Origin of the sequence: Janthinobacterium sp. SUN128 (genome assembly GCF_030587275.1) — a bacterium.
GTDB classification, from domain to species: Bacteria; Pseudomonadota; Gammaproteobacteria; order Burkholderiales; family Burkholderiaceae_D; genus Janthinobacterium; species Janthinobacterium lividum.
Genome location: NZ_JAPWHY010000001.1, coordinates 4,278,908 through 4,391,832, shown reverse-complemented (window position 1 = coordinate 4,391,832; position 112,925 = coordinate 4,278,908). Strand labels below are relative to the sequence as shown.

Below are 112,925 nucleotides of genomic sequence, written 5' to 3'. Positions count from 1 at the left end.
CAACGTGATTTCGGCGGTGACCTTCCTTGCCGCCGTCTTCTTCCTGGTGCACAAGGGCTTGCACCTGTCCGTGGAATTCAAGGGCGGCACCCTGATGGAGGTGAAGTACCCGAAGGCGGCCAACCTTGAAGGCATACGCGGCACCCTGATCGGCATGGGCTACGAAGAGCCGGGCGTGACCAGCTTCGATACGGCGCGCGACGTGATGATCCGCCTGCCGGTGGAAAATGGCGTCAGCGCCGCGAACACCTCGCAGCGCGTGTTTGAAGCCTTGTGCAAGGCCGAGCAAGGCACGACCAAGGGTATCGATACCGTCACCGAAAAGGGTGAACACGTCATCAAGAGCGCCTGTATGGACGCGGCCGGCAGCGAAGCGGTCGTCTTGCAGAAAGTCGAATTCGTCGGCCCGCAAGTGGGCGAGGAACTGGCACAGAATGGCTTGAACGCGCTGGTGATGGTGATTCTGGGCGTGATGATCTACCTGGCTATCCGCTTCGAGTGGAAATACGCTGTCTCGGCCATTATCGCCAACTTGCATGACGTGGTGATCATTCTGGGCTTCTTCGCCTTCTTCCAGTGGGAATTCTCGCTGACGGTACTGGCGGCGATCCTGGCGGTGCTCGGCTACTCGGTCAACGAATCGGTGGTGATCTTTGACCGTATCCGCGAAAACTTCCGCAAGCAGCGCAAGGCAACCGTGCATGAAGTGATCGACAGTGCGATCACCAGCACCATTTCGCGTACCATCATCACCCACGGTTCCACCCAGATGATGGTGTTGTCGATGCTGGTCTTCGGCGGCCAGACCCTGCACCATTTCGCACTGGCGCTGACCATCGGTATCTGCTTCGGTATTTACTCGTCCGTGTTCGTCGCGGCCTCGATCGCCATGTGGCTGGGCGTCAAGCGCGAAGACTTGATCAAGCCGGTCAAGGAAAAGGACGAAACCGACGGCGCCGTGGTGTAAGCGCAGGTTTTTTTGCAGGTCGAATGAAGAACGATCACCGTTTGCGGTGGTCGTTTTTTTTATGGCGGATGATGATGAAGCGTTTTTTATGGGCAGGTGTGATGGCGGGCGTGACGGCGTTGGCCGGCGCCGCCGATTTCAGCCGCAGTGGCAGTGACAGCATCGCCATGCGCGGCCCGATTGCCGAGGGCGACGTGGACAAGCTGCGGCTGCTGGCCGCGCCGGGTATGACGCTGTTGCGCGTGAATAGCGACGCCGGCGATCCGCTGGCGGCGATGCAGCTGGGTCGCCTGGTGAGCCAGCTGCAACTCGATATCGCCATCGACACCGTGTGCGCGGGCAGCTGCGCGCTGTATGTCTTCCCGGCCGCGCGCCGCAAGCACATTCCGGCCGATGCCGTGCTGGCGCTGCAGGAATCAGCCTTCCTGCGCGCGCAGGCGAACCGGGCAAACATGCGGCGCAGCCTGGTTGAAGCGGGCGTGGCGGCCGAGGACCTGGACAGCGAAACGGCCGTGCTGGCGGCCCAGTTGGCGCAGACGGCGGCGCTGGAGGCGGCATTTGCCGCGGAGCTGGGCATTGTCCCCGCCTTTTACCGCGACTTCCGGCAAGTGGCAATGCAGGCCGATAGCGTACGCCTGCGCTTTCCCGACCAGGAGGCGGCCGTCTACTGGTGGCCGGCCGCCGCCCGGCTGCAGCGCTGCTACGCCATCGCCGGCGTGGACGAGGGGACGCGCGCGACACGCCTGGCGCCCGACGGCTATCTGTACGTGCCGGCCCTGTCGGCCCTCGTCATGGGCGACCAGGGCTTGCAGGCCTGTCCATGAGCCGCAGCGGCCGTTTGTTCCAGTTGATGGACGCGATGCGCGCCAGGCGCGTGCCCGTCACGGCAGCCCAGCTGGCGCAGCAGCTGGGTGTTTCCGAGCGCACGATCTACCGCGATATTCAGACCCTGGCCGAACTGGGCGCGCCCTTGCAGGGCGAAGCCGGCATCGGCTATGTGCTGCGCCGCGGCGCCTTCCTGCCGCCGCTGATGTTCGGCGCCGATGAACTGGAAGCACTGGTGCTGGGCGCGCGCTGGGTGCGCCGGCAGGGCGATGCGGGCCTGGCGCAGGCGGCCAGCAATGCCCTGGCCAAGATCGCGGCCGCCTCGCCGCGCGATTTGCGCGACAGCATGGCCGAGACCAGCTTGTGGGTGCCGCTGGGGCGTCCCGCCGACGGTACGCAGCCGGCCGACCGTTACGTGCAGCCCGTGCGCGAGGCGATCCGCTACGAACAGAAGCTCACGCTTGCCTATCAGGATGAGCATGGCAGCGCCACCTCGCGCACGGTGTGGCCGTTTGCCCTGGCCTTTTTCGAAGGCAAGCGCCTGCTGGCCGCCTGGTGCGAGCTGCGCGGCGACTACCGGCATTTCCGCATCGACCGCATCGCCAGCGTGCAGCAGCATGAGGAGCGCTATCCCACGCGGCGCCATGTGCTGCTGGAGGCCTGGCGCAAGGCGCATGATATCGATCCTGAATCCTGATTTGCGCTCCTGACAAAAACTGTCAGTGCCTGGGCCTACGATGGTGGCTTCTTCACTCACCGGAGCCATCCATCATGCGTCTGTACCACCACCCCATGTCCTCAAATGCCCGCCGTGCCCTGATGACGGCGATCCACCTCGGCTTGCCTCTGGAACTGGCGGAAGTCGACCTGATGAATGCGGACGACCGCCGCCGCCTGGCCGAGCTGAACCCGAACGGCAAGGTGCCCGTGCTGGCCGATGGCGCTTTCCTGCTGTGGGAATCGTGCGCCATCATGCAATACCTGGCCGAGCAGGTGCCGGGCCAGACGATTTATCCGCAGGCGCCGCAAGCCCGCGCCGACGTCAACCGTTGGCTGTTCTGGGCCGCGCAGCATTTCGCGCCTGCCATCAGCGTGCTGGCCTGGGAACGGGCCTGGAAAGGCATGACGGGCAATGGTCCGGCGGACCCTCTGGAAGAGGCGCGCGGCGAGCGCGACCTGCATGAATGCGCCGTGGTGCTGGACGCGCACCTGGCGGGGCGCAGCTGGATCAGCGGAGACGATGTGACCCTGGCCGATTTTGCCGTGGCCGCGCCGCTGATGTACAGCGAGGCCGTGCGGCTGCCAATGGCGCAGTATCAGCACATCCAGGCGTGGTTTGCCCGCGTGCGGCAGCTGCGCGCCTGGCAGGAAACGGAGGTGGAGCTCTTGCCGGGCTAATGTGCGCGCTAAGTGTGCCAGCGCACGGAGCCGGCACGGCGCACCGCTTAAGATAGGGCTGTCTCTTTCAGGACATCCCTAGCTTTGGACTTTACCCGCTTTCGAGCGGGTTTTTTTTGTCCGGCGTTTGAAGGTGGCTTGATAATTTGATACTTGCTGCACATATGGGGCCTATCCCACTGCCAGCAGGTAAGTCATGTTCATGCCACGCCATCCGCAACCCCTGTTGAGTACCAAGGCGGTTGCCACGCAAGTCGCCCAGCAAAAGCAGGGAACGCCGGCCATGGACAAGCATGTGCTGATCGTCGATACGCCCAAGCCGGCGGCACCTCCGCCAGTGAGCAAGAAGAAGCCTGCAGGCTAGTTACTTAGTGCACCAGCACCTTCAGCAGCGACTGCACTTCATCGTCCGATTCTTCCATGATGCTCGACAAGGTCGCATCGTCGCCGATCACGCAATCGATGCTGCCGGCGGCCCGGGCGGCGCGCACGGCGATGGCGGCCGGGCTTTCGTTGAGGGGCGAAGAGACGGGCGCCAGGTCATTCGCCAGCAGCAGGGTGTCGCCCAGCGATTCGGGCGGGATGGCGCGCAGACCTTCCCACAGCGCATCGATGGCCCCCATCACCGCTTCCGGCACCTTCAGTTTGGTCAGGACGCCATGGCCGATCGCCTGTTCGCCATGTTCGACCCAGTCCTCCGGTTCGCCGTCGAGGATGCCGGGGAATTCGGCCGCGCGCGACAGCAGATAAAACCCGCCCACTTCATGCATGATGCCGGCAAACAGGGCCGTATCAGGGTCCACCCTGGTGACGCGGCGGGCCAGCACTTGCGACAGGGCCGCCACGTGGGCCGTATGTTCCCACAGCTGGTTGGCCTTCGCTTGCAGCACGGGATCGGTAATGGTGCTGCCCAGCTGGCGCACGATCAGCGATGCCACCACCGACTGCAGGGTGCGTACGCCGAGCCGCTGCACGGCGTTGCGCACGCTGGTGATTTCATTGCCGGAACGGTTGAACGCCACGGAATTGGCGATAGCCACCGTGCGCGCGGCCAGCAGCGGGTCGGCCTGCACCAGCTTGGCGGCGGCCTCGATATGGCAGTCGGGATCGGCCAGCGCCTCTTGCAGCTTGAGCGAAGCGTCCACATTGGCAGGAAAGGTCAGCTCGCCACGAGCGGCTTGTGCGGCGATGCTTTTAAAGGCGTCGAGTCTGTTCATTGAAAAAATTATACTCGCAATATTTCCGTGCGGAACTTTTTAACCGTGATCTTTTCGCAAACAGCCGAGCAAAAGGCAAGCAAAGCCCCGTAAACGGAAAAAGGCATGCTCCTATATGGGTGGCATGCCTTTTTTCTAACGACAGCGTTCGTCACGGCGCTGGACAGGACCATCGCGAGCGGATGGGATTTGTGGCGCGAGAAGCGCAACCGTACTTTAGTACGGGGGCGCCGAGCCGGTGAGCATCGCCGGCCGCAAAGCGCACCGCGCAGCAGGTACTGTCAAGTGCTACTACAGGGATTCGCTGAAGATGGCGTCGCAGCCTTCAACGAGTTCATCGCTGTCTTCCAGCTCATCCGTCAAGCCCAGGTCGAACAATTCCTCGACGGCGTTCATGAAGCTGTTGTGCTTGGTGGCGCCGATCAGGCGGTAGATTTCACCGTCTTCGTTGCGCACGCCGATGATCAGTTTTTCCTGGCGCACCAGTTCCGGCGTGCTGGCGTTGAGCAGCAGGTTGCCGATGATGTGTTTATCGAAATGAGCGGGTTTTTTGCCTTCGAGCAGTGAGGTTTTCAACTTGGTTTCCTTTGTCTTGTTTGAATGTCTGTGCTTGGTGAATGGTCAGCCGTGGCCGTTGGCGATGGCGTGTTTCAAGCCCGCCAGGGTGGTTTCCAGCCGCATGAAATCGTCTTCGGTATAGCCGTCGAACAGGCGCTGGCCCTGCCTTGTCAGCTTGGGGAACACGTCCTGGAACATCTGTTCACCCTCGCAGCTCAGGCGCACGTAATAGGAACGCTTGTCGCGTGGACAACGTTCGCGTATCACCAGCCCCTTCTGTTCCAGCCGGTCCACCACGCCCGTCAAGGTACCCTTGGTAATCAGGGTTTTCTGGCCCAGTTCCTTGTAGGACATGCCGCAGGTGTTGCCGAGCGTGGCAATGATGTCGAATTGCGCATGCGTCAAGCCATACTGGCGCACGAAGTCGCTAGAAAACCGCTCGAAGCCTTGCATGCATTCGGCCAGCAGCCGGATACTTTTTAAATATCGTTCACCCATGGGGGTGATTATATCCTTCCGCCCCGCTTTTTTCCGCCGCGTCAGGATGCGTCCTTGCATGAGGGGCTGGAGGGGGCGGAAGTCCGGTATCATGTGGGCAACTCAGCCCTTGCCCCTGGCCCGCCTCGCCGATGTCCTTCGCTAATCTTTCCCGTATCGGCCTCGACAAACCGCTGCGTTTGCTGCTGGTCCATGCCGGCGATGCCGAGTCGATCACCTGGTCCGGCCTGGTGCAGCCGCTGCGCCTGTGCGCGCGGGCGCTGGGGCCGGACGCCCTGCAACTGGAGGTGCGCACGCCGGAACAGGTGGCTGCGCAGGGCGGCAACTGGCATATCGCGCTGCTGGTGGCAGATGAAACGGAAGTGCCGCTGCGCGCCGAGCTGTGCCGGGCCGTGATCGAGCGCTGCCGCTCGGCGCCATTCTGGGGCGGCGTGGGCGCGGCCGTGCTGTGGCTGGCCGACGCGGGCGTCATGGATGGCGTGCGCATCGCCTTGCCGTGGGCCCTGTACGCGGATGCGGAAGCCAAGGCGGAACGGGCCATCCTGACGCCGCACCTGTTCGACATCGACGGCCCGCACATCACGTGTTGCGGCGGGGCTGCCAGCATCGACTTTTCGCTGACCCTGATCGAAACCATCTTTGGCGCCGACGTGCAGGCGCTCGTCAAGGAAGCGTTGTGCGTGGACAAGGTGCGCGGCAAGGAAGAGCGCCAGCGCGTGGCCCTGCAGGCGCGCTTCGGCGTGCTGCAGCCGAAATTGTCCGAAGCGGTGACCTTGATGGAGGCCAATATCGAGGAACCGCTGTCGACCGACGACATTGCCAGCCTGGTGGGCCTGTCACGGCGCCAGCTCGAGCGGCTGTTCAAGCAATACCTGGGCAGCCTGCCGTCGCGTTACTACCTGGAATTGCGCCTGCAGCGCTCACGGCAACTATTGCTCGATACACATTATTCCATCGTGCAAGTAGGCCTGATGTGCGGCTTTTCTTCCGGCTCGCACTTTTCCACGGCCTTTGGCACCCTGTTTGGCAATACCCCGCGCGAAGAGCGGCAAAGAAAGCTCATGCCCCCGGCTTGATTCAGGCAAGCCCGTCGGTGATGAATTGTGAAAATCCTTGTCGCAGATTCAAAAGAGTTTTAGCATCCCGCTTTTTATAATGCAGTACACACGTAGCTGTCGTAGCTGCGGAGTACCTAACATATTGATGGGGAAATGCTATGAATGCCAAGCTTGATTCGACCGTAACGGCTCGTCCAGTCACCCGGGAAACCTTTGACCAGGTCCTCGTTCCTACCTACGCTCCCGCTGCCATGGTACCCGTGCGCGGTTCCGGACTGGACCTGTGGGACCAGTCAGGCAAGCATTACCTCGATTTCACCTCCGGCATCGCCGTCAACAGCCTGGGCCACTGCCATCCGGCCCTGGTCGACGTGCTGACCAAGCAAATCAATAATTTGTGGCATTTGGGCAACGGCTATACCAACGAGCCTGTCCTGCGCCTGGCGCTGGCCCTGACGGAAGCGACCTTCGCCGACCGCGCCTTCTTCTGCAACTCGGGTGCGGAAGCCAACGAAGCGGCCCTGAAACTGGCGCGCAAGTACGCCCACACCAAGTTTGGCGCGCACAAGTCGCGCATCATCTCGTGCTTCAGCTCCTTCCACGGCCGTACCCTGTTTACGGTCTCCGTCGGCGGCCAGGCCAAGTACACGGAAGGCTTTGAGCCGCTGCCGCCATCGATCGACCATATCGCCTACAACGACATCGAAGCGGCGCGCGCCGCCATCGGCGATGACGTGTGCGCCGTGATCGTCGAGCCGGTACAAGGCGAAGGCGGCGTCGTGCCGGGCAATCCGGAATTCCTCAAGGAATTGCGCGCCCTGTGCGACAAGACGGGCGCCCTGTTGATTTTCGACGAAGTCCAGTGCGGCATGGGTCGCACTGGCGCGTTGTTCGCCTACATGGGCTACGGCGTCACGCCGGACATCCTGACGGCCGCCAAGGCGTTGGGCAACGGCTACCCGATCGGCGCGATGCTGACCACGAATGAACTGGCGCAGACCCTGGCCGTCGGCACCCACGGCACCACCTACGGCGGCAACCCGCTGGCCGCCACCGTGGCCTTGACCGTGCTGGAAACGATCAACACGCCGGCGTTCCTGGCGCGTGTGAAAGAAGCGAGCGTCAACACCATCGCCATGCTGCAAGGCTTGATCACGGATTACCCGCAAGTGTTCTCCGTCGTGCGCGGCAGCGGTTTGCTGCTGGGCCTGGTAGTCACCGATGCCTACAAAGGCCGCGCGAAAGACATCCAGAAAGCGGCCGAAGCGCAAGGCTTGATGGTGCTGATCGCCGGCATGGACGTGGTGCGCCTGGCGCCGGCCCTGATCGTCTCGGACGAGCAGATTGCCGAAGCGGGCCGTCTGCTGCGCGTGGCCATCGATGGCATGCTGAAAGCCTGAGGCTAGCCTCGCTCCCTGTTTGATCACCGGCCCGCCGCTTTGCTGCGGGCCGGCTTGGTTCTACCCCAGCATCGTCAGCATTGAAGGAGTACCCATGTATGTTGTCCGTCCGGTAGAAATTGCGGATATTGCAGCCCTCGAAGCGCTGGCCGCGGTAACCATGCCGGGTGTCCATACCCTGCCGAAGACGCGCGAAAAAATCGCCGCCTCCGTCGAGCGCTCCATCGCCTCGTTTGCCGCCCATGTCGACATCCCCAGCGAAGAGTCGTATCTCTTCGTGCTTGAATCCCTGCTCGACAAGAGCATCGCCGGCACGGCCGCCATCTTTGCCTCGGCCGGCTCGAACGGCACCTATTTTTCCTTCCGCAACGACGTCATCCAGCAAGTCTCGCGCGACCTGAATATCAGCCACAGCGTGCATGCGCTGACCCTGTGTTCCGAGTTGACGGCGTACTCGCAGCTGTCCGGTTTCTATGTGCGCAACATGGAGCAGGCGGGCCTGGAAGCGGCCCTGCTGTCGCGCGCGCGGCTGCTGTTCGCCGTGCTGGCGCCGCACCGCTTCGGCGACCGCTTCTTCGTGCCGCTGGCCGGCATCACGGACGCCAACGGCCAGTCGCCGTTCTGGGATGCGCTGGGCCGCAAGTTCTTCCAGATGGATTTCCTCGATGCCGAAAAAGTCATCGGCGGTGCGCGCAACCGCACCCTGATCGTCGAACTGATGCCGCACTACCCTGTCTACGTGCCGCTGCTGCCCGGCGATGCGCAGGCGGCCATGGGCCAGATCCACCCGAGCGGCGAACTGGCTTTCAATTTGCTGACGGAAGAAGGTTTTGAAGCCGACGATTACATCGACATCTTCGATGGCGGCCCGATCCTGCAGGCGCACAAGCATGCGCTGCGTTCGTTTACGGGTTCGCTCACGCGCCGCGTCGTCGCTGGCGTCACGCCCAGCCGCACGGGCCTGAAAGTCAATTATGCGGTCGCTTCCGGCGCCGAGCGCAATTTCCGCGCCGTCACCTTTGCCTGCGATGCGCTCGAAGCGCAGGACAGCGTCGGCTTGCCGGCCGATCTGCTCGAGGCGCTGGCCGTGGCCGAAGGCGACAGCGTCATTTGCGTGCGTATCTAAGGGAGTTAATTTTATGCTAGTAGTACGCGCCATCAACGCCAATGACCTCGATGCCCTGTATGGCCTGGCCAGCCAAGTCGGCACCGGCATGACCACCCTCAAGCCGGACATGAAAATGCTGGGCGACCGCCTGGCCATCGCCTGCGCCTCGTTCGCCGAAACCATTCCGCCCGAAAAGCGCGACTACATGTTCGTCATGGAGGATACGGATACGGGCCGCCTGGCCGGCGTCTGCGCCATCAAGGGCGCCGTGGGCCTGGAAGAACCGTTCTATAACTACCGCATCGGCACCCTGGTCCATTCCAGCCGCGAGCTCGATGTGTTTACGCGCATGGAGACGCTGTACCTGTCGAACGACCTGACGGGCAGCACGGAACTGTGCTCGCTGTTTTTGCATCCCGATTACCGCAGCGGCAACAACGGCAAGCTGCTGTCGAAAAGCCGTTTCCTGTTCATCGCCCAGTTCCCGCAGCTGTTCACGGAAAAGCTGATCGCGGAAATGCGCGGCTACCAGGCGCCGGACGGCAGTTCGCCGTTCTACGAAGGCCTGGGCCGCCACTTCTTCAAGATGGATTTCCACCACGTCGACGACTTGACGAGCCTCGGTAAAAAATCGTTCATCGCCGAACTGATGCCGCGCCAGCCCATGTACGTGGCCTACCTGCCAGACGAGGCGCAGGAAGTCATCGGCAAGGTGCATCTGAGCACGGCACCCGCGCGCCGCCTGCTGGAACAGGAAGGCTTGCACTTCGAAGGCTATGTCGACATTTTCGACGCCGGTCCCGTGCTGCAGGCACGCGTGTCCGAACTGCGCGCCATGCGCGACAGCATGCCGGCCGTGCTCGACGCCGAGGCAGCGCCTGAAGTGTGCGGCGACGTTGCCCAGGCCGAGCCTTATCTGGTGTCGAACACCGACCTGAAAGATTTCCGCATGATCGTCACCAGCGCCAATCCGCACAGCGGCAAGATCGCGCTCGATGACGATGAACTGCATCTGCTGCGCTGCCATCACGGCGACACCGTGCGCACCTTGTCACTCAACCCGAGGAAGCATCCCCATGTCTAAATCGTTGAACCTTAATTCATCCACCGCAGCATCGAACTTCATCAACGGCGCCTGGCTGCCAGGCACGGGCCGCGAACTGGTCACCATCGATCCGTCGAACGGCAAGCAGACCTGGGCCAGCCTGGAAGCGACGGAGCGGGAAGTCGAACAGGCTTGCCAGGCCGCCCGCGCCGCCTTTGAAGCGTGGGCCGACACCCCCGTCGACGAACGCATCGCCATCTGCGTGCGTTTTCGCGAACTGCTGAAGGAACATGCGGAAGCGCTGGCGCTCTTGATCTCGGAAGAAGTGGGCAAGCCGTTGTGGGAGTCGCGCACGGAAGTGGCCACCATGGCCAACAAGATCGATATCTCGGTGCAGTCGTACAACGCGCGCACGGGCATCACGCAAAGCAAGATCGCCGATGGCGACGCCGTGCTGCGCCACCGTCCGCATGGCGTGTTCGGCGTCTTCGGCCCGTACAATTTCCCTGGCCACCTGCCGAATGGCCATATCGTGCCGGCCCTGATCGCCGGTAACACCATCGTCTTCAAGCCCAGCGAATATGCGCCGCGCACGGCCATCAAAACCGTGCAGCTGTGGCAGCAGGCAGGCTTGCCAAATGGCGTGGTCAACCTCGTCAACGGCGGGCGCGACACGGGCGTGGCGCTGGGCGCCAATCCCCACCTCGACGGCGTGCTGTTTACGGGTTCCTGCCAGACGGGCATCAGCCTGCACCGCCAATTCGGCGGCCAGCCGGGCAAGATGCTGGCGCTGGAAATGGGCGGCAACAATGCCCTGGTCGTATGGGACGTCAAGGATGTCGACGCGGCCGTGCACCACGCGATCTTCTCCGCCTTTGTCTCGGCCGGCCAGCGCTGCACGTGCGCGCGCCGCCTGGTGGTGCAGGACAATGCTGCGGGGTCTGCCTTCGTCGCGCGCCTGGTGGAAGTAGCCGCGAAACTGGGCATCGGCGCCTCCGACGCGCAGCCGCAGCCGTTCATGGGTCCCGTGGTATCGAGTGTCGTGGCCGCGCGCCTGGTGCAGGCGCAGGCGGACATGGTCGCCAAGGGCGGCGCCACCTTGCTGCAGATGCGCCAGCTCAACCCGCAGGCGGGTTTTGTGACGGCAGGTATCGTCGACGTTACCGCTGCTACCGGCATTCCCGACGAAGAATGGTTCGGCCCCCTGCTGCAGGTGATCCGCGTGGCCGATTTCGATGCGGCCCTGAAGGTTGCCAACGCCACCGAATTCGGCCTGGCCGCGGCGCTCCTGTCGGACGATCCGGCCCTGTGGCAAACGTTCCAGACGCGCGCGCGCGCCGGCATCATCAACTGGAACCGTCCGACCACGGGCGCGGCCAGCACGGCGCCGTTCGGCGGCATCGGCAAGTCGGGCAACCACCGTCCGAGCGCCTATTACGCGGCCGATTACTGCGCCTACCCGGTCGCTTCGATCGAGAACAGCGCGCTGGAAATGCCGGCCAAGCTGTCGCCCGGCCTGAGTTTTTAAATTTTAAGGACATGCCTTCCATGCACAGCACGCGCGAATACAATTTTGACGGCCTGGTCGGGCCATCGCATAACTATGCCGGACTTTCGTTCGGCAACGTGGCCTCGTTCAGCAATGTGAAAAGCGCTTCGAATCCGAAGCAGGCCGCCTTGCAGGGCCTGGCCAAGATGCGCGCCCTGGCCGCGCGCGGCTTTGCGCAAGCCTTGCTGCCGCCGCAGGACCGGCCGAATTTCCGCCTGCTGCGCGCTATCGGTTTCACGGGCACGGACGCCGAAGTGCTGGCGCGCGCCTACAAGGAGTCGCCCGTGATCCTGGCCTGCGCGTATTCCGCCTCGCCCATGTGGACGGCGAACGCCGCCACGGTCAGCCCGTCGACGGACACGCAGGATGGCCGCGTGCATTTCACGGCCGCCAATCTGAATAACAAGCTGCACCGCGCCTTCGAGCACGCGCAGTCGGCGCGCAGCCTGCGCGCCATTTTCAGCGACGACAAGCACTTCGCCGTGCACGATGCGCTGCCGTCGACGCCGGCCTTTGGCGACGAGGGCGCGGCCAACCACACGCGTTTGGGTGCAAGCCACGGCGCGCCATCCGTTGAATTGTTCGTGTATGGTCGGGTGGAGTTCGATCCTTCCGCGCCATCGCCGAAGCGCTATCCCGCGCGCCAGACCCTGGAAGCGTCGCAAGCCGTGGCGCGCCTGCATGGCCTCGATGCGAAACGCGTCGTGTACGTGCAGCAGAACCCGGACGTGATCGACCAGGGCGTGTTCCATAACGACGTCATCGCCGTCGGCAATGGCAATGTGCTGTTCTATCACGAGCAGGCGTTTGCCGATGAAGAGGCAAGCCTGTCGCAGCTGCGCCGCGCCGTCGCCGCCACGGGCGCGCAACTGGATGCGCTGCGCGTGGACACGGGCCAGGTGCCGATCCAGGATGCGGTGACCAGCTATCTGTTCAACAGCCAGCTGCTGACGAAAGAGGGCGGCAAGATGGCGCTGGTGATACCGCAGGAATGCCAGGAAAACCGCGCCGTGTCGCGCTACCTGGAAGGCCTGGTGGCCAGCGGTGGACCCATCGATGAACTGATACATTTCGACCTGCGCCAGAGCATGCGCAACGGCGGCGGGCCCGCCTGCCTGCGTTTGCGCGTGGCCCTGACGGAAACCGAGGCGCGCGCCATGCACCAGGGCGTGATCATGACGGAAACGCTGTACCATCGGCTGGTGCAGTGGGTGGAAAAACACTACCGCGACCATCTGGAGCCGGGCGACCTGGCCGATCCGCAACTGGCGCTGGAAGTGCATGCGGCGCTTGAAGAATTGACGATCATCCTCAACTTACCTGGATTGTACGACTTGTAGGCGATAGAAAAACACACAGAAAATCCGAGACAGACTATCCGCAACACAGAATTGGACGGGCGACCCCCGTCTCTTGACACCGCTGCCGCCCAGCCACAAGCCCGAACGACAGCGTTGGACATTCACATTACCGTAATGGAGATGCAAGATGAATCACACGCCACAAGATTTGCGTACACAAACGCTGGAGTTGATTAACGCGGCTGGCAATGCAGGCAAGGCGGCAGCGCCTGTCGTGCAGCTGGTGCAGGCATGGCTCGACTCGCTCGACGCCGAAGACCTGGCCGATATCGCGCCCGACAGCCTGGCGCCTGTGCTGGTCGACGGCTTCACGCAAGCGGCCAAGCGCACCGGCAGCGGCTGCCAGATCGCCACCCTGCGTTATGCGGATGGCCGTGGCGGCATGGCGAGCGCCTTGCTGATCCTGAACGAAGACATGCCTTACCTGGTCGACTCCATCGTCATGGCCATGCGCCGCCAGCACCTGGCAGTGCGCGGCGTGATGAACACCGTGCTGCCCGTGCGCCGCGCCGCTGACGGCAGCGTCGAAGCGGTGCGCCAGCCGGGCGACCCGCTTGAATCGTATGTGCTGGTGCTGCTCGACGAAGAGCTGGCGCCGGAAGCCCTGGCTGCGCTGGTCGCCGCCCTGGAGACGGTCGCGCGTGACGCCGCGGTGGTGCGCCGCGATAGCGCCGCCATGAGCGAGCGCCTGGCCGCTGTCGCCACGACTGCCGCCCAGCATGGCGAAGAAGGCGCGGAAGTTGCCGCCTTCCTGGAATGGGCACGCAGCGGCGGCTTTGAAGTGTTCGGCTACGCCTACTACCGCGTCAAGCCGGGCGTGCGCGAACTCGAACGCGACATCCCGAGCCGTGTCGGCGTGCTGCAGGATACGGCGCACCCCGTCTACGGCACCTGCCTGGCGAATATCCCGGGCGACTTCGATACCCTGGCCAAGCGCGACTCGGCGCTGTCCATCGTCAAGGCTGACGTGGCAGGCACTTTGCACCGCGACCAGCAGCTGGACTTCATCGGCGTGCGCGACATGGATGCGCAAGGCGCGATCCTGGGCGAGCATTGCTTCGTCGGCCTGTTCACCCGCGCGGGCAATTCCACTCCGCTGGCGGCACTGCCGTTTGCGCGCGGCCGCGTGGCCAAGGTATTGAGCCTGGCAGGCGTGCGCCAGCAAGGCTTCCGTGCCGAGAAATTCCGCGAAATCCTCGAATCCCTGCCGCGCACGGAAGCGCTGGAAGCGGACCTCGACTGGCTGGCGCAAGTGTGCGGCGCCGTCGTCTCGCTGTACAAGCAGCCGCGCACCAAGGTCTTCGCGCGCCGCGACGTGTACGCGCGCCACCTGAACGTGCTGGTCTACCTGCCGCGCGAGCGCTACAGCGCCAGCGTGGCATCGAGCCTGGCAAAGGCCCTGCAAGCCAGTTCCGGCGCCACGCATGTGAGCACACAGACCCTGGTGGCCGACGGCCCGCTGGCGCGCGTCTACCTGATCGCCCACGCCGCGCGCTACCCGCTGGACCTGGAAACGGACATCGAGCAGCCGCTCCTGAGCGTGCTCGATGGCTGGCATAACGGCTTTGCCGCCGTGGCTGACGCCGTGCCCGACGTGGCCCTGCGCACCAGCCTGCGTAAACTCTGCGCTACCTTGCCGCTCGATTACGTGGCCGCCACCGCGCCGGCCGTCGCTTTCCGCGACCTCGACACCATCCTGCGCAACACCGATCCGGCGCACGTGGCCGTGCGCATCGAAACGGGCGCCGTTACGACGATCCGTTTGTACTCGGCCAACAAGGTGCCGTCGCTGTCGACCATCCTGCCGGCCCTGCACAATGCGGGCGTGGCGATCGACCGCGAACAGGCGTATTCGGTTTCGCTGTCCGACGGCACGCGCTATTTCGTCACCAGCCTGACGGTCGATGCCGCCAGCGCGGCGAAACTGGCGCAGCCATCCGTCGTCGCCGTGGCGCAGGAACTGTTTGCGGCCCTGTTCAACGACACGGCCGAAGATGGCCGCCTGAATGGCCTCGTCATCGAAGGCGGTTTGTCGACGCGCGAAGTGCAACTGGTGCGCGCCTACACCAGCTACTGGCGCCAGACGGGCAGCCGCTTCTCGGTGCGCTACATTGCCGAAAGCCTGCGCAAGCAGCCTGCCCAGGTCAAAGCCCTGGTAGAAGCCTTCCTGCAGCGCTTCGATCCAGCATTGTCCGACGCGCAGCACGCGGCCGCCCTGGAAAGCATCGCCGCCATCAAGGCCGGCCTGCCCTCCGTGAACCATGCCGATACCGAGGAAATCCTCGGCGCGCTGGCCGACCTGATGGCCGCCACCCTGCGCACCAGCTACTTCCAGAACAATCAAGCCGGCGACAAGATCATCTTCAAGTTCGACACCAGCAGCCTGGCGCTGGTGCCGGAACCGCGTCCTTACCGCGAGATTTTCGTCTTCTCGCGCCGCTTTGAAGGCGTACACCTGCGCGGCGGCCCTGTCGCCCGTGGCGGCTTGCGCTGGTCCGACCGCATGGAAGACTACCGCACCGAAGTGCTGGGCCTCGTCAAGGCCCAGATGGTCAAAAACGCCGTCATCGTGCCGGCCGGCGCGAAGGGTGGTTTTGTCTGCAAGATGATGCCGAAGGACGCCGTGCGCGAAACCATCGCGGCCGAAGGCGAAGCCGTGTACCGCCTGTTCATTTCCAGCCTGCTGGAAGTGACGGACAACCGCTCGCTGGGCAATATCGTGCCGCCAGTAGATACCGTGTGCTTCGATGAAGCCGATCCATACCTGGTGGTCGCCGCCGACAAGGGCACGGCCACGTTCTCGGACATCGCCAACGGCATCGCCGTGCAGCGCGGTTTCTGGCTCGGCGACGCGTTCGCCTCGGGCGGCTCGAACGGCTACGACCACAAGAAGCTGGGCATCACCGCCAAGGGCGCATTCGAAGCCGTGAAGCGCCACTTCTATGAAATGGACCACGACCTCAATACCACCCCGATCACCATGGTCGGCGTGGGCGACATGTCGGGCGACGTGTTCGGCAACGGCGTATTGCTGTCGCGCCAGCTGAAACTGGTGGCCGCATTCGACCACCGCCACATCTTCCTCGACCCGACGCCGGACGTCGCCGTCTCGTTCGAAGAACGCGCGCGCCTGTTCGCCTTGCCGCGCTCCTCGTGGGACGACTACAACAAGGACTTGATCTCGGCAGGCGGCGGCGTGTATCCGCGTTCAAGCCGCACCATCGAGCTGTCGCCGCAGATCCGCGCCGCGCTCGATATTCAAGAGACCTCGCTGGCGCCGGAAGAACTGATGCACCGCATCCTGAAGTCGCCCGTGGACCTGTTCTACAACGGCGGCATCGGCACCTACATCAAGGCTTCGACGGAGACGCACGCGCAAGTGAAGGACCGCGCGAATGACCATATCCGCGTCAGCGGCAATGAGCTGCGCGTGAAGGTCGTGGCCGAAGGGGGGAATTTGGGTGCGACGCAGGCTGGCCGCATCGAATTCGCGCTGGCGGGCGGACGCATCTTTACCGATGCGATCGACAACTCGGCCGGCGTGGATTGCTCGGACCATGAAGTGAACGTGAAAATCTGGCTGGACGTGGAAGTCAATGCGGGCAAGCTGACGGAAGAGGAACGCAATCGCGAGCTGTATGCGATGACGGACGACGTCGAACGCCTGGTCTTGCGCGACAACACGCAGCAGACGCATTTGCTGGTACGCGAGTTGCAGGCGCAAAGCGAAAGCGCCGTGCAGGATGGCTATGCCGCCCTGATCGCCAGCCTGGAAGAAGAGGGCGCCCTGTCGCGCGAGCTGGAGCAGCTGCCATCGGTGGCCGAGCTGGCACGCCGCAAGCTCGATAACCGTGGCTTGACCACGCCGGAACTGGCGGTGGTGATCGCCAACGTGAAGAACCGCTTCAAGCGCATCCTGTCCGCGCTGCCGTTGACGGATGAAACGTGGGCCGAGCCGGTGCTCAAGCCTTACTTCCCATCCTTGCTGGTGGAAACCCGCTCGGCGCTCGACCACCCGCTGGCCAACGCCATCCTGGCAACCGTGCTGGCCAATGAAGTGATCAACCGCTGCGGCCCGCTGATGATCCGCAACCTGGCGGCGGAGCATGGCGTGGACGAATCGGCCGTGATCCTGGCCTGGGGCCAGGCCTGGGTGGCGCTGAACCTGGCGCCCGTGTTCGACGCGCTCGACGCCGATGCGCTGACGGTGCCGCGCGACGTGTCGATCAAGGTCGACGCACAAACGCGCGTGCTACAGCAAACGATGATCGCCGGTGTCCTGTCCGTGCCGGCCGAGCAATTGCGCGGCGCCGGCCTGGCCGAACTCACGCGCTTGTTTGGCGCGGAATCGAAGCGCGAGCTGCTGAAAGCCGTCGGCATCAAGTCGGAAGCGGCGCTGGTGCCTGGCCTGACGCCGGCCTTCGTCCAGGCGTGGGATGCGGTCGATGCGCTGGAAGTCGTCGCCGGCTTCCTGTTCCCGGCCCTGTCCGTGCCGCGTCCTGCGGCGATGGACCTGGCCGCCTTCCTGCAAGTGGGCCTGGCCCTGCGCAGCCAGGCGGGCATCGACACCCTGGAACGCGGCCTGAAGCTTGCCGCGCAAGGCAAGTCGCAGGAACAGTTGCGCAACTACGCGCAGCAAGCCCTGCGCCGCACGCAACAGCGTCTGCTGACGCAAGTGCTGGCGCGCGCCGAGCAAGGCAATGCCGGCCAGGCCGTCGATGCCGTGACGGGCGCGCTGGGCCTGTCGGCCTATGTGGCGGCGACGGAACTGGAGCAAGCCATGCTGGACGTGTGGACCTTGTCGGAAGCCGTGAATAAAATCACGACGAAATCCACAGCGGAAGCGGCGGTGTAATGACGCAAGAAGTACGACAAGCTGGACAGGGCGCTGGCGGCTTGCCGCCGGCCGTGCAGGCGCTGGCGCAGGCCGATTTCAGCGGCGTGGCGCAGTTGTTCGCCAACGCCGGTTTCACGGTGGCCTTGCCGGCGCCCGGCATGCTGCAGGTCGTCAAGCCGGGAGAAGGGCGCGCCAGCGTGGCCGTCTCGGTGGGCGTGCATGGCGACGAAACGGGGCCGATCGAAGTGCTGGCGCATCTGCTCGACGCGCTGTCGCGTGATGCGTCGACGCTGGCCGTCGATCTGCTTGTCTGCGTGGGCAATGTCGATGCGATCCGGGCCGGCAAGCGTTTCATCGACGCCGACCTGAATCGCATGTTCCGCCCCGTGCGGGGAAGCCTGGCGCAAGCGGCGGAAAGCGCGCGCGCCGATGAAATGATCGCCGCCACGGCAGCGTTCTTTGAAGCGGCCGGTCCCGTGCGCTGGCACCTGGATTTGCACACGGCCATCCGGCCTTCCGTGTACCCCACGTTTGCCATCGTGCCCGACCTGGTGGCCGACGACGCCAAGGCGCAGCTGATAGCCTGGCTGGGCCAGGCGTCCATCGGCGCCATCATCATGAATCCGCAATCGGCCGGCACCTACAGTTATTATTCGGCCGAACATTTCGGCGCGGCCGCCAGCACGGTGGAACTGGGCCGCGTAGGCACCCTGGGGCAGAACGATCTGTCCCTGTTCGACGACGTGTCGCGGGCGCTGGACGGCTTGCTGCGCGGCTTGCCTGCGCAACCGGTCAAGACAGCGCCGCACGTGTTTAAGGTGGCGCAGGAAATCATCAAGCACAGCGATGAGTTCCGCATGGCGTTTGACCGCAGCACGCAAAATTTCACGTCTCTGCCGCAGCATGCCGTGATCGCCAGCGATGGCGAGCAGGTGTACACGGTGCAGCATGCGGAAGAACTGGTGGTGTTTCCGAACCCGGACGTGCGCGTGGGCTTGCGCGCGGGGCTGATGGTGGTGCGCGTCTCTTGATTGTCCAGTAATCGTCTAGCCTCACAGGCGCCAGCCGGGGAAACCCGCCTGGCGCTTTTTTCATGGGAAAAATGCCGCACGGAAATAATTATCCATTAGGCAATCAGTTGATTTAAAATATTTACCCTTTGCAATTTTTTGGACCGATCATGTTGAAACGCCTGCTGACAGCCCTGCTGTGCCTGACCCTTTCCAGCCTGACGGCTGCCGCCCCCGCCGAAGAGAAGGCAGCCGCACCGGAAATGACGGCCGAGCAATTTCTTGCCCAGTTGCACCTGCAGCGCGGCAAGATCACCTTGCCAGGCGGCATCGCCACTCTGGATTTGCCCGCCAGCTTCCGTTATTTGTCGCCGGCGGACGCCGAGCGCGTGCTGGTCGATGCCTGGGGTAATCCGCCGGGCATGGAATCGCTGGGCATGATCGTGCCTGCCAAGACCAGCGTGCTCGAGCGCGACAGCTGGGGCGTGGTGGTGACGTATGAAAAGGAAGGGCATATCAAGGATGACGATGCGGACAGCATCAAGTACGACGAATTGCTCAAGGATATGCAGGCGTCCGTGCTGGAAAACAATGCGGAGCGCAAGAAGCAGGGGTATCCCGGCATCCATCTGATGGGCTGGGCGGAAAAACCCAGCTATGCTAAGGACACGCACAAGCTGTACTGGGCCAAGGATTTGATGGTCGATGGCGGCGAGCATTCGCTGAACTACAACGTGCGCGTGCTGGGCCGCGAAGGCGTGCTGAACCTGAACGCGATTGCCAGCATGCAGCAGATCGAGGCGATCAAGAAAGAGATGCAGCAAGTGACGGCGTTTACGGAATTTACCGACGGTAACCGCTATACGGATTTCGACAGCAAGACGGACAAGGTGGCTGAATATGGCCTGGCGGCGCTGGTGGCCGGCGGCGTGGCCAGCAAGCTGGGCTTGTTTGGCAAGCTGCTGGCGCTGCTGCTTGCCTTCAAGAAAGTGCTGCTGCTGGCGCTGGTGGGCGGCGGCGCGGCCATCGTCAAGTTTTTCGGCGGCAAGCGCAAGGAAAAGCAGGCGCCGCAGGCCGAACCTGCGGAACAGCCCGGTCATGCGCCGGATGGCAAGGTGAATCTGGAAAAGTAGAACGAACTGAGCTGATCCGTGCGTCGGCGCACATGCGCGCCCTGCCGGAAGACGACGCCTCGGGTACACTGGCTCATCGTTCACTATCAGGAGTTCGCCATGTCCGTGTCCATGTATCAGGCAACCATTCCCGTCTTCATCCGCGGCTTGCGGGTCGTTTCGGCCCTGCTGGAAAAAGCGCAAGCCCATGTGGAGGAAGATGGCATCGTGCCCGAGATTCTACTGGGCGCGCAGCTGGCGCCCGACATGCTGGACCTGACGGCGCAGGTGCAGCGCGCCAGCGATACGTCGAAGATGTCGGTCGAACGCCTGAGCGGCGTGCCGGCGCCGAAGTTCGAGGATAACGAGGCATCGTTCGAGCAGCTGCAAGAGCGCATCGCCAACACCATCGCCTATATCGACAGCGTGAATGCGGGCCAGATGGCGGGCAGCGCGCAGAAGGAAGTCGTGCTGAACTGGACGGACGAGGGAACGACATTCTCGGGCGACAATTACCTGCTCAGCTTTGCCTTGCCGAACTTCTATTTCCACGTTTCCATGGTCCACGCCATCCTGAGGAACAATGGCGTGGCCGTGGGCAAGCTCGACTATCTTGGCCCTTACGATTAACGCTGTGGCTGCTGTTGGACCTGGTTCTGCACAGCATTGCCCAGCATGCCGCCGCCGATTACGCCGGCCACCGTCGCCAGCGCCTTGCCGCGGCCGCCACCGACCTGATTGCCGATCAAGCCGCCGATGACGGCGCCCGTGCCGATGCCCACGTAGTTGGGTTGTGCCGGTGCTGGCGCAGGCACTGGCTGCGGCTGGCGTACGGGTTCGCGGTAGGCTGTTTCGCGGTAGCCATCGTCATTGTAGGCAGGACGCGATTGCGCCACTTGCGTATGGTGCACGACGCGCTTGTGCACGACGGGTGCCGGGGCTGGCGCCGGGGCGGCTTGCGCCACGACAGGCGCGGCTACCGGTGCAGTCACGGGAGCCATAGCGGGCGCTGCCAGGGCAGCGGCGCTGGCCGGCGTCATGGCGGCCACGTCGGCAGGCACGTTCGCCCGCGAATTGGGCAGGATGCCGGCGATGGACGCTGCGCCCACCAGGCACAGGACCGTCACGGAAATGGCGGCGCCGGCCATCAAGGGGTGGATGCGGCTGGCGGTAGTCGTCGTGTTCATGTGTTCTCCTGGGGTGGCACTGCGGGTGTTATTGATGTGTCCAGATTAACGGTCTCCTCGCCGCAAGGCTAGACGGTGCGCTGTATCAAACGTAAGCAGGTGTAAGGCCCCGATCGCCAAAGCGCAGTAGAATCGGTGCTTCCCCTTTCCCGGAGTCCGCCATGAGCCAGCTATTCACGCCGTATGCACTGGGGCCGCTGCAGGTGGCCAACCGCATCGCCATCGCGCCCATGTGCCAGTACTCGGCCGAGAACGGCAACGCCACCGACTGGCACATGATCCACCTGGGCCACCTGGCCCTGTCCGGTGCGGGCTTGCTGATGACGGAAGCGACGGCCGTCTCGCCCGAGGGACGCATTTCGGCCGAAGACCTGGGCCTGTGGTCGGACGCGAACCAGGCGGCGCTGGCCAAGGTGGTGCAGGCGATCCGCCGCCACTCTCCGATTCCGCTGGTGGTGCAACTGGGCCATGCTGGACGCAAGGCGTCGAGCCGCGCGCCATGGGAGGGCGGCGCCTGCGTGCATCTGGCCGAGGGCGGCTGGCAAACGGTGGCGCCGTCCGCCATCGCCCACGCACCCGGCGAAACCGTGCCGATCGCCCTCGATGAAATGGGTTTGTTGCAGATCAAGGGCGCGTTTGTCGCGGCCGCCCAGCGCGTGCATGCGCTGGGCATCGAGGGCATCGAATTGCATGCGGCGCACGGTTATCTGCTGCACCAGTTCCTCTCGCCCCTGTCCAATCACCGTACCGACGCGTATGGCGGCAGCCTGGAAAACCGCATGCGTTTTCCGCTGGAAGTCTATGAAGCCGTGCGCGCCGCCGTGCCGGCCACGGTGGCCGTGGGCGTGCGCCTTTCCGCCACCGACTGGGTCGAGGGCGGCTGGGAAATTGGGCAAAGCGTGCGCTTCGCGCAGGAACTCAAGCAGCTGGGTGCCGACTTCATCCACGTCTCCAGTGGCGGTATTTCTCCGTTGCAGCAAATCCCCGTGGGACCGGGCTACCAGGTGGCGTTTGCCGAACGCATCAAGCGCGACAGCGGCTTGCCCACCATCAGCGTGGGCTTGATCACGGAAGCGCAGCAGGCGGAAGACATCATTGCGCAAGGCCAGTCCGACATGGTGGCGCTGGCGCGCGCCATCCTGTTCGACCCGCGCTGGCCCTGGCACGCGGCGGCCCAGCTGGGCGCGCAAGTGTCGGCGCCACCGCAGTACTGGCGCTCGCAGCCGCGTGAATTCAAGAACCTGTTCGGCGACACGACCCTGGGCCAGCGCTGACCCGGCTGTCTCTGCTACACTGACGCTTCTTCCCCTTTCTCCAGGACGCTTCGACATGCGCCATTGATACTGCCGTGCTGTGCACGGCCTCGCCCATCCCGCCACAGCGCCTTGCGCTGCGCGGGTTCGCCAGCCCTGTCTGCACGTACAAGGAGTATCCATGCCCGCATTACTACAACTCGACCGTCTTTCCTTCGTGCTGCCCGATGGCCGCACCCTGTTTTCCGATTTGCAATTTTCCTTTGCCCCGCAACGTATCGGCCTCGTCGGCGATAACGGCGTGGGCAAGAGCGTGCTGGCGCGCCTGCTGGCGGGCCAGGCGCAGCCGTCTTCTGGCGCCGCGCGCTGTGACGGCAGCGTGCATTACGTGGCGCAGGAACTCGATCCGCAGCACTATCCCACCGTGGCGGCCCTCGCTGGCGTGACCAGCTTGCTGGCGGCGCTGGCGCGCATCGCCGAAGGCAGCGTCGACGAAGCCGATTACGCCCTCGTGGGCGAGCGCTGGGATGCCCATGCGCGCCTGCGCCAGGCGCTCGATGCGCTCGATTTGCGCCATGTGGACGCGGAGACGCCAACGGCCAGCCTGAGCGGCGGCGAGCGCCAGCGCATCGCCCTGCAAGGGGCCTGGCTGTCGCAGGCGGACTGGCTGGTGCTCGATGAACCGAGCAACCATCTCGATGCGCAGCAGCGCGCCCGCCTGGTGGCGCAGATGGCGCGCTGGCCTGGCGGCTTGCTGCTGGTCAGCCATGACCGCGGCTTGCTCGAGCACGTCGATGAAATCGTCGAGCTGTCGCCGCAGGGCTTGCGCAGCTATGGCGGCAATTACGCGATGTATGCGCAGCAGCGCGCGCTGGAGCAGGCCGGTTTTGCGGCCGCCCTGCAGGCGGAAAAGGCCGGCGCCAGACGCGAACAGCGCGAGGCGCAGCAGCAAGCAGAACGGCAACAGAAACGGGTGACGCGCGGCGAACGCGAGGGCCGCGAAGGCAATCAAAGCAAGCTCCTGCTCGACGCGCGCAAGGAGAAAAGCCAGGATAGCCAGGGCAGGCTGCGCGTGCGCGCGCAAGAGGCGCAGCAGGCGCGCCAGCAAAGGGTGATGGATGCCAGCGCCCGCTGCGCGCCCGAGGCCGAACGGTTGCTGCTGGCACCCGAGAGTGCCGTGCCGAACGGCAAGCTGTTGCTGGAGCTGCGCGAATTGGTCTTGCCGCATGGCCAGGCGCACGCCATCAACCTGGTACTGAACGGGCCGCGCCGCCTGGCCGTGACGGGCGACAATGGCAGCGGCAAGTCGACCCTGCTGCGCGTGATCGCCGGACAGCTGGCGCCCGCCAGCGGCGAACTGCGCTGCCATGCCAGGGTAGCCTGGCTGGACCAGCATGCGGGACTGCAGGACGGCGAGTGGAGCGCCGTGCAGCGCTTGCAGGAACGCCATAGCAGCATGCCGGAAGGCGAGCTGCGCACGCGGCTGGCGCTGCTGGGCATTGCCGGTGCGCGCGCCACCATGCCCAGCCGTCTGCTCAGCGGCGGCGAGCGCATGAAGGTGGCGCTGGCGGCCGAGCTGTATGCGCAGGCGCCGCCGCAACTGTTGCTGCTTGACGAGCCTGACAATCATCTGGACCTGGCCAGCCTGCAGGCGCTGGAGCAGATGCTGCTGCAATATCAGGGGGCGTTACTTGTGGTTTCGCACGACCAGGCATTTCTGGATGCGATAAACCTTGACCCGGAGGGCTTGACATTGCACAAGTGACAATTTAATGAAAAAAGTCACGCTCGATGCCTGTAGAGCATGCTTCATGAACCGATGCTGAATTTTGTTTGATTGTCGGTATAATCCACTGAATAACCGGGCCTATTTGTGAACTAAAACTGCTGGTTCACCAATATGATGACGTTTAATCTGGCACTGTTGTCGGTCACAGCCGCGCTGCCAGGGCGTCATCCTCCGTGCCCTGCCGTGCATGAATTTTGGTTTCGCTTATATTGTTTTCTTGGAGAAATAGCATGTCGTTTTACGAAAAACTCAAAGCCCTCAACATCGAACTGCCAGTCGTTGCCGCACCAGCTGCCGCCTACGTGATGCATGCCCGCACGGGCAACACCGTCTTCCTGTCCGGCCACCTGGCCAAGAAGGATGGCAAGGTCTGGGTGGGGCAGTTGGGCAAGGATGTCACGACGGAAGAAGGCAAGATCGCAGCGCGCGGCATCGCCATCGAACTGATCGCCACCTTGCAAGACGCCTGCGGCGGCGACTTGAACAAGGTCAAGCGCATCGTCAAGGTCATGAGCCTGGTCAATTCCACTTCCACATTCACGGAACAGCACCTGGTGACCAATGGCGCCTCGGAACTGTTCGTCGAAGTCTTCGGCGACAGCGGCAAGCACGCCCGCTCCGCCTTCGGCGTGGCGCAAATCCCGCTGGGCGCTTGCGTCGAGATCGAGCTGATCGCCGAACTGGCCTGATCATCTGAACATGCCGGCGCTTGCCGCCGGCGCGCCTTTTCCTCCTTTCCAGCAAGAGCGGAACCGCCATTGGGGTGGAGGGATCGGTGTATTCAAGAAAAAAACGGAGACACGTAATGAAAACGAGTGAACAAGGCTTGCACCGCGGCCTGGGCGAGCGACAGATCCGCCTGATGGCGCTGGGTGCCGCGATTGGCGTGGGCCTGTTTTTGGGTTCCGGCAACGCCATCAAGATGGCCGGCCCCGGCATCATGTTGTCGTATATCATCGGTGGCGCGGTCATCTTCATGATCATGCGCGCGCTGGGCGAAATGGCCGTGCACAATCCCGTGGCCGGCTCCTTCAGCCGCTATGCCCAGGATTACCTGGGCCCCCTGCAAGGCTATCTGACGGGCTGGAACTACTGGTTCCTGTGGCTGGTCACCTGCGTGGCGGAAATTACCGCCGTCGCCATCTACATGGGCATCTGGTTCCCCGACGTGCCGCGCTGGATCTGGGCCCTGGCGGCCTTGGGCTCCATGGGCGCCATCAACCTGCTGGCCGTGAAAGCCTACGGCGAGTTCGAGTTCTGGTTCGCCCTGATCAAGGTGGTCACCATCATCCTGATGATCATCGGCGGCACGGGCATGATCATCTTCGGCCTCGGCAACGACGGCGTGGCCATCGGTATCTCGAACCTGTGGACGCATGGCGGCTTCTTCCCGAATGGCGCGCAGGGCGTGCTGATGTCGCTGCAGATGGTGATGTTTGCCTACCTGGGCGTGGAAATGATCGGCCTGACGGCTGGCGAAGCGGCGAACCCGAAGAAATCGATTCCCGACGCCATCAATTCCGTGTTCTGGCGCATCCTGATTTTCTATGTCGGCGCGCTGTTCGTCATCCTGTCGATCTATCCATGGAATGAAATCGGCACCACCGGCAGCCCCTTCGTCATGACGTTCGAACGCCTGGGCATCAAGACGGCCGCCGGCATCATCAATTTCGTCGTGCTGACGGCGGCCTTGTCGTCGTGCAATGGCGGCATCTTCAGCACGGGCCGCATGCTGTACAACCTGGCGCTGCAAGGCCAGGCGCCCAAGGCGTTTGCGGAAACCACGGCCAGCGGCGTGCCGCGCCGCGCCATCCTGGTGTCCGTCGTGGCGTTGCTGATCGGCGTGCTGCTGAACTACATGGTGCCGGAAAAAGTGTTTATCTGGGTCACCTCGATTTCCACCTTCGGCGCCGTCTGGACCTGGGGCGTGATCCTCGTCACGCAGATCCAGTTCCGCAAGACCTTGACGCCGCTGGAAATCAAGAACCTGGCCTTCCGCATGCCGTTCGCGCCTTACGGTTCCTGGATTTCGCTGGCTTTCCTGGCGCTGGTGATCGGTCTGATGGCGTATTTCCCCGATACGCGCATCGCCCTGATGGTTGGACCAGCCTGGCTGATCCTGCTGACGGTGCTGTACTACGTACTGGGCCTGGCGCCGAAAGAGCGGCGCGATGACGTGCCGCAAGGCTACGAAGCGGGCTGGCCGCCGGCCGATGCGCCGCAGGGCAAGAAGTAATCCGGCTCGGCTGAGCTGAACCGAAAGCGCGCCCCTGCTCCAGCAGTGGCGCGCTTTTTCTTTCATATTGGCAATTCCATGTTCCCCTAGCGCCAGTGCGCGTTTTGCGGCGCACGCCTGGCGTTGTTTCCTTGCATCAAACTTCTGTTTAGCTGAGCCGATGAAAGCCCTATAATCGCTTAGTTTTGAAAATGGACGCGATCTTTCCGGTTTTTTGCCAGGTAGGGCCGGAGCGCCGTTTTTAAGTGTTTTTACCCGTCATGTTTCGAACGACACCTGACAAAACCGTAGCGAGCGGATGCGAGTTGTGGCTAAGAAGCGCAGCTGTGCGAATGCACAGTGAGCATCGCAGGCCGCAAATCACGACGCGCAGTAGGTTTTGGCAGGTGTTCAAGTGCATGCCTCATAAAGGAATGCTAGTGAGCCAAACCCTGGTCCAGAAACTTTGCCGCACCAAGCCGATCGATACCACGGTCGAATATGGTGAAGGCCTCAGCAGCAGTGGCTTGAGCCGGTCCATCGGCCTGTTTTCCCTCACCATGATCGGCGTTGGCGCCACCATCGGCACGGGCATTTTTTTTACCATGGTCGAAGCCGTCCCCAAGGCGGGCCCGTCGGTTGTCCTGTCTTTCCTGATCGCCGCCATCACGGCCGGCTTGACGGCCTTGTGCTATGCGGAATTGTCGTTCCGCATACCCGCCTCCGGCTCCTCGTATTCGTTTGCCTATGCCACCGTGGGCGAGTTTCTTGCCTTCATCATGGCCGCCTGTCTGCTGCTCGAATACGGCTTGGCGGGTAGTGCCGTGGCCATCGGCTGGTCGTCCTACCTGAATAATTTCCTGGAAAACGCTTTCGGCTGGCACATCCCCGAGATGCTGCGCACGCCGATGATCGTTTCCGGCCCGCATGGCATGGAGTTTCATGCCGGCCACATCAACCTGCCGCCGATCTTTTTGATCTGCATGTGCGGCTTTTTGCTGCTGCGCGGCGCCAAGGAATCGGCCCTGATGAATGCCATTATGGTCATCATCAAGCTGGCGATCCTCGTGTTTTTCATCGTCATCGCGTTTTCCGGCTTTAACGCCGACAATTTCTTCCCCTTCTTCAATGCCGACAACAGCAAGGGCTTTGCCGGCATGACGGGCGTCACAGCTGCGGCCGGTACTGTCTTCTTCTCCTTCATCGGCCTCGATACGGTGGCGACGGCGGGGGATGAAGTGAAAAATCCCACGCGCAATGTGCCGCGCGGCATCCTCGGCGCCTTGCTCATCGTCACCGTGTTTTATTTGCTGGTGGCCGTGGCCGCCCTCGGCGCACAGCAGGCGAAATTGTTCGAAGGCCAGGAAGCGGGCCTGGCGGTGATCCTGCAAAACGTCACGGGCAAGACCTGGCCCGCGCTGGTGCTGTCGGCCGGCGCCGTCATTTCCGTCTTCAGCGTGACCCTCGTGACGATCTACGGCCAGACGCGCATCCTGTTTGCCGTCAGCCGCGACGGCCTGATCCCGAAATCGTTTCAGAAAATCCACCCGCGCACCCTGGTGCCGGTCAGCAATACCATCATCGTTTGCCTGGTGGTGGCCGTGGTAGCCGGTTCCGTCGATGCCACTTACTTGTGGGACATGGTCAGCATCGGTACCCTGACAGCCTTCATGGTGGTCTCGATCGCCGTGCCCGTGCTGCGCCACAAGCAGGGCGCCAACCGCATCGAAGGCTTCAGCGTGCCGTTCGGCCCGTACGTGATTCCTGGCCTGAGCATCCTGGCTTGCCTGTACATCATGCGCGATTTGCCGCATACGACGTTTGTCGTGTTCAGCGTGTGGATGGCGGTGACGGTGGCCATTTACTTCCTGTACAGCATGCGGCATTCGCATCTGGGCAAGAAGGCCCGCTAATGCAGTCTGTTCCATCCAAAACCGCCGCGCTTGCCGGCGGTTTTTTTTATTTCTAACCGGAATTTACATGATGAAAATAACTGATTTGGCCGCTTGCGGCTTGCTGGCAAGCAGTCTTCTGGGCAACACGGCACAGGCCGCCCCTGCAACGGAACCGGCATTGCGCGATTACCGCGCCGTGGCCCTGTCCGCGAATGGCCAGCGCATCGCCGCCATCGAATCGAGCAAGGCGGGCGAGCAGCCGCAGCGTCCGCATGCGGCCATCGTCGTGCGCGACGCCGCCAACGGCGCCATCGTGCAGCAATTCGATCCGTGTACCGTGTGTTCCTACGACAAGCCCAGCTGGTCGCCCGATGGCAGGCAGCTGGCTTTCATTGGCTACGACGCCAAGGTGGGCACGGCGCAGCTGTACCTGGCCATCCTGTCGCAGGCGCAGGCGCGTGTGTTGACCACTATCAAGGGCGTGGCCAGTACGGTGCGCTGGTCGCCGGATGGCAAGCAGCTGGCTCTGCTGGCCACGGTGGGCGCGCGCAAGCTGGCCGGCGCCGTGGAGGCTGGCGTGCGCCAGGTGGGCGAAGTGGGCAGCGAAGACGATGCCCAGCGCATCGCCGTCGTGCCGGCCAGCGGCGGCGAGCCGCGTCTGCTGTCACCAAGCGACACCTATGTGTATGAATACAGCTGGACGCCCGATGGCCGCGGCTTTGTTGCCACCAGCGCGCAAGGCAATGGCGACAGCAACTGGTGGGTTGCCAAGCTCAGCCATATTGATGCGGCCACGGGCGCCTTGCGCGTGATCGCGTCCCCGGCCATGCAGCTGAACCTGCCTTCCGTCTCGCCGGACGGCAAGACGGTGGTCTTCATCGGCGGCCTGATGAGCGATTTCGGTTCCATCGGCGGCGATCTCTACACCGTGCCGCTGGCCGGCGGCACGCCGCGCAATCTCACGCCTGATTACCGCGGCACCTTCAATGGCGTCGTCTGGCGCGGCGCCGGTTTGCTGGCAACGGCCCTGATCGATTCGCAGCTGGCGCTGGTGCCCGTCGATGCGCAAAGCGGACCGGCCCGGCCGGTGCTGCTTGGTGAACTGAGCAGCAGCGGCAGCGATGGCCGCTTGTCGTTCAGCGCCGATGGCCAGTACGCTGCCGCTGCCCAGGAAGACTTTACGCACGCCAGCTATCTGGTGGCGGGACCGGTGGGCCAGCTGAAAAAGATTACGCGCGACAATGACGGTTTTGCGCCGCAGTTGACGGTGCAAAACGTGGGCTGGAACAACGAGCAATACAAGGTGCAAGGCTGGCTGCTGGGGCCGTTGAATACGGACACAGGCAAGCGCTACCCGATGATCGTCAACGTGCATGGCGGGCCCGGTGCAGCCGCCTCGCCCCGTTATGTGGGGGCGAGCACCCTGATCCATGAATTGACGCAAAAAGGCTATTTCGTTTTCCTGCCCAATCCGCGCGGCAGCTTTGGCCAGGGCCAGGCATTTACGCGCGCCAATATGGCCGACTTCGGCGGCGGCGACTGGCGCGACATCCTGGCCGGCATCGATACGGTGGAAAAAGTGGCGCCCGTCGATGGCCAGCGCCTGGGCTTGATCGGCCATTCGTACGGCGGCTTCATGACCATGTGGGGCGTCACGCACAGCGACCGCTTCAAGGCGGCCGTGGCCGGTGCGGGCGTGTCGAACTGGATCAGCTATTACGGCCAGAACGGCATCAATCAGTGGATGATCCCGTTCTTTGGCGCTTCCGCCTATGACAAGCCGGACGTCTACCGCCGTGCCTCGCCCATCGAATCGATCAAGGCGGCGAAGACGCCGACCCTGATCTACGTGGGCGAGCGCGACGTGGAAACGCCGGCGGCCCAGTCGCTGGAATTCTGGCACGGCTTGCGCGCCATGGGCGTGCCGTCCAGCCTGTTCATCTACGACGGCGAAGGGCACTCCTTCCGCAAGCCCGAGCACCAGCGCGACTTGCAGAAACGTACTATCGGCTGGTTTGAGCGCTATCTGAAATAGATCCCGGGGATTTAGCGCGGTGTCACAATGTGTACGATCGCCGCGCTATGTATCACGATCTTGTCGGCATCTGCCTGCAACAGGCGGATACGCCGCTGTGCCAGCGGCCAGCCGGACCAGGCCACGTCGCTGACGGGCGGCGCGGCAGGGGGAGCCAGCGGCGCGCTGATCTTAGCCTGGTTGTCGAGCTGCTCCAGCGCGCGCGACAGGGTCAAACACACTTGCGTATGGCTGTGGCTGAGCAAGGCGTTGACGGGCGCGACAGGCAGCTGGCTGGCGTGGCGCCCGAGGATGGAGCGCAGGGCCGCGACGTGGGCCACCAGCAAGTAATTTTGCACGATGAACAGGTTGATGTCTTCCACGGCCCGCTGCTTGCTGGCCGGTTCGTCGAGCATGCGCACCAGGGCCGAGCTGAGCGCGGCCAGGCTGTCCATCAAGCGCTTGCGCTCGATGCGGTAGGCGAAATCATCGAAACACTTTCCCTGCAGCAGCGCGAAGCTGGCCTGCATATAGCTGAGGTTTACGTTGAGCACCTGGCGCACCAGGCGCGGCAGGCTCTGGTATTCCCAGTTGGCCAGCACAAAGCTGAACACGGTGGCGACGGCCGCGCCGATCAGGGTATCGATCAGGCGCTCGCTGACGAGGTTCGGGTTGCTGGGCGCCACCAGGTGCATTTGCAGCAGGATCATCAGGCTCACGGCGATGGCCGTGTAGCGGTAGCGCAAATAGATGAAGGTGGGCGTGGCCACGATGGAGAGGAACAAAATGGCCATCAGCACGATATTGCTGTGCACGAAGCGGATCACGATGGCCGTGATCACGCAGCCGATGATGGTGCCGATGATGCGGTCGGCGCGGCGCTGGCGCGTCATGCTGAACGTGGGGCGCAGGATGATGACGATGGTGAGCACAATCCAGTAGCTGTGGGCCGCATACGGCAGCCAGTGTCCGATCAGCAAGCCTACCGAGATCGCCATCGATACGCGCAGGGCGAAGCGGAACACGGGCGACTCCAGGCGCAGATTCGACAGCAGGGTTTTCAGTTCATATTTCTGCTGCGACAAGAATGGCGCCATGTCCGCGCCGCTCCAGAACGGTACATTGTCGTAGACTTTCTGGCTGGCCAGGTGCAATTCCGCGATCATTTTCAGAATGGCGCGGATCTTGTTGCGCTGCGCGCGCAGGGTGGCCAGCGCTTCCTGCGCATTTTCTCCCTTTGCCTGCAGGCGGGCAATTTCTCCTTCGATGTCGGCCCATTCCTTGTCGTAACTGATCTGCGCATACGAGGCGCGCTTGCGCGTGACGGCGTAGGCCACGGCTTCGATGTCGCGCGCCGCCTTGTACGCCAGGTCGTGCAAGGATTTCAGCACGTCGGAGTCGGCCAGGTGCTGGCGCAGCAGCGCGTAATCCGTGTGCGTGGAAAGGATCAGTTCATATAGATCGAGCATGCATACGTGCACCTGCACGACGATGGCATCCTTGCTGTTCTTGTGGCTGCGCAAAATCAGGTCGCGCGACGCTTGCTGGCGGTCGGCCAAAATGCTTTGATGGCGCACCAGCTTGTTGAACTGCTCCGTCAGATTGAAACGCGTGTCGTAGAAATCGGCCTTGATATCGATGTAGGCGGCCAGTTCGAACAGGGCTTCGGCCAGCACTTGCTGCTTGATGCGGTGGCGCAAGACCCAGGCGATGGCCATGGCGTAGGCCAGATAGATGAGGCCGCCGAGCATGAACAGGCCCGCATGGTGGAACGATTGCTGCCACGTCATCTGGTGTTCCATCGACATGGTCATGATGAACAGGGCGGCCAGCTGCAAGGGCATGGATTTCTTGCCGTACACCACCATCATGCTGGCGAGGAAACTGACGAGCACGAGCACCGTCATCAACAGCCACTGCACGGGCCCGCACAGGCTGATCAATAAGGTGACGGCGCTGCACAGCAGTACCGAGGCCAGCATTTCGTTGAACTTGTGGCGCAGCGGGCTGGGCATGTCCATCAGGGTCGTGCACAGGGCGCCGATGCATACCGTCATGGCGGTGGCGCTATCGCTGATTTCCTGGGTCAGCAAGGCCAGGCCGACGAGACCGATGGCCACGCGCAAGCCTAGGTAAAAATAATGGCTGTAAATAAAGGTGCGCAGGTTCAGTGCGTAGTGCATGGGATTACCTTGTGGGTAGGGCACAGAAAGAGGCGCCGCACCGGGGTCTCCGATGCGGCGCCAGGATGTTGCAGTTGCTACAGCCCGGATTTACATCAGGGCGATCACTGGGTAGCGCCGCCATTCCGGCTCGGCAAAGCGCTGGCAGTGTGCAAAGATGAAGTTCAGCACGGCTTCCTGATTGCTCAGCAAGGCGGGATTGGCAGCTTTCCAGTCAGCAAACTTGGCCGCCAGCGCCGGTTCATCGCGCAGCAGTTCGGATGCCATGTCTTCGAACACGTAATCGGAAAATGCTTCTTTCTTCTCCAGCACGCTATTGAAGAAACCCCAGCGGAAGAAGCTGTCGTGCGCCTGCGGCTCCAGCGTTTCCACGGCGTAGCGGGCGTTGTCCTGGTCCAGGCTGACGACATAATCGCCCGCTTGCACGGTGAACTGGCCCGTGCGCGCTTCGAGTTCTACATGGTCGTGGAACATGTGGCCTTCGTAGGCCGTGGCGCGCGTACCGACAGAGGCGATGTGGTAGTAGCGGGCCGTTAGCGTCTGTTCGGTGGTGATGCGACTCATTTCGACGCCGTTCCAGCGCAGCCGTTCGATCACTTCGCGCCACGCTTGCGGCACGATATAGGCTTTCGGCGCGGCCACGGTGACGTCCGCATCGAAGCGGTTGTAGTAGGCGATATCGCGTTCCCACGGCTGTGAGCGGTCGTAGGACAGGCGCTGGTAGTCACCCAGCAGACTCGGCGTGTATTGCGCCGCATAGCCCTTGAAGGGGAAGGTCGACGGCTGTTCTTCGTTCATGGCCCAGTGGATGGGCCATGCGGCTTGCGTGCGGCCCGCCGCTTTTGCCTGCGCGCGTAATTGCTTGATCTGTTCGCCATGTTCGATGGTAAACGCCATGGTGATGTCGAGCAGGGCGCGCATGGAAGCGTAGCGGTCGGCAAACGGTTTCAGCATGTGCGTTTCCGGCATGAAACCGATGACGTGATGCAAGGCCGCAAAGCCGGTCGAGAAACGGGGCACTTCGAGGAATTCGGCAATGCCGTGGTCGGGGCTGTCCTTGACGGGATTCACGTACGGGCAGGTGGGCCAGCCAGCGTTTTCCATCTGCGCAAAGATGTGCGGCAGCATGGTGTCTTGCAGGAAGGGGCCCAGGCCGTTGCCCAGCTTATCCGTCTGCGTGTGGATCAGGGTCATCGTGTACGGGTAGTCGGCGCCGTTCGACGTGTGCGTGTCGACCATCACGTCCGGGTCCCAGCTGGCCAGCAGGCGGTTGAACACTTGCGCGTTCAGGCTGTCGCACTTGATGAAGTCGCGGTTCAAGTCCAGGTGGCGGCTATTGCCGCGGAAACCGAATTGCTCTGGGCCATCCTGATTCACGCGCGATGTATTGGCGCGGTTCAGGCTGCCATCGACGTTGTAGATTGGAATGAACAGCAAGACGGTGCTGCCCAGCGCCGCCAGGCGTTCCGGCTGCGTGCAGAGGTCGCGCACGATGGCCATGCAGGCGTCGATGCCTTCCGGTTCGCCCGGGTGGATGCCGTTGTTGTTGAAGAACACCGTGCGGCCTGCGCGCTTGATCTGTTCGCGGTCAAATACGCCGTCCCCGCTGACGACGCCAGCGTGGATGGGCACGCCCGAGTCGGACAGGCCGATCTGTTCGAAGTGCAGCACTTGCGGATAGCGTGCGGCAAGATCTTGATAGAAGGTGATGCATTCCAGCCAGGTCGTGGTCTGGTTGTGGTTACCGAGTTCGTAGGTCGTGCGCAAGTCTGGTGGCATAGCGGTCTGAGTCTGGGAGGGGGAAGGCGCGCTGGGTAAGTACGCCCGCTAGGGGCCAATTGTAGCACCGGCGCTCTTGCCTTGAGGCGCCGCAGGGGCTTGTTGCTGTACTTGTGTTATGAATACGTTTCACGCACGAGGGGAGGCGGCATGGGCAAGTCGGCGATGGCGGCGCTGGTGTGGGGGATATGCCTGGCGGCGCAGGCGGCGCCGTTGCGCTTGCCGGCGGGCAAGGAGCCTGTGGCGCAGGGCGGGTCTGTCACGGCTGCCGCGCAGGGCGCGCTGATACGCTACCGGGGCTGGCTGCTGGCCGTCGATGGCGCCGTGTCGGAAGAACGGCCTGACATCGTGCTGACGTCGGCGCAGGCGCGCCACGCGCCGCAGCTGCGGATCGGCGCCATGCAGCGCAGCCTGCCCCTGTGGTCCGCCTTCGAGCTCGTCAAGGGAAGCGCGCGCCTGCGCGTCACGGCGCTGCCGGGGCCGGATGAGCTTTCCGCGCTGCTGCTGGACTTTGGCGATGGCGACTACCGCATCGTGATTCCCGCCGCCGGTATCGCGCGGCCCGCCTATCCGCTGCTGGCGCAGCGCTTTCCCGGCGCCGACCTGGCCTTGCTGCTGCAGGATGGCCGGCGGGTCATGCTGCCGCTGGGAAGTGGCAGGGCGCCAGTGTTTGGCGAAGAGCAAGCCGTACCTTACCGGTTTACCAAAGTAAAACGTTAGGCGAAAAAAAGCCACTCCCGCAGGAGTGGCTCAGGCTAAAGCGCCCGTTGCCGGGTTATTGCTTCTTGTTATTCAGCGCCCATTTCTTTCAGCAGGTTGTCTGCGTGGTCGATGTGTTTCATGTTCCACAGCATGTAGCGCAGGTCGACCTGGATCGAACGGGTGTTGGCCTTGTTGTAGTCCCAATCGGAAATGATCGAGTCCAGCGTGCCATCGAAGGCCAAGCCGATGAATTCGCCTTTCGAATTCAGGGCAGCCGAACCGGAGTTACCGCCGGTGATGTCCAGGGTGGCCAGGTAGTCGACCGGCACGGTTTTCAGCTTCGGATCGACAAATTTGCCGAAGTCCTTGGCTTTGATCGCGGCCAGTTGATTCGCTGGTGCATTGAACTCGCCCTGGCCCGTGGCTTTGGCAACGACGCCATTGACGGTGGTGAAGGCAGACCAGGTGGTGCCGTCGGCGCCATGGTCACGGCCGGCTACTTTGCCGAACGTGACGCGCAGGGTGCTGTTGGCGTCAGGATAGACGGCTTGGCCTTTGCTCTTCATGAAGGCAATTTTTGCTTTCATGTAGTTGGCGTAGGCTTGCTGGATCTTGCCGGCCAGTTCTTCGTCTTCCGCTTCGTTTTTCAGCGAATCCGGATACATGGCGACGGCTGCCTGGATGAAGCTGTCCTTGCTGGCCTGGAATTCGGCTGGCGTGCGTTTCAGCCACGCTGCGCGTTCTTCCTTGTCGGCCAGCTTGCTGCCCGCATACAGTTTGTCCAGGGCGGCGGACAGGTCGGCTTGCGACATGCCGTCCTTGATGCCGATGGCGGCGTCGAAGCTGGCGCGGCGTTGTGCTGCCGGTTGCGCGGCGTACTTGGTCAGGCTGTTCAGTACCAGCGCCTTGTCGACTTTTTCATCGTAGGTGCGCTCGACCGAGGTGATGCTCGACGACAGACGTGGCAAATCGCGCGTCTGGTAGCCGGACTTGCGTTCCGTATCTGCCTTGGTGCCTTCGTTCGACAGGCGGTACAGGCTGCGTGCCGTGTTCAGCAGGCGTGGCTGTGCGTAGCTCAGGAAGAAATCGCGCTTGGTGTCGGCATCGCGCTCGGCGATCAGCTTTTCCACTTGCTCGATGTCGCTGGCAAATTCCGCCTTGCGGGCAGCATTCGCGTTGACCCAGGTTTTCAGGGCTTCGTGTTCCGTCGTCTTGCGCGCCAGGAAGTCGCTGCCGGCGTAGGAATCCAGCATGCCTTGGCGGTTCTTGTAGTAATTGTTCACGCCAGCAACCTGGCCCGCGTATTTCAGGGCAACATCCTTGTTGTCCTTGGTTTCCCGCGCGATGATGGCCAGGGTTTCGCCCGACGCTTTCACGAAGGCCGGGTAGTTCCAGTCAAACGTGTACGCCACTTCCGATGGCAGGCGGTGGCGGTTGGTGCGGCCAGGGTAGCCCAGGACCATCACGAAATCGCCTTCTTTCAAGCCATCCTTGGCCAGTTTCAGCACGTGTTTTGGCTGGTAAGGCACGTTGTCCTTGCTGAAGTCGGCAGCTTTGCCGTCTTTGCTGACATAGGCGCGGTAGAAACCGTAGTCGCCCGTGTGGCGTGGCCACATCCAGTTGTCGGTGTCGCCGCCGAACTTGCCGACGCCTGCTGGAGGCGCGTGCACCAGGCGCACGTCGCGGATTTCCAGTTGCTTGATCAGGTAGAACTCCAGGCCGCCGTAGTAGGCGGACACGGTGCAGCGGAAGCCGGCTTCTTTTTCGCATTCGGCGACCAGTTTCTTCTGGTTTTTCTCAATCGCGTCGATGCGTGCCTTGCCTTGCAGCTTGGCCACGTCGGCGGTGATGATCTTGTCGCTGACATTGGTCACGGCCGAGGTTACGAAGATGCGGCTGCCTGGGGCGGCCGGCAATTCTTCAGCGAACGTCTTGGCCAGGAAACCGTTGGCCAGCAAATCGCGCTCTTTGGTCGAATTGACCGCCACGCTGTTGTAGACGCAATGGTGGTTGGTGGCAACCAGGCCTTGCGGGGAGACGAACGAAGCCGAGCAACCGCCCAGGCTGACGATGGCGCCCATGGGGAACTCGGTCAGTTTGGTCAGGTTGGTCGGATCGAGTTTCAGTCCGGCCGCTTTCAGTTCCTTGGCCACTTGTGGCAGCTGTTGGGGCATCCACATGCCTTCGTCGGCGTGTGCGAAGTTGCTCAGGATGGCGAGCGCGATTAAAGATTTTTTCATTCGAGTTCTAGTCTTTTACATGAAGGGAAGTCGGAACCAACGTGTACCCAGTGTTTTTTCTCAGCGGGCGACCTAGAGTATCCGTATCGAACTCGCACTAGTCAATCACATTTTCCCGAGGGCATGTTTGCAGTTGCTTGTAAAAATTGCACTATTTTCGCCATTGCAGAGCCAGGAGTGGGCTGCGAACGGGCATTTTCTCGTGCCGCGGCTGTGGTATTGTCCATACAATTGTCTTGCCGGCAATAAAAAATGGCCGGGCGCTTGCGCGGCCCGGCCACTTGCTGATGCGCTGCCATGTGTCTGCTTAGCGTATTTTGCCGCGGCGCAAAAGATTCACGATGCCCAGCAGGATCACGGCGCCCAGGAACGAGACCAGCAGAGAAGCCAGGCTGAAATTGTCGCTATTGATGGTGCCCGTGCCGAACAGGGGGGCCAGCAGCCAGCCGCCGAGGAAGGCACCGACGATGCCGACGACGATATTGAGGAAGATGCCCTGTTGCGCATTCGTTTTCATGACCATGCTGGCCAGCCAGCCGATGACGCCGCCAATAACGATCCAGATAATGAAATTCATGTAGTCCTCCGCGCGGTGGATAAGTGGGTGTGCCATGTCAGAACAACATCATGCCAATGGATAGTGATGCCGCACGATAGAAAAGTCCAGCGGATTCGCGCTGCGCATGCAAAAGCCCGCCTGGCTGCGGGCAGCGAGGCGGGCTTGTCATGCGGCAAGGCCGTGTTTAGTCGGCCTTGATGGCTTCCACCTGGATGGCCAGCTTGACTTCTGGCGAGAATGCCGGCATGCCGTAGTTCAGGCCAAAGTCGCTGCGCTTGAATTCCGCCGTGGCGTCGGCGCCGCACACTTCGCGCTTGTAGCGCGGATGCATGATGCACTTGAACTTGCTCACGTTCAGCTTGACGGGCTTGGTTACGCCCAGCAGCGTCAGTTCGCCATCGACTTCCACCAGCTGGTCGCCGTCGAACTTCAGCGATTTGCTCTTGTAGGTGATTTGCGGGAATTTTTCGACGTTGAACATGTCCGCTTTTTTCGCGTGCGTGTTCATGGCATCGAGGCCGAAATCGATCGAATCGGCGTCGATGACGAGGTCCAGGCTGCCCGTCTTGGCGGCGCGGTCCAGGGTGACCGTGCCCTTGGTCTTGTTGAACTTGCCGCGCCACACGGACATGCCCATGTGATCGGCTTCAAAGCTGGGGAAAGTGTGCGTCGGGTCGAGGTTGTAGGTGTCGGTAGCGGCCATGGCCGAACCGGCGCCGGCGGCTGCCAGCACGGCGATCATCAAGTGCTTCAATTTCATTGAATTCCTAACTAAGTTAAACAACAGATTTTTGGGCGGTGATCTGATATGTAACGCCTGAAAAACGTTCAGGGCCAGGCGCCTTGCCGAAGGCAGTACGAATAGTACGACGAGGCAAGAGCAACGCAGCCATGGACGTTTTCTCAGGTGTTACTGCGCGGCGACGTGGAATTTGATGGTGACTTCGTCGGCAACCATGCTCGTGTCTTTCCACTCGCCTTCGCCGATGTTGTAGGTCAGGCGCTTGATCGGCAGGGCGCCGTCGAACGCATATTTGCCGCCATCGGCTTTGACCGTCAATGGGAACGTCACGTCGGTGGTCTTGCCTTTGATGCTCAGCTTGCCGCTGACCGTCAGCTTGCCAGCGCCGGCGGCCTTGATGCTGCTCGAAACGAAGGTGGCTTTCGGGAACTGGGCCGCGTTAAACCATTCTTTCTTGGCCACTTCCTTGTTGTATTCGGGGTCGCCGATATCGATGCTGGCCGTCTCGATTTCCACCGACGCTTTCGAGGCGTCCGGCGTGGCCGGGTTGTAATCGATGGCGATATTGAATTTCTTGAACTTCGCTTCCACGGGCACGTTCATTTGCTTGAACACGGCCGACACGCTGGTCTTGGCGGGATCGACTTTCAGCAGGGTGGCGGCGGTGGCGGCCACGGATAGGCCCAGCAGGGAAGCGAGGACGATGCGTTGGGTGGTTTTCATCTTATTTTTCCTGGAGTTTCAGTGAGCAAGGGTGAAGTCGGTGTTATGGCAGCATGCGTTTAAGTACGCCGTCTTTGTCGATAAATTGATGCTTCAGCGCCGCCAGCACATGGGCAGCCACGGCGGCGGCCATCGTCATGTTCAGAACATAATGAATCTCTTTTAAAAGTGGCTTAAGTTCCGGGTTCGGCGCCATGATGACGGGCAGCTGGAACAGGCCCAGGTAGACCACGGGTACGCCGGCGGCCAGCGTGTACAGGTAGCCGGAAATGGGCACGGCGAAGATCAGGATGTACAACAGCACATGCATGGCGTCGGCTGCCTTCTTTTGCCAGGCCACCATGCTGGCAGGGTGCGGCGGCGGTACGTTGGCCTTGCGCCACAGCAGGCGGATGGCGGCGATGGCCAGCACGGTCACGCCCAGCCATTTATGCCACGAGAAGTATTTGAGCTTGGTGGGCGTCAGGCCGGGAATATCGACCATGACCAGGCCCATGATGAAGGCGCTGATGATCAGCAGGGCGGTCAGCCAGTGCAGGATGATGGCGGTGGTGGTGTAGCGTTGCATCGACGGCTTTCTTGAAAGTAGTACGTATTAGGACTAATTCGGCCTAATATACCAAAGAAAAGCAATTTACGCTGCGTGCTGGAGATTCTACAAGAAAGATTGCCGGAAAAACCGCGGGGCGGGCAGCATTTGTGTGCTGGCCGCCCCGCGGGAGTGGGATCGCATGATCCCCATGTGGAAACTGCTTAGATGGCTTTGGCCAATTGCGCCGCGATACCGATGTAGTTACCCGGCGTCATGGTCAAGAGCACGTCCTTGGCATCCTGCGGAATGGCCAGGCCATTGACGAAGGTTTGCAGCGCTTCTTTCGAGATGCCCTTGCCGCGCGTCAGCTCTTTCAGCTGCTCGTACGGGTTTTCGATGCCATAGCGGCGCATCACGGTTTGTACGGGCTCGGCCAGCACTTCCCACGTCGCGTCCAGGTCTTGCGCCAGGCGCGCGTGGTTTACTTCCAGCTTGTTCAGGCCGCGCAGGCAGCTGTCATAGGCCAGCAGGGTGTAGCCCAGGCCCACGCCGATGTTGCGCAGCACGGTCGAATCGGTCAGGTCGCGCTGCATGCGCGAGACGGGCAGTTTTTCCGACAGGTGTTTCAGGACGGCGTTGGCCAGGCCCAGGTTGCCTTCCGAGTTTTCGAAGTCGATCGGGTTGACCTTGTGCGGCATGGTCGACGAACCGATTTCGCCCGCTTTCAGTTTTTGCTTGAAGTAGCCCAGCGACACGTACGTCCAGATGTCGCGGTTCAGGTCCAGCAGGATCGTGTTGGCGCGCGCGAAGGCGTCGAACAGTTCAGCCATGTAGTCGTGCGGCTCGATCTGGATGGTGTACGGATTGAAGACCAGGCCCAGGCGCTGTTCGATGACGGCCTTCGAGAATGCCGGCCAGTCGAAGCCGGGGTAGGCCGACAGGTGGGCATTGTAGTTGCCGACGGCGCCATTCATCTTGCCGAGGATTTCCACTTGCTCGATGCGTTTCACGGCGCGCTGCAAGCGGGCCACGACGTTGGCAAATTCCTTGCCCAGGGTGGTCGGGCTGGCCGTCTGGCCGTGCGTGCGCGACAGCATCGGCACGTCGGCGTTGTCGTGCGCGATCTGCGTCAGCTTGGCCACCAGGCCGTTCAATGCCGGCAGCATCACGCCATCGCGGGCGGCTTTCAGCATCATGCCGTGCGAGGTGTTGTTGATGTCTTCCGAGGTGCAGGCGAAATGGATGAATTCCGACGCCGCCACCAGTTCCGGCACGTCCGCCACTTGTTCCTTCAGCCAGTATTCGACAGCCTTCACGTCATGGTTGGTGACCGCTTCGATGGCCTTGATGCGGGCCGCGTCGGCTTCCGAGAAATCGCTCGCCATCTTGTCGAGCAGGGCGTTCGCTTCTGCCGAGAACGGCTTGATTTCAGCGAAACCGGCTTGCGACAGCGCTTGCAGCCAGGAGATTTCCACTTTCACGCGGTGGTGCATGAAACCGGCTTCGGACAGGATCGGGCGCAGCAGATCGGTCTTGCTGGCGTAGCGGCCATCGAGCGGAGACAGGGCCGACAGCGTGGAATACGGAGTAGTAGAAGTCATGAGAGCGGACGCAAGTTAAAGAAACGGTTGGCGTGTGGCGCGCGGGGAGGGCAGGGCTATTGCAATACAGCAACACTGACGGCGCCACAGTAAAGGGCGATTTTACCACCGCTGGCCACTGGCCAGCCGTCCGTCGGCCGCCGGCGCACCGCAATTTGGCCGAATCCGGCCCCGATGCGGCGTGCCTGCCACACACTGGGGGCCGCCGGGCGCGTGCTGCCAAACACCGCTGCCGCCGATGCTATACTGCTTGCTGCTCCTTTACCTTAAAGTACCTATGAAACTGATCGGTTCCCTCGCCAGCCCGTATGTCCGCAAAGCCCGTATCGTGCTGGCGGAAAAAAAGCTCGACTATGTTTTCGAGCTGGAAAACGTGTGGGTGCCGGAAACCCGCATCGCCCAGGCCAATCCGCTGGGCAAAGTGCCCTGCCTGGTGATGGAAGACGGCAGCACCTTGATCGATTCGAAAGTCATCGTCGAATACCTCGACACGCTCACGCCCGTGTGCAAGCTGCTGCCGGCCGGCGGCAATGGTCGCGAGCGGGCCGATATCAAGAATTGGGAAGCGCTGGCCGACGGCATCCTCGACGCGGGCGTGCTGGTGCGCCTGGAGCGCACGCAGCGCCCGCCCGAGCAGCAAAGCGCGGCCTGGATCGCGCGCCAGCTGGAAAAAGTCACCCTGGGCCTGGCGGCGCTGGAAGCACGCCTGGGCGAGAGCGCGTATTGCGCCGGCAAGAACTACACGCTGGCCGACGTGGCCGTGGGCTGCACCCTGGGCTGGCTCAGCTTCCGCTTCCCGGAAATCGACTGGCGCGCGGACCATCCTGCGCTGGCGCGCCTGTTCGACAAACTGTCCGAGCGGCAGTCGTTCAAGGACACCGTGCCGCAGTGAGCGTACGATGACCGGTACCGATTCGAAGGCGCAGCACCGCCTGCAGATGGCCGATATCGCGCGCCTTGCCGGCGTGTCCACGTCCACCGTGTCGCGCGCCCTGAGCGGCAGTTCGCTGGTCAATGAAGAAACGCGCGCGCGCGTCATCGCGCTGGCCCGTTCGCTCAAGTACTCCATCAATATCGGCGCGCAAAACCTGCGCCTGAAACAGAACCGCACGGTGGGCGTGGTGGTGCCGTATGACGCGGCCACGCGCCAGCACCTGTCCGATCCTTTCTTTCTGAGCATGCTGGGCAGCCTGGCCGATGCGCTGACGGAGCAGGGCTTCGACATGCTCATTTCGCGCGTGGATGCGGAAACGCTCGATGCGGCCGCCCAGTCCTTCGATAGCGGCCGTGTGATCGGCATCATCCTGATCGGCCAGTGGCGCCACCATGAACAACTGAACCAGCTGGCCGCGCGCCAGGTGCCCATCGTCGTGTGGGGCGCGCAATTGCCGCAGCAGCTGTATTGCACCGTTGGCGGCGACAACGTCGCCGGCGGCAGGCTGGCCACGGAGCACTTGCTGGCGGCGGGACGCCGTCGCATCGCCTTCTTTGGCGACGCCAAGCTGCCCGAAGTGGCGCAGCGCCACCAGGGCTATGCGCAGGCGCTGGCCGCGCACGGACTGGCGCCCGATCCGCAACTGTACGTGGCCGGCTCCTTCCTGCCGCAGGGCGGCGCGACGGACGTGCAGGAACTGCTGGATCGCCAGCTCCCGTTCGACGCCATCTTTGCCTGCAGCGACTTGCTGGCCATGAGCGCCATCAGCGCCTTGCGCGCGCGCGGCGTGGCCGTGCCGGAACAGGTGGCCGTGGTCGGCTACGACGATATCGAACTGGCCGCGTATTTCCACCCGCCGCTGACCACCGTGCGCCAGCCGATCCGCGCCGCTGGACGCGCGCTGGTGGCCTCGCTGCTGGCGCTGGTTGATGGCGCACCTGCGCCATCCCGGCAATTGCCAACCGAACTGATCGTACGCGCCTCGGGCCGGTAAAGCGCGGTTGCAACCGATTGCAATAATTTCAGAATTTCCCACTATTTTTCATGCTGCACGGCAGCATGAAAAACCCTGATCTTGTATCAGTTCCCGCCTGTTTCCCTCTTCTCTGCCCGTAGCGCTCCCTTAAAAACAACATAAATTCCATGTTGCAGCGCTCGATTGCAATCGATTGCAATAAATTCTTATTCGTTGAATAATGACGTACCGGCTCAGCCAGCGCGCCATGGCATGCGGCGGCCAGAACCCATAACAAGCGGATACCTCGATGTATCGGCATACAACACTGGAGACAAGATGAAGACACGTACTGCTCAACGCGGCTGCATGGCCGCAGCCGTCGCCCTGGCCCTGCTGCAATGGGGCGCCGCCCAGGCCCAATCGGCCGGCGACACCGCCAGCGCCGCCCCCGCCGATGGCCTGAACCTGGAACGCATCGTGGTCACCGGCACCACCGGCGGCACGTCCAAAATGAAATCGAGCAATTCCGTCAGCAGCATGGAACTCGACACCATCCTGCACAACGCGCCGACCAGCGCCGCCGAAGTCCTGCGCTCGGTGCCGGGCTTGCGGGCCGAGTCCTCGGGCGGCGAAGGCAATGCCAACATCACCGTGCGCGGCCTGCCCATTTCCGCCGGCGGCGCGCGCTATGTGCAGATCCAGGAAGACGGCTTGCCGGTGCTGCAGTTCGGCGACTTCAACTTCACCACGCCCGACAGCTTCGTCAAGATCGATTCCACCCTCGACCACCTGGAAGTGGTGCGCGGCGGTTCGGCCTCCACCCTGGCCACCAACTCGCCGGGCGGCATCATCAATTTCATCAGCAAGAATGGCAAGGAGAAGGGCGGCAGCGTGGCGCTCAGCCGGGGCCTGGGCTACGACCAGACGCGCGTGGATTTCGATTACGGCGCGCCGGTTTCCCAGCGCACGCGCTTCTTCATCGGCGGCTCCTGGCGCACGGGCGAAGGCATCCGCCATAGTGGCGTCAACAGCGAAAAGGGCGGCCAGATTCGCGGCAATGTCACGCATGAATTCGACAGCGGTTTCGTGCGCCTGTCGTTCAAGCACCTCGACGACCAGTCGCCCACGGCCTTGCCGGTGCCGGTCAGCGTGCGCAATGGCCGCATCGGGGAAATCGCCGGCATCGACCCGCGCAAGGCCAGTTTCTATTCGCCGTACTGGGTGCCCGACATGGTGCTGAACAAGGATAACCAGCGCGTGGCCACCCGCGTCAACGACGGTCTGCACGTCAAGAGCGACACCGTGGGACTGGAAGCATCGTTCAAGCTGGGACAGGGCTGGAGCGTGAGCGAAAACTTCCGCTACGCCGACAATTCGGGCCGTTTCATCGGCGTCTTCCCGTCGAATAACGGCAGCGACGGCAGCTACGTGTTTGCCAGCGGCCCGAACCGGGGCCAGCCCTACACGGGGCGCGCGTTTTCCGCCGTGGTGTTCAACACCTCGATCGACGATGCCAGCAATACCCTGAGCGATACCAAGCTGGCCAGGACGTTTGTGCTCGACAGCGGCAAGCTGACCACCACGGCCGGCCTGTACCTGTCGCAGCAAAAGCTGGGCCTGACCTGGAATTTCAATGAATACCTGCTGCAGGCCACGGGCGACCAGCCGGCGCTGCTGCAAACGGCGAGCAGCACGCCCGGCTACATCGGCCCGGCCTTCGGCGCCTGCTGTTCGCGCGCCGTCGACATGGAATACCGCACGACGTCGCCCTACGTAAACCTGGCCTGGGAAAGCGGCGCGCTGAACCTCGACGGCGGCTTGCGGCGCGACCGCCAGCACGCCAGTGGCACGGCCAACCAGGCCACCGGCGCGCAAGCCTATCTGCCGTCGACGGTGCAGCAGGTCGACTACACCCTGGGCCATACCTCGTACTCGCTGGGCGCGAACTACAAGCTGCAAGCCAACCTGGCCGTGTTTGCCCGCGTCAGCGAAGGCGTGGCCTTCAATGCCGACCGCATCCTGTTCGGCACGCCCCTGGATGGCAGCGTGCCGGTGGCGATCAACACCGTGCGCCAGCTCGAAGGCGGCGTGAAATGGCGGCGGGGACCTCTGAGCACCTTCGTCACCGTGTTCCAGGCCAAGACGAAGGAAAGCAATTACGAGGCGACGACGCAGCTGCGCACGGCCAACAGCTATGAAGCGAAGGGCGTGGAACTGGAAGCGGCCTACAGCGCCGGCGACTTCCGCATCAATGGCGGATTGACGTTCACGGATGCCGAGATCACGGGCACGGCCGCGGCCGACGTGGCGCTGATCGGCAATACGCCGCGGCGCCAGGCGCGTGTCGTGTACCAGCTCGCGCCCACCTATGAATGGGGGCCTGCCACCTTGGGCGCCAGCCTGGTCGGCACGGGCAAGTCGTGGGGCGATGATGCGCACACGATCACCTTGCCCGCCTACCAGGTGCTCAACGCCTTCGTCAATTACCAGCTTACGCCGCAGATGCAGGTGGCGCTGACGGCGAACAATCTGCTCAACAAGATCGGCTATACGGAAGTCGAGGGCGATGGCCACGCGGCCCGCTCGATCACGGGGCGCGCCGTCAAGGTCAGCCTGAAATACGCATTTTAAGCAAGGATAGGATTCATGATGTCGATACGTAGCCCCCTGGCGCGCCTGCTGGCGCCGCTCCCCTCGCACTTGCGCGACGATGCGGCGCGCCGCTATGCGCGACAGGAGGCGGTCCTGCTCGACCGCCTGGGCAGCCTGTATGGCCAGCGGCCTGACTTCCTGCCCTGGCTGGGCGACCTGATGGAAAGTGTGGGACGGCTGTACGCGGCGCGCGCGCCGGCGCTGCTGCGGCAGGATGCGCAGCGCGAAGCGCAGCCGGACTGGTTTGCCAGCCAGTCCATGCTGGGCTACAGCGCCTACGTGCAGCGCTTCGGCGGCAGCCTGCAGGGCGTGGCCGCGCGCATTGCCCATCTGCGCGAGCTGGGCGTGACGTATCTGCATTTGCTGCCGTTTTTGCGGCCGCGTGCCGGCGAAAGCGATGGCGGCTTTGCCGTCGCCAGCTTCGAGGAAGTCGACCCTGCGCTGGGCAGCAATGCCGACTTGCTGGCGTTGACGGCGCAGCTGCGCGCGGCCGGCATCAGCCTGTGCTCGGACCTCATCCTCAACCATGTGGCCGACGACCATGCGTGGGCGCTGGGCGCCAAGGCGGGCGATCCGCTGCTGCGCGATTTTTTCCACACTTATCCCGACCGCGTGCAGCCGGACCGTTACGAGCGCACCGTTGGCCAGGTCTTCCCGCAGGCGGCACCGGGCAATTTCACCTTCGTGCCGGAGCTCCAGCGCTGGGTCTGGACCACGTTTTATCCCTATCAGTGGGACTTGAACTACGCCAATCAGGCCGTCTTCGCGGCCATGGCCGGCGCCATGCTGGGCCTGGCCAACAAGGGCATCGAGGTGTTCCGCCTCGACTCGACGGCCTTCCTGTGGAAGCGCGAAGGCACGGATTGCATGAACCAGCCCGAAGCCCACAGCCTGCTGCAAGCCTTGCGCGCCATCGCCGCCATCGTCGCGCCTGGCGTGCTGCTCAAGGCCGAAGCCATCGTGCCCACCCCCAAGCTGCCCGCCTACTTTGGCAGCGATAGCGCGCCCGAATGCCATATCGCTTATCACAGCAGCCTGATGGCCGCCGGCTGGGGCGCGCTGGCGGAGGAAAGCACGGACTTGCTGCAGCAGGTTATCGCCGCCACGCCGCCGCTGCCGCCGGCCGCAAGCTGGCTCAGTTATGTGCGCTGCCACGACGACATCGGCTGGAACGTGCTGCTCAATGAAGCGGGCGCGGACGGGCCGGCGCGCCTGGCGCGCATTGCGCAGTTCTTTGCCGGTGCTGCCGGCAGCTATGCGCGCGGCGCCGCCTTCCAGAGCAGCAGCGCCGACAAGGCGCATGGCAGCAACGGCATGGCCGCCTCGCTGGCCGGCCTGCAAAGCGTCACCACCGTGCAGGAGCAGGAATACGCGTTGCGGCGCCTGCTGCTGCTGCATGGCTTGGCATTGAGCTTTGGCGCCTTGCCGGTGCTGTACATGGGCGATGAACTGGGCATGACCAACGACGACAGCTACACGCAGCGCGCCGACCGGGCGATGGACAGCCGCTGGCTGCAGCGTCCCGCGTTCGACGACAGCTTGCTGGCATGGCGCCACGATGGCGTGAGCGCCAGCGGCCGGCTGTACCTGGCGCTGCGCCAGCTGATCGACGCGCGCGGGCGCTTGCCGGCATTGGCCGCCGCTGCGCCGCGCAGCGTGCTGCCCGCCGACACGCCGGCCGTGCTGGCGCTGCTGCGCGGCGACGCGTTTCTCAACCTGAGCAATTTCAGCGGCGCCAGCCAGCGTTTTACCTTGCCCGCGGGCGAGTGGCGCAACAGCCTCGATGGCAGCGTGCTGGCCGGCACCGTGGGCCTGCAGCCATGGCATATGCTGTGGCTGGAAAGGGAGCCAGCATGAGCGACGCCACCGCGCACCGTCCGCATTTGTCGTTCTGGCAGATCGTCAACATGAATGTCGGTTTTTTCGGCATCCAGTTCAGCTTTGGTCTGCAGCAAAGCAGCATGAGCCCCATCTACAAATACCTGGGTGCCGACGAAGCGAGCCTGCCGTACCTGTGGCTGGCCGGTCCCATGACGGGGCTGCTCGTGCAACCGCTGATCGGCGCCATGAGCGACCGCACGGTGACGCGCTGGGGCCGCCGCACGCCGTACTTCCTGATCGGCGCCATCCTGTGCAGCCTGGGCCTGCTGGCCATGCCGTTCAGTCCCACCCTGTGGATGGCCGCCAGCCTGCTGTGGATACTCGACGCGGCCAACAATGTGACGATGGAGCCGTACCGCGCCTTTGTCAGCGACAAGCTCGACAAGAAGCAGCACTCGCTGGGTTTTCTCACGCAAAGCGCGTTTACGGGACTGGGGCAAACGCTGGCCTACCTGACGCCGTCGCTGCTGGTCATGCTGGGCATGAACAAGGATGCCGTCAATGGCAGCCATATCCCGCACATCGTCATCGCCGCCTTCCTGATCGGCGCCGTCTTTTCCCTCGCCTCGGTGCTGTGGACCCTGAAGACGACGCCGGAAAACCCCCTCACGGCGGCCGAGCTGGCGGCCATCCGCAGCCGCCCGCTGGGCTGGCGCCACACGCTGGCCGATATCGGCGCGGCCCTGCGCGACATGCCGCCGACGATGAAGCAGCTGGCCATCGTCAACCTGTTCCAGTGGTACGCCATGTTCTGCTACTGGCAGTACATTGCGCTGTCGCTGGCGGCGACCCTGTTTCACACGACGGATCCGGCGTCGCAAGGCTTTCGCGACGCGGGCCTGTTGAACGGGCAGGTGGGCGCCTTCTATAATTTCGTCGCCTTTGTCGCTGCCTTTGCGCTGGTGCCGTTCACGCGCCGCTTCGGCCCCAAGCGCATGCACAGCCTGTGCCTGTGCGCGGCCGGCGTGGGCATGCTGAGCATCCCGCTGATCCATAGCCCGGCGCTGCTGTTGCTGCCCATGCTGGGCGTGGGCCTGGCCTGGGCCAGCATCATGGGCAATCCCTACATCATGCTGGCCGGCTGCATTCCGCCCGAGCGCACGGGCGTCTACATGGGCATCTTCAACATGTTCATCGTCATCCCGATGATCATCCAGATCTTCACCCTGCCCCTGTATTACCGCAGCTGGCTGGGCGGCAATCCGGAGAACGTCATCCGGCTGGCCGGCGCCCTGTTGCTGTGCGCGGCGGTGGCGGTGCTGTTCGTCAAGTTGCGCCCGCCGCAGGCCACAAAGACTTGAGGACACACGTAAAAAAACCGGCTCTGCCGGTTTTTCTTGTTCCGCCAACGATGTTACGACACCTGACAAAACCGTAGCGAGCGGAAGGAAGAGGTGGCCGAGAAGCGCAACCGTACTCTAGTACGGTGAGCATCGCAGGCCGCCTATGCCGACGCGCAGTAGGTTTTGGCAGGTGTCCTCATTACTCTTCAACAGCCATCTGACTTTGCAGGTAATTCTGGATGCCGATCTTGGCGATCAGGTCGATCTGCGTTTCCAGCCAGTCGATATGCTCTTCCGTGTCTTCCAGGATCATCAGGAACAGGTCGCGCGAGACGTAGTCGCCCGCTTTTTCGCTGATGGCGATGCCTTCCTTGACGGTGGCGTGCGCGGCGCGTTCCAGCTTCAAGTCGCATTCCAGCATTTCCGGCGTGTTCTCGCCGATCAGCAGCTTGTGCAGCGCTTGCAGGTTCGGCAGGCCGTCGAGCATCAGGATGCGGTCGATCAGCTTGTCGGCGTGTTTCATTTCGCCGATCGATTCTTCGTATTCTTTCTTGCCCAGCTTTTCCAGGCCCCAGTGCTTGTACATGCGCGCATGCAGGAAGTACTGGTTGATGGCCGACAGTTCGTTGGTGAGCTGTGCGTTGAGCATGCGGATGACTTCTTTATCGCCCTTCATGGGATTTCCTTTGTTCTGTAGTGCGTTCGATGATGAAACCGGAGGCTGCTGGCGTTCACTGCCGGGTGGCTCGGGCTGCCTGGTGGCGCGCAGGTTGCCGGTTTCGCTATGCCCGCATGATAGCGCAAAATATGGGCGATTTCGGGCGGTAAACGGCATTTTTCCGTCTTTTTAACGTAAATATCGTGCGAATAAAACCCATTCTCAAATGGATTGCCACATTTTTCCGTTTTTTATTTGTTAAGGAAAATGAAGGCCATTCTCATTCGCGTTCCCGGTGCTGTTTTGCTGCCGCTGGCGCGCGCGCATGGCCGCGCTGAAAAGGCGGGAAATGTTGCTCCGTTCTTGCTTTTGTGTCTTCTTGGCCGCTGCCGGCGATGCGATAATCAGGCAGCGATGTTTACTGAAAAAGGATAGCAAGATGATGCTGCATATACCCGGCGTGCTGACGCCGGAACAGGTCACGCATTTTCGCCAGCGCCTGGCGCAGACGGACTGGGTCGACGGGCGCGCCAGCGTCGGGGCGCAAGGCGCGCAAGTCAAGCGCAACCGGCAGCTGGCCGAGGGTTCGCCGCTGGCGCTGGAACTGGGCGAGATCGTCAGCCGCGCGCTGATGGCCAATCCGCTGTTCTTTGCCGCCGTGCTGCCGCTGCGCATCCTGCCGCCATTCTTCAACAGCTATGCGGGTGGCGAGCACTATGGCCTGCATATCGACGGCGCCATCCGCACGCCGAAGAGCGGCATGCAGTCGATGCGCGCCGACGTCTCGTCGACCGTCTTCCTGAGCGAACCGGACGAGTACGAAGGCGGCGAGCTGGTGGTGGTCGATGCGTATGGCACGCACGAAGTGAAACTGCCGGCCGGCGACGTGATCGTGTATCCGTCGAGCAGCGTGCATCAGGTGCTGCCCGTCACCAGCGGTGAGCGCATCTGCTCCTTCCTGTGGACGCAAAGCATGGTGCGCGAGGACTGGAAGCGCAGCATGCTGTTCGAGCTCGATCAGAATATCCAGAGCGTGCGCGCAGAGCACGGCGATTCACCGGCGACGGTGGGCTTGACGGGGCATTATCATAATTTGCTCAGGATGTGGGCGGAGATGTAAAAAGGGTCAGTCGCTGCGCGAGCGGAATGGACCCCATTGGGGCCCATTCCCCCCTCGGGTCTGATCCCCAAAAAAAAGTCTGCCTGGCCCGGGGATGTAGGCTGGCAGACTGAAACAAGCAAATCGCTTGACTAAAAACAGGGCGCAAAAAAGCAAGCAGGGCACGTGGTGCGGTGCTTGCGGGCTGGCAGCGGCGCAAGGGCCGCCGGAAGGCTAGCTCAGTTGGAAGGTCAGCGGTACTAGAACGTAGACAGGTACGGGCTTGCCGTTTTCGATCATCGGCTTGAACAGCGCGCGCTGGGCGGCCTGGCGGCCCGCTTCATCGAGGTTGTTGTAGCCGGTCGATTTCTGGATCAGGATTTGCTCGGGCAAGCCCTTTTCATTGATCAGGATGCGCAGCACCACGGTGCCGCTTTCACCCAGGCGGCGCGACAGATTCGGGTAGATCAGTTGCGGTGCCTTGATGTATTCGACGCTGCTGACGGTACGCGGCGTTGACGGCGCTGGTGGCGTCGGCGACGGTGTCGATGGCGCTGTCGGCGCGGCGGTGGCAACGGGTGCCGCTTCGGCGCGCGTCGGCTGCGGCGGCGTGATCGTCGGCTCGCTCGGTGCCACGGCGATCAGCGGCAGCGGCGGGATCACGGCGCGCGGCACGGGAGCGCTCAATTCCACGGTTTTCGGTACGGATGGCGCCGGCGGCTTGGGCGGCGCCGGCGGGGCGATGATGCTGATGGTGGTGATGGTCGGCATGGCCGCCGTGACGACTTTGCTCAGCAAGCCGCTCTGGATCGCGTAGAACCCGGCCAGATGCAGGACGACGATGGCCATCAGCGGCGCGAATTTGTTGCGCTTCTTGTCGAAGTCGGCAAATTGCTGCACGGCCTGCACCGTTACGGGCGGGGGCATCATCGTCATGGCGTTTATCGCTTTCTTTAGTTTGTCAGTACAGCTCGCATCAATACGGTTTCTTGCAGCGTCACCGTGGCGTTCAGGTGATCGTTCAGCACTTCCCGCGCGCAGGTGTGGCATTTGCCGCAGCAGGTGGCCACGCCCAAGTCGCGGCGCAGTTCGGCCATGCTGGACAGGCCAAGATCGACGGCTTGACGGATTTCACGATCAGATATGTTGTTGCAGACACATACAATCATTGATACACCTTCTGGCTGGAGGATGAACAGACACTAGTGCTAGGAAGCATTGTTGCTAGTGTTTTAATGAGAATCATTATCATTACGTTTCATTGTCGCGCAAAGTGGGGGACAATGCAAGCGATTTTGATCAAGTGTGCGGCACTTGGCAGCCTGGCGCCGCAGCTTGATATGCGATTCGCGCACATGACGCAGCCCTTGATGGGGGCGGCTCTCCGGGCTAAATAAAAACTATTCGCATTCATGTTTATAATGCTGGTATTGTCTCGGACGGTTGCCGTCTGGACAGATGGAATGGCCGCTTGTCGGTAATGCGCAACAGTGGCGTTTTACCTCACAAACCTGGAACCAGCGCAAGGCGCCCCGCGCCGCAGCCGGTATCAGGTGTTCTTAATTTGAACGGAATTTGCTCATGACTCTAGTTCCACCCATGATGACGCTCGATGCGCTGGCAGTCGGCCAGAGCGGCACGGTGTTGCATATCACGCCCCACACGGCAGGACAGACGGAGGACGGCGTCGACCTGCCCCGTCGCCTGATGGAGCTGGGATTCGTTCCCGGCGAACGCATCCGCATGCTCAAGCGCGGCATTCCCGGTGGCGATCCGCTGGCCATCAAGGTGGGCAATGCCACGTTCGCACTGCGTCGCTTCGAAGCGGCGCTGATTACGATTCAACCGCTGCTTCAACCGGAATGACCATGGGTGCTGTCGAAACTATCGTGGATGCGGGCGTGCACAAGCCGCCGCATCAGCCACAAATTGCCTTGCTGGGCAATCCGAACTGCGGCAAGACGGCCCTGTTCAACCGTTTGACGGGCGCGCGCCAGAAAGTGGCGAACTACGCCGGCGTGACCATCGAGCGCAAGGAAGGCCATTTCACCTCGCCAGCCGGCAAACCCGTGCGCGTGCTCGATCTACCGGGCGCCTACAGCCTGTCCGCCACCACGCCCGATGAAGCCATCACGCGCGACGTGGTGGGCGGCCTGCGCCGCGGCGACCCGCGTCCGGACGCCATCATCTGCGTCGTCGACGCCACCAATCTGCGCCTGAACCTGCGCCTGGTGCTGGAAGTCAAGCGCCTGGGCCTGCCCATGCTGCTGGCGCTGAACATGACGGACGTGGCGCGCAAGCGCGGCATGCTGATCGACACGGTGAAACTGTCGCAGGAACTGGGCATGCCCGTGGTGGAAACCGTGGCGGTGCAGCACGATGGCGAAAAAGCCTTGCTGAACGCCATCGATGCCATGCTGCCGCTGCCGGTCGTGGAAGCGAAACCGCTGGCGGCCATCGATGCCGTCACCGTCGAAGAAACCCAGCGCGAAGTACGCCGCATCCTGGCCGCCGTCAGCAATGACACGAGCGACAAGGGCAACCTGACGGAAAAGATCGACGACGTGGTGCTGCATCCCATCGTCGGCCCCATCATCCTGGCCGTGCTGATGTTCCTGATCTTCCAGGCCGTGTTTGCCTGGGCCGCCACGCCGATGGAAATGATCACCGATGGCGTGGGCCACTTGGGCGCCGTGCTGACGGCGAACATGCCCGATGGCCACCTGAAAAGCTTGCTGGTGGAAGGCATCATCGGCGGCGTCGGCAGCGTGCTGGTGTTCCTGCCGCAGATTCTGATCCTGTTCTTCTTCATCCTGGCGCTGGAAGACTGCGGCTATCTGCCGCGCGCGGCGTTCCTGCTGGACCGCCTGATGGGCGGCGTAGGCCTGTCCGGCCGCGCCTTCATCCCGTTGCTGTCGAGCTTTGCCTGCGCCATCCCTGGCGTGATGGCGGCGCGCACCATCCAGAACCCGCGCGACCGTCTGGTCACCATCATGATCGCGCCGCTGATGACGTGTTCGGCGCGCCTGCCCGTGTATGCGCTGATCATCGCCGCCTTCATCCCGGAACGCCAGGTATGGGGCTACCTGAGCCTGCAAGGCCTGGTGCTGTTTGTCCTGTACTTCGCCGGCATCATCTCGGCCATGGCCGTGGCCTGGGTCATGAAGCGCGGCATGGGCGTGCGCGGCAACCAGCCGCTGATGCTGGAACTGCCGGCCTATCACTGGCCGCATTTGCGCAACCTGGCCGTCAGCCTGTGGGAGCGCGCGAAGATCTTCCTGACGCGCGTCGGTACCATCATCCTGAGCCTGATGATCATCCTGTGGTTCCTCAGTACCTTCCCCGGCCCGCCGGACAATGCCATCCACCCGCCGATCTACTACAGCCTGGCCGGCATCCTGGGCCGCGGCCTGGAAGTGATCTTCGCGCCCATCGGTTTCAACTGGCAGATCTGCATCGCGCTGGTGCCGGGCATGGCGGCGCGCGAAGTGGCCGTCGGCGCCCTGGGCACCGTGTACGCGCTGTCGCAAACGGGCGACGCGCTGGCGACCACGCTGGAACCGCTGATCGCCCATTCGTGGTCGATGGCGACCGCGCTGTCCTTGCTGGCCTGGTATGTGTTTGCGCCGCAGTGCCTGTCGACCCTCTCCGTGGTGAAGCGCGAGACGGGCGGCTGGCGCTATCCGCTGCTGATGGCCGGCTACATGTTCGCCCTGGCGTATGCCGCCTCGTTCATCACATACCGCGTCGCCCTGTCGCTGGGCGCTTAGGAGAAAACCATGTGGCAAACCCTCATCGTCGCCCTGATCGTCGCAGCCGCGCTGCTGCATTTTTCGACCAAGTACCTGCCGGCGGGCGTGCGCCGCGCCATCGTGCGTGGCCTCGTGCGCTGCGGCCTCGATGAGGCGAAGCTGTCGACCTTCTTCAAGGTGGCGCCCGGCTGCGGCAGCGGCTGCGGTTCCTGCGGCTCCTGCGACAGCCCGCCGCCGCCGTCCGCCACGCCGCCGGCCGACGGCAGCAGCAAGCGCGTGATCCTGATGCAGGTGCAGCGCTAATTTCAGTGTAGCCATGGGCGCGCCCGTGGGCTACACTGGGCTTTCCGCATGGCAAGGAGTGGCAATGGCGATACTGTTGATCTTCATGTTTTTGTTTGCGGTCGCCACCTGGCTGCTGGCCAGCCGGCGCGGCCGCCACGGGGGACTGTGGTTCGGCATCGGCCTGTTTCTCGGACCGTTTGCCCTGCTGGCGGTGGCGGCCTTGCCGCCCGTGACGGCGCGCTGACCTTGTATTATTAAAACCCGCAAGCGCGGGTTTTTTTACGCCTGCGCGCCCGCATGGCGCAGCCGGTACTGGCGCGGCGAGCAGGCCATGACGCGCTTGAAGGCGTGGCTGAAGGCGCTGTCGGAATCGTAGCCCAGCGCCTGCGCGATCACGGTGACGGGCGCGCCGCTGTCCTTCAGGCGCCGCGTGGCCAGGCGCATGCGCCAGCGCAGCAGGTAGTCGAGCGGCGTCACGCCCACCCGCGTCTTGAAGTGCAAGGCAAAGGCGGAGCGCGACTGCCCCGCGACGGCGGCCAGCTGCGGCAAGGTCCAGCGCCGCGCCGGTTGCGCGTGCATGGCCTCGATGGCGGCGCGCAGCCGTGGATCGGCCAGCGCGAACAGCCAGCCCACCGGGTGCGAGGCCTGGGCTTCAAGATACTGGCGCAGCATTTGCAGCAGCATCATGTGGCCAAGGTGGCGCGTCATCAGCGCCGCGCCGGGCGCCGTCGCCTGCAGTTCCTGCGCCAGCCGTTGCAAGGCCCAGTGCAGCACGCTGGCCTGGTCCGTATCGCCGCGCACGTGCAGCAGCGGCGGCAGGCAGTCGAGCAGGATGGCCGCTTCGTCGCCAAAGTGGAAGCGTCCGCCGATGAGGAAGAAATCGTGCTGCGGCGCGCCGTGGCGGGCCACGCCCTGCTGCGTGTGCCGGTACACGTCCAGCGCTGGCGCGGCCGGCAAGCCGGGCGTGCTGGCCAGGGTGAACGCGCGTCCCGGCGTCAGCAGGAAGCAGTCGCCCGTCTGCAGCGGCACGGGCGCGTCGATGCCCGCGACCGTCAGCCAGCAAGCGCCTTCGATCACGGCGTTGAACTTGATGCCGTCCGGCGGCGGAAAGTCGATGGCCCACTCGCCGCCCGCCTTCAGGCCGGCAAAGTAGGAGCTGCGCGTATCAAACAGCGAGAGTACATCGGAGAGCAAATCCATGGTGGCGGCAATTCTGGACGATAGCGACAGTATTGAAGATTTTACGCCATTCACCGTCCAGAACGGCTCGCGCAAAATAAGCATGTCGCCAGCCATCCCGCGCTGGCCACCCACATGCAGAGGCAGACATGATATACGGCGATCACAGGCAAATTCCCCTTCATTCCGGCTTCGGCGCGGCCACGACCGCCAGCGAGGTGCTGGCCGGCCGCGACCTGTCCGGCGTGCAGGCCATCGTCACGGGCGGCGCGTCGGGCCTGGGGCTGGAAACGGTGCGCGTACTGGCTGGCGCCGGCGCCAGGGTGCTGGTGCCGGCGCGCGACCAGCATCAGGCGCAAGCGGCCCTGGCCGGCATGGCCGGCGTGGAGGTCGCGGCGCTCGACCTGCTCGCTCCGCAATCGATCGACGCATTCGCGGCCGCCTTCCTTGCCACCGGCCGGGCCCTGCATCTGCTGGTGAACGGCGCCGGCATCATGGCCACGCCCTTGCTGCGCGATGCGCGCGGCTACGAGGCGCAGTTCGCGACGAATCACCTGGGGCATTTCCAGTTGACGGCGCGCCTGTGGCCCGTCTTGCGGCAGGCGCAGGGCGCGCGCGTGGTGTGCGTCTCGTCGCTGGGACACCGGCAGGCGGGCGTCGACCTGGATGACCCGCATTTCCTGCGCCAGCCTTACGACAAATGGCGCGCGTATGCGCAGTCGAAAAGCGCCAATGCGCTGTTTGCCGTGGAGCTGGACCGTCGCGGCGCGGCGCACGGCGTGCGTGCCTATTCGCTGCATCCGGGCGCCATCCTGACGCCGCTGGTGCGCCACCTGGACGTCGACGACTTGCGCCGCGTGGGTGCGCTCGATGAGGATGGCAAGGTGAATCCGCCGCCGCAGTCGGGTTTCAAGAATGTGGCGCAGGGAGCGGCCACCACCGTCTGGTGCGCCACCAGCGCGCAGCTTGAGGGCATCGGCGGCGTGTATTGCGAGGATGGCGATATCGCCCCCTTGGTGGAGGACGACAGCATGGGGCCGGGCGTGCGGCGCTGGGCCATCGATCCCGGGCAGGCGCGCCGGCTATGGACGCTGAGCGAACAGATGACGGGCGTGCGCTTCGATTGCGACGCGGCATAAAAAATGCCGGGCAAGGCCCGGCATGTGCAGGAGGGGGCGTGGCGTTACGCCTTGCCCGCCAGCTTGTCCACCACGGGCACCAGCGCGGCCGGGCGGCAGCCGAAGGCGGCCAGGCGGCCTTGCGCGTGTGGCGCCAGGTCCAGGTCGTAGGGCAGGCGGCCCGCCACCAGCCACAGTTTATCCTGCGGCAGGGCCTCGACCAGGCGCCGCTGGCCGCCGACGAACATGGCGTTATACGTTTGCAGCACGATCTGCTGCGCGCCTTGCGCGAAGGCGATGGCCTCGTTGACTTCGTCGTCCAGCGCCTCGGCCGACAAGGCGTACTCGCGCACGTCCAGGCCCGCTTCCAGCAGCGCCGGCAGCATCGAGCTGCGTGCTTCCTTGTTGCGGCCCAGCGCCACTTCGTCGATTTCGCTGCGCGAGCGCACTTCCACGGTCAGCAGGGTCACGGGCAGGCTGGCGTCGAGCGGGCGGTAGTCGCCCTGCACGCGCAATGCCGCTTTTTGCAGCAGCTGCGACAGGGCCATGGCGGCCGGCTGCATCAGCGCCGGTGGCGTGACGGGGCGGGTGCGCCAGTCGCGCACGGCGCGGTTGCGCTTGAGTTCAGCCACGCGGGCACAAGCCGCGTCGATGCGGGAGAGCGCGATGTCGCCGCGCTCCACGGCGGCGATGACGGCGTCGATGGCGGCCGTCTGCTGCGCTTCGCGGTGCGAGATGAGGACGATGTCGGCGCCTGCCTGCAGGGTGGCGATGGCGCCCTGGGCGATGCCGATGCCGTCGGCGATGGCCGCCATTTCCAGGCAGTCGGTGATGACGACGCCCTTGTAGCCCATTTCACCGCGCAGCAGGTCCGTCAGCACGCCTTTCGACAGGGTCGCTGGTACGCTGGTATCGGCTTCGAAGGCGGGGAAGACCACGTGCGCCGTCATGATGGCGTCGACGCCGCCGGCAATGGCCGCGCGGAACGGCGCCAGTTCCACGGCGCGCAGGCGTTCCTTGTCGTGCGGGACCAGGGCCATGGCGTAGTGCGTATCGATGGCCGTGTCGCCGTGGCCGGGGAAGTGCTTGGCGGTGACGGCCACGCCGCTGGCGCGCTGGCCGCGCATGGCCGCCATGCCGTAGTCGATGACGGTGGCGGCATCCTCGCCATACGCGCGCACGCCGATGACGGGGTTGTTGCGGTTGTTGTTTACGTCCAGCACAGGGGCGAGCAGCATGTTGATGCCCACCTGGCGCATTTCATCGCCGCTGATCTGGTTCATGCGTTCGCAGTCGTCGATGGAGCCGGCCGCCTGGAAAGCCATCGCGGCGGGAATCGGCGTGACGCCCTGCTCGATGCGCATGACCATGCCGCCTTCCTGGTCGATGGAGATCAGCAGCGGAATGTCGGACACTTCCGCATTGATCTCCTGCAGCTCGCGGCACAGGGCGGACACTTGCGCGGGCGTGTGCACGTTGCGGCGGAACAGGATCACGCCGCCCACCTTCTTGCCGCGTATCAAGGTCTTGATATGCTCGTCCGCCTGCAGGGCGTCGAAACCCACCATGAACAACTGTCCTACTTTCTCGCGCAAACCCTGCTCCATGCTGCAACTCCTCCGGTATGTATTGTGACGACGGCATACGTATTCTGGCACCGTGGTGGCGCATCGTGGCGGTCACCGGACAAGCTGCCTTGGTTTTGTACTTGTTTTGGTATTGTATTGGATTTGGGTTTTTGCGCAAGTGGTTATTAAGTGGTATTGCTCCACTTGCGCAATGCCGGCTTTAATCCAGGCGCTGGAACGATGCCGATTGCGCCATGGGCCAGTACAGGCCGAATACGGGCGGCAGTTGCGGCAGCTGGCTCGGGTCGAGCAGCTGGCCCGCTTCCAGGAAGGGCAGCAGGGCCGACGCCAGTTTCACCTGGTTCGGCGAGATGCGGCGCACCAGGTGGTGCGGACGCAGTTCCTGCGGATGCGCGAGGCCGGCGGCGGCGATCAGTTCGGCCAGCGCCTTCATGGTGTTCTGGTGGAAGTGCGCCACGCGGGCGATCTTGTCGGATACCACCAGCGCGCGCTGGCGCTGCGGGTCTTGCGTGGCCACGCCCGTCGGGCAGCGGTCCGTATGGCAGCTTTGCGACTGGATGCAGCCCAGTGCGAACATGAAGCCGCGCGCCGAATTGCACCAGTCGGCGCCCAGCGCCAGCAGGCGGGCGATGTCGAAGGCCGTGATGATCTTGCCTGAGCAGCCGATCTTGATCCGCTCGCGCAGGTTGGCGCCCACCAGGGTGTTATGCACGAGCACCAGCGCTTCCTGCAGCGGCGTGCCCACGTGGTCCGTGAATTCCAGGGGCGCCGCGCCCGTGCCCCCTTCGCTGCCGTCGACGACGATGAAGTCGGGCGTGATGCCCGTTTCCAGCATGGCTTTGACGATGGCGAAAAATTCCCACGGGTGGCCGATGGCCAGCTTGAAGCCCGTCGGCTTGCCGCCGGAGAGCGTGCGCAGGCGGTCGATGAAGTGCAGCATTTCCAGCGGCGTGGAAAAGGCGCTGTGCGCGGCCGGCGAGACGCAGTCTTCGCCCACCATCACGCCGCGCGTGGTGGCGATCTCGATGGTCACTTTCGGCCCGGGCAGCACGCCGCCGTGGCCCGGCTTGGCGCCCTGCGACATTTTCAGCTCGATCATTTTCACCTGCTCCGAGCTGGCGTTGGCGATGAAGCGTTCCTCGGAAAATGTGCCGTCCTGGTTGCGGCAGCCGAAGTAGCCGGAGCCGATTTCCCACACCAGGTCGCCGCCGTTTTCGCGGTGATAAGGACTGATGCTGCCTTCGCCCGTGTCGTGCATGAAGCCGCCGCTGCGCGCGCCGCCGTTCAGGGCCAGGATGGCATTGGCCGACAGGGCGCCAAAGCTCATCGCCGAGATATTGAAGACGCTGGCCGAATACGGTTTGGCTCGCGGGCAGTCCGGATGGTTGCCGATCTCGATGCGGAAATCGTGGCCCGTCACCTTGGCGGGGGCGATGGAATGGTTGATCCATTCATAGCCCGCTTCATACACATCGAGCTGAGTGCCGAACGGGCGCTTGTCCGTCTGCTCCTTGGCGCGCTGGTAGACGATGCTGCGCTGGCTGCGCGAGAACGGTGTCGCTTCGCTGTCGCTTTCCAGGAAATACTGGCGGATTTCGGGGCGGATGCTCTCAAAAAAGAAGCGGAAATGGGCGAGGATGGGGTAGTTGCGGCGCAGGGCGCGCTTGGTTTGCAGCAGGTCGCTGATGCCGACCAGGGTCAGCGCACCGGCCAGCACGGGCAGCCAGTAATGATCGTAGTAAAACAGGGACAGGACAAAGATGGCTGCCGTCGCAATGAAGGTCAGGTAGCGAAATGGTACTAGGTGCATGGGCACTCCGGGGAAGTCAGACTGATAACTGATGAGTCTACCTTCGATTCACGGAACGTGCTGGTGGGAAAGAACGCGGCGCCCGGTGGACGCCGCGTGAGGATCACCGCTGTGCGGCGCGGATGCGCTCGACCCGTTCAGTGCTGGCCGGATGGCTCGACAGGTACGGCGTGCCGTGGTCCAGCTTGCCCAGGGCGACAAATACTTGCGCCAGGTGTTCCAGCGGAATGCCGTTCTGGCGCAGCATGGCGATCGCATAGTCGTCCGCGTCGCGTTCGACATCGCGCGAATACTTCAAGTCCAGCAGCAGCGGCGGCAGGGTGGCCACCACCGTCGAGACGTCGCCGAACAGCAGCGCCGCGCCGGCGCCCACGGCCGAGGTCTGGATGATGCGCCGCGTCAGGTGGCGCTGCTGCAGGTGCCCCAGCTCGTGCGCCAGCACGCCCATGATGGCCTGGTCGTCCGGCAGCAGTTCGATCATCTCGTCCGTCAGCACGATGTCGCCGGACGGCAGGGCAAACGCGTTCGGGCCGATCTTGCTCTTGCGAAACACGATGCGGTGCGCGGGCGTGCTGTCGCCGGGCGTGGCCAGGCGCGCGAACTGGGCCCGCAACGCTTGCTGGCGCGCGCCATCGAGCTGGCTGGGCGCGAAGACATGGCGGTCCAGCATATCGAGCACGCCCTGGCCCAACTGCCGTTCGACCGACTGCGGCAGGGTATACGCGATGCCCTTGGCCGCCAGCGGCAGCAGGTATTGATAGCTGAGCCACAGGGCCACGATGGTCGCCACGGTGGCCAGCAGGGCGCCGCGCCAGCTTTGCTGCAGCCGCACCACCCAGCCATCGCGGTGGCCCGTGTCGTGCAGCAGGCTGTTGAAGGCCGCCTGGTCGGCGATTTCCAGGTAGGCACCATCGGCAAAACTGACCTTGCGCACGGCGTGGCTGCTGCGTTCGGACACGTGCAGTTCGCCCAGCGGGCAGCTGCGCTCGATGTCGCCGGCCAGCACGGCCTGGCCATCACGCACGCTGAGCGTGACGTGGTACAGGCGCGAGGTCTGGCCGTCGAAATAGCGCGCGGGCACGGGGGCCGCGCCCGGCGCGTCGTGATCGAGCGTCATGCTACAGCGACAGGTCGAAGTCCAGCAGGTCGACCATGCCTTCGCCCGTGGCCGACACTTGCTGGCCCGTGGCGGCGACAAACTCGTCCAGGCTGCCGTGTACCAGCATGGAGGTCGCTTCCAGGCGGTATTTCAGCCAGCGCACATGGGCGAATGGCGTAAACAGGCCCAGGGTGACGACGATGCCCAGCAGGTTGCTCAGCATGACGAAAGTGGTGCGGCCCCATGTCAGCTGCGACTGGAACTGGTGCTGCTGCAAGCGCGTATGGTTCCAGATCAGGTTCTGGATCATGGTCAGGAACAGCGGCAGCACGGTGAATGCCCACAGGTACAAGGCGCCGATGGCAAACAGCAGGCTGCCAACCTTGGTCTTGTCATTCGCATTGGCCGCAAACGAGGCGAACACGCTGCCGAAGACGACGAAAATCAGCACCAGCAAGCCGCCCAGCAGCAGCGCAAAGAACAGCAAGTAGGTTTTGTAGAAGCTGCCGACCGTGGCGTCAAAGCTGAAATGGGTGGCGCCGAAACGGCTTTGCGTGTGCTGGAAGCGCTTCAGGCGCTGGTGCAGGAAAGGCGTCATCAGGCCGCCCGTGAAGGTATTCAGGATGGGCAGCCACAGGAAGTACTTGTAGGCTTCCCTGGCGCTGCCGCCAAAGCCGAAGCGGATGCCGCGGTAGCTGGTGTTGTACAGCTTGAATTGCAGGCTTTTCCAGACCAGCCAGGGCAGGATGGCGGCCAGCAGCACGAACATCAGCAAGCCGACGACGGGCGAGACCTGGAAGGCGATGTTGTAGCCGGCGATCAGCACCACGGCGGCGATGCGGCCTTTCAGGATGGCCACGGCGTTGCCATGGTATTCGAAGCTGCCGCCCGCCAGGTGGGTGCTGGAATAGAAATAGCGGTTGCGGCGCACCTTGGCCCAGGCGGAATAAATGCCCAGGGTGACGATGCTCAGCAGCAGGTTGACGATCCAGATACGGAAGTATTCGCTGCCGGTGGCGCTGAAGGTGATGGCTTCTTGTCGGGGAGGAGTGTTGTTTGCGTCGAAATCCACAGGGGTTTCCTTACTTATTGGAAACAAAACAAGATAAGGGAATATTGAAAAGTTATCAATTGAAAATACTGTTTTTCGCAATTTTTTCGTCGCTCCGCTTGTGCCGACCCGATCCGGCCGTCCCGGCTATACTGGAACTCAACCATCGCCTAACGGGAAAACCATGATCGTCGTCCACCATCTGAACAACTCGCGCTCGCAGCGCGTGCTCTGGCTGCTCGAGGAACTGGGCCTCGACTATGAGGTCAAGCGCTACCAGCGCGACCCGAAGACCATGCTGGCGCCCGCTTCGCTGAAGGCCGTGCATCCGCTGGGCAAGTCGCCCGTGATCACGGACGGCGCCAACACCATCGCCGAATCGGGCGCCATCATCGACTACCTGGTCGAGCGCTACGGCAATGGCCGCTTGATCCCGGCGGCCGGCACGCCGGACAAGCTGCGCTGGACCTACTGGCTGCATTTCGCGGAAGGCTCGGCCATGCCGCCGCTGCTGATGAAGCTGGTGTTCGACAAGGTCGAATCGTCGCCGATGCCGTTTTTCGTCAAACCCATCGCGCGCGGCATCGCCGGCAAGGTCAAGAGCAGCTTCATCCTGCCCAATATCAACAGCCAGCTGGCCTACATGGAAGCGGAGCTGGAGAAAACCAAATGGTTTGCCGGCAATGAATTCACGGCGGCCGATATCCAGATGAGCTTTCCGCTGGAAGCGGCGGCCATGCGCGGCGGACTCGACGAGCGCCTGCCGAAGCTGACGGCCTTCCTGCAGCGCATCCATGCGCGCCCGGCCTACCAGCGCGCGCTGGAACGTGGCGGACCCTACGATTTCGCCAAATAAGCGGCATTCAAGCCCGATGTGCAGGGAACCATACGGTAAAATGCCCGATTCAACCAGTATCCACTTACCGCATGGCCAGACTCCTCGCTATCGACGGCTTGAATATCGTACGCCGCGTCTACGAAGCCAGTCCTGAACCCGACTCCGACCTGAAGGCGGAGATCGCGCTGCGCCATGCGCTGTCGTCGTTCCGTACCCTCATCAACGACCACGAGCCGACGCATATCCTGCCGGCCTTCGACTTCGGCGGCCCGACCTGGCGCCACGCCCTGTATGCCGGCTACCGCGAAGGGCGCCAGCCCATGCCGCAGGTGCTGCGCGACGCCTTGCCCGGCTTTTACGCCACGCTGGCCAGCTTCGGCATGCACGTGGTCAGCATTCCCGAGGTCGAAGCCGACGACGTGATCGGCACGGCCGTCATGCGCTGGCTGCACGAGGGGCGCGGCGCGGCCGTCATCGCCACCACCGACAAGGATTTGCATGGCCTGATCGCCCACGGCGCGCTGGTATGGGATCACTTCAAGGGTGTCTGGCATGACCACGCCTGGGTCGAGAAAAAGTTCGGCGTGCCGCCGGAACTGCTGCCCGACCTGCTGGCGCTGATGGGCGACGTCACCGACAGCATCCCCGGCGTGTCGAAGATCGGCCTGAAGACGGGCGCGAAACTGTTGCGCGCCTACGGCAATATCGACGCCGTGATGGCTGGCGCGGGGATTTTGCCCGGCGCGCTGGGCGAAAGCCTGCGAAAAGAGCGGGAAATACTGTATCTTTCAAGAAAGTTAGTGGCGCTGAAAACGGATGTCACGTTAGGCGTGACCTGGAACAAGCTCGTGTGGGAAAAATAGAGCTCTTTTGGCCAGAACACGGAAAAAATCAAGCAAGGGAAGTAATCATGATGTTAAAGACAGTCCTGATCGATAGCAGCGCCGTGGCGCGCGGCCTGCTGAACACGGTCCTGACCGATGGCGGCTACGATGTCTGCGGGCAGACGCATACCAGCGCGCTGGGGCTGGCGCTGCTGGTCAAGCACCACCCGCATTTCGTGTGCATCGCGCGCGAGCAGGTGGAAGATGGGACCAACGTGGTGCAAACCATCCGCGCCCAGTATCCGAAGACGCTCATTTTCATGGTCTCGGGCGGCATCGATGCCGCTTCGCTGCAGGCCGCCCACGCCATGGGCGTGTCGGGTTTCATCGTGAAACCCTTCATGGCCGACACGGTCCTGAAAACCGTGCGCAACACGGTGATTGCCATGGTGCGCAAGCAGCAAGCCCTGGCCGCTGCCGCGCAAGGCAACTCCTAGCTGCCGGCCAAACCTGTGGCGCTGGCGATGATGCCGCCACCGAGGCACACGTCGCCGTCATACAGCACGGCCGACTGGCCGGGCGTGACGGCCCATTGCGCCTGGTCAAACGCCAGGCTGAAGTGTTCATTCCCATCCGGCAGCAACTGGCAAGCCACGTCGGCCTGGCGGTAGCGCGTCTTGGCGCTCAAGGCGCCCGCTTGCGGCGCCACACCGGCAACCCAGCTGGCCTGGTCGGCCGTCAGGGATGGCGACAGCAGCCACGGGTGGTCATGGCCCTGCACCACCCACAGGGTGTTGTTGGCGATATCCTTGCGCGCCACATACCAGGCGTCGCTGCTGCCGTCCGCGTTCTGGTACGACTTCACGCCGCCGATGCCGATGCCCTTGCGCTGGCCCAGGGTATAAAAACTCAGTCCCACGTGTTCGCCCACGGTCTTGCCATCGGCCGTCTTCATGGGCCCCGGCTTGTAGGACAGGTAGCGGTTCAAAAATTCGCGGAACGGGCGTTCGCCAATAAAACAGATGCCCGTCGAATCCTTCTTTTGCGCGTTCGGCAGGGCCAGTTTCTCGGCGATCTGGCGCACTTGCGTCTTCGGGATTTCACCGAGTGGGAACAAGGTCTTCGACAACTGCGCCTGGTTCAGGCGGTGCAGGAAGTAGCTTTGGTCCTTGCTGGCGTCGACGGCTTTCAGAAGCTCGTAGCGGCCCGCATCGGTGGGCGCCTGGCGCACGCGCGCGTAGTGGCCGGTGGCGATCAGGTCGGCGCCCAGGGTCATGGCATGGTCAAGGAATGCCTTGAACTTGATTTCGGCGTTGCACAGCACGTCCGGGTTCGGCGTGCGGCCGGCCTGGTATTCGCGCAGGAAATCAGCGAACACGCGGTCCTTGTATTCGGAGGCGAAATTGACGGCTTCGATATCGACGCCGATGACGTCGGCCACGCTGGCCGCGTCGATCCAGTCCTGGCGCGTGGAGCAGTATTCCGAATCGTCGTCATCTTCCCAGTTTTTCATGAACAGGCCGATGACTTCATAGCCTTGTTCCTTCAGCATCCATGCCGCGACCGAGGAATCGACCCCGCCCGACATGCCGATAACGACTTTCTTCTTGCTCATCTTGCTTTCCAGTTACTTTTAATAATATTGCTATGCGCTATTGAAAACGGACGCATGCGTGTGCAGCAGGGCCAGGGGTGCGCGCCGGCCGGCCAGGTATTCGTCCACACACTGCAGCACCAGCGGGCTGCGGTGGCGTTCCTGGCACGCCGCCAGCTCGTCGCGCGTCATCCACAGGGTGCGGATGATGCCTTCGTCCAGCGGGCGGTCATGCTCGGCGCCGGCCGTGCCGCAAAAGGTGAAGCGCAAATAGGTCACGTCCTCGCCCGTGCGCAGTGACTGATAGCGCGACATATACATGCCGACCAGTGCCGTGGGGATGAAATCGTAGGCCGCTTCTTCCAGCGTTTCGCGGATCACCGCCTGCTCCAGCGACTCGAACGGATCGAGATGACCGGCCGGCTGGTTGAGCTTGATGCCTTCGCTGGTCTCTTCTTCAATCAGTAAAAACAGGCCGTCGCGCTCGACGATGGCGGCAACGGTGACAGAGGGTTTCCAGATTCTCGGCATGATTCCATCCTTGAAAGAGCCGACATTTTATCTTGTTCTGCGCGCGCGGTTTGAAGCCGGCCTTCTGTTGCGCGGACATATTGATAAATGACAACGTTTTAGCAAATAGCGGTGGGAGGTACTTACGTCTTTCCCGGGGAGCGCACTAGCATGGGGGCATTGGCGGCAAGATGGCAGGAAACGCCCGCTAATATAGGCTTTCCCTGTGGTCAAAACAAGCGCGCACACGTGCTCGACTGTGGTGAGATTGACACACCTTTCCCACAATATGGTCGCCGCGCCGCATGGTGAAACGAATCGTGGGATGCTGGTCAAATTAGTGTCGTACGACTAAAAGTTGCTGGTTCACAAACGTTTAACGCGCTGCTTTCCGTGTTAGATTCTAGTCAGTTTATCAATTAGCGGAGGCATCATGAGGATAGGCATACCGGCCGAAACACGGCCTGGTGAAACGCGGGTGGCAGCAACGCCCGAGACAGTCAAGAAGCTGGCAGCCAAGCATCAGATCGTCGTGCAGTCGGGAGCGGGCCTGCAAGCCTCGATTCCCGATGACGCGTATGCCGCCGCCGGCGCGCAGATCGGCACCGCCCAGGAAGCCTATGGCTGCGCCATCGTGCTCAAGGTGCGCGCGCCCGATGCCGCGGAACGGGCCCTGATGGCCAGCGGCACGGTGCTGATCGGCATGTTGAACCCGTTTGACGCGGACAATATCGCCGCCATGGCCACGGCCGGCCTGTCCGCCTTCGCGCTGGAAGCCGTGCCGCGCATCACGCGCGCGCAGTCGATGGACGTGCTGTCGTCGCAGGCGAATATCGCCGGCTACAAGGCCGTGCTGGTGGCCGCGAATACCTATCAGCGCTTCATGCCGATGCTGATGACGGCGGCCGGCACCGTCAAGGCTGCCCGCGTGCTGATCATGGGCGTGGGCGTGGCAGGGCTGCAGGCGATCGCCACGGCCAAGCGCCTGGGCGCCGTCATCGAGGCGTCCGACGTGCGCCCGCCCGTCAAGGAACAAGTGGAGTCGCTGGGCGCCAAGTTCCTCGACGTGCCTTTCCTCACCGATGAAGAAAAAGAGATCGCCAAGGGTTCGGGCGGCTATGCGCGGGCCATGCCGGCCGACTGGATGCGGCGCCAGGCCGAACTGGTGCACGAACGGGCGAAACTGGCCGACATCATCATCACCACGGCGCTGATCCCCGGCCGCGCCGCGCCCGTGCTCATTTCCGAAGAAACGGTAAAGGCCATGAAACCGGGCTCCGTCATCGTCGACCTGGCCGTGGAGCAGGGCGGCAACTGCCCCCTGTCCGAACTGGGCAAGACCGTGCTGAAACACGGCGTCTACATCGTGGGCGAACCGAACCTGGCGACCCTGGTGGCAGCCGATGCCTCGGCCCTGTATGCGCGCAACGTGCTGGACTTCTTGAAGCTCATCATCGACAAGGACGACCAATTGCTGATCGACCGCGAGGATGAAATCATCAAGGCCAGCCTGGTGTGTGCAGGCAGTGAAATCTTACGTAAATAACGCGGCGCCGGAGAGAACAACATCATGGAAATCAGTCACACCATCATTAACCTGATCATCTTCGTGCTGGCCATTTATGTCGGCTACCACGTCGTCTGGACCGTCACGCCGGCATTGCATACGCCGCTGATGGCCGTCACCAATGCCATTTCCGCCATCATCATCGTCGGCGCCATGCTGGCGGCCGGCCTGACGCAAGGTCCGCTGGCGCAGGCGGCCGGCACCCTGGCCGTGGCGCTGGCCGCCGTCAACGTGTTTGGCGGCTTCCTCGTCACGCAGCGCATGCTCGAGATGTTCCGTAAAAAAGAACCGAAAGCCAAGCAAGGAGCAAAAGAATGAGTCATGCCATGAGCTTCGTCACCATGAACCTGGTGACGATGATGTACCTGATCGCCTCGGTGTGCTTCATCCAGGCCTTGAAAGGCCTGTCCTCGCCCTCGACGGCGCGCCGCGGCAATGCCTTCGGCATGAGCGGCATGGCCATTGCCGCCGTCACCACCGTGGCGCTCATCCTGAAACTGAAGGAACAGCAAGCGGGCGGCATGGGCCTGACCCTCGTCATCATCGGCATCGTCACGGGCGGCACCATCGGCGCCTACCTGGCGAAAACCGTGGAAATGACGAAGATGCCGGAACTGGTGGCGGCCATGCATTCGCTGATCGGCCTGGCCGCCGTGTGCATCGCCGTGGCGGCCGTGTCCGAACCATGGGCCTTCAATATCGCCGAGCATGGACAGGCGCTGCCCATCGGTAACCGCTTCGAGCTGTTCATCGGCACCTTTGTCGGCGCCATCACGTTCTCCGGTTCGGTGATCGCCTTCGGCAAACTGTCGGGCAAATACAAGTTCCGCCTGTTCCAGGGCGCGCCCGTCAGCTTCAAGGGCCAGCACATGCTCAACCTGGCGCTGGCGCTGGTGATGATCGGGCTGGGCCTGGTGTTCTGCTTCGCCGACGGGGTGGAGCCGGCCTGGACGCCGTTCATCGTCATGGCCGTCATCGCCTTTGCGCTGGGCGTGCTGATCATCATCCCCATCGGCGGCGCCGACATGCCGGTGGTGGTGTCGATGCTCAACAGCTACTCGGGCTGGGCCGCGGCCGGCATCGGTTTTTCGCTGAATAACTCGATGCTGATCATCGCCGGTTCGCTCGTGGGGTCTTCGGGCGCGATCCTGTCGTACATCATGTGCAAGGCCATGAACCGCTCGTTCTTCAACGTCATCCTGGGCGGCTTCGGCGGCGATGCGCCAGCCGCTGGCGTGGCGGGCGCGCAGGAACAGCGTCCCGTGAAATCGGGTTCGGCCGACGATGCCGCCTTCATCATGGGCAATGCGGAAACCGTCATCATCGTGCCCGGCTACGGCCTGGCCGTGGCGCGCGCGCAGCACTCGCTGAAAGAACTGGTGGAGAAGCTCACGCACAAGGGCATCACCGTCAAGTATGCGATACACCCGGTGGCGGGGCGCATGCCGGGTCACATGAACGTGCTGCTGGCCGAAGCGGAAGTGCCCTACGACCAGGTCTTCGAGATGGAAGACATCAATGGCGAATTCGGCCAGACGGACGTGGTGCTGGTGCTGGGCGCGAACGACGTGGTCAACCCGGCGGCGAAAGATCCGAAATCGCCGATCGCCGGCATGCCGATCCTGGAAGCGTATAAAGCCAAGAGCATCATCGTCAACAAGCGCTCGATGGCGTCCGGCTATGCGGGCCTGGACAACGACCTGTTCTATCAGCCGAACACGATGATGGTGTTTGGCGATGCGAAAAAGGTGATCGAGGATATGTTGAAAGCCATCGAATAAACGCCGCTTGCAGCGACCGTACGGCCCGCCTTGCGCGGGCCGTTTTTATTGGCTGGCCGCTGCCGCGACGACCTGGTTGCGTCCCTGGTGCTTGGCGACATACAGGGCCTTGTCGGCATCCGATATGGCCGCGTCCAGGCTGGCGCCCTGCACCAGCGGCGCCACGCCGATGCTGATGGTGACGTGCAGCGCGCCGCCGTCGGGCAGCACGGTGACCGCCGCCGCCACGGCGGCGCGGATGCGCTCGGCCACCTGGTGTGCCTGCTGCAGGCTGGCGTCGGGGAAGAGCAGGCCGAACTCCTCGCCACCGAGGCGCGCCGCCACGTCGGTGATGCGTCCCGTGTCGCGCAGCGCCTGCGCCACCGTGCGCAGCACGGCGTCGCCCACGGCATGGCCATAGCGGTCGTTGATCTTCTTGAAGTGGTCGAGGTCGGCCACGCCCACGCTCAGGGCGGCGCCGCTGCGCGCCGCGCGCGCCATCGCCTGTTCGGCCTGCGCTTCATAGGCGCGCCGGTTGGGCAGCGACGTCAGCGCATCGTGCAGCGCCTGCTGTTCCAGCTGCGCCAGCAGGCTGGCGTTTTTCGCCGCCAGTTCGCGCCGTTCGCGCACGTCGAGCAAAAAGGCGCCGAAATAGCGCATGCCGTCGACCACGCCCAGGTCCAGCGCCTTCATTTCGATGGGGATCATTTGCGTGTCGCGGTGGCGGATGGCGAATTCGCGTATCTTGCCCAGCACGCTGGAAGTGCGCGAGCTGCGGATGTAGTTGATCACGTGGTTGTCGTGCTGCGCGCCGACGGCGTCGGGCAGCAGGCCGTTCAGGGTCTGGCCCAGCAATTCACCGCTGGCATAGCCCGACAGTGCCTGCATGGCGCCATTGATATAGCGGATGCGGCACTGCTCGTCGATGATGATGACGGCGTCGAGGGCGTCTTCCAGCAGGCGGGAAAAGAGTACTTCGGGAAGAGCGGCAGGCGGTGCTGCGGGCAAAGCATCTGTCATGGAACGGTCGCCAAAAGCCAGGTGACAGCCATTGTCGCATCCGCGGGCCGTTTACTCCATGCCGGATCGCCCGCCTGTTTCTTTTTCGCCCGTGCCCTTTCCTTATTGCTAAGACTTAGCGGCGGCCGTACATCATCAGCTCAGCCAGGCTCTTGCGTGCCGGGCTGAAGGCGTCCAGCAAGCCCAGCGACAGGCCCAGCAAGCCTTGCGTGGGTGCGCTGCCCGTGAAGATGCGCGCCATGGTGTCGGTGACGCGCACGGTCAGCCCCCGGTCGGCCTGGCGCAGGCTGGCGTAGCGTTCCAGTCCGGCCGGGCTGCTGTCCTGCCTCAGCACGCGGGCCAGCACGGCGGCGTCGCGCAAGCCCAGGTTCAGGCCTTGTCCCGCCACCGGGTGCAGGGTTTGCGCCGCATTGCCGATGGCGACCGTGCGCGGCGTGCCGCCTCCCTGCGCGTTCAGGCCCAGCGGATAGGCCAGGCGCGACGTCGTGTGGGTAAAGCGTCCCAGGCGGCTGCCGAAGGCGGCGCCCAGGCGGGCCAGGAAGGCAGCGTCGTCCAGGGCCAGCAGTTGTTCGGCGCGCGTAGGCGGCACGCACCATACCAGCGCGTAGCCGTCGTCCTGCGGCAGCAGGGCCAGCGGACCTTCGTCGGTGAAGCGCTCATACGCGCGGTGCGCGATGGGGGCACTTGTGCGCACATGGGCAATGATGGCGCTTTGGCCATAATCGCGGCTGACGGCGCGTTCCTGCTGCTGGCCGAACAGGCCACCTTCGGCTTGCACCAGCAGGCTGGCGCGCAAGCTCGACGCCGCGCCGTCCTGTTCCAGCTGCACGGCCACGCCATCGGCATCCTCGGCACTGCCCGTCACCAGCGCCGGGCGCAGGCTGGTCACGCCCAGGCGCTCGCATACGTCGGCCAGCGCGCTGACGACGGCGCCGTAACGGGCCACATAGCCGAGCGCCTCGACGCCATGCTCGCTGCGGTCCATCAGGCTGCGCCCGAACTGGCCGCGGCGCGAGACGTGAATCTGGTGGATCGGTGTCGCCTCCACGGGCCAGGCGCCCGCCTCCTCAAGAATCTGGCGGCTGCCGTGCGACAGGGCGATGGTGCGCGGGTCGCGCCTGGCTTGCTCGATGGATTTGGCGTCGAGCAGGGCGATGCCGGCGGCGCGGCTGCCGCGCTGCACCAGCAGGGCGGCCAGCGCCATGCCGACGGGGCCGGCGCCGCAGATGGCGAGATCGAAAGTGGACGGTGTATGCATGCGGCGGCGTTAATCCTGTGACATCAGTTGTTCGATTTCAGCGACGCTCTTGGGCGCCGTGCTGAAGACTTCATGGCCTTGCGGCGTGACCAGCACATCGTCTTCGATGCGGATGCCGGTGTGCCAGAACTGTTCCGGCACGCCCGCGCCGGGGCGCACATAGATGCCCGGTTCCACCGTCAGCACCATGCCCGCTTCCAGCGGACGCCACGGCTTGCCCGGAGCACCCGTGTCGCGGTAGGCACCCACGTCGTGCACGTCCATGCCCAGCCAGTGGCTGGTGCCGTGCATGTAGAAGGGCATATACGCCTTGTCGGCGATGACGTCCTGCGCGCTGCCGTTTTTCTGCCGGTCCAGCAAACCCAGGTCCAGCATGCCCTGCGCCAGCACCTGCACGGCCGCCTCGTGGATGGCGCTGTGCGGCAAGCCGGGGCGCACCATGTCCAGCGACGCCTGTTGCGCCGCCAGCACCAGTTCATACAGCGCCCGCTGCGGGCCGCTGAAACGGCCGTTGACGGGCCAGGTACGCGTGATGTCGGAGGCATAGCCATCGAGTTCGCAGCCGGCGTCGATCAGTACCAGCTGGCCGTCCTGCAGCACGGCGTTGTTGGCGCTGTAATGCAGGATGCAGGCGTTGCCGCCGCCCGCCACGATGGAGGAATACGCGGGGAACTGCGCGCCGCTGCGGCGAAATTCGTACAGCAGCTCCGCTTCCAGCGCGTATTCGTGCATGCCGGGCCGTGTGGCGCGCATGGCGCGCACGTGGGCCGCGCTGGAAATGGCGGCCGCGCGGCGCATCAGGCCTTGTTCTTCCGGGTCTTTCAGCAGGCGCATGGCGTCGAGCATGCCATTGATGTCATGCGCGATGGCGGGCGCCGTGACGCCGCTGCGGGCCTTTTGCCGCACGTTGTGCCGCCAGACCTTGACTTGCGCATCGAGGCTGCCGCCCAGCGCGTAGTAAATGGCGGGGACGTCGGCCAGCAGGCGCGTCATTTCCACGTCGAGCTCCTCGATGGGGAAGGCGCTGTCAAAACCGAAGCTGGCGCGCGCCGCCTCGGGGCCGTGGCGGAAACCGTCCCAGATTTCGCGTTCGGTGTTTTTTGCCCGGCAAAACAGGATGGCGCGCGCCGGCGCCGTGGCGCTGGCGGCCACCAGGGCCACGGCGCTATCGGGTTCCGTAAAGCCGCTCAGGTAATAGAAATAGCTGTCGTGGCGATACGGGTAGTCGCAATCGCTGTTGCGCGGCACTTCGGGCGCCGTGGCGAGGATGGCCACGCTGCCCGGCAGCATCTGCGCCAGCAACGCCGCGCGCCGGGCCGCGTAGTTGGCCATCATGCCGCCGGCGCCTTCGCTGCCACGCCATTGAGCACGTCGAGCTGCGCCGGCGTGCCCACATTCGTCCACTCGCCCGGATAGACTTCGCCGCCCACGCGGCCCTGGTCCGCGTACTGGCGCAGCAAATCGCCCAGTTTGGCGTGGCTGCCGGGCGCGATGCCGTCGAACATCTCAGGGCGGTACACGCCGATATTGGCGAAGGTCCACTTGGTGTCGTCCGTATTGTTGATCGCGAACAAGGTCAAGCCGAAGTCGCCCTTTGGGTGGAAGTCGGGATTGGGCACCAGGTAAGTCCAGGCGATGTCGCGCTGGTCGGCCGGATACGGCGTGCCCAGCACATCCTTGTCGGCCAGCACGTCGAGTACTTGCTTGAAATCAAAGTAGGGGCAATAGATGTCGCCTGAAATGGCGAGAAATGGCTCCTCGCCCAGCAAGTGGCGCGCCTGGGCGATGCCGCCCGCCGTTTCCAGCGGCGTGCTCTCGGGCGAATACGCGATGCGCGCGCCATACGCGCTGCCGTCGCCCAGGGTTTCCTCGATCTGGTGGCCCAGGTGGGAATGGTTGATGACAATGTCCGTGATGCCGGCGCGCACCAGGTTCAGCACATGCCAGACGATCAGTGGACGGCCGCGTACTTTCAGCAGCGGTTTGGGGCAGGTATCGGTAAGCGGACGCATCCGTTCACCGCGGCCTGCGGCAAAGATCATGGCTTTCATGGGGATTCGTTTTCAGTATCGGTAAGTCGGCTGCGCGGGTATGTCGCGCAGCGGGAAAGTGCCTAGAATGTATAGCCGACCTGCGGCGCCTTGTTTTCGAGGGCGTCCAATAAACGCACCAGCGGCTTGAGTTCCGTATAGCGGTTGGCCGTCTTGCGCACGTAGTCGAGCACGGTTGGCAAGTCGCCCATGTACAGATCCTTGCCGTCGCGGTAATTCAGGCGCGCGAACAGGCCGAGGATTTTCAGGTGGCGCTGCAGGGCCGTGAATTCGAAATCGCGGTAGAAAGCGTCGATATCGGGATTGACTGGCAAGCCCAGCTGCTTGGCGCGCTGCCAGTAGCGGATCACCCAGTCGAGCACCAGTTCTTCATCCCACTGGATATACGCGTCGCGCAGCAGCGAGGCGATGTCGTAGGTGACAGGGCCGAAGACGGCATCCTGGAAGTCGAGGATGCCGGGATTGGGGATGGAACCATCGTTGATGTGCATCAAATTGCGCGAATGGTAGTCGCGGTGCATGAACACTTGCTGCTGCGACAAGATATTCGCCGTGATCGCTTCGAAAACCTTGTCCAGCTGGGTCTGTTGCACATCCGTTAAGGTGGCGCCCAGGTGTTTGCCGATAAACCATTCCGGGAACAGATTCATTTCGCGCAGGATGAAGGCGCGGTCGAATTCCGGCAAGACATCGGGCTGGCTGGCCAGCTGGATTTTCATCAGCGACTCGAGCGCTTCGGCGTACAGCACGCTGGCGTTATCGTGGTTCAGGGCGTCGAGATAGGTGGTCGTGCCCAGGTCGGAGAGCAGCAGGAAGCCATTGTCCAGGTCTTGCGCGATGATCTCGGGCACGGACACGCCGGCGCCTTTCAGCAAGCCGGCCACCTTGACAAAGGCGGGCACGTTTTCACGCTCGGGCGGCGCATCCATGGCAATCAGTGTGCTTCCTGGCAATGTTGCATTGCCTGGCAGCACATCGAGACGGTAGTAGCGGCGGAAGCTGGCATCGCTGGAAGCGGGACGGGCGGATTCGGGCGCGACGAGGTTAAGCGAGGTCAACCAGGCTTTCAACAGGGTCAGGCGAGCGTCGGCGGAGGCCGGCGCGGTGGAGGAATTGGGGGAGAATGACATTAAGCGGCCTGTGGAATCGGGTTGATGGTGCGGAGGGTAGGAGAACCCCATTGCTGGAAGCTCTCCCCCCTAAGAACCGTGCATGCGACTTTCACCGCACACGGCTCAAGCATAATAAAAGTCCCTATGCAGGGACCGGCTTCGCAACTTGTAAATCGTTTGCGTGCACATTTATATGGCAATTTGGGTGCAATAATACGCGATTTCCAAGGGCGTCGGAACCACCTGCCACACGGTGTTCTATGTGGTGGTCATGCCATCCGGTTTCCATGTTCATCTCGTACCCACACAGAGCGCACAAGCCACGTTGGTCGAGGTAGAGCTTGGCCCACTCACGCCGGTAGGACATGTTTTTCAACATGCGTTCCTGCCGAAGGGTTTCGCCGTACAGTTCCCATTGCGGATCGTAGGGGTGATAGCCGCCCTTGATCTTCGTGTGACGCAGAATCGCTGTACCTGGTAACGAGTACAGTTCCTTCATGGCCTTATTGCCATTCTTTGTGACAACGTCCGCTGCAAACATCCGATTTCCACTCTCGGTTGGGCGCCAGTATCGGTCGCGTATCCAACTGTCGGTTTTCTTCGGATGCCTGCGCATGGCCCAGCGACGAAGCCGCCAGTACAGCAGCGACTCCATCGTCGAGAACGCCTCCTTGGCCACTACAGGGCTGTGATATTGCGCCCAGCCCCGCAGCATGGGGTTCAGCAATCGAATGAGATTCTCCTGCTTCGCCCCGATGTTTTCGCTGATCGTCTTCCTCAGCTTTTCATAGAACGCTTTCATGTTCTTCTTACTTGGCTTGATGAGCAGTGTCCCGGAATATTTTCGGAAGTTCCACCCCAGAAAGTCGAAGCCCTCATCGATGTGCACGATCTTGGTTTTGGCACTGGACAGTCGCAATCCTCTGACTGCAAGAAATGCTTCGATCCAAGGCCTGATTTCCGTCTCCAGCAGTTCCTTCGATCCACTGGTAACGACAAAATCGTCCGCATATCGCACGACACCGACTTTGAGCTTGCCGGCCTTTGACTTGCCGAATTTCGCACCGAGGTGCGCAATCAGTTCAGTCTCCAGCCCGTTCAACGTCCAATTCGCAAGGGCAGGGCTGATGATGCCGCCCTGTGGCGTTCCAGCTGTGGTTGCCATCAATTGCTTCCGGTCAACTACCCCGGATTTCAGCCATTTAGACAGGATCAACTTATCCATGAAGACATTGTCGACCAGCCATTGATGGTTGATATTGTCGAAAAAACCTTCGATATCCGCATCTAACACCCAGGTTGCCGAGACTTTCCGGCAGGTCTGGAGAAAAATTTGCGACATCGCATCGGCCGTTGAGCGATTTTTGCGAAACCCGTATGAGTTGGGATCACTCAGCGTTTCCAAGACCGGATCCAAGGCCAGCAGGTGAAGCGCCTGCATCGCCCGGTCCCGCATGGTAGGGATGCCCAGTGGGCGCATCTTTCCATTTGACTTGGGAATAAAGACCCTCCGTAATGGCAGGGGCCGATAGCCTTGTTTCTTCAACTGTGCAATGGCAGCGAACTTCTGCGTTGCTGACTCCCACAACTGCTGGTCCACGCCTGCGGTTCGTTTGCCTTGATTCTCTGTCACTCGTTTGACTGCCAGCGCTTTCGCGCTGAACGAGTGGGTTAGCCACCTTTGCAGCGCTTTCGCCCTGCGCCAGTCGCCTTCCTGTATCGCCTTCGTTAATCGATGCTGCATGGCTCTCACGTTGCGTTGTACGAGGCGCCAGTTGATGGCGACCCATTCAGTAGGCACGTGCGAGGACGCAGAACCGGCAAGACTGCTAGCGGTTACTTTCATGCTGAACCTCGTGTAGTTGTTCCGACGAGACACAGCGCACCCCGAAGGGTGAGCTGCATCCCTTCGGGGTGGTTGAAAATGATGACTGCCTGGAGCCAGTACAGTCGTATGACGACTATTACACCAGATGGAAGTGGGCACCCTTTCAGGCCGGGACAAATCTTGAATCCCTATCCGGACCATTACAGCCCGGCATTCGCTTTCTCCATCCTCCTCTACCCGCTCCCCCAAGGGCGTGCCTTGCGGTTTGCTTGCCGCTATCTCGGTTCTTTGATCGAGCGGCAGGGAATCGGGCTTACCACGTTCCCAACGATATCGACGCGACAGCTACATCGCGACTGGCTGTTTAGGGCCCATCTTTCCCCCGGTGGCTGAATGACGACGTATCCCCAGAATCCACGGAGATAACCAGCCACGTACCGTTTGGTTTAGGCCTGCCAGCAGCTTTGGCCTATTAATATTTACGAGGGTTCAAACGATGGTTCACATAACATTGCCCTTGCAGCACTCACCTAGCCCCTAGACCGCATCGCTGCTTGCAGTCTCCAGCCAGACGTTCGCACGCCAGGCTGCCGGAAAAGAATGGGGGTACGTTGTCCCTGAAGCTTTGCACCCCGCCGTTACCGGCGACGCACATTCAAGTAGGTGACAGATGGTCGTACATCCGGTCATGGCACCAGTTGCAGAACTGAAGCATGACAAGATATCGAAGAGTTTCACTCGGGTATGACTCAGCTGAGAGAAAACCGAGTCTTGCAGAGAACTGTTGAAATATAGAAAATTGTAAGCAAATGTAAAATATCCACAAACTTTGCAAATAAGCTACAGTTTCAATGTTTTATGTAAACAAACAGGCAAAGGGATAGCTACTCGCCGGTGATTCGGCGGGCGTATAAGACTGACAAGGCACCTTCTCGTAGCGTGTCTTGTCTTGCTAAGAATGGGTACTCCGGGGAGCCCCTCACTGTTTATCACTGGTAAACCAGGGATTTGCCTGCGCAGTTCCTGCGCTGCTAGCCGTTACTGCTACGTTGCGACCGGGGCCAGCTACCCGAGCTTTAAGGCGTGTCGCACAGATTCCCATATAATAAGGGATTCAAATCAAAAAATCGCCTGTCATGGTGCTTGCCCCTTCCAATTCATGAGCTGGTTTTCGGCCTCCCCCCCTTCGCAGCGCTGGGCTTTCGCCATCAGCGCGCTCGTCGCCGCCACGACGGTGCCTGTCCACGCCCAGAAAGCGCCGCGCCCGGTTCATGTGGAAGATCCCGACGCGCCCACCGTCATGACGGCGAACAGCATGAACGGACGCCCCGAAAGGGAGATCAATCTCGATAAAAATGTCGTGATTGAACGCGGAAAAACCACAAAAATGACGGCAGATACAGCTTGTTACAAACAAGTTGAAGATCAGTTCGACGCCGAGGGCCATATCAAGATGTGGCGTTTCGGCGATTACTACACGGGCGACGTCCTGAAGCTGAACATGGAGACCGGCAAGGGTTTCCTGCTCAACCCGACGTACCGCTTCGAAGTGGGCGGCGGCCAGGGCAAGGCCGAGCGCGTCGACTTCATCAACCCCGACGAAGCCACTGTTATCGACGGTACTTACAGTACCTGCGAAGGGCCGAATCCGGACTGGTACCTCAAATCGAGCACCTTGAACCTCGATACGGGCCGCGACGTGGGCACCGGCAGCAAGACCATCATCTATTTCAAGGACGTGCCGATCCTGGGCACGCCTGGCATTTCGTTTTCGCTGTCGGGTGCGCGCCGCTCGGGCTGGCTGGCGCCCACGCCGGGCTTTGCCTCGAAGAACGGTTTCGAGCTGCTGATGCCGTATTACGTGAACATCGCGCCGAACCGCGACCTGACCCTGTTCCCGCGCTACATACAGCGGCGCGGCATCCAGCTCGGTGCGGCGGGCCGCTACATGGGCGAGACGGATGCAGGCCTGTACCAGGGCGAAACGTCGTTTGAATTCTTGCCTAACGACAAGCAGACCAAGACCAACCGCTACATGATCAAGTCCAAGCATGAGCAGGCGCTGGCCAAGGGCTGGAGTTACAGCTGGGATCTGCGCGAGGCGTCCGACAATAATTACCCGAACGATTTTTCGAAAACCGTCGCCACCGCCACCGAGCGCCAGTTGCTGCGCGAATTGCGCACCGATTACCGCACCGAGGACTGGAGCCTGACGGCGCGCGTGCAGAATTACCAGGTGCTGCAGGATCCCGATGCGGTCAACAATCCCAGCCTGACCGTTACGCGCCCGTATGACCGCTTGCCGGCGGTGAACTTCCACGCTGGCAAATACGACGTCTGGGGCGGCTTCGACTGGACCTTCGACGCGGAAGCGACGCGCTTCGCCCACCCGACCCTGGTGCAGGGGTCGCGCCTCGTGGCCGTGCCGCAGGTAAGTTTTCCCATCGTGCGCCCGGGATACTTCGTCACGCCCAAGCTGATGCTCAATGCCAGCGCGTATCAGCTCGATAACGACGCCAGGACCAAGGCGAAGTTTGCGGATACGTCGTTTACGCGCGCCGTGCCAACCTTCTCGGTCGACAGCGGCCTGGTGTTTGAACGCGACACGAATCTGTTTGGCGCCAAGGGCGGCACGCAAACCCTGGAACCGCGCCTGTTCTACGTCTACACGCCGTACCGCGACCAGTCGAAGTTTCCGACGTTCGATACGGCCGCTGGCACGTTCAACCTGACGCAGATCTTCACGGAAAACCGTTTTGTCGGCAGCGACCGCATCGGCGATGCCAACCAGGTCACGGCCGCCCTGGTATCGCGTTTCCTGCAGTCCGATGGAACGGAACGCATGCGCCTGACTTTCGGCCAGCGTTTCTATTTTGCCGACCAGCGCGTGCAACTCGATTCGAGCACACCCGTCAACCAGTCGCGTTCGGATATCCTGCTGGCAGCAACGGGCCGCGTGTCCGAGACTTGGACCGCCGACAGCCTGGTGCAGTACAATCCCAGCGACCGCCAGCTGGTCAGTTACAACTACGCCTTGCAATATCAGCCCGGTGCCAAGAAGGTATTGAATTTTGGCAATCGTTTCCAGCGCGGGGTTTATGGTTGGCGCAATGTTGAAGTATCGACCCAATGGCCGTTGACGGACCGCCTGTATGGCGTGGGCCGCATCAGTTACTCCGTGAAGGATCGCAGCATGCTGGAAAGCCTGGTCGGCCTGGAATACAAGGGCGACTGCTGGGTGTTCCGCATGGGCGCGCAGCGTTTCGTGACGACGAACAAGACTGTCTCGACGCCGATCTTCTTCCAGCTGGAATTGACGGGCTTGTCGAATGGCCTGGGTCTGGGCGCGAATGGCCTGGAAACTTTTACAAAAACCATCCCCGGTTACCAGACACTGAGCCAGCCACTCCGTTAAGATAGGCACCGTTGCCGCCGCCGGTGTTCCCGGCGCCGGCACAAACCGGTTTTTTTATTCACCTGAACTCATGAGCGCTCTACACATTATGCGTAATGCCAGTATGCACCAACTCAAAATTGCAACGGTCTTGTTGTGCGCCATTTCCGGCGCCACGACCAGTAGTGTCTGGGCGCAACAGGCTGCGCCAGCGCCTGCCGCCAAGCCCGCTGCCGCGGCGCCGGTCAAGGGGTTTACGCCACCGGCCTCGAGCAGTGGCCAGACCATCGATTCCATCGCCGTCGTCGTCAATGACGAGGTGATTACGCGCAATGAAGTGGCGGCCCGTATCAAGAGCGTGGAGCAGCGCATGAAGGCGCAGAACGTGCCCTTGCCCGATCCTGCCGACCTGCGTCGTCAATTGCTCGAGCGCATGATTGTTGAACGCGCACAAATGCAGCTGGCCAAGGAAATGGGCGTGCGCGTGGATGACCTGACCCTGGATCGCGCGATTGGCCGTATTGCTGAACAGCAAAAAATGACGGTGCAAGAGCTGCGCAACCAGATGGAAAAAGAAGGCACGCCGTTTGCGACCTTCCGCGAAGAAATCCGCGATGAAATCATCATGCAGCGCCTGCGCGAGCATGAAGTCGACGCCAAGATCCAGATTTCCGATTCCGAAGTGGATAACTTCCTGGAAGCGGAAAAAGCGGCCGCCAGCGAACAGGTGGAACTGAACCTGGCGCAGATTCTCGTGCGCATTCCGGAAAATTCCAGCCCCGAACAGATCGCCGCACGCCGCGCGCGCGCCGAAGAAGTCAGCCGCCAGCTGCGCACGGGCGCCGATTTCGCCAAGATGGCCGCTACCTATTCCGACGCCAGCGATGCGCTGAGCGGCGGCGATATCGGCTGGCGCCATAGCGACCGCGTGCCGCCCCTGTTCACGGAACAGTTGCTGAAATTGAAGCCGGGCCAGATCACGCCTATCATCAAGAGCAATACGGGCTTCCACATCCTCAAGCTGGTGGACCGCCGCAGTGCTGCCGAGGCGCAAGCCGTCGCCGCCGTGCAGCAGACGCATGCCCGCCATATCTTGTTGAAAATAACGCCGACCTTGTCGGCGGCCGAAGCCAAGCGCAAATTGTCGGAATTGAAAGAGCGTCTCGATAACAAGGCCGCCAAGTTCGAAGACCTGGCCCGCTTGTTCTCGAACGACGGTTCGGCCGCCAAGGGCGGCGACCTGGGCTGGCTGTATCCAGGCGATACCGTACCGGAATTCGAAACGGCGATGAATGCGCTGAAACCGGGCGAAGTGAGCGAGCCGATCGAATCGAGCTTTGGCTTCCACCTGATCGAAGTGCTGGAACGCAAGAGTGATGACGTCTCGAAAGAGAAGCAGCGCGCCGCTGCGCGCAATGCCTTGCGCGAACGCAAGCTGGAAGAAGCGACGGAAAACTGGGCGCGCGAAGTGCGCGACCGTGCCTACGTCGAATTCCGCGCGGACGACCAGTAATGCCGCTGATTCATTGCGCATGAGTAACTTGCCCCTTGCACGCCGGCCTGCCATCGCCATTACCTGTGGCGAGCCGGCCGGTGTCGGCCCGGAAATCTCCATACGCGCGGCCTGGGCCATGCGCAATGAAGTCAACTGCATCCTGCTGGGCGACGCCGCCTTCCTGGCGCTGACGGCCAGCCTGATCGATCCGGACATCCGCCTGGCGGCGCTGTCGCTGCAAGCCGTGCGCAACAGCGGCCTGCCCCAGTTCGGGTCTGGCCGCCTGGCCGTGATCGATATTCCCACTGTTAACAATGTCATTCCTGGCGTACTCGACAAGGAAAACGGGCGTTCCGTGCTCGCGACCCTGGACGCGGCCGTGGAAGGTGTCCAGGCAGGCTGGTTTGGCGCCATGGTCACGGCGCCCTTGCAAAAGAGCACGATCAACGATGCCGGCGTGGCCTTTTCCGGCCATACGGAATACCTGGCGGAAAAAACCGGCACGCCGCAAGTGGTGATGATGCTGGCCGGCGAACCCGGTCATGGCGAACCGACCCTGCGCGTGGCGCTGGCCACCACGCATCTGCCATTGAAGGACGTGTCCGCTGCCATCACCATGGACAGTCTGGCCGTCACCCTGGATATCATCCAGGCCGACTTGCAACAGAAATTCGGCATCGCCGCGCCGCGCATCCTGGTCACCGGCCTGAACCCGCACGCGGGCGAGGGCGGGTATCTGGGACGCGAGGAAATCGATGTCATCGCCCCGGCGATTGCCGCGGCGCAAGCGCGCGGCATCGATGCGCGCGGGCCGTATCCGGCCGACACCTTGTTCCAGCACAAATACCTGGCCGATGCCGATTGCGTGCTGGCCATGTACCACGACCAGGGCTTGCCCGTGCTGAAATACGCGACCTTCGGGCGCGGCATCAATATCACCCTGGGCTTGCCGTTGATCCGCACCTCGGTCGACCACGGCACGGCGCTGGACCTGGCCGCGCAAGGGCTGGGGCTGGCCGATTGCCACAGCATGGAGCAAGCCCTGCAAACGGCGCTCGACATGCTGCGCGCCAGCAGCCGCGCCTGATCGCTCACCGGTTTTACCCCGCTACACCGCCCCTAGAATAGAAAAACAGAATATGAAACACGTTGCCCGCAAACGCTTTGGCCAGAACTTCCTGCATGACCGCTTCGTCCTCGACGACATCACGGCCGCCATCGGGCCGCAGCCGGACGATGCCATGGTCGAGATCGGCCCCGGCCTGGGCGCCATGACGGAGCAGCTGCTGCGCCATTTGAAGCAGATGCACGTGGTGGAACTGGACCGCGACCTGATCGTGCGCCTGGAAAAGACGTTCAATCCGGCCAAGCTGACGATCCACTCGGGCGACGCGCTGAAATTCGATTTCGCGCAAATCCCCGTGCCGGCCGGCCAGAAGCTGCGCATCGTGGGTAACTTGCCGTACAACATTTCGAGCCCGCTGCTGTTCCACCTGGCGGACTTCGCACCGCTGGTACAGGACCAGCATTTCATGCTGCAAAAGGAAGTCGTCGAGCGCATGGTGGCCGAACCGGGCAGCAAGGCGTATGGCCGCCTGTCCGTGATGCTGCAATGGCGCTATGACATGTCGCTGCTGTTCATCGTGCCGCCGACGGCCTTCGATCCGCCGCCGAAAGTGGAATCGGCCATCGTGCGCATGATCCCCGTGGCCGAGCGTCTGGCGTGCGACCAGGCCACCCTGGAAGCCGTGGTCATGAAGGCCTTCTCGCAGCGCCGCAAGGTGATCCGCAACTGCCTGGCCGGGATGTTTACCGAAGAGCAAATCAAGGCGGCCGGCATCGACCCGACCCTGCGTCCTGAAACCGTGGGCCTGGAGCAATATGTGGCTTTGGCGAATTTGCTGAAGGCGCCGGCCTAGCCCCCGGTTTAACTCAAAACCACTGGTCGACCTGCTGCAAATCCTGCCGCAGGGCTGAGAAACAGTCGTCGACATGGTGGTTGCGGCTGATTTCATTGCGCCGCATCAAGGCGATCTTGCGCTTGCAGGTGGGCTGGCGCAGCGGTGCCACGTGCAGGTCCTCGTCGTTGAGGAAAGTCGTGTACAGGCTGGGCATGATGCCGACGGCGATGCCGGCGCGCACCACGCCGTACAGCGACTCGCTGTGGATCATCTGGTACAGGCTCGACGGGCTCAAGCCATGCTGGCGCAGCGCGCTCGAAGCGAACTCCCAGATGCTGCCCTTGGTAAACACGACGATTTCCTGCCCCGCCAATTGCTCCCAGCGCACTTCCTTGAGCGGCGCCAGCGCATGGCGTCCCGCCGTCACCAGCACCAGCTCATCTTCGAACAGGCCCACGCTTTCCAACGACACGGAACCGGGCACCTCGATACCCACGCAAAAGTCCAGCTGGCCAGAATGCAGGGCGTGCAGCAAGCCGTCGTTGGGCATGTCCGACAGGACGATTTCCACTTCGTCGCCATGCTGCTCGCAGTAGCGCGCCACCACGACGGCTGTCATCGCCATGGCCGAGGGGATCGCGCCGATGCGGATGCGGTGCCGGCCGCTGCCGATGGCGCGCTGGATATCGGCAAAAGTGTTGCTTGCCGTATTTAATAAATGCGTGGCGTAGTCGAGCGCCAGCTTGCCTTCGCGCGTCAGTTCCAGCTGGTGGGTTGTGCGGTTAAACAACTTTTTCCCCAGTTGATTTTCCAGCAGCTTGATCGAGGCGCTGAGGGCTGGCTGCGTCACGCACAATTCCTGTGCAGCCTTGCTGAAGCTGTTTACCCGGGCTAAGGTGGAAAACGCTTGTAAATGTCGTAAGGAAATCTTCTTGCTCAACTCATGCATGGGTTTGCTTATTAGAAAAAGTAATGGATTTATAAAAATAAACAAATTTTCTTATCCCGCAATTTACCATATTCTGGACTGGTCTTTACTTGTCTTGAAGGCAACAATCTTCAGAGAAGCGCTTGCCAGGCGGCGCCGGTACTCGCGCTAGCACGCCATGCAAGGGACGCATCAATAAAATAATTCCAAAAAAACTCAGGGTTTATTCTTTTTAGGGTGGCGGCGATGAACAAATGGATGACGGGAACGATGGTAGTGGGTGGCTTGTTGGCGGCGCAGGGTGCGGCGCAGGCGCAAAGCAGCGTGCAAGTGTATGGCTTGCTGTCGGCCGGTATCGGCTATGTGTCGGATGAGGGCAAGGGCAGCCGCACGCATGCGCTGAGCGGCACGAATCAGAATCCCCGCATCGGTTTTCGCGGCCAGGAAGACCTGGGCAACGGCACCAAGGCCATCTTCGTGCTGGAAAACGGTTTTAATGTCATGACGGGCACGGCGTCGCAAAGCGGTCGCCTGTTCGGCCGCCAGTCGTATGTGGGTTTGTCCAGCAATGACAAGGGTACGCTCACCCTGGGGCGCCAGTACGAAGCCGTCAAGGACCTGCTGGGTCCGGTCGTCATTGCCAGCAATGGCGTGCATATCGGCGACAACGATAATGGCTACAACAACCTGCGCGTGCAAAATGCCGTCAAGTATGTCAGCCCGAACATCAGCAACCTGTCGTTCACGGGCTTGTACGGCTTCAGCGAAAACCCGGAAGATTCCAACCGCAACCGCGTCTACAGCATGGGTGCCGGCTACAAGGTCGATGCCTTCAGCTGGGCCGTCGCCTACACCAAGATGGACCACCCGAACAGCCCCGATGCGCCGAATGGCGCCATCGGCAATGACTATGGCAGCTCCTTGTTGATCTTCAACAAGAGTGCCGTCAAGGGCGCGGGCGTGGACAGCCAGGCCATCGCCGGCACGGGAGGCTTTTATAATGTGGGCAAGACCAAGTTTGGCGCGTTGTACACCAACGTGCGCTACCACTACCTGGATCAAAGCAATCTGACCTTGCAAAACGTGGACTTGAACGTGAACCACAAGCTGACGGAAGCGCTGAACCTGGGCGCGTCGTATTTCTTTACCACCGGTAAATATGACGTGATCAACAAGACGCCGAAATGGCATCAGGTCAACTTCCAGGCCGATTACTTCCTGTCCAAGCGTACCGATGTCGCCATCACCTGGAGCTACCAGAAAGCGGCCGGCGACGCGACGTTCGCCCGCGTGTTCGGCTTCGGCGCCTCGGGCGGCAAGACGCAAAGCGTGCTGATCGTTGGCATGCGACATTATTTCTGAGTCTGATTCATCTTTACAGGCGCTGTCCCCCAGCGCCGTCCCCTGAAAGGAAGCATCTTGAAAAAGCACCTCATGTTGGCGTTGAGCCTAGGCTTGCTGGCTAACGCCGCCCACGCGGAAAAACGCGAGCTGGTCATTTCGGCCTATCCGATTGCCCAGCCCTTGTTCATGAAGTATGTGTACGAGCCGTTCAAGGCCAAATGCGGTTGCGATATCAAGGTGGAAACGGGGAATAACGCGGACCGTATCGCCAAGCTGGTAGTGCACAGCAAGAACCCGGTGATCGACCTGGTGCTGCTGTCCGATTCCGGCATGCTGGAAGCGGCGCAAAAGGGCGTGATCCAGCCCATGGATTACTCCAAGCTGAGCAATTACAAAGCCCTGTACGACGTGGCGAAGAACCCGATCGGCGGCAACTTCGCCGTCGGCTATACGCTGTACTCGGTCGGCCTGGTGTACCGCAGCGACAAGATCGCCCCGCTGACGTCCTGGAAGGACCTGTGGCGCCCTGAACTGAAGGGCCGCGTGGCCTTCCCCGACGTGAGCACCACGCAGGGTCCCCTGATGCTGCGCATGGCCGATGCGGCCTGGGGCGGCAAGACGGACGACTACGCCACCGGCTTTGCCAAGATCGTCGGCATGAAGGGCAACGTCGTCACGTTCTCGAAAAACAGCGCGCAGCTGGCGGCCCTGTTCGCCCAGGATGAAATCTGGGCCGCGCCCGTGGCGCGCTTTACCTGGTCGCAAATGCTCAAGACGGGCCTGCCCCTGAAATGGAGCATCCCGGCCGAAGGCCAGGCGGCCGGCATGAACGTGATGGGCATCGTCGCCGGTTCGAAGAATGCGGACCTGGCCTACCAGCTGATGGATTTCTGGCTGTCCAAGGAAGTGCAGACGCAGCTGGCCACCAACCTGGTCGACTCGCCCGTCAACAAGGACGTGCGCCTGTCGGTGGCGGCCGCGCAATTCAATACCTATGGCGCCGACCAGATCAATTCGCTGAAATTCGTCAAGCCGGAAACCATCCTCAAGCAGCGCACGAACTGGATGACGCAGTGGAACAAGGCCATGAGCAAATAGTGGTGACGAGGAGAAAACACCATGTTTGCTGATCCAAAAAAGCGCCTGGGACTGCTGCTGGTCCTGCCGGCGCTGATCTTTATCATCGTCTGCTTCCTGCTGCCCGTGCTGGCCTTGCTGGTCGACGCCTTCCGTGTCGGTGACGGCATGCAGTGGGGCTTCGACCGCTTCATCGAATTCTTCTCGCAGGAATTCAACCGCACCATCTTCTGGCGCACCCTGCGCATTGCCGCGCTGGTGACGCTGGCGTCGATCATCCTCGGCTACCCGGCCGCGCAAGCCGTGGCACGCGTGTCGCCGAAGTGGCGCGGGCTGGTGGTTGGCATGATGATCCTGCCGCTGATGGTCTCGCCGATCGCGCGTACCTATGCCTGGATCGTGCTGTTGGGCCGTAACGGCGCCGTCAACGCGGCACTCGTCAACATGGGCTTGACGGAAGAGCCGCTGCGTTTGCTGTTCAGCGAATTCGCCGTGTTTGTCGGCCTGCTGCAACTGCTGCTGCCATTGATGCTGATGTCGCTGGCGGGCGCGCTGGAAAACCTGCCGCGCGACGTGGAACCGGCTGCCGCCACCCTGGGCGCCAATCCATGGCAAGTGTTTTGCAAGGTCACCCTGCCGCTGACGCAGGAAGGCCTGGTCGTCGGCGGCACCCTGGTGTTTACGGGCTGCGTGACGGCCTATGTGACGCCAGCACTGCTGGGCGGCACCAAGGTGCTGATGCTGGAAACCCTGCTGTACCAGAAGGTCAGCGTGGAGAGCGATTTCGGCGCGGCGAATGTCATCGCCGTCATCCTCGTCTGCATGACTTTGCTGGTGAATGCCGGCCTTAAACGTATTTCCTCGAGCCGGAGTTCCGTATGAAAGAAAGCCTGTTTTCACGTGCCGTTTTATGGCTGGTATTCCTGTTCCTGCTGGGGCCATTCGCCATCGTCGTGCTGGCCGGTTTTAGCGGCGGCGAGACGCTGGCGTTCCCGCCCGAGTCGTACTCGCTGCGCTGGATCATCGAAGTGTGGTCGGCGCCCGAGTTCCGCCGCGCCTTCCAGACCAGCCTGGAAATCGGCCTGATCGCCACCGTGATCGCGCTGCTGCTGGGCATACCCGTCGCGTATGCGTTTTCGCGCATGCCGCCGCCCGGCATCGGCGCCATCCGTCAGATACTGACGTCGCCGCTGATCATTCCCGCCATCCTCGTCGGGCTGGGCTTGCTGCACCACCTGGTGCTGACCATCAACGCGCCCGTTTACGTGGGCCTGCTGATCGGCCACATCGCGCTGCTGATTCCGTACTCGGTACGCGTGGTGTACGCCAGCCTGGTGAATTTGCGCGTGGATATCGAGGATGCGGCCATTACGCTGGGCGCATCGCGCCTGCGGGCGTTCTTCATGATCGTGCTGCCGAATATCCGCAACGCCGTGATCGCCGCCTTCTTCCTCGCCTTCGTCACTTCGTTCAACCAGGTGCCCGTCTCGCTTTTCCTGACGGGCCCTGGCATCAGCACCTTGCCGATCGAGATGCTGGGCCATATGGAAAACAGTTTCGATCCGTCGATCGCTGCCCTGTCGACCTTGCTGGTCTTGTTCACCATGGCCTTCGTGATGGTGACCGAGAAGGTGCTGGGCATTTCTAAATACATGTAAGAGGCAACACACCATGAGTTATCTGGAACTGCACAAGCTGAACCTCGGCTACGCCAAGAACACGACATCCGTGAAAGACCTGGACTTGCACGTCGAGCAGGGCGAACTGATTTCCCTGCTGGGCCCCAGCGGCTGCGGCAAGACCACCACCATGCGCGCCATCGCCGGCCTGATGCCGCTGCAGTCGGGCCGCATCGTGCTCGACGGCCGAGAAATCGGCAAGCTGGCGCCGAACAAGCGCAATATCGGCATGGTCTTCCAGTCGTATGCGCTGTTTCCGCACCTGAACGTGTATGACAATATCGCTTTTGGTTTGCGCCTGCGCAAGGTGGCGCCGGCCCTGCTGAAAACGAAGGTGGAAGCGGTGATCGCCGCCGTCGGCCTGACGGGCTTTGAAACGCGCTTGCCGGCGCAGATGTCCGGTGGCCAGCAGCAGCGCGTGGCGCTGGCGCGCGCCATCGTCGTCGAACCGGCCCTGCTGCTGCTGGACGAACCGCTGTCGAACCTGGACGCCAAGCTGCGCGTGCAGATGCGCGCCGAGTTGCGCCGCATCCAGCGCGAACTGGGCATCACCATGCTGTACGTGACGCATGACCAGGAAGAAGCGCTGGCCCTGTCCGACCGCATCGTCGTCATGAACGGCGGGCGCATCGAGCAGCTGGCCGCGCCGGAAGCCGTCTTCAATACGCCGTCGACGCGCTTCGTTGCCAACTTCATGGGCTTCGAGAACCTGTTCGACTACCGCGACGGCGCGCTGCACCATGCGGGCGCCAGCCTGCCGTACACGTCTCCCGTTGCTGCCGGTACCACGGTGCTGGGCTGGCGTCCGGACAAGGTGCGCGTGTGCGCGGCCGACGACGCTGCGGGGCAATACCCGGGTACCGTGCTGGCACGTGGCTTCCTCGGCGACACCGTCGAATACCTGCTGCAAACGCCGCTGGGCCAGGTCAAGGGCATTTGCGCGGCCGGCGGCGCCGCCTGGCGCGAGGGCACGGCCGTGTCCTTCGTGCTGCCGTCCGACAGCGCCCTGTGGCTGGGCGCCTGATTTCTGAATGGAAACCATCATGACCCAAGCCTTGAAAAAGATCTGGCTCGATACCGATCCCGGTTTCGACGACTGGCTGACGATGCTGCTCCTGGGCAGCAATCCCGGTATCGAGTGGCTGGGCGTGAGCGTGGTGGCGGGCAATGCGCCCGTCGACATCACCTACGACAACGCCTTGCGCATCAAGGCCCATGATGGCTTGACGGTGCCCATCTACCGCGGCTGCGAAGAGCCGCTGGCCGGCGTCATCGAAACGGCGCAGCGCATCCTCGGCGACAGCGGCATGCCCACCACTGGCGAGATCCTGCCGCCCGGCGCGGCCAGTGACGCTGCCGGCCACGCCGTCGACGCCCTGATCGCCGCCGTGCGCAAGCATCCCGGCCAGATCACCATCATGGCGATCGCGCCGATGACGAACCTGGCCACGGCCTTGAGCCGCGCGCCCGACATCGCGGAAAAAATCGTTGAAATCATCCTGATGGGCGGCTCGACCGACCAGGGCAACCACACGGCGGCGGCGGAATTCAATATCTATGCGGACCCGGAAGCGGCCGCCCAGGTCTTCCAGGCCGGCATCCCGCTGCGCATGTTCGGCCTGAACCTGTGCCGCCAACTGCTGGTCACTAAACTGGAGGTGGCGCAGCTGCGCGCCATCGGCACGCCGCGCGCCCAGCGGCTGGCCGGCTACCTGGAAGCGTATGTGCGCATCCGCAGCAGCGATGGTTCCGTACCCATGCCGATGTACGACCCGGTGGTGGCCCTGTACCTGGAAGCGCCGCAGCTGTTCCAGTTCCAGAGCGCCCACGTGGCCATCGAATTGACGGGCGAGCTGACGCGCGGCATGACGGTGTGCGAGTTCCGCGTGCCGCGCCGCGCGCCCATCAACACGCAGGTGGCGATGCTGGCCGATGGCCCGGCCGCCATTGAACTGCTGATGCAGCGCCTGGCCGGCATTCTCGCCTGATCCACTTCATTACGAAACGAGTTTCATGTCTAATTCCCCCCTGAGCATTGAACAGTTTTTACGCGCCATGCCGAAAGTGGAGCTGCATTGCCACCTGTTTGGCACGGTGCGCCAGGCTACTTTCCGCGCGCTGGCCGCCAAGACGGGCAATGTCGTCACCCCCGAGGACATCGACGCGTTCTATACGCGCGGCGACAAGCCCGTCGGCGTGCTGCGCGTGCTGCGCGCGCTCGACGCGCACCTAATCGTCTCGCCGACGGACCTGTATTGCCTCGCCTACGAATACCTGGAAGACGTGCATGGCCATGGCGTGCGCTATGCGGAGTTCTTCTGGAACCCCACCGGCACCGTGCGCGTGTCGGGCATCCGCTATGACGCGGCGCAAGACGCCATCGTGGCCGCCATCCGCGATGCGCAGCGCGATTTCGGCGTGATCGGCCGTTTGATTCCCAGCATTGACCGCGAAGCCGCTCCTGCGGAAGCCGTGCAGATGGTGGAATGGATGAAGGCGCACCGCGCGCCGGAAGTCATCGGCATCGGCATCGACTACCGCGAAAACGACCGCCCGCCCGAGCTCTTCATCGAAGCCTACCGCGCCGCACGCGAGGCCGGCTTCAAATGCACGGCGCACGCGGGCGAATTCGGCATGCCGTGGATGAACGTGGCGACGGCCATCGAGCAACTGCAGGTGGACCGGGTCGACCATGGCTACACGATTGTCGACAATCCGGAACTGGCGCAGCGCTGCGTGGAGCGGGGCCTCGTGTTTACGGTGGTGCCGACCAATTCCTACTATCTGCGCACCCTGGCGCCCGAGCGCTGGGCGCTGGACCACCCGATCCGCGCCATGGCCAAACTGGGCTTGAAACTGCATCCGAACACGGACGACCCGACCCTGCACCACGTGACGCCGACGGGCGCGTGGATGATGATGCGCGAATTCGGCTTCGGCCTGGACGACATGCGCGGCTTCATGTTGAATGGCCTCGACGCGGCCTGGATCGATGAATCCACGCGGCGCGACTGGCGCGCGGAATTCACGCGCGAATTCGACGCGCTGCGCGCCCGCGTGGTCGACGAGTCCTAAGCCGATACGGGCGGCGGCGCCAGCAGCAAGGATGGAAACGCCCGCTGCGGGCACGCCTGCCGCTCGCACACCTTGCAGCCCGTGCCGATCGGCGTGGCGCTGCTCGGGTCGTGCAAATCGAGCCCCTTCGAATAGATCAATCGGTGCGCCTGCGAGATGTCGCAGCCCAGCGCCACGGCAAAGGTCTTGCCCGGTGCCCGGAAGCCCGGCGAGGCCGTGCTGACCTGGCGTGCGATCCATAGGTATGTGCAGCCGTCCGGCATGCTGGCCACTTGCGTCAGCACCTGGCCCGGATGGCTGAAGGCGTCGTACACGATCCACAGGGGGCACGTGCCGCCCACCCTGGAAAAATGGAAGTCCGTGGCCGACTGGCGCTTCGAAACATTGCCGGCGCGGTCGACGCGCACGAAGAAGAATGGCAATCCCGCCGCATCGGGGCGCTGCATGGTGCTCAGGCGGTGGCACACGGCTTCAAAACCCACGCCGAACTGGTGCGCCAGGCGCTCGATATCGTAGGCGCGCGCTTCCGCCGCCTGCAAAAAGCGTTGATACGGCATCAGCAAGGCGCCGGCGAAATAATTGGAAAACGCCAGGCGCGCGCTCGTTTGCGCGGCTGCACTGGAGAATCCTGCCGCCAGCACCAGGGCGTCGATCAGCTCGCTGTGCTCGAGCAAGCTGATTTGCGCCGCCATCTGGAAGGCGCGCTGGCCGCCCGTCAGGGTGTCGGGTAGCCACAATATCTGTTGCTGGGCGTCGTAGCGGTGCTTGCGCACCATGCCCGCGTCGCCATCGGACAGTTGCACCTTGACGCCGTGGCGCTCCAGCAAGCGGCCTTGCAGCGCATCGGGCGTGCGCAGGGCGGGATCGAATTCCCCGGCCACCAGCTCCGCCGCCCGGTCCAGTTCATCGATGTAGTTCTGCCGCCGGTTCAGGTATTCGCGCACTTCCTCGTCCGTGGACGGGGCTGCCGAACTGGCGCCGCGGCTGCCGTCGTCGAGACGCGCAGCCAGGGTGTCGGCCCGTTCCGCCATGACCCGGTAGCGCCGCTGCAAGAGCAAAATCGAGCGCGCCAGCTCCGGCATGTTTTCCACCAGCATCTTGAGTTCCGCCATCGACGTGGGCGGCGCATCGGGCAATTCGCCGAACACGTCGCGCACGTCGGCCACCAGGCTGGCGCTGTCGTGTTCGGAAAAGATTTGCGGATCGACGCCCAGCACGGTGCCGATGCGCAATAAAATCGGTACCGTCAGCGGACGCTGGTTGCGTTCCATCTGGTTCAGGTAGCTGGGTGAAATGCCCAGGGACTTGGCCAGCGCCACCTGCGTCATGCGCCGTTCCTCGCGCAGCCGCTGCAGGCGCACGCCCATGAAAACCTTTGCCATCGCGTTTCCTCTTCCCCGGTTTGTGGAATCTGCAAATTTACAACATTTGCAGATTAACAGATTCAGCTTTGCATTATCTCGCATTTTCACGCCTTGTTTGTGGCAGCTATTGTGCGAATAATGCAAACAGACATATACCCACACCAGGAGACTTCGAGTGACCACGCAAAACGCTATTCCAACTGTTCCCCTCTTGATCAACGGCGAGTGGGTTGAATCCCAAACCACCGTCTGGCGCGACGTCGTCAACCCGGCCACGCAGGAAGTACTGGCCAAGGTACCGTTCGCCACGCCGGAGGAAGTCAACGCGGCTATCGCCTCGGCCCAGCGGGCCTTCAAAACCTGGCGCAAGACGCCGATCGGCGCGCGTGCGCGCATCTTCCTCAAGCTTCAGCAGCTGATCCGCGAAAACATGGCCGACCTGGCCGCCACCTTGACGATGGAACAGGGCAAGACCCTGCTCGATGCGGAAGGCGACGTCTTCCGCGGCCTGGAAGTGGTGGAACATGCGGCCAATATCGGCACCCTGCAAATGGGCGAATACGCGCAAAACGTGGCTGGCGGCGTCGATACCTACAGCGTGATGCAGCCGCTGGGCGTGTGCGCCGGCATTACCCCGTTCAATTTCCCCGCCATGATCCCGCTGTGGATGTTCCCGATGGCGATTGCCTGCGGCAATACCTTCGTGCTGAAACCATCGGAGCAAGATCCGCTCGTGACGGAAAAGCTCGTGCGCCTGGCCTTGCAGGCGGGTATTCCGGCTGGCGTGCTGAACGTCATTCACGGCGGCGAAGACGTGGTCAACGCCCTGTGCGACCACCCGGACATCAAGGCGATTTCCTTCGTCGGTTCCAGCAAGGTGGGCACGCATGTGTACCAGCGCGCCAGCCTGAACGGCAAGCGCGCGCAATGCATGATGGGCGCCAAGAACCACGCCGTCGTCTTGCCGGATGCAAATAAAGAACAGACCCTGAACCAGCTGCTGGGTGCGGGTTTCGGCGCCGCCGGCCAGCGCTGCATGGCGGCATCGGTGGCGGTGCTGGTGGGCGAAGCGCGCGAATGGCTGCCGGAATTGTCGGCCAAGGCGCAAACCCTGACGGTCGGCGCGGGCAAGGACAATCCGGACCTGGGCCCCGTCATCTCGTGCGCGGCGAAAGAGCGCGTGTTCAGCCTGGTCGCCAAGGGCATCGAACAGGGCGCCGTGCTGACCCTCGATGGCCGCGACGTCAAGGTCGATGGCTATCCGAACGGTAACTTCGTCGGTCCGACGATTCTGTCCGGCGTGAAACCGGGCATGGTCGTGTATGACCAGGAAATCTTTGGCCCCGTATTGATCGTCGTCGAAGTCGATACCCTGGATGAAGCGATTGCCCTGGTGAACGCAAATCCGAACGGCAACGGCACGGCGCTGTTTACGCAAAGCGGTGCAGCCGCGCGCTACTTCCAGGAAGAAATCGACGTGGGCCAGGTCGGCATCAACGTGCCCATCCCCGTGCCCGTTCCCCTGTTCAGCTTTACGGGTTCGCGCGGCTCGAAACTGGGCGATTTGGGTCCGTTCGGCAAGCAAGTCGTGCTGTTCTACACGCAGACGCAAACGATCACCCAGCGCTGGTTCACGGACGCGGCCTCGGTGGGCAAGGTCAATACCACCATCAGCCTCAAATAAGGAGCTGGCATGGACTTTGAACTGAGCGACGAGCAGCGCGAGTTCCAGCAGGCGGCGCGCGCGTTTGCCGAAGGCGAACTGGCGCCGCACGCGGCCCATTGGGACGCGGAATCGATTTTTCCCGTGGAAACCATCGCCAAGGCGGGCGAGATGGGCTTTTGCGGCCTCTACACGCCGCAGCGCTGGGGCGGCCTTGGCCTCTCCCGCCAGGATGCGGCCATCGTGTTTGAAGAGCTGGCAGGTGGCTGCACCTCGACCACGGCCTATATCACCATCCACAACATGGCTACCTGGATGCTGTCGCGCTGGGGGCAGGAAGCCCTGTGCGACGAATGGGTGCCGGCCCTGGCCGCCGGCCAGAAACTGGCCAGCTATTGCCTGACGGAACCGCAGTCGGGCTCCGACGCGGCCTCCCTGCGCACCAAGGCAGTGAAGGAGGGCGATTTTTATGTTCTCGACGGCACGAAGGCCTTCATTTCCGGCGCGGGCCAGACGGACATGCTGATCGTCATGGCGAGAACCGGCGGCGAGGGCGCGGCCGGTATTTCCGCCTTTGCCGTGCCGGCCAATCTGCCCGGCATCGTGTATGGCAAGAAGGAAGAAAAGATGGGCTGGAACAGCCAGCCCACGCGCATCATCAGCTTTGACCAGGTGAAAGTGCCGGCAGCGAACTTGCTGGGCGTGGAAGGCGAAGGCTTTGCCATTGCCATGAAGGGCATCGATGGCGGGCGCATCAATATCGCCGTGTGCTCGGTGGGCACGGCGCAGGCAGCCCTCACGCGGGCGCAAGCGTACATGAAGGAGCGCACGCAGTTCGGCCGCGAGCTGGCGCAATTCCAGGCGCTGCAATTCAAGCTGGCCGACATGCTGACGGAACTGGTGGCGGCGCGCCAGATGGTGCGCCTGGCGGCGTGGAAACTGGACCAGGAAAGCCCCGACGCCACGGCATATTGCGCCATGGCAAAACGTTTCGCCACGGATGTGGGTTTTAATGTTGCCAACGATGCGTTGCAATTGCATGGCGGCTATGGCTACATCCGCGAGTACCCGCTCGAGCGCCATGTGCGCGATACGCGGGTGCACCAGATCCTGGAAGGGACGAATGAAATCATGCGCCTGATCGTCGCGCGAGCGATTTTGAAAGACGGCGCCACGGAGAATCTGCGATGACCAAAGTGTATACAAATTTGCTGCTGGAACGCCATGGCCATACGGCCCTGGTGACGCTCGACAACCCGCCCGCCCATACGTGGACCCAGGCCAGCCTGAACGCGCTGACGCAACTGGTGGCCGACCTGAATGCCGACCCGGACGTGTACGCTCTCGTGATCACGGGCGGCGGCGCCAAGTTCTTCTCTGCCGGTGCCGATCTGAAGGTGTTTGCCGATGGCAACAAGGACACGGCGTTCGCCATGGCCGCCGCGTTTGGCGAGGCGTTCGAGGCGTTGTCCGCGTTTCGCGGCGTCAGCATTGCCGCCATCAATGGCTATGCCATGGGCGGCGGACTCGAATGTGCGCTGGCCTGCGACATCCGTATTGCTGAAGAACATGCGCAGATGGCTTTGCCGGAAGCGTCCGTCGGCTTGCTGCCGTGCGCGGGCGGCACGCAGCACTTGCCGTGGCTGGTGGGCGAAGGCTGGGCCAAGCGCATGATTTTATGTGGCGAACGGGTCGATGCGGCCAAGGCGCTGGCTATCGGCCTGGTCGAGGAAGTCGTGCCAACCGGCAAGGCTGCCGCCACGGCGCTGGCCCTGGCCGCCAAGGTGGCCCGTCAAAGCCCCAGCAGCGTGACGGCGTGCAAGACCCTGATCCAGGGCGCGCGCAGCCATCCGCTGGTCAACTCCCTGCCCGATGAACGCACCCTGTTCCTGGGCCTGTTCGATACGCAAGACCAGAAAGAAGGCGTGCAAGCGTTCCTGGAAAAACGTCCGGCGGAGTGGAAGAATGGCTGAAAGTACCCTGATTGAAACTGTGAAAATCGAGGAACGCGACTGTCCCGGCGGCATGAAGCTGGGCGTCATCACCCTCGATGCGCCAAAGTCCTTGCATGCCTTGACCCTGGACATGATACGCGCCATCGATGGCGCTCTCGTGCGCTGGGCCAGCGACGCTGCCATCGCCTGCGTGGTGCTGCAATCGTCGACCGACAAGGCTTTCTGCGCGGGCGGCGACGTGCGCAGCCTGCGCACGGCCATCGTCGAGCAGCCGGGCGTCGTGCCTAACCCGCAGGCGCTGGCCTTCTTTGCCGAAGAATACCGGCTCGACCACCGCATCCATACCTATGCAAAGCCGCTGATGGTGTGGGGCGGCGGCATCGTCATGGGCGGCGGCCTGGGCCTGATGGCCGGCGCCAGTCACCGCGTGGTGACGGAAAGCACGCGCATCGCCATGCCGGAAATCACCATTGGCCTGTTTCCCGACGTGGGCGGCAGCTGGTTCCTGGGCCGCATGCCGGGACGCAGCGGCCTGTTCCTGGGCTTGACGGGCGCGCCATTGAACGCGGCCGATGCCCTGTTTGCGGGTCTCGGCGACTATTTCCTGCGCCAGGAAGAGCGGGCCATGGTGCTCGACGCGCTGGCACTGGCGCAATGGCAAGCGAGTCCGCAGGCGAACAGCGAACAGCTGGACCGGTTGCTGCGCGGCTTTTCGGCGCCAACGACGGTGTTGCCCGTCTCGGAAGTGCGCGCCAACTTCGACGCCATCGCCGCCTTGACGCAAGCGCCCACCTTGCCTGAAGTGGTGGCCGCCATTGCCGCGTATGACGGCGATTCGGCGTGGCTGCAAAAGGCGGCCCACTCGCTGGACAAGGGCGCGCCCACTTCGGCCGCTTTGGTGTGGGCCATGCGCGAACGCACGCGGCATCTGAGCCTGGCGCAAGTGTTCCAGCTGGAATTGATCGTTGCCGTGCAATGCTGCGCCCATGCCGATTTCCGCGAAGGCGTGCGCGCCTTGCTGATCGACAAGGACAACGCGCCGCAGTGGCAGCCGGCAAGCCTGGCCGACGTCAGCGCAGCGTATCTGGACGAGTATTTTGCGGCGCCGTGGACACAGCATCCATTGGCGGATCTACCTTAAATAAAAGAATAACTGGAGACTTTCACCATGCAACATATCGCTTTTATCGGCCTGGGCAACATGGGCGCGCCGATGGCCCGCAATCTGGTGGCCGCCGGCTTCCACGTGTCCGTGTTCGACCTGGCGCCAGCGGCAGTGGCTTCGCTGGTCGAGGCGGGCGCCACGGCGGCAGCGTCCGCCAGCGCGGCCGTACAGACGGCCGACGCCGTCATTACCATGCTGCCAGCCAACAAGCACGTGCAGGAACTGTACCTGGCGGCCGGTGGCGTGCTGGACTCGGCCAAGCCGGGCGCCTTGTTCATCGATTGCAGCACCATCGCCGCCGACGTGGCGCGCCAGGTGGCGCAGGCGGCCAGCGAACGCGGCTTTGCAATGATCGATGCGCCCGTCTCGGGCGGCACGGCGGGCGCGGCGGCCGGTACCCTGACCTTCATCGTCGGTGGCAGCGAAGCGGCCTTGCAGCAGGCGCGGCCTTTGCTGGAGAAGATGGGCAAGAACATCTTCCATGCGGGCGAGGCGGGTGCGGGCCAGGTGGCGAAGATTTGCAACAACATGCTGCTGGGTATTTTGATGGCCGGTACGGCGGAGGCGCTGAACCTGGGCGTGGCGCATGGCCTGGACCCGAAAGTGTTGTCCGACATCATGGCCAAGAGCTCGGGCCGCAACTGGACCCTGGAAGTGTACAACCCGTGGCCGGGAGTCATGGACGGCACGCCCGCGTCGCGCAATTACACGGGCGGCTTCGGCACGGCGCTGATGCTGAAGGACCTGGGCCTGGCGCAGCAGTCGGCCCTGTCGGCGAATGCGCCCACGCCCTTGGGCGGTCTGGTGCGCCAGTTGTACCAGATGCATGCGCAAGCCGGTTATGCGCAGCAGGATTTCTCCAGCATCGTGCAAATGCTGCAGCCGGGCTTGAACAAGCCTGCCTGAGGAATTTTGGGCAAAAAAAAGCCCGCTGGTAAAAGCGGGCTAAATCCAATTCTTGGAAGAGTTGGAGGAGACAGATGCATTATGCTGCATCGCCACATATAACTCCAATTTATATTTTGAATATCAAATATAGATTTTCATGATATCTCTTCCCGGTAGCCGCCTGGCGGCTACCGTTACTACAACTTAGGCCGGATTGCAGGCGACCTTTACCGATGTCACATTCGCTTCGCCCATGGTGCCGCCGCCTGTGCCCGGCTGTACGACGCACAGCAGACCCTTCGGCTGCACGGAGACGCTGACGCCATAGGTATCGCCATAGGCGACGGAGCCGGCCATGGTAAAGGTCGTGGCGTCCTTGACCACTGTTGTTGTGGTACTACCGTTAATCAGCACCAGACCGTCCACCGTCAGGCCGGAAATCGTGCCACCCACGGTATATCTGTTTTGCGCGCAAGCAACAGCGGCGCTGATAGTGAGGTAATGACCAGCCGAACCGGAACCACCGCTGATGCTGCAAGTCATGTGCGCCGGTTGCTGCTGGATGGTGATGTTGTAGTCGGTACCATAGTCGATGCGCTTGGCAAAGGTAAACGCTGTTTTCCCCGCAGGAACCGGCAGGGAGTCGCCGCTATTGACCAGGATCAGTCCTTCATTGTTCAAGCCTGAGATCGTGCCGCTGACATCATACGAGGCCTTGCCGCCGCAAGCGGCCAGTCCCAAGGTCAGCAGCAGTGCGGCGATAGGGCGCAAGCAGGATAACTTCATGTATTTCTCCAAAAATAGGTGACGGATCGCAAGGATTACTGCGGCTTGCAGTCGAGTGTGGCTGCGGTCGTGGCGGCAGATCCCATCTTGCCGACCGTATCGCTGCCATCGGCACTGCTGGAACCCTGGAAGCGGCACGTCAGGCCCGTTGGCTGAGCCAGTATGGAAATGCCGTACGAGGCGCCGTCATCAACGCTTTTGAATTCGTAGGTGGTGGCGCCAGCCAGCAGGGTGGTGCCGTTGGGGCCCATCACCAGGCGCAAACCATCCGTGGTCAGGCCCGTGACCGTGCCGCTCAGCGGGTAGGCGTTGGTCTGGCAGTTCACCTGGGCCGTGGTCACGGAGTAGCTCGATGCCTTGCCGACGCCATTGATAATGGTGCAAACGGCACCCTTGGGCTGTTGTGCGATAGTGATATTGTAGCGGTCATCGTTCTTGACCAGCTTGGTGAAAACAAAGCTGGCCTGGCCCGCAGGAATCGGCAAGCTTTCCCCGTCATTCAGGAGAATCAGGCCATCTTTGGCCAGGCCGACGACTTGGCCTTGCAAATACAGGTTGCCGCCGCTGCCACCGCAGGCTGCCAGTGTGACGGCGCAAGCCGCCGCCAGCATCGAGCGCAGGTACAAATTTTTCATACATTCTCCAAAACGAATTAGGTTGGGTAGCGCAACGCGGACGCTGGCGCCGCATTGGAATGGCGCCTATTTTAGTCTATCTGGCAAGCTGAATGATCTTGCCTTGTATCACCCTGTAACAATTTTTCGCCGGGAAGCGCTGGCCCGGCCCCATTTCATGGAGGCGCAGCCATGCCGGCGGCGGCGATCAATGCGACAATAGAGGCAGGCTGCGCACTGTGGCGTGGCATCCACCGTGAATCCCATGTCTCTTGCCCCTGTAAAACCTGCCGTGCCGCCCAAGGCCATCCTGTTCGACCTCGACGATACCTTGTGGCCCATCGCGCCCGTGATTGCCGCAGCGGAAACCCTGCTGCACGACTGGCTGGCCACGCATGCGCCCAAGGTGGCGCAGCAGTTTTCCATCGAGGTGCTGCGCCAGCACCGCCTGGCCATGCTCCATGAACAACCGCATTTCCATGGCAACCTGATCGAGTTACGCCGCGCGGGCTTGCTGGCGGCATTCGAGGCTGCCGGCGAGGATCCTGTCCTGGTCGATGGCGCCATCGCGCAGTTCCTGGCTGCGCGCCATCGCGTCCAGCCGTATGACGACGTCTTGCCTGGCCTTGCCTGGATGGGCCAGCGCATGCTGGTCGGCTCGATTTCGAATGGCAATGCGGACCTTGAAATTATCGGTCTGGCACAGCATTTTAAAGTCTCCATCGCCGCCAGCGATTTCGGCGTGGCCAAGCCTGACGCGAGCATCTTCCTGGCCGCTTGCGCCGCGCTGGGCGTGGCGCCGCATGAGGCCGTGTATGTCGGCGACGACCTGTATTTCGACGTCACGGGAGCGCAAGGGGCGGGCATGCGCGCCGTGTGGATGAACCGCAAGGGCAGCGATGCGCACCTGGCCGCCGGCGTGCAGCCCGACGCCATCTGCGCCAACTTCGATGAATTGCTGCTGTGGCTGCAGGGGCAACTGGAAGATTGATCGCCGCCGGGCGGGCGAACGTGCATAATAGGCGCTGTTGATGCACGTTCGGCCGCTTTCGTTGCCGCTTGCTTAACAACATACTTGCTTAAATAAAACACCATGCAACTCGATACACGTGCCCAAACACTGCTGAAAGCCCTGGTCGAGCGATATATCGCCGACGGCCTGCCGGTCGGTTCGCGCGCCTTGTCGAAAATTTCCGGCCTGGACCTGTCGCCGGCCACGATCCGCAACATCATGGCCGACCTGGAAGAGCTCGGTTATGTGTCCAGCCCTCACACCTCGGCCGGACGCATCCCCACGCCGCGCGGCTACCGCATCTTTGTCGATACCTTGCTGACCGTCCGGCACCTGGACGAGCATCTGGTGGAGTCGCGCATGCGCCTGCAGACGCCGCAACCGCAAAAAACCATCGCCAACGCGGCGCAGATGCTGTCGTCGCTGTCGCAGTTTGCCGGCGTCGTGCTCACTCCGCGCCGCGAATCCGTATTCCAGCAAATCGAATTCCTGCGCCTGTCCGAAAAACGCATCCTGCTCGTCATCGTCGCTCCCGGCGGCGACGTGCAGAACCGTTTATTGCTGACGGAGGCCGACTATACGCCGGCGCAACTGGTGCAATCGGCCAATTACATCAACCAGAATTATGGCGGCCTGTCATTCGATGCCGTGCGCGTGCGCCTGCAGGGCGAATTGCGCCAGTTGCGCGACGATATGGGCAGCCTGATGCAGGCGGCCGTGGAAGCGGGCAGCGAAGCGATGGCCGACCATAGCGATGACATGGTGATTTCCGGCGAGCGCAACTTGCTCAGCGTGAGCGATCTGTCATCGAATATGCATTCGCTGCGCCAGATGTTCGACATGTTCGAGCAAAAAACGGGTTTGATGCAGCTGCTCGACGTATCGAGCAAGGCGACGGGCGTGCAGATATTCATCGGCGGCGAATCGAACCTGGTGCCGATGGATGAGATGAGCGTGGTGACGGCGCCGTATGAAGTCAACGGCAAGATCGTGGGCACGCTGGGAGTGATCGGACCGACGCGCATGGCCTACGAGCGCGTCATCCCGATTGTCGATATCACGGCCAAGTTGCTGTCAAGCGCGCTCAGCCATCATTGATCGTACTGCCTGGCGCGCCAGCCGCCCCGTGGGAGCGGCCAGCTGTGGTCAGGCGGTTTTGTGCGGGCAAGCCGTCTTGATGCAGTTGCCATAGATGGCCAAGGCGTGTTCGGCGATCTTGAAGCCGCGCTCTTCGGCTACCTTTTGCTGGCGCACTTCGATGTCTTCGTCGAAGAATTCTTCGACCCGGCCACAGTCGAGGCACACTAGGTGGTCGTGGTGGGAACCTTCGTTGAGTTCGAAAATCGCCTTGCCGGTTTCAAAATGGTTGCGGTTGAGCAAGCCTGCCTGTTCGAATTGCGTCAGGACGCGGTAGACAGTTGCCAAGCCGACATCCATATTGTCGGCCAGCAGAATCTTGTAGACGTCTTCCGCGGTCAGGTGGCGTACCGGGCTACTCTGGAAGATATCGAGTATCTTCAGCCGTGGCAGGGTGGCTTTCAGGCCGCTTGCCTTGAGATCACTAGGATTGTTACTCATGTTTGTTGCTCGTATGTGGGTCAGGTGCTTTATCATATAGCGTTTTAGCGGGGAGTGCCAAAATATGCATTTTTTGGCAGGCCGGCCACTCCTGGCGTTTTGTTCATCAAATTGAGGTCATTTATGCGCGTAACACCGGCTGTATTGCCATCTCTCTGGCACCGTATTTCATTTCGAGCACCAGTCGTGGCAGGCATGGTCTGTGTCGCGCTGGCCATGTCCGGCTGCGCCAGCCGTGGCATCCTTGGCGAAAAACCGGCAGCTGCTCAAAAAGAAGGCAAGGAACTGGTCCCCGAACAGGGCGCACAAACGACCACCATTACGCCGCTGCAAAAATTCATGTGGTTTTTCTCGCCCTACCGTCCTGACATTCAACAAGGCAACTTTGTCTCCGAAGAGATGCTGGCCCAGTTGAAAGTGGGCATGACGCGCGACCAGGTGCGTTTCGTCCTCGGCACCTCGCTGCTGACCGATATCTTCCATGCCGACCGCTGGGATTATCCATTCCGCCTGGCCCGGGGCAGTGGCGAAACCACCAGCAGCCGCGTGGTCGTGTACTTCGGCAAGGATGGCAAGGTTGAACGTTTCGAAGGCGGCAACTTGCCGACGGAGAAAGAATACATCGACCGTATCGCCGGCCCGTCGCCGTTCGCCAAGGTCGCCAAGGCCGACGTGCCTGCCGCCGCCGTGCCATCGCCCGTGGCGCCAAGCGCCGTGCCTGTGCCGGCCGATGCCGCGCCCGCCATTCCTGTGAGTAAGCCGGAAGTGACGCCTGCACCTGCCGCCGAGCCTGCACCTGCTGCCGAACCCACCAAATAAGTTGCTGTAAGAGAATAAAATGACTGAACTGAAAATTGCCATCGCTGGCGCCAGCGGCCGCATGGGCCATATCCTGATCGAAGCGGTCAGCAATGCGCCCGACGCCGTGCTGGCCGGCGCCCTCGACCGCGCTGGATCGCCTTCCGTCGGCCAGGATGCTGCTGCCTTTCTCGGCAAGCCTGCCGGCGTGCTGATCGCATCCGATCTGGCCACCGGCCTGGCCGGCGCCGATTACCTGATCGACTTCACGCGTCCCGAAGGCACTTTGCAGCACCTGGCGTATTGCGCCGAGCATGGCATCAAGATGATCATCGGCACCACGGGTTTCGATGATGCGGGCAAGGCCGCCATTGCCGCCGCCGCCGAAAAGACGGCCATCATGTTCGCGCCGAACATGAGCGTGGGCGTGAATGTCACCATGAAGCTGCTGGAACTGGCCGCGAAAAGCCTGTCCGAAGGCTATGATATCGAGATCATCGAAGCGCATCACCGCTTCAAGGTCGATGCGCCATCGGGCACCGCCCTGCAAATGGGTGAAGTGGTGGCCGGCGCCCTGGGCCGCGACCTGAAGGAATGCGCCGTGTACGGCCGCGAAGGCGTGACGGGCGAACGCGACCCGTCGACCATCGGCTTTGCCACCATCCGCGGCGGCGATATCGTCGGCGATCATACGGTGCTGTTTGCCGGCATCGGCGAGCGCATCGAGATCAGCCACAAGTCGAGCAGCCGCGTCACCTACGCCCACGGCGCCCTGCGCGCCGCGCGTTTCCTGGCCGACAAGCCGACCGGCCTGTTCGACATGCAGGATGTGCTGTCGCTGAAGAACTGAGGAAGACCATGGCCACTGCCATCCTGAATGGAAAAGACATCACCGACGAAGCGAGCTTTCACGCGCAATGCGTGCAAGCCTTCGGTTTCCCCGAGTTCTACGGCAACAGCATGGACGCCTGGGTTGATTGCCTCAGCTATCTGCGCGATGACGAAAACATGACGCAGTTCCGTTTGAAACCGAACGAAGTGCTCGACATTGTTGTGCAGGATGCGGAAGCAATGAAGGCGCAAGTGCCGGACTTGCTGGAAGAAATCACGTTCTGTATCGCCGGCATCAATGAGCGCTATGACGATTATGGCGAGAAGCCGGCGTTGAAGCTGGTATTGAAGTAGGTCGGATTAGCGCGCAAGCGCGTAATCCGACATACCCAACATTTATACGACCTTGCGTTCGCGCAAACCGTCGATCTGGCCGCCATCGAGGCCCAGCCACTGCTGCAGCACTTCCTGCGTATGCTGCCCCAGCAATGGCGGCGGCAAGCGGTATTGCACCGGCGAAGCCGACAGGCGCACGGGATTGGCCACCAGCGCCACCGTGCCCGCCGTGGGATGCGGCATTTCCACTTTCAAGCCACGCGCCACCACTTGCGGGTCGGCAAAGACCTGGTCGATGCGGTTGACGGGACCGCACGGCACGGCTTGCGCCTCGAAGGCGCTGATCCACTCGGCCGTCGTGCGCATGACCGTGGTCTGGCGCATCAGGGGGATCAGGATCGCCCGGTGTGCCACGCGCTGCGGATTGGTGGCGAAGCGTTCGTCCTGCGCCCATTCCGGGTGGCCGGCGACGGCGCAAAAGCGCGAAAATTGGCCATCGTTGCCGATCGCCAAAATCATGTCGCCGTCGGCCGTGGGGAAGTCCTGGTAGGGCACGATGTTCGGATGGGCATTGCCCATGCGCTGCGGCACCTTGCCGCCGCACAGGTAATTGGCCGCCTGGTTGCCCAGCGCGGCCACTTGCACGTCAAGCAAGGCCAGGTCGATATGCTGGCCCTGGCCCGAGCGTTCGCGTTCGGCCAGCGCCGCCTGCACGGCGATCGTGGCGTACAGGCCAGTCAGGATGTCCGTCTGTGCCACGCCCACTTTTTGCGGCCCCGCGCCCGGCTGGCCGTCGGGCACGCCCGTGATGCTCATCAAGCCGCCCATGCCCTGGATCAGGAAGTCATAGCCGGCGCGCGCCGCGTACGGCCCATCCTGGCCAAAGCCCGTGATGGAGCAGTAGACGAGGCGCGGGTTGAGTGCCAGCAAGCTGGCCGCATCAAGGCCGTATTGCTTCAAACCATCGAGCTTGAAATTCTCCAGCAGCACGTCCGCTTCGGCCGCCAGCTGGCGCACCAGGGCTTGCCCTTCCGGCGCGGCCAGGTCGATGCACAAGGAGCGCTTGTTGCGGTTGGCGCACTGGAAATAAGCGGCCTCGGCGGTGTCGCGGCCATCTGCATCTTTCAGGTACGGCGGGCCCCAGGAGCGCGTGTCGTCGCCGCGGCCCGGCTGTTCAACCTTGACGACGTCGGCGCCCAGGTCGGCCAGCATTTGCCCGGCCCACGGGCCGGCCAGCACGCGCGACAGGTCCAGCACGCGCAAACCGGTCAGCGGCGCGGGCCGCAGGGTGGAAGCCAAGGCGTCCATTAGTTGAACGCGGCGATGCCGGTGATGGCGCGGCCGATGATCAGCGCGTGCACATCGTGAGTGCCTTCATAGGTGTTGACCACTTCCAGGTTGACCAGGTGGCGGATGACGCCGAACTCGTCGGAAATGCCGTTGCCACCCATCATGTCGCGCGCCATGCGGGCAATATCGAGCGCCTTGCCGCAGCTGTTGCGTTTCATGATCGAAGTGATTTCCACGGCGGGCGAGCCTTCATCCTTCATGCGGCCCAGGCGCAGGCAGCCTTGCAAGCCCATGGTGATTTCCGTCAGCATGTCGGCCAGTTTCTTTTGCACCAGCTGGTTCGCTGCCAACGGGCGGCCGAATTGCTGGCGGTCCATCGTGTACTGGCGCGCCTTCAGGTAGCAGTCTTCTGCCGCGCCCAGCGCACCCCAGGCGATGCCGTAGCGGGCGCTGTTCAGGCAGGTGAACGGGCCTTTCAAGCCGCGCACGTCGGGGAAGGCATTTTCTTCCGGGCAAAACACTTCATCCATGACGATTTCACCGGTGATGCTGGTGCGCAAGCCGACCTTGCCGTGGATTTCCGGCGCCGACAGGCCTTTCCAGCCTTTTTCCAGCACGAAGCCGCGGATCGCGCCTTCATCGTCCTTGGCCCAGACGACGAACACGTCGGCGATGGGGCTGTTGGTGATCCACATCTTGGCGCCGGAGAGACTATAGCCGCCCGGTACCTTGCGCGCGCGCGTGACCATGCTGCCGGGATCGGAACCATGGTTTGGTTCCGTCAGGCCGAAGCAGCCGATGAATTCGCCCGTCGCCAGTTTCGGCAGGTACTTCTGCTTGGTTTCCTCGTTGCCGAAGGCATTGATCGGCACCATCACCAGCGACGATTGCACGCTCATCATCGAGCGGTAGCCCGAATCGACGCGCTCGACTTCGCGCGCGGCCAGGCCGTAGCAAACATAGTTCAGGCCGGCCCCGCCGTATTCTTCGGGAATGGTCGTGCCCAGCAAGCCCAGCTCTCCCATTTCGCGGAAGATGGCGGCATCCGTGCGGCCATGGCGGAACGATTCGAGGACCCGGGGCACCAGGCTGCCCTGGCAGTAATCGCGGGCCGCTTCCAGCACGGCGCGTTCGTCGCCCGTCAGTTGTTCTTCCAGCAGCAGGGGGGAATTCCAGTCGAATACGGTTTTGCTCATCACAGGCCTCGCAGGTGAGCGCCGGTGATCGGCGCAAGATTGAATATGGCTCATGGTAGGTTTTTGCCTAGCCTTGCGCAAACGATTTTTTCGCACCCAGACATGCGTGTTGCGCATATCTTGCGGCATACTAGGGCCTTTCACCGGCCGGATACCCCCATGTCACGCAAAATTCCCATGCTGCAAGCCCTGAACTGCTTCGAGGCGGCTGCGCGGCACCAGAGCTACACGCATGCGGCGCGCGAACTGTCGCTGACGCAAAGCGCCGTGTCGCGGCAGATTTCATCCTTGGAAACTTTTCTTGGCGTGCAATTGTTTCAGCGCACGCGCCATGGCGTGTTGCTGACCAGCGCCGGCGCCGCGTATGCGCGGCAGATCGCGGCCCGTCTCGACGGCCTGGAGCGCGACACGCTCGACACCATGGCGCGCCAGGGCGGCGGTGGCGCCTTGCAGCTGGCTTCGGTACCCACGTTTGCCACGCGCTGGCTGATGCCGCGGCTGTCTTCGCTGGCGCAACTGCACCCGGATATCGTCGTGCATATCGACGCGTATACAAAACCGTTCATGTTTGCCGATACGGAATACGACGGCGCCCTGTACGCGGGCACGCCCGAGCAATTGGCGCGCTGGCCCGGGACGCGCGCCACCTTGCTCATGCATGAAGAAATCGTGCCCGTTGCCAGTCCGCGCCTTCTGGCGGCGCGCAGCGCCTGGCAGCCGCAGGATTTGCTGGAACTGACCTTGCTGCAACAAAGTACGCGCCCGGGCGCCTGGCGCCAGTGGTTTGACGCCATGCAGGTCGAGGGAGAGGGGCGCGATGGAGCGCACTATGGCGCCCGTTATGAACTGTTTTCCATGCTGGCCATGGCGGCCGTGCAGGGGCAGGGCGTGGTCTTGCTGCCACGCATGCTGGTCGAAGCGGAGCTGGCGCGTGGCGAATTGCGCATCGCATGCGAGCGCCCACTGCGCGGCCAGCGGGCGTATTACCTGATCACGCCTGAAACGGCGCATGAAAAGACGGCCCTGCAGCAATTGCGCGCATGGCTGCAGGGTGAAGCCGCCTAAACGACCTTGCCGGTATCGAAATGGGGATTGTCGATCAGGCCGATCTGGTTGCCGAACGGGTCGAGCAATTCCACCGTGCGGATGCCGTCGCCCACGTCCGTGATCGGGTGGTGCAGACTGCCGCCCAGTGCCACGATGCGCTCGACTTCCTGCTCGATGCCGTCCACACCCCAGTACGTCACGCTGCCTTGCGTGCCAGGCTGGCCGTCTGGCAGCAAGCCCAGCTCGAAGCCGCCGATGGCGAAGCCGACATAGAACGGCTGGTCGAAGTAGGGCGTGGTATTGAATACCTGGCTGTACCAGGCCTTGGCCTTGTCCAGGTCGGGGACGGGATAGGTGACGGTGCGCAAGCCCTTGATCATGTTCTGCTCCTGGTAAATGAAGAATAACGCCATCATGCCACCGGCGCGCGCGTGGCGATTGTAAAAATGGAAGGTTTCAATGGTGGCGGTGCATAAGCCACGCCTCGGGCGAGCTGCGGGCGAAATCCTGGAAATCGTGGATCAGGTGCGACTGGTCGAAATAGCCAAATTGCAAGGCGACTTGCGCCCAGTCCGGCTGTCCCGCCAGGCTTGTCAGCCCTTGGCTGGCGGCACGAAAACGGCAGATACGGGCAAACAGCTTCGGGCTGATGCCCACTTGCTGGCGAAATTGCAGCGCCAGGTGCTGGCGCGACACGCCCAGTTGCCGCGCCAGGCCATCCACGCGGACCTGGCCGCATGCGCGCTCGATGGCCGCGATGGCATGTTCGGCCGCGCCGGGTTGGCGCCGTGGCGGCACGCTGAGCAGGCGCAGCAGCAGATAGTCTTGCAGAATAGAAATTCTTTGCGCATTGGACAAGGGCTCGCTCCACAGGGCGTCACCCAGGCGCGCCGCCAGTTCGCGGCCCCACAGCTGCTGCAATCCCGTGCGGCCATCGCTGAGTTCACACAAGGGCAGCTGGAAGAATCGGGCCGCCGCGCCCGGCTTGAAGCGGGCCGCCACCGTCTGCACCAGGCCCTGGCTGACGACGGCGATCGGCGCCGTCATCATGCCGACGGCAAAGCTGGCATCCTGCTGGTCCTGGCACAGGATGTCGATGCAATTGTCGGGCAAGACCTGATGCGTCAGGGGCGTGGCGCCCGTTTGCACGCGGCACGTCCAGACGCAGTCCAGCCAGGGCCGCAGGGCGGGGATGGGCGGATATTCCTGGTAGACGATCATGGCCGGACTTGAAGTAAAGAATAATATTGTTGCATACGACACAGCATAATTGTGCGTCCGTCAAAATATGCGAGACCGGGCCGCCAGCGCGCCGCGCTATCGGGCGGCGACAACCAGTATAATGCTCGGTTCATATCCACTATTGGCCGCACATCATGCAAGATAAATATAGTCCCGCCGACGTCGAACAAGCCGCCCAATCGCACTGGAAGGCGATCGACGCCTATAAAGCCGTCGAACACGACCCGCGTTTCCCAAAAGGCAAGTATTTTGCCTGCTCGATGCTGCCTTACCCTTCGGGCAAGCTGCACATGGGTCACGTGCGCAACTATACGATCAATGACGTGATGTACCGCTACCTGCGCATGAATGGCTACAACGTGCTCATGCCGATGGGCTGGGATGCCTTCGGCATGCCGGCGGAAAACGCGGCCATGGCCAACAACGTGCCGCCCGCGCAATGGACGTATTCGAACATCGCCCACATGAAGCAGCAGATGGAATCGATGGGCCTGGCCATCGACTGGTCGCGCGAAATGACTGCCTGCAAGCCCGAATACTACAAATGGAACCAGTGGATGTTCCTCAAGATGCTGGAAAAAGGCATCATCTACAAGAAGACCGGTACCGTGAACTGGGATCCGATCGACCAGACCGTGCTGGCCAACGAACAAGTCGTCGATGGACGCGGCTGGCGTTCGGGCGCGCTGATCGAAAAGCGCGAAATCCCCATGTACTACGCGCGCATCACCGATTACGCGGAAGAATTGCTGGCCTATGTGGATGACAAGCTGCCGGGCTGGCCCGAGCGCGTGCGCACCATGCAGACCAACTGGATCGGCAAGTCGACGGGCGTGCGCTTCGCCTTCCCGCATGAGATCAAGGACGCGAATGGCGCCCTGATCGGCGACGGCAAGCTGTATGTGTTTACCACGCGTCCGGACACCGTCATGGGCGTGACCTTCTGCGCCGTGGCCGCCGAGCACCCGCTGGCCATCCACGCCGCGCAAAGCAATCCTGCGCTGGCCGCCTTCAACGCCGAATGCAAGCTCGGTTCCGTGATTGAAGCGGATATGGCAACGATGGAGAAGAAGGGCATGCCGACCGGCCTGTTCGTCACCCATCCGCTGACGGGCGCACAGGTGGAAGTGTGGGTCGGCAACTACGTGCTGATCACCTACGGCGATGGCGCCGTGATGGGCGTGCCGGCGCACGACGAGCGCGATTTCGGCTTTGCCAAGAAATATGACCTGCCGATCAAGCAAGTCATCGAAGTCAAGGGCCAGGAATTTTCGACGGACGCGTGGCAGGAATCGTATGGCAGCAAGGATGGCGTCTGCGTCGCTTCCGGCAAATACGACGGCCTGCATTTCGCGTCCGCCGTCGATGCGGTGGCCGCCGACCTGGCCGAACTGGGCCTGGGCGAAAAGAAAACCACGTTCCGCCTGCGCGACTGGGGCATTTCGCGCCAGCGCTACTGGGGCACGCCGATCCCGATGATCCATTGCGCCGATTGCGGCGTGGTGCCGGTGCCGGAAAAAGACTTGCCGGTGGTGCTGCCGGAAGACTGCGTGCCGGACGGCACGGGCAACCCGCTGAACAAATACGAAGCTTTCCTCAAGTGCGACTGCCCGCAGTGCGGCAAGCCGGCGCGCCGCGAGACGGACACCATGGATACCTTCGTCGATTCGTCGTGGTACTACATGCGCTATACCTCGCCAGGCAGCAATGACGCCATGGTCGACGCGCGCAATGACTACTGGATGCCGATGGACCAGTACATCGGCGGCATCGAACACGCCGTGATGCACTTGCTGTACGCGCGCTTCTGGACCAAGATCATGCGCGACTTCGGCCTGGTCAAGTTCGACGAGCCGTTCGTCAACCTGCTGACGCAGGGCATGGTGCTCAACGAAACCTACTTCCGCAAGGACGCGGTGGGCAAGACTACCTGGTTCAACCCGGACGACGTGCGCCTGTCCCTCGATGACAAGGGCCGTCCGCAAAGCGCCGTCCTGGTGGCCGACGGCCAGCCGGTGGAAATCGGCGGCACGGAAAAAATGTCGAAGTCGAAGAACAACGGCATCGACCCGCAAGCGCAGATCGAGCAGTACGGCGCCGACACGGCCCGTCTGTTCACCATGTTCGCTTCGCCGCCGGAACAGACGCTGGAATGGTCGGGCAGCGGCGTCGAAGGCGCGAACCGCTTCCTGCGCCGCGTGTGGAACTTCGGCTACGCCCAGTCGGCGACGATCCAGGCCGCACTGGCTGGCGGCGCCGCACCTGCCACGGGCGACGCGCAGAAAAACCTGCGCCGCGAATTGCACAAGCTGCTGCAGCAAGCCGATTACGACTTGAAGCGCATCCAGTACAACACCGTGGTGTCGGCCTGCATGAAGATGCTCAACACCCTGGAATCGGCCAAGCTCGATGACAGCGCGCAGTCGAAAGCGCTGATCGCCGAAGGCTTCTCCATCTTCCTGCGCCTGCTGAACCCCGTCGCGCCGCACATCACGCACGTGCTGTGGCAGGAACTGGGCTACGCTGGCGTGCACGGCGACCTGTTGAACGTCGCCTGGCCGCAGGTCGACCCGCAAGCATTGGAACAGTCCGAGATCGAGATGATGATCCAGGTGAACGGCAAGCTGCGCGGCTCGATCACGGTGTCCAAGGATGCGGACAAGGCCAGCATCGAAGCGGCTGCGCTGGCCTGCGAAAGTGTGCAGAAGTACGTCGAGACCACGCCGAAGAAGATCATCGTCGTGCCAGGCAAGTTAATCAGCATCGTGGTGTAATCATGACGACTTCCTCTCAAGTATCGCTGTTGGGCCGCCGCGCCGTGCTGGCTTTGGGCCTGACTGTTTTGCTGTCGGCCTGCGGCTTTCACTTGCGCGGCTCGAACGGCAGTTTCATGCTGCCGTTCGCGACGATGTACATCGGCTTGCCCGACACGTCGCCGCTGGCGATCGGCCTGAAACGCTATATCCGCGCCATTGGCAGCACGGAGGTGGTGAACACCAAGGATGGCGCCGATGCCGTCCTTGAAGTGCTCAACGACCCGGAGAGGAATCGTACCAAGACCATTTTGTCGCTGAACAATAACGGCCGCGTGCAAGAGTACCAACTCGGCTACGCGATCAATTTCCGCGTGGTGGACAAGGCCGGCAACCAGTTGCTGGCACCGACGACCATCAGCCTGGTGCGCCCGATTACCTTCGACG

101 protein-coding genes (2 of these 101 running past the window's edge) are annotated in these 112,925 nt (G+C 62.7%); 63 read left to right on the top strand and 38 right to left on the bottom strand.

The features are described 5' to 3' along the window. The 5 genes from secF to O3297_RS19820 all read left to right on the top strand — a co-directional run. Window positions 1–967, top strand: the 3' portion of a protein-coding gene (gene secF, locus O3297_RS19840; protein WP_034778943.1) for a protein translocase subunit SecF. Its footprint begins 56 nt before the window's first position; 967 of the gene's 1,023 nt are visible here — the last part of the coding sequence; its start codon lies beyond the left edge, outside the window; the stop codon is at window positions 965–967. A gap of 74 nt (window positions 968–1,041) precedes the next feature. Next, complete coding sequence (locus O3297_RS19835) at window positions 1,042–1,791, top strand: hypothetical protein (RefSeq protein WP_305049556.1); 750 nt, start codon at window positions 1,042–1,044, stop codon at window positions 1,789–1,791. Further along, a complete protein-coding gene (locus O3297_RS19830) occupies window positions 1,788–2,489 on the top strand; it encodes a YafY family protein (RefSeq protein ID WP_305049554.1) in 702 nt (233 codons plus the stop codon). Before O3297_RS19835 ends, O3297_RS19830 begins: the two co-directional genes overlap by 4 nt. Before the next feature lie 74 nt (window positions 2,490–2,563). After that, window positions 2,564–3,190, top strand: a complete 627-nt coding sequence (locus O3297_RS19825) for a glutathione S-transferase family protein (RefSeq protein ID WP_305049552.1) — start codon at window positions 2,564–2,566, stop codon at window positions 3,188–3,190. Between the two features lie 196 nt (window positions 3,191–3,386). Then, on the top strand, window positions 3,387–3,554 hold the full coding sequence (locus tag O3297_RS19820) for a hypothetical protein (protein WP_305049550.1): 168 nt from the start codon (window positions 3,387–3,389) through the stop codon (window positions 3,552–3,554). 4 nt (window positions 3,555–3,558) lie between these two features. Here O3297_RS19820 and O3297_RS19815 read toward each other — a convergent pair whose 3' ends face one another. From O3297_RS19815 to O3297_RS19805, 3 genes are all read right to left on the bottom strand, one after another. Continuing rightward, window positions 3,559–4,407: an HDOD domain-containing protein gene (locus tag O3297_RS19815; RefSeq protein WP_070254782.1), complete on the bottom strand. Its 849-nt coding sequence runs from the start codon at window positions 4,405–4,407 to the stop codon at window positions 3,559–3,561. 291 nt (window positions 4,408–4,698) lie between these two features. Further along, window positions 4,699–4,983: a hypothetical protein gene (locus O3297_RS19810; RefSeq protein ID WP_034778933.1), complete on the bottom strand. Its 285-nt coding sequence runs from the start codon at window positions 4,981–4,983 to the stop codon at window positions 4,699–4,701. 45 nt (window positions 4,984–5,028) lie between these two features. Then, the gene (locus O3297_RS19805) at window positions 5,029–5,463 is read right to left on the bottom strand and encodes a MarR family transcriptional regulator (protein ID WP_191909774.1); all 435 of its coding nucleotides are present in this window, start codon (window positions 5,461–5,463) and stop codon (window positions 5,029–5,031) included. A gap of 131 nt (window positions 5,464–5,594) precedes the next feature. On the opposite strand from O3297_RS19805, the gene O3297_RS19800 reads away from it, so the two are divergent. From O3297_RS19800 to O3297_RS19755, 10 genes are all read left to right on the top strand, one after another. Then, window positions 5,595–6,539: a GlxA family transcriptional regulator gene (locus O3297_RS19800; protein ID WP_099389242.1), complete on the top strand. Its 945-nt coding sequence runs from the start codon at window positions 5,595–5,597 to the stop codon at window positions 6,537–6,539. Window positions 6,540–6,679: 140 nt separating this feature from the next. Further along, window positions 6,680–7,921 carry an acetylornithine/succinylornithine family transaminase gene (gene astC, locus O3297_RS19795; RefSeq protein ID WP_151097447.1) on the top strand — a complete coding sequence of 414 codons (1,242 nt, stop codon included), beginning with the start codon at window positions 6,680–6,682 and terminating at the stop codon, window positions 7,919–7,921. 94 nt (window positions 7,922–8,015) lie between these two features. Further along, window positions 8,016–9,047, top strand: coding sequence for an arginine N-succinyltransferase (locus O3297_RS19790; protein WP_034778925.1), 1,032 nt, complete (start codon window positions 8,016–8,018; stop codon window positions 9,045–9,047). Window positions 9,048–9,060: 13 nt separating this feature from the next. Continuing rightward, entirely contained in the window at window positions 9,061–10,113 is a 1,053-nt protein-coding gene (gene astA / locus O3297_RS19785) for an arginine N-succinyltransferase (protein WP_070254776.1), read from the top strand. Beyond that, window positions 10,106–11,602 (top strand): succinylglutamate-semialdehyde dehydrogenase, encoded by a 1,497-nt coding sequence (gene astD / locus O3297_RS19780; RefSeq protein ID WP_305049545.1) that lies wholly within the window; start codon window positions 10,106–10,108, stop codon window positions 11,600–11,602. Before astA ends, astD begins: the two co-directional genes overlap by 8 nt. Before the next feature lie 20 nt (window positions 11,603–11,622). Next, window positions 11,623–12,963 (top strand): N-succinylarginine dihydrolase, encoded by a 1,341-nt coding sequence (astB, locus tag O3297_RS19775; protein WP_305049544.1) that lies wholly within the window; start codon window positions 11,623–11,625, stop codon window positions 12,961–12,963. 148 nt (window positions 12,964–13,111) lie between these two features. Further along, window positions 13,112–17,839, top strand: a complete 4,728-nt coding sequence (locus tag O3297_RS19770) for an NAD-glutamate dehydrogenase domain-containing protein (RefSeq protein WP_305049543.1) — start codon at window positions 13,112–13,114, stop codon at window positions 17,837–17,839. Continuing rightward, window positions 17,839–18,852, top strand: coding sequence for a succinylglutamate desuccinylase (locus tag O3297_RS19765; RefSeq protein WP_305049542.1), 1,014 nt, complete (start codon window positions 17,839–17,841; stop codon window positions 18,850–18,852). The genes O3297_RS19770 and O3297_RS19765 overlap by 1 nt, the downstream gene beginning before the upstream one ends. 149 nt (window positions 18,853–19,001) lie before the next feature. After that, window positions 19,002–19,964, top strand: coding sequence for a DUF2167 domain-containing protein (locus tag O3297_RS19760; RefSeq protein WP_176385825.1), 963 nt, complete (start codon window positions 19,002–19,004; stop codon window positions 19,962–19,964). A gap of 99 nt (window positions 19,965–20,063) precedes the next feature. Continuing rightward, entirely contained in the window at window positions 20,064–20,573 is a 510-nt protein-coding gene (locus O3297_RS19755; protein WP_070254768.1) for a DUF1993 family protein, read from the top strand. Here O3297_RS19755 and O3297_RS19750 read toward each other — a convergent pair. Then, on the bottom strand, window positions 20,570–21,130 hold the full coding sequence (locus tag O3297_RS19750) for a glycine zipper 2TM domain-containing protein (RefSeq protein ID WP_305049540.1): 561 nt from the start codon (window positions 21,128–21,130) through the stop codon (window positions 20,570–20,572). The genes O3297_RS19755 and O3297_RS19750 overlap by 4 nt on opposite strands. Before the next feature lie 161 nt (window positions 21,131–21,291). On the opposite strand from O3297_RS19750, the gene O3297_RS19745 reads away from it, so the two are divergent. From O3297_RS19745 to O3297_RS19720, 6 genes are all read left to right on the top strand, one after another. Next, entirely contained in the window at window positions 21,292–22,404 is a 1,113-nt protein-coding gene (locus O3297_RS19745) for an NADH:flavin oxidoreductase/NADH oxidase (protein WP_305049538.1), read from the top strand. Between the two features lie 160 nt (window positions 22,405–22,564). Beyond that, complete coding sequence (locus tag O3297_RS19740; protein WP_305049536.1) at window positions 22,565–24,148, top strand: ABC-F family ATP-binding cassette domain-containing protein; 1,584 nt, start codon at window positions 22,565–22,567, stop codon at window positions 24,146–24,148. A gap of 254 nt (window positions 24,149–24,402) precedes the next feature. Then, window positions 24,403–24,861 carry a RidA family protein gene (locus tag O3297_RS19735; RefSeq protein WP_070254760.1) on the top strand — a complete coding sequence of 153 codons (459 nt, stop codon included), beginning with the start codon at window positions 24,403–24,405 and terminating at the stop codon, window positions 24,859–24,861. 116 nt (window positions 24,862–24,977) lie between these two features. Then, window positions 24,978–26,408, top strand: coding sequence for an amino acid permease (locus O3297_RS19730; protein WP_034778907.1), 1,431 nt, complete (start codon window positions 24,978–24,980; stop codon window positions 26,406–26,408). Between the two features lie 419 nt (window positions 26,409–26,827). Next, window positions 26,828–28,300 carry an amino acid permease gene (locus O3297_RS19725; protein ID WP_080753216.1) on the top strand — a complete coding sequence of 491 codons (1,473 nt, stop codon included), beginning with the start codon at window positions 26,828–26,830 and terminating at the stop codon, window positions 28,298–28,300. 67 nt (window positions 28,301–28,367) lie between these two features. Next, a complete protein-coding gene (locus O3297_RS19720) occupies window positions 28,368–30,317 on the top strand; it encodes a S9 family peptidase (protein WP_305049534.1) in 1,950 nt (649 codons plus the stop codon). An 11-nt stretch (window positions 30,318–30,328) separates the two neighbouring features. Here the strand turns inward: O3297_RS19720 and O3297_RS19715 are convergent, their stop codons facing one another. Continuing rightward, window positions 30,329–32,479, bottom strand: a complete 2,151-nt coding sequence (locus O3297_RS19715) for an FUSC family membrane protein (RefSeq protein WP_305049532.1) — start codon at window positions 32,477–32,479, stop codon at window positions 30,329–30,331. Between the two features lie 90 nt (window positions 32,480–32,569). Next, window positions 32,570–34,258 (bottom strand): M14 family zinc carboxypeptidase, encoded by a 1,689-nt coding sequence (locus tag O3297_RS19710; protein WP_305049531.1) that lies wholly within the window; start codon window positions 34,256–34,258, stop codon window positions 32,570–32,572. Between the two features lie 150 nt (window positions 34,259–34,408). Between O3297_RS19710 and O3297_RS19705 the strand changes: the two genes are divergently transcribed. Beyond that, entirely contained in the window at window positions 34,409–34,978 is a 570-nt protein-coding gene (locus O3297_RS19705; protein ID WP_305049530.1) for a hypothetical protein, read from the top strand. 68 nt (window positions 34,979–35,046) lie between these two features. On the opposite strand, the gene O3297_RS19700 is transcribed toward O3297_RS19705, so the two are convergent. From O3297_RS19700 to purB, 6 genes are all read right to left on the bottom strand, one after another. Beyond that, window positions 35,047–37,200, bottom strand: a complete 2,154-nt coding sequence (locus tag O3297_RS19700) for a S46 family peptidase (protein ID WP_305049529.1) — start codon at window positions 37,198–37,200, stop codon at window positions 35,047–35,049. A 307-nt stretch (window positions 37,201–37,507) separates the two neighbouring features. Then, window positions 37,508–37,777, bottom strand: a complete 270-nt coding sequence (locus O3297_RS19695) for a GlsB/YeaQ/YmgE family stress response membrane protein (protein ID WP_034778894.1) — start codon at window positions 37,775–37,777, stop codon at window positions 37,508–37,510. A gap of 166 nt (window positions 37,778–37,943) precedes the next feature. Next, window positions 37,944–38,519: a YceI family protein gene (locus tag O3297_RS19690; RefSeq protein WP_070281807.1), complete on the bottom strand. Its 576-nt coding sequence runs from the start codon at window positions 38,517–38,519 to the stop codon at window positions 37,944–37,946. 150 nt (window positions 38,520–38,669) lie between these two features. Continuing rightward, window positions 38,670–39,224 (bottom strand): YceI family protein, encoded by a 555-nt coding sequence (locus O3297_RS19685; RefSeq protein WP_034778891.1) that lies wholly within the window; start codon window positions 39,222–39,224, stop codon window positions 38,670–38,672. A 43-nt stretch (window positions 39,225–39,267) separates the two neighbouring features. Beyond that, complete coding sequence (locus O3297_RS19680) at window positions 39,268–39,792, bottom strand: cytochrome b (RefSeq protein WP_305049527.1); 525 nt, start codon at window positions 39,790–39,792, stop codon at window positions 39,268–39,270. Between the two features lie 185 nt (window positions 39,793–39,977). Further along, entirely contained in the window at window positions 39,978–41,357 is a 1,380-nt protein-coding gene (purB, locus tag O3297_RS19675) for an adenylosuccinate lyase (protein WP_034778887.1), read from the bottom strand. Window positions 41,358–41,634: 277 nt separating this feature from the next. Here purB and O3297_RS19670 point away from each other — a divergent pair, with 277 nt between their 5' ends. The 5 genes from O3297_RS19670 to O3297_RS19650 all read left to right on the top strand — a co-directional run bounded on the left by O3297_RS19670 (window position 41,635) and on the right by O3297_RS19650 (window position 49,083). Beyond that, window positions 41,635–42,249, top strand: coding sequence for a glutathione S-transferase N-terminal domain-containing protein (locus O3297_RS19670; RefSeq protein ID WP_070281805.1), 615 nt, complete (start codon window positions 41,635–41,637; stop codon window positions 42,247–42,249). A gap of 7 nt (window positions 42,250–42,256) precedes the next feature. Then, window positions 42,257–43,285 (top strand): LacI family DNA-binding transcriptional regulator, encoded by a 1,029-nt coding sequence (locus tag O3297_RS19665; RefSeq protein ID WP_305049526.1) that lies wholly within the window; start codon window positions 42,257–42,259, stop codon window positions 43,283–43,285. Window positions 43,286–43,585: 300 nt separating this feature from the next. Beyond that, a complete protein-coding gene (locus O3297_RS19660) occupies window positions 43,586–45,880 on the top strand; it encodes a TonB-dependent siderophore receptor (protein ID WP_305049525.1) in 2,295 nt (764 codons plus the stop codon). Between the two features lie 15 nt (window positions 45,881–45,895). Further along, window positions 45,896–47,758, top strand: a complete 1,863-nt coding sequence (locus tag O3297_RS19655) for an alpha-amylase family glycosyl hydrolase (protein ID WP_305049524.1) — start codon at window positions 45,896–45,898, stop codon at window positions 47,756–47,758. Continuing rightward, window positions 47,755–49,083 carry an MFS transporter gene (locus O3297_RS19650; RefSeq protein WP_305049523.1) on the top strand — a complete coding sequence of 443 codons (1,329 nt, stop codon included), beginning with the start codon at window positions 47,755–47,757 and terminating at the stop codon, window positions 49,081–49,083. The genes O3297_RS19655 and O3297_RS19650 overlap by 4 nt, the downstream gene beginning before the upstream one ends. A 181-nt stretch (window positions 49,084–49,264) precedes the next feature. Here O3297_RS19650 and bfr read toward each other — a convergent pair whose 3' ends face one another. Then, window positions 49,265–49,741, bottom strand: a complete 477-nt coding sequence (bfr, locus tag O3297_RS19645; RefSeq protein ID WP_034778875.1) for a bacterioferritin — start codon at window positions 49,739–49,741, stop codon at window positions 49,265–49,267. A 421-nt stretch (window positions 49,742–50,162) separates the two neighbouring features. Here bfr and O3297_RS19640 point away from each other — a divergent pair, with 421 nt between their 5' ends. Then, window positions 50,163–50,843: a Fe2+-dependent dioxygenase gene (locus tag O3297_RS19640; protein WP_305049521.1), complete on the top strand. Its 681-nt coding sequence runs from the start codon at window positions 50,163–50,165 to the stop codon at window positions 50,841–50,843. A gap of 213 nt (window positions 50,844–51,056) precedes the next feature. Here O3297_RS19640 and O3297_RS19635 read toward each other — a convergent pair whose 3' ends face one another. Both O3297_RS19635 and O3297_RS19630 read right to left on the bottom strand, forming a co-directional pair. Continuing rightward, window positions 51,057–51,758 carry an energy transducer TonB gene (locus tag O3297_RS19635; RefSeq protein WP_052139928.1) on the bottom strand — a complete coding sequence of 234 codons (702 nt, stop codon included), beginning with the start codon at window positions 51,756–51,758 and terminating at the stop codon, window positions 51,057–51,059. Window positions 51,759–51,775: 17 nt separating this feature from the next. Then, window positions 51,776–51,991, bottom strand: a complete 216-nt coding sequence (locus O3297_RS19630) for a bacterioferritin-associated ferredoxin (RefSeq protein WP_211548509.1) — start codon at window positions 51,989–51,991, stop codon at window positions 51,776–51,778. Window positions 51,992–52,403: 412 nt separating this feature from the next. On the opposite strand from O3297_RS19630, the gene O3297_RS19625 reads away from it, so the two are divergent. The 4 genes from O3297_RS19625 (at window position 52,404) to O3297_RS19610 (ending at window position 55,103) form a co-directional block, all read left to right on the top strand. After that, a complete protein-coding gene (locus O3297_RS19625; protein ID WP_034778868.1) occupies window positions 52,404–52,688 on the top strand; it encodes a FeoA family protein in 285 nt (94 codons plus the stop codon). A 2-nt stretch (window positions 52,689–52,690) separates the two neighbouring features. Then, window positions 52,691–54,592, top strand: a complete 1,902-nt coding sequence (locus O3297_RS19620) for a ferrous iron transporter B (RefSeq protein WP_305049519.1) — start codon at window positions 52,691–52,693, stop codon at window positions 54,590–54,592. Between the two features lie 9 nt (window positions 54,593–54,601). Then, on the top strand, window positions 54,602–54,877 hold the full coding sequence (locus O3297_RS19615; RefSeq protein ID WP_070254735.1) for a hypothetical protein: 276 nt from the start codon (window positions 54,602–54,604) through the stop codon (window positions 54,875–54,877). 64 nt (window positions 54,878–54,941) lie between these two features. After that, complete coding sequence (locus tag O3297_RS19610; RefSeq protein ID WP_305049516.1) at window positions 54,942–55,103, top strand: hypothetical protein; 162 nt, start codon at window positions 54,942–54,944, stop codon at window positions 55,101–55,103. 35 nt (window positions 55,104–55,138) lie between these two features. Here O3297_RS19610 and O3297_RS19605 read toward each other — a convergent pair whose 3' ends face one another. Further along, on the bottom strand, window positions 55,139–56,059 hold the full coding sequence (locus O3297_RS19605; RefSeq protein WP_305049515.1) for an AraC family transcriptional regulator: 921 nt from the start codon (window positions 56,057–56,059) through the stop codon (window positions 55,139–55,141). A gap of 128 nt (window positions 56,060–56,187) precedes the next feature. On the opposite strand from O3297_RS19605, the gene O3297_RS19600 reads away from it, so the two are divergent. Further along, window positions 56,188–57,177 carry an oxidoreductase gene (locus O3297_RS19600; RefSeq protein ID WP_305049514.1) on the top strand — a complete coding sequence of 330 codons (990 nt, stop codon included), beginning with the start codon at window positions 56,188–56,190 and terminating at the stop codon, window positions 57,175–57,177. Between the two features lie 44 nt (window positions 57,178–57,221). On the opposite strand, the gene nagZ is transcribed toward O3297_RS19600, so the two are convergent. The 4 genes from nagZ to O3297_RS19580 all read right to left on the bottom strand — a co-directional run bounded on the left by nagZ (window position 57,222) and on the right by O3297_RS19580 (window position 62,726). After that, entirely contained in the window at window positions 57,222–58,763 is a 1,542-nt protein-coding gene (nagZ, locus tag O3297_RS19595) for a beta-N-acetylhexosaminidase (protein ID WP_305049513.1), read from the bottom strand. Window positions 58,764–58,944: 181 nt separating this feature from the next. After that, the gene (locus tag O3297_RS19590; RefSeq protein WP_070254731.1) at window positions 58,945–60,555 is read right to left on the bottom strand and encodes an FMN-binding glutamate synthase family protein; all 1,611 of its coding nucleotides are present in this window, start codon (window positions 60,553–60,555) and stop codon (window positions 58,945–58,947) included. Between the two features lie 103 nt (window positions 60,556–60,658). After that, complete coding sequence (locus O3297_RS19585) at window positions 60,659–61,672, bottom strand: M48 family metallopeptidase (RefSeq protein ID WP_305049511.1); 1,014 nt, start codon at window positions 61,670–61,672, stop codon at window positions 60,659–60,661. Between the two features lies 1 nt (window position 61,673). Then, window positions 61,674–62,726: a YjgN family protein gene (locus O3297_RS19580; RefSeq protein ID WP_230520387.1), complete on the bottom strand. Its 1,053-nt coding sequence runs from the start codon at window positions 62,724–62,726 to the stop codon at window positions 61,674–61,676. A gap of 163 nt (window positions 62,727–62,889) precedes the next feature. Between O3297_RS19580 and O3297_RS19575 the strand changes: the two genes are divergently transcribed. From O3297_RS19575 to O3297_RS19565, 3 genes are all read left to right on the top strand, one after another. Then, complete coding sequence (locus tag O3297_RS19575) at window positions 62,890–63,561, top strand: glutathione S-transferase (RefSeq protein ID WP_070254729.1); 672 nt, start codon at window positions 62,890–62,892, stop codon at window positions 63,559–63,561. Between the two features lie 71 nt (window positions 63,562–63,632). Then, window positions 63,633–64,406, top strand: coding sequence for a 5'-3' exonuclease H3TH domain-containing protein (locus O3297_RS19570; RefSeq protein ID WP_034778849.1), 774 nt, complete (start codon window positions 63,633–63,635; stop codon window positions 64,404–64,406). A 50-nt stretch (window positions 64,407–64,456) separates the two neighbouring features. Beyond that, window positions 64,457–64,864 carry a response regulator gene (locus O3297_RS19565; protein WP_077409312.1) on the top strand — a complete coding sequence of 136 codons (408 nt, stop codon included), beginning with the start codon at window positions 64,457–64,459 and terminating at the stop codon, window positions 64,862–64,864. On the opposite strand, the gene mnmA is transcribed toward O3297_RS19565, so the two are convergent. After that, entirely contained in the window at window positions 64,861–65,982 is a 1,122-nt protein-coding gene (mnmA, locus tag O3297_RS19560) for a tRNA 2-thiouridine(34) synthase MnmA (protein WP_034778847.1), read from the bottom strand. The genes O3297_RS19565 and mnmA overlap by 4 nt on opposite strands. Before the next feature lie 30 nt (window positions 65,983–66,012). After that, complete coding sequence (locus O3297_RS19555) at window positions 66,013–66,492, bottom strand: NUDIX hydrolase (protein WP_010401817.1); 480 nt, start codon at window positions 66,490–66,492, stop codon at window positions 66,013–66,015. Window positions 66,493–66,904: 412 nt separating this feature from the next. On the opposite strand from O3297_RS19555, the gene O3297_RS19550 reads away from it, so the two are divergent. From O3297_RS19550 to O3297_RS19540, 3 genes are read left to right on the top strand one after another with little or no spacing between them, the layout of a single operon-like run. Further along, on the top strand, window positions 66,905–68,017 hold the full coding sequence (locus O3297_RS19550; RefSeq protein WP_034778843.1) for a Re/Si-specific NAD(P)(+) transhydrogenase subunit alpha: 1,113 nt from the start codon (window positions 66,905–66,907) through the stop codon (window positions 68,015–68,017). 24 nt (window positions 68,018–68,041) lie between these two features. Beyond that, window positions 68,042–68,356 (top strand): NAD(P) transhydrogenase subunit alpha, encoded by a 315-nt coding sequence (locus tag O3297_RS19545; protein WP_034778841.1) that lies wholly within the window; start codon window positions 68,042–68,044, stop codon window positions 68,354–68,356. Window positions 68,357–68,364: 8 nt separating this feature from the next. Continuing rightward, window positions 68,365–69,819 (top strand): NAD(P)(+) transhydrogenase (Re/Si-specific) subunit beta, encoded by a 1,455-nt coding sequence (locus O3297_RS19540; protein WP_305049715.1) that lies wholly within the window; start codon window positions 68,365–68,367, stop codon window positions 69,817–69,819. A gap of 45 nt (window positions 69,820–69,864) precedes the next feature. On the opposite strand, the gene O3297_RS19535 is transcribed toward O3297_RS19540, so the two are convergent. The 7 genes from O3297_RS19535 to O3297_RS19505 form a co-directional block, all read right to left on the bottom strand. Next, window positions 69,865–70,818, bottom strand: a complete 954-nt coding sequence (locus tag O3297_RS19535; protein ID WP_034778836.1) for a sensor domain-containing diguanylate cyclase — start codon at window positions 70,816–70,818, stop codon at window positions 69,865–69,867. Between the two features lie 115 nt (window positions 70,819–70,933). After that, a complete protein-coding gene (locus O3297_RS19530; RefSeq protein ID WP_305049503.1) occupies window positions 70,934–72,076 on the bottom strand; it encodes a UbiH/UbiF/VisC/COQ6 family ubiquinone biosynthesis hydroxylase in 1,143 nt (380 codons plus the stop codon). A 9-nt stretch (window positions 72,077–72,085) separates the two neighbouring features. Beyond that, window positions 72,086–73,408, bottom strand: a complete 1,323-nt coding sequence (locus tag O3297_RS19525) for an aminopeptidase P N-terminal domain-containing protein (protein ID WP_191909801.1) — start codon at window positions 73,406–73,408, stop codon at window positions 72,086–72,088. Continuing rightward, window positions 73,408–74,127, bottom strand: coding sequence for an N-acetylmuramate alpha-1-phosphate uridylyltransferase MurU (murU, locus tag O3297_RS19520; protein ID WP_151097387.1), 720 nt, complete (start codon window positions 74,125–74,127; stop codon window positions 73,408–73,410). The genes O3297_RS19525 and murU overlap by 1 nt, the downstream gene beginning before the upstream one ends. A gap of 62 nt (window positions 74,128–74,189) precedes the next feature. Next, window positions 74,190–75,257 (bottom strand): aminoglycoside phosphotransferase family protein, encoded by a 1,068-nt coding sequence (locus O3297_RS19515; RefSeq protein WP_151097385.1) that lies wholly within the window; start codon window positions 75,255–75,257, stop codon window positions 74,190–74,192. Window positions 75,258–75,381: 124 nt separating this feature from the next. Next, on the bottom strand, window positions 75,382–77,085 hold the full coding sequence (ltrA, locus tag O3297_RS19510) for a group II intron reverse transcriptase/maturase (RefSeq protein WP_305049501.1): 1,704 nt from the start codon (window positions 77,083–77,085) through the stop codon (window positions 75,382–75,384). 1,096 nt (window positions 77,086–78,181) lie between these two features. Next, on the bottom strand, window positions 78,182–78,514 hold the full coding sequence (locus O3297_RS19505; protein WP_230520392.1) for a hypothetical protein: 333 nt from the start codon (window positions 78,512–78,514) through the stop codon (window positions 78,182–78,184). 6 nt (window positions 78,515–78,520) lie between these two features. On the opposite strand from O3297_RS19505, the gene O3297_RS19500 reads away from it, so the two are divergent. The 4 genes from O3297_RS19500 (at window position 78,521) to rsmA (ending at window position 83,875) form a co-directional block, all read left to right on the top strand. After that, window positions 78,521–80,482, top strand: a complete 1,962-nt coding sequence (locus tag O3297_RS19500; protein WP_244517449.1) for an LPS-assembly protein LptD — start codon at window positions 78,521–78,523, stop codon at window positions 80,480–80,482. Window positions 80,483–80,585: 103 nt separating this feature from the next. After that, window positions 80,586–81,974 (top strand): peptidylprolyl isomerase, encoded by a 1,389-nt coding sequence (locus O3297_RS19495; RefSeq protein ID WP_230520394.1) that lies wholly within the window; start codon window positions 80,586–80,588, stop codon window positions 81,972–81,974. A 19-nt stretch (window positions 81,975–81,993) separates the two neighbouring features. After that, on the top strand, window positions 81,994–83,043 hold the full coding sequence (gene pdxA, locus O3297_RS19490; RefSeq protein WP_034778825.1) for a 4-hydroxythreonine-4-phosphate dehydrogenase PdxA: 1,050 nt from the start codon (window positions 81,994–81,996) through the stop codon (window positions 83,041–83,043). Window positions 83,044–83,095: 52 nt separating this feature from the next. Beyond that, a complete protein-coding gene (rsmA, locus tag O3297_RS19485; protein WP_034778823.1) occupies window positions 83,096–83,875 on the top strand; it encodes a 16S rRNA (adenine(1518)-N(6)/adenine(1519)-N(6))-dimethyltransferase RsmA in 780 nt (259 codons plus the stop codon). A gap of 13 nt (window positions 83,876–83,888) precedes the next feature. Here the strand turns inward: rsmA and O3297_RS19480 are convergent, their stop codons facing one another. Beyond that, complete coding sequence (locus O3297_RS19480; RefSeq protein WP_070281784.1) at window positions 83,889–84,806, bottom strand: LysR family transcriptional regulator; 918 nt, start codon at window positions 84,804–84,806, stop codon at window positions 83,889–83,891. Window positions 84,807–85,031: 225 nt separating this feature from the next. On the opposite strand from O3297_RS19480, the gene O3297_RS19475 reads away from it, so the two are divergent. From O3297_RS19475 to O3297_RS19445, 7 genes are read left to right on the top strand one after another with little or no spacing between them, the layout of a single operon-like run. Then, entirely contained in the window at window positions 85,032–86,147 is a 1,116-nt protein-coding gene (locus O3297_RS19475; RefSeq protein WP_257217400.1) for a porin, read from the top strand. 57 nt (window positions 86,148–86,204) lie between these two features. After that, on the top strand, window positions 86,205–87,227 hold the full coding sequence (locus O3297_RS19470) for an ABC transporter substrate-binding protein (protein WP_034778817.1): 1,023 nt from the start codon (window positions 86,205–86,207) through the stop codon (window positions 87,225–87,227). A 21-nt stretch (window positions 87,228–87,248) separates the two neighbouring features. Further along, window positions 87,249–88,088: an ABC transporter permease gene (locus tag O3297_RS19465; protein WP_211548492.1), complete on the top strand. Its 840-nt coding sequence runs from the start codon at window positions 87,249–87,251 to the stop codon at window positions 88,086–88,088. Further along, window positions 88,085–88,864, top strand: a complete 780-nt coding sequence (locus tag O3297_RS19460) for an ABC transporter permease (RefSeq protein ID WP_034778814.1) — start codon at window positions 88,085–88,087, stop codon at window positions 88,862–88,864. Before O3297_RS19465 ends, O3297_RS19460 begins: the two co-directional genes overlap by 4 nt. A 13-nt stretch (window positions 88,865–88,877) precedes the next feature. Next, the gene (locus O3297_RS19455) at window positions 88,878–89,909 is read left to right on the top strand and encodes an ABC transporter ATP-binding protein (RefSeq protein ID WP_034778812.1); all 1,032 of its coding nucleotides are present in this window, start codon (window positions 88,878–88,880) and stop codon (window positions 89,907–89,909) included. 19 nt (window positions 89,910–89,928) lie between these two features. Beyond that, the gene (locus O3297_RS19450; protein ID WP_305049494.1) at window positions 89,929–90,873 is read left to right on the top strand and encodes a nucleoside hydrolase; all 945 of its coding nucleotides are present in this window, start codon (window positions 89,929–89,931) and stop codon (window positions 90,871–90,873) included. Window positions 90,874–90,898: 25 nt separating this feature from the next. After that, entirely contained in the window at window positions 90,899–91,960 is a 1,062-nt protein-coding gene (locus tag O3297_RS19445; protein ID WP_305049492.1) for an adenosine deaminase, read from the top strand. On the opposite strand, the gene O3297_RS19440 is transcribed toward O3297_RS19445, so the two are convergent. After that, the gene (locus tag O3297_RS19440; protein ID WP_305049490.1) at window positions 91,957–93,342 is read right to left on the bottom strand and encodes a short-chain fatty acyl-CoA regulator family protein; all 1,386 of its coding nucleotides are present in this window, start codon (window positions 93,340–93,342) and stop codon (window positions 91,957–91,959) included. The two genes, O3297_RS19445 and O3297_RS19440, sit on opposite strands and share 4 nt — an antisense overlap. A 157-nt stretch (window positions 93,343–93,499) precedes the next feature. On the opposite strand from O3297_RS19440, the gene O3297_RS19435 reads away from it, so the two are divergent. From O3297_RS19435 to mmsB, 5 genes are read left to right on the top strand one after another with little or no spacing between them, the layout of a single operon-like run. Beyond that, on the top strand, window positions 93,500–95,008 hold the full coding sequence (locus tag O3297_RS19435) for a CoA-acylating methylmalonate-semialdehyde dehydrogenase (RefSeq protein ID WP_034778805.1): 1,509 nt from the start codon (window positions 93,500–93,502) through the stop codon (window positions 95,006–95,008). Window positions 95,009–95,017: 9 nt separating this feature from the next. Continuing rightward, window positions 95,018–96,178: an acyl-CoA dehydrogenase family protein gene (locus tag O3297_RS19430; RefSeq protein ID WP_305049488.1), complete on the top strand. Its 1,161-nt coding sequence runs from the start codon at window positions 95,018–95,020 to the stop codon at window positions 96,176–96,178. Next, entirely contained in the window at window positions 96,175–96,960 is a 786-nt protein-coding gene (locus O3297_RS19425; protein WP_092607275.1) for an enoyl-CoA hydratase, read from the top strand. Before O3297_RS19430 ends, O3297_RS19425 begins: the two co-directional genes overlap by 4 nt. Then, window positions 96,953–98,083 (top strand): enoyl-CoA hydratase/isomerase family protein, encoded by a 1,131-nt coding sequence (locus O3297_RS19420; RefSeq protein ID WP_305049485.1) that lies wholly within the window; start codon window positions 96,953–96,955, stop codon window positions 98,081–98,083. Before O3297_RS19425 ends, O3297_RS19420 begins: the two co-directional genes overlap by 8 nt. Window positions 98,084–98,110: 27 nt before the next feature. Continuing rightward, window positions 98,111–99,013 (top strand): 3-hydroxyisobutyrate dehydrogenase, encoded by a 903-nt coding sequence (gene mmsB / locus O3297_RS19415; protein WP_034778800.1) that lies wholly within the window; start codon window positions 98,111–98,113, stop codon window positions 99,011–99,013. Between the two features lie 186 nt (window positions 99,014–99,199). Here mmsB and O3297_RS19410 read toward each other — a convergent pair whose 3' ends face one another. Next, window positions 99,200–99,781: a hypothetical protein gene (locus O3297_RS19410; RefSeq protein WP_305049483.1), complete on the bottom strand. Its 582-nt coding sequence runs from the start codon at window positions 99,779–99,781 to the stop codon at window positions 99,200–99,202. A 35-nt stretch (window positions 99,782–99,816) separates the two neighbouring features. After that, a complete protein-coding gene (locus tag O3297_RS19405) occupies window positions 99,817–100,416 on the bottom strand; it encodes a hypothetical protein (RefSeq protein ID WP_070254715.1) in 600 nt (199 codons plus the stop codon). Between the two features lie 244 nt (window positions 100,417–100,660). Between O3297_RS19405 and O3297_RS19400 the strand changes: the two genes are divergently transcribed. Further along, on the top strand, window positions 100,661–101,386 hold the full coding sequence (locus tag O3297_RS19400; RefSeq protein ID WP_070281893.1) for an HAD family hydrolase: 726 nt from the start codon (window positions 100,661–100,663) through the stop codon (window positions 101,384–101,386). 102 nt (window positions 101,387–101,488) lie between these two features. After that, on the top strand, window positions 101,489–102,505 hold the full coding sequence (gene hrcA, locus O3297_RS19395) for a heat-inducible transcriptional repressor HrcA (RefSeq protein ID WP_034778783.1): 1,017 nt from the start codon (window positions 101,489–101,491) through the stop codon (window positions 102,503–102,505). Between the two features lie 48 nt (window positions 102,506–102,553). On the opposite strand, the gene fur is transcribed toward hrcA, so the two are convergent. Further along, complete coding sequence (gene fur / locus O3297_RS19390; RefSeq protein WP_034778781.1) at window positions 102,554–102,985, bottom strand: ferric iron uptake transcriptional regulator; 432 nt, start codon at window positions 102,983–102,985, stop codon at window positions 102,554–102,556. 195 nt (window positions 102,986–103,180) lie between these two features. Here fur and O3297_RS19385 point away from each other — a divergent pair, with 195 nt between their 5' ends. The 3 genes from O3297_RS19385 to O3297_RS19375 are packed head-to-tail and all read left to right on the top strand — an operon-like array spanning window position 103,181 to window position 104,968. Then, window positions 103,181–103,804 carry an outer membrane protein assembly factor BamE gene (locus O3297_RS19385; RefSeq protein ID WP_070281774.1) on the top strand — a complete coding sequence of 208 codons (624 nt, stop codon included), beginning with the start codon at window positions 103,181–103,183 and terminating at the stop codon, window positions 103,802–103,804. A gap of 19 nt (window positions 103,805–103,823) precedes the next feature. After that, entirely contained in the window at window positions 103,824–104,633 is an 810-nt protein-coding gene (dapB, locus tag O3297_RS19380; protein ID WP_070281773.1) for a 4-hydroxy-tetrahydrodipicolinate reductase, read from the top strand. Between the two features lie 8 nt (window positions 104,634–104,641). Next, window positions 104,642–104,968: a barstar family protein gene (locus O3297_RS19375; RefSeq protein ID WP_305049482.1), complete on the top strand. Its 327-nt coding sequence runs from the start codon at window positions 104,642–104,644 to the stop codon at window positions 104,966–104,968. Between the two features lie 42 nt (window positions 104,969–105,010). On the opposite strand, the gene O3297_RS19370 is transcribed toward O3297_RS19375, so the two are convergent. Then, entirely contained in the window at window positions 105,011–106,258 is a 1,248-nt protein-coding gene (locus tag O3297_RS19370) for a CaiB/BaiF CoA-transferase family protein (protein ID WP_305049480.1), read from the bottom strand. Next, the gene (locus O3297_RS19365; RefSeq protein WP_034778773.1) at window positions 106,258–107,436 is read right to left on the bottom strand and encodes an acyl-CoA dehydrogenase; all 1,179 of its coding nucleotides are present in this window, start codon (window positions 107,434–107,436) and stop codon (window positions 106,258–106,260) included. Before O3297_RS19365 ends, O3297_RS19370 begins: the two co-directional genes overlap by 1 nt. Before the next feature lie 159 nt (window positions 107,437–107,595). Between O3297_RS19365 and O3297_RS19360 the strand changes: the two genes are divergently transcribed. Then, on the top strand, window positions 107,596–108,501 hold the full coding sequence (locus O3297_RS19360) for a LysR substrate-binding domain-containing protein (RefSeq protein ID WP_070281770.1): 906 nt from the start codon (window positions 107,596–107,598) through the stop codon (window positions 108,499–108,501). On the opposite strand, the gene O3297_RS19355 is transcribed toward O3297_RS19360, so the two are convergent. Next, the gene (locus tag O3297_RS19355; RefSeq protein ID WP_231958488.1) at window positions 108,498–108,899 is read right to left on the bottom strand and encodes a VOC family protein; all 402 of its coding nucleotides are present in this window, start codon (window positions 108,897–108,899) and stop codon (window positions 108,498–108,500) included. The two genes, O3297_RS19360 and O3297_RS19355, sit on opposite strands and share 4 nt — an antisense overlap. 40 nt (window positions 108,900–108,939) lie before the next feature. Continuing rightward, window positions 108,940–109,704 (bottom strand): helix-turn-helix domain-containing protein, encoded by a 765-nt coding sequence (locus tag O3297_RS19350; RefSeq protein WP_305049479.1) that lies wholly within the window; start codon window positions 109,702–109,704, stop codon window positions 108,940–108,942. Between the two features lie 155 nt (window positions 109,705–109,859). On the opposite strand from O3297_RS19350, the gene leuS reads away from it, so the two are divergent. Both leuS and lptE read left to right on the top strand, forming a co-directional pair. After that, entirely contained in the window at window positions 109,860–112,499 is a 2,640-nt protein-coding gene (leuS, locus tag O3297_RS19345; RefSeq protein WP_070254710.1) for a leucine--tRNA ligase, read from the top strand. A gap of 2 nt (window positions 112,500–112,501) precedes the next feature. Next, a protein-coding gene (gene lptE / locus O3297_RS19340) for an LPS assembly lipoprotein LptE (protein ID WP_151097355.1) crosses the window boundary here: on the top strand, window positions 112,502–112,925 show its 5' portion. 167 nt of this gene lie beyond the right edge of the window; only the first 424 of its 591 coding nucleotides appear in the window; it begins with the start codon at window positions 112,502–112,504; the stop codon falls past the right edge of the window.

What these genes read in the sequence shown, in the direction of transcription:
- O3297_RS19835 (WP_305049556.1), top strand. Translation starts at nt 1,042, where the DNA reads ATGAAGCGTTTTTTATGGGCAGGTGTGATGGCGGGCGTGACGGCGTTG.
- O3297_RS19830 (WP_305049554.1), top strand. Translation starts at nt 1,788, where the DNA reads ATGAGCCGCAGCGGCCGTTTGTTCCAGTTGATGGACGCGATGCGCGCC.
- O3297_RS19825 (WP_305049552.1), top strand. Translation starts at nt 2,564, where the DNA reads ATGCGTCTGTACCACCACCCCATGTCCTCAAATGCCCGCCGTGCCCTG.
- O3297_RS19820 (WP_305049550.1), top strand. Translation starts at nt 3,387, where the DNA reads ATGTTCATGCCACGCCATCCGCAACCCCTGTTGAGTACCAAGGCGGTT.
- O3297_RS19815 (WP_070254782.1), bottom strand. Translation starts at nt 4,407, where the DNA reads ATGAACAGACTCGACGCCTTTAAAAGCATCGCCGCACAAGCCGCTCGT.
- O3297_RS19805 (WP_191909774.1), bottom strand. Translation starts at nt 5,463, where the DNA reads ATGGGTGAACGATATTTAAAAAGTATCCGGCTGCTGGCCGAATGCATG.
- O3297_RS19800 (WP_099389242.1), top strand. Translation starts at nt 5,595, where the DNA reads ATGTCCTTCGCTAATCTTTCCCGTATCGGCCTCGACAAACCGCTGCGT.
- astC (WP_151097447.1), top strand. Translation starts at nt 6,680, where the DNA reads ATGAATGCCAAGCTTGATTCGACCGTAACGGCTCGTCCAGTCACCCGG.
- O3297_RS19790 (WP_034778925.1), top strand. Translation starts at nt 8,016, where the DNA reads ATGTATGTTGTCCGTCCGGTAGAAATTGCGGATATTGCAGCCCTCGAA.
- astA (WP_070254776.1), top strand. Translation starts at nt 9,061, where the DNA reads ATGCTAGTAGTACGCGCCATCAACGCCAATGACCTCGATGCCCTGTAT.
- astD (WP_305049545.1), top strand. Translation starts at nt 10,106, where the DNA reads ATGTCTAAATCGTTGAACCTTAATTCATCCACCGCAGCATCGAACTTC.
- astB (WP_305049544.1), top strand. Translation starts at nt 11,623, where the DNA reads ATGCACAGCACGCGCGAATACAATTTTGACGGCCTGGTCGGGCCATCG.
- O3297_RS19770 (WP_305049543.1), top strand. Translation starts at nt 13,112, where the DNA reads ATGAATCACACGCCACAAGATTTGCGTACACAAACGCTGGAGTTGATT.
- O3297_RS19765 (WP_305049542.1), top strand. Translation starts at nt 17,839, where the DNA reads ATGACGCAAGAAGTACGACAAGCTGGACAGGGCGCTGGCGGCTTGCCG.
- O3297_RS19760 (WP_176385825.1), top strand. Translation starts at nt 19,002, where the DNA reads ATGTTGAAACGCCTGCTGACAGCCCTGCTGTGCCTGACCCTTTCCAGC.
- O3297_RS19755 (WP_070254768.1), top strand. Translation starts at nt 20,064, where the DNA reads ATGTCCGTGTCCATGTATCAGGCAACCATTCCCGTCTTCATCCGCGGC.
- O3297_RS19750 (WP_305049540.1), bottom strand. Translation starts at nt 21,130, where the DNA reads ATGAACACGACGACTACCGCCAGCCGCATCCACCCCTTGATGGCCGGC.
- O3297_RS19745 (WP_305049538.1), top strand. Translation starts at nt 21,292, where the DNA reads ATGAGCCAGCTATTCACGCCGTATGCACTGGGGCCGCTGCAGGTGGCC.
- O3297_RS19740 (WP_305049536.1), top strand. Translation starts at nt 22,565, where the DNA reads ATGCCCGCATTACTACAACTCGACCGTCTTTCCTTCGTGCTGCCCGAT.
- O3297_RS19735 (WP_070254760.1), top strand. Translation starts at nt 24,403, where the DNA reads ATGTCGTTTTACGAAAAACTCAAAGCCCTCAACATCGAACTGCCAGTC.
- O3297_RS19730 (WP_034778907.1), top strand. Translation starts at nt 24,978, where the DNA reads ATGAAAACGAGTGAACAAGGCTTGCACCGCGGCCTGGGCGAGCGACAG.
- O3297_RS19720 (WP_305049534.1), top strand. Translation starts at nt 28,368, where the DNA reads ATGATGAAAATAACTGATTTGGCCGCTTGCGGCTTGCTGGCAAGCAGT.
- O3297_RS19715 (WP_305049532.1), bottom strand. Translation starts at nt 32,479, where the DNA reads ATGCACTACGCACTGAACCTGCGCACCTTTATTTACAGCCATTATTTT.
- O3297_RS19710 (WP_305049531.1), bottom strand. Translation starts at nt 34,258, where the DNA reads ATGCCACCAGACTTGCGCACGACCTACGAACTCGGTAACCACAACCAG.
- O3297_RS19705 (WP_305049530.1), top strand. Translation starts at nt 34,409, where the DNA reads ATGGGCAAGTCGGCGATGGCGGCGCTGGTGTGGGGGATATGCCTGGCG.
- O3297_RS19700 (WP_305049529.1), bottom strand. Translation starts at nt 37,200, where the DNA reads ATGAAAAAATCTTTAATCGCGCTCGCCATCCTGAGCAACTTCGCACAC.
- O3297_RS19695 (WP_034778894.1), bottom strand. Translation starts at nt 37,777, where the DNA reads ATGAATTTCATTATCTGGATCGTTATTGGCGGCGTCATCGGCTGGCTG.
- O3297_RS19690 (WP_070281807.1), bottom strand. Translation starts at nt 38,519, where the DNA reads ATGAAATTGAAGCACTTGATGATCGCCGTGCTGGCAGCCGCCGGCGCC.
- O3297_RS19685 (WP_034778891.1), bottom strand. Translation starts at nt 39,224, where the DNA reads ATGAAAACCACCCAACGCATCGTCCTCGCTTCCCTGCTGGGCCTATCC.
- O3297_RS19680 (WP_305049527.1), bottom strand. Translation starts at nt 39,792, where the DNA reads ATGCAACGCTACACCACCACCGCCATCATCCTGCACTGGCTGACCGCC.
- purB (WP_034778887.1), bottom strand. Translation starts at nt 41,357, where the DNA reads ATGACTTCTACTACTCCGTATTCCACGCTGTCGGCCCTGTCTCCGCTC.
- O3297_RS19670 (WP_070281805.1), top strand. Translation starts at nt 41,635, where the DNA reads ATGAAACTGATCGGTTCCCTCGCCAGCCCGTATGTCCGCAAAGCCCGT.
- O3297_RS19665 (WP_305049526.1), top strand. Translation starts at nt 42,257, where the DNA reads ATGACCGGTACCGATTCGAAGGCGCAGCACCGCCTGCAGATGGCCGAT.
- O3297_RS19660 (WP_305049525.1), top strand. Translation starts at nt 43,586, where the DNA reads ATGAAGACACGTACTGCTCAACGCGGCTGCATGGCCGCAGCCGTCGCC.
- O3297_RS19655 (WP_305049524.1), top strand. Translation starts at nt 45,896, where the DNA reads ATGATGTCGATACGTAGCCCCCTGGCGCGCCTGCTGGCGCCGCTCCCC.
- O3297_RS19650 (WP_305049523.1), top strand. Translation starts at nt 47,755, where the DNA reads ATGAGCGACGCCACCGCGCACCGTCCGCATTTGTCGTTCTGGCAGATC.
- bfr (WP_034778875.1), bottom strand. Translation starts at nt 49,741, where the DNA reads ATGAAGGGCGATAAAGAAGTCATCCGCATGCTCAACGCACAGCTCACC.
- O3297_RS19640 (WP_305049521.1), top strand. Translation starts at nt 50,163, where the DNA reads ATGATGCTGCATATACCCGGCGTGCTGACGCCGGAACAGGTCACGCAT.
- O3297_RS19635 (WP_052139928.1), bottom strand. Translation starts at nt 51,758, where the DNA reads ATGACGATGATGCCCCCGCCCGTAACGGTGCAGGCCGTGCAGCAATTT.
- O3297_RS19630 (WP_211548509.1), bottom strand. Translation starts at nt 51,991, where the DNA reads ATGATTGTATGTGTCTGCAACAACATATCTGATCGTGAAATCCGTCAA.
- O3297_RS19625 (WP_034778868.1), top strand. Translation starts at nt 52,404, where the DNA reads ATGACTCTAGTTCCACCCATGATGACGCTCGATGCGCTGGCAGTCGGC.
- O3297_RS19620 (WP_305049519.1), top strand. Translation starts at nt 52,691, where the DNA reads ATGGGTGCTGTCGAAACTATCGTGGATGCGGGCGTGCACAAGCCGCCG.
- O3297_RS19615 (WP_070254735.1), top strand. Translation starts at nt 54,602, where the DNA reads ATGTGGCAAACCCTCATCGTCGCCCTGATCGTCGCAGCCGCGCTGCTG.
- O3297_RS19610 (WP_305049516.1), top strand. Translation starts at nt 54,942, where the DNA reads ATGGCGATACTGTTGATCTTCATGTTTTTGTTTGCGGTCGCCACCTGG.
- O3297_RS19605 (WP_305049515.1), bottom strand. Translation starts at nt 56,059, where the DNA reads ATGGATTTGCTCTCCGATGTACTCTCGCTGTTTGATACGCGCAGCTCC.
- O3297_RS19600 (WP_305049514.1), top strand. Translation starts at nt 56,188, where the DNA reads ATGATATACGGCGATCACAGGCAAATTCCCCTTCATTCCGGCTTCGGC.
- nagZ (WP_305049513.1), bottom strand. Translation starts at nt 58,763, where the DNA reads ATGGAGCAGGGTTTGCGCGAGAAAGTAGGACAGTTGTTCATGGTGGGT.
- O3297_RS19590 (WP_070254731.1), bottom strand. Translation starts at nt 60,555, where the DNA reads ATGCACCTAGTACCATTTCGCTACCTGACCTTCATTGCGACGGCAGCC.
- O3297_RS19585 (WP_305049511.1), bottom strand. Translation starts at nt 61,672, where the DNA reads ATGACGCTCGATCACGACGCGCCGGGCGCGGCCCCCGTGCCCGCGCGC.
- O3297_RS19575 (WP_070254729.1), top strand. Translation starts at nt 62,890, where the DNA reads ATGATCGTCGTCCACCATCTGAACAACTCGCGCTCGCAGCGCGTGCTC.
- O3297_RS19570 (WP_034778849.1), top strand. Translation starts at nt 63,633, where the DNA reads ATGGCCAGACTCCTCGCTATCGACGGCTTGAATATCGTACGCCGCGTC.
- O3297_RS19565 (WP_077409312.1), top strand. Translation starts at nt 64,457, where the DNA reads ATGTTAAAGACAGTCCTGATCGATAGCAGCGCCGTGGCGCGCGGCCTG.
- mnmA (WP_034778847.1), bottom strand. Translation starts at nt 65,982, where the DNA reads ATGAGCAAGAAGAAAGTCGTTATCGGCATGTCGGGCGGGGTCGATTCC.
- O3297_RS19555 (WP_010401817.1), bottom strand. Translation starts at nt 66,492, where the DNA reads ATGCCGAGAATCTGGAAACCCTCTGTCACCGTTGCCGCCATCGTCGAG.
- O3297_RS19550 (WP_034778843.1), top strand. Translation starts at nt 66,905, where the DNA reads ATGAGGATAGGCATACCGGCCGAAACACGGCCTGGTGAAACGCGGGTG.
- O3297_RS19545 (WP_034778841.1), top strand. Translation starts at nt 68,042, where the DNA reads ATGGAAATCAGTCACACCATCATTAACCTGATCATCTTCGTGCTGGCC.
- O3297_RS19540 (WP_305049715.1), top strand. Translation starts at nt 68,365, where the DNA reads ATGAGCTTCGTCACCATGAACCTGGTGACGATGATGTACCTGATCGCC.
- O3297_RS19535 (WP_034778836.1), bottom strand. Translation starts at nt 70,818, where the DNA reads ATGACAGATGCTTTGCCCGCAGCACCGCCTGCCGCTCTTCCCGAAGTA.
- O3297_RS19530 (WP_305049503.1), bottom strand. Translation starts at nt 72,076, where the DNA reads ATGCATACACCGTCCACTTTCGATCTCGCCATCTGCGGCGCCGGCCCC.
- O3297_RS19525 (WP_191909801.1), bottom strand. Translation starts at nt 73,408, where the DNA reads ATGGCCAACTACGCGGCCCGGCGCGCGGCGTTGCTGGCGCAGATGCTG.
- murU (WP_151097387.1), bottom strand. Translation starts at nt 74,127, where the DNA reads ATGAAAGCCATGATCTTTGCCGCAGGCCGCGGTGAACGGATGCGTCCG.
- O3297_RS19515 (WP_151097385.1), bottom strand. Translation starts at nt 75,257, where the DNA reads ATGTCATTCTCCCCCAATTCCTCCACCGCGCCGGCCTCCGCCGACGCT.
- ltrA (WP_305049501.1), bottom strand. Translation starts at nt 77,085, where the DNA reads ATGAAAGTAACCGCTAGCAGTCTTGCCGGTTCTGCGTCCTCGCACGTG.
- O3297_RS19505 (WP_230520392.1), bottom strand. Translation starts at nt 78,514, where the DNA reads ATGGCCCTCGGCGTCGAACTGATCTTCAACTTGTTTGTAACAAGCTGT.
- O3297_RS19500 (WP_244517449.1), top strand. Translation starts at nt 78,521, where the DNA reads ATGTGGCGTTTCGGCGATTACTACACGGGCGACGTCCTGAAGCTGAAC.
- O3297_RS19495 (WP_230520394.1), top strand. Translation starts at nt 80,586, where the DNA reads ATGCACCAACTCAAAATTGCAACGGTCTTGTTGTGCGCCATTTCCGGC.
- pdxA (WP_034778825.1), top strand. Translation starts at nt 81,994, where the DNA reads ATGAGTAACTTGCCCCTTGCACGCCGGCCTGCCATCGCCATTACCTGT.
- rsmA (WP_034778823.1), top strand. Translation starts at nt 83,096, where the DNA reads ATGAAACACGTTGCCCGCAAACGCTTTGGCCAGAACTTCCTGCATGAC.
- O3297_RS19480 (WP_070281784.1), bottom strand. Translation starts at nt 84,806, where the DNA reads ATGCATGAGTTGAGCAAGAAGATTTCCTTACGACATTTACAAGCGTTT.
- O3297_RS19475 (WP_257217400.1), top strand. Translation starts at nt 85,032, where the DNA reads ATGAACAAATGGATGACGGGAACGATGGTAGTGGGTGGCTTGTTGGCG.
- O3297_RS19465 (WP_211548492.1), top strand. Translation starts at nt 87,249, where the DNA reads ATGTTTGCTGATCCAAAAAAGCGCCTGGGACTGCTGCTGGTCCTGCCG.
- O3297_RS19460 (WP_034778814.1), top strand. Translation starts at nt 88,085, where the DNA reads ATGAAAGAAAGCCTGTTTTCACGTGCCGTTTTATGGCTGGTATTCCTG.
- O3297_RS19455 (WP_034778812.1), top strand. Translation starts at nt 88,878, where the DNA reads ATGAGTTATCTGGAACTGCACAAGCTGAACCTCGGCTACGCCAAGAAC.
- O3297_RS19450 (WP_305049494.1), top strand. Translation starts at nt 89,929, where the DNA reads ATGACCCAAGCCTTGAAAAAGATCTGGCTCGATACCGATCCCGGTTTC.
- O3297_RS19445 (WP_305049492.1), top strand. Translation starts at nt 90,899, where the DNA reads ATGTCTAATTCCCCCCTGAGCATTGAACAGTTTTTACGCGCCATGCCG.
- O3297_RS19440 (WP_305049490.1), bottom strand. Translation starts at nt 93,342, where the DNA reads ATGGCAAAGGTTTTCATGGGCGTGCGCCTGCAGCGGCTGCGCGAGGAA.
- O3297_RS19430 (WP_305049488.1), top strand. Translation starts at nt 95,018, where the DNA reads ATGGACTTTGAACTGAGCGACGAGCAGCGCGAGTTCCAGCAGGCGGCG.
- O3297_RS19425 (WP_092607275.1), top strand. Translation starts at nt 96,175, where the DNA reads ATGACCAAAGTGTATACAAATTTGCTGCTGGAACGCCATGGCCATACG.
- O3297_RS19420 (WP_305049485.1), top strand. Translation starts at nt 96,953, where the DNA reads ATGGCTGAAAGTACCCTGATTGAAACTGTGAAAATCGAGGAACGCGAC.
- mmsB (WP_034778800.1), top strand. Translation starts at nt 98,111, where the DNA reads ATGCAACATATCGCTTTTATCGGCCTGGGCAACATGGGCGCGCCGATG.
- O3297_RS19410 (WP_305049483.1), bottom strand. Translation starts at nt 99,781, where the DNA reads ATGAAGTTATCCTGCTTGCGCCCTATCGCCGCACTGCTGCTGACCTTG.
- O3297_RS19405 (WP_070254715.1), bottom strand. Translation starts at nt 100,416, where the DNA reads ATGAAAAATTTGTACCTGCGCTCGATGCTGGCGGCGGCTTGCGCCGTC.
- O3297_RS19400 (WP_070281893.1), top strand. Translation starts at nt 100,661, where the DNA reads ATGTCTCTTGCCCCTGTAAAACCTGCCGTGCCGCCCAAGGCCATCCTG.
- hrcA (WP_034778783.1), top strand. Translation starts at nt 101,489, where the DNA reads ATGCAACTCGATACACGTGCCCAAACACTGCTGAAAGCCCTGGTCGAG.
- fur (WP_034778781.1), bottom strand. Translation starts at nt 102,985, where the DNA reads ATGAGTAACAATCCTAGTGATCTCAAGGCAAGCGGCCTGAAAGCCACC.
- O3297_RS19385 (WP_070281774.1), top strand. Translation starts at nt 103,181, where the DNA reads ATGGTCTGTGTCGCGCTGGCCATGTCCGGCTGCGCCAGCCGTGGCATC.
- dapB (WP_070281773.1), top strand. Translation starts at nt 103,824, where the DNA reads ATGACTGAACTGAAAATTGCCATCGCTGGCGCCAGCGGCCGCATGGGC.
- O3297_RS19375 (WP_305049482.1), top strand. Translation starts at nt 104,642, where the DNA reads ATGGCCACTGCCATCCTGAATGGAAAAGACATCACCGACGAAGCGAGC.
- O3297_RS19370 (WP_305049480.1), bottom strand. Translation starts at nt 106,258, where the DNA reads ATGGACGCCTTGGCTTCCACCCTGCGGCCCGCGCCGCTGACCGGTTTG.
- O3297_RS19365 (WP_034778773.1), bottom strand. Translation starts at nt 107,436, where the DNA reads ATGAGCAAAACCGTATTCGACTGGAATTCCCCCCTGCTGCTGGAAGAA.
- O3297_RS19360 (WP_070281770.1), top strand. Translation starts at nt 107,596, where the DNA reads ATGTCACGCAAAATTCCCATGCTGCAAGCCCTGAACTGCTTCGAGGCG.
- O3297_RS19355 (WP_231958488.1), bottom strand. Translation starts at nt 108,899, where the DNA reads ATGATGGCGTTATTCTTCATTTACCAGGAGCAGAACATGATCAAGGGC.
- O3297_RS19350 (WP_305049479.1), bottom strand. Translation starts at nt 109,704, where the DNA reads ATGATCGTCTACCAGGAATATCCGCCCATCCCCGCCCTGCGGCCCTGG.
- leuS (WP_070254710.1), top strand. Translation starts at nt 109,860, where the DNA reads ATGCAAGATAAATATAGTCCCGCCGACGTCGAACAAGCCGCCCAATCG.